The 113831-nt window shown below is 62.7% G+C and carries 96 protein-coding genes and 1 pseudogene; 31 read left to right on the top strand and 66 right to left on the bottom strand.

The window, feature by feature from the left end; translation table 11 throughout:
* Window positions 1–368 precede the first annotated feature (368 nt).
* Window positions 369–1301 carry a histidine kinase gene (locus ACQ4W6_RS01545; protein ID WP_436565417.1) on the top strand — a complete coding sequence of 311 codons (933 nt, stop codon included), beginning with the start codon at window positions 369–371 and terminating at the stop codon, window positions 1299–1301.
* Complete coding sequence (locus tag ACQ4W6_RS01540) at window positions 1298–1987, top strand: response regulator (RefSeq protein ID WP_436565416.1); 690 nt, start codon at window positions 1298–1300, stop codon at window positions 1985–1987. The genes ACQ4W6_RS01545 and ACQ4W6_RS01540 overlap by 4 nt, the downstream gene beginning before the upstream one ends.
* A gap of 4 nt (window positions 1988–1991) precedes the next feature.
* Here the strand turns inward: ACQ4W6_RS01540 and ACQ4W6_RS01535 are convergent, their stop codons facing one another.
* Together ACQ4W6_RS01535 and ACQ4W6_RS01530 are read right to left on the bottom strand one after the other, a co-directional pair.
* Window positions 1992–4481: a TonB-dependent receptor gene (locus ACQ4W6_RS01535; RefSeq protein ID WP_436565415.1), complete on the bottom strand. Its 2490-nt coding sequence runs from the start codon at window positions 4479–4481 to the stop codon at window positions 1992–1994.
* Window positions 4482–4585: 104 nt separating this feature from the next.
* Entirely contained in the window at window positions 4586–5047 is a 462-nt protein-coding gene (locus tag ACQ4W6_RS01530) for an Lrp/AsnC family transcriptional regulator (protein WP_034784295.1), read from the bottom strand.
* A 99-nt stretch (window positions 5048–5146) separates the two neighbouring features.
* Here ACQ4W6_RS01530 and ilvB point away from each other — a divergent pair, with 99 nt between their 5' ends.
* Window positions 5147–6916, top strand: a complete 1770-nt coding sequence (gene ilvB / locus ACQ4W6_RS01525; protein WP_436565414.1) for a biosynthetic-type acetolactate synthase large subunit — start codon at window positions 5147–5149, stop codon at window positions 6914–6916.
* A gap of 8 nt (window positions 6917–6924) precedes the next feature.
* On the opposite strand, the gene ACQ4W6_RS01520 is transcribed toward ilvB, so the two are convergent.
* Window positions 6925–7806, bottom strand: a complete 882-nt coding sequence (locus ACQ4W6_RS01520) for a helix-turn-helix domain-containing protein (protein ID WP_436565413.1) — start codon at window positions 7804–7806, stop codon at window positions 6925–6927.
* Between the two features lie 89 nt (window positions 7807–7895).
* Between ACQ4W6_RS01520 and ACQ4W6_RS01515 the strand changes: the two genes are divergently transcribed.
* From ACQ4W6_RS01515 to bamE, 5 genes are all read left to right on the top strand, one after another.
* Window positions 7896–9338 (top strand): cytochrome P450, encoded by a 1443-nt coding sequence (locus ACQ4W6_RS01515; protein WP_436565412.1) that lies wholly within the window; start codon window positions 7896–7898, stop codon window positions 9336–9338.
* Between the two features lie 36 nt (window positions 9339–9374).
* Window positions 9375–9836 (top strand): GNAT family N-acetyltransferase, encoded by a 462-nt coding sequence (locus ACQ4W6_RS01510; protein WP_436565411.1) that lies wholly within the window; start codon window positions 9375–9377, stop codon window positions 9834–9836.
* On the top strand, window positions 9833–10192 hold the full coding sequence (locus tag ACQ4W6_RS01505) for a nucleotide pyrophosphohydrolase (protein ID WP_436565410.1): 360 nt from the start codon (window positions 9833–9835) through the stop codon (window positions 10190–10192). The genes ACQ4W6_RS01510 and ACQ4W6_RS01505 overlap by 4 nt, the downstream gene beginning before the upstream one ends.
* A gap of 62 nt (window positions 10193–10254) precedes the next feature.
* On the top strand, window positions 10255–11043 hold the full coding sequence (locus ACQ4W6_RS01500; RefSeq protein WP_436565409.1) for a hypothetical protein: 789 nt from the start codon (window positions 10255–10257) through the stop codon (window positions 11041–11043).
* Complete coding sequence (bamE, locus tag ACQ4W6_RS01495; RefSeq protein WP_436565408.1) at window positions 11040–11348, top strand: outer membrane protein assembly factor BamE domain-containing protein; 309 nt, start codon at window positions 11040–11042, stop codon at window positions 11346–11348. Before ACQ4W6_RS01500 ends, bamE begins: the two co-directional genes overlap by 4 nt.
* Before the next feature lie 45 nt (window positions 11349–11393).
* Here bamE and ACQ4W6_RS01490 read toward each other — a convergent pair whose 3' ends face one another.
* From ACQ4W6_RS01490 to ACQ4W6_RS01480, 3 genes are all read right to left on the bottom strand, one after another.
* Window positions 11394–13049: a methyl-accepting chemotaxis protein gene (locus ACQ4W6_RS01490; protein ID WP_436565407.1), complete on the bottom strand. Its 1656-nt coding sequence runs from the start codon at window positions 13047–13049 to the stop codon at window positions 11394–11396.
* Window positions 13050–13492: 443 nt separating this feature from the next.
* Entirely contained in the window at window positions 13493–15661 is a 2169-nt protein-coding gene (locus ACQ4W6_RS01485) for a DEAD/DEAH box helicase (RefSeq protein ID WP_436565406.1), read from the bottom strand.
* Between the two features lie 260 nt (window positions 15662–15921).
* Window positions 15922–16773 (bottom strand): alpha/beta fold hydrolase, encoded by an 852-nt coding sequence (locus tag ACQ4W6_RS01480; RefSeq protein WP_436565405.1) that lies wholly within the window; start codon window positions 16771–16773, stop codon window positions 15922–15924.
* Between the two features lie 135 nt (window positions 16774–16908).
* On the opposite strand from ACQ4W6_RS01480, the gene ACQ4W6_RS01475 reads away from it, so the two are divergent.
* On the top strand, window positions 16909–18534 hold the full coding sequence (locus ACQ4W6_RS01475; protein ID WP_436565404.1) for a M28 family peptidase: 1626 nt from the start codon (window positions 16909–16911) through the stop codon (window positions 18532–18534).
* A gap of 38 nt (window positions 18535–18572) precedes the next feature.
* Here ACQ4W6_RS01475 and ACQ4W6_RS01470 read toward each other — a convergent pair whose 3' ends face one another.
* The 3 genes from ACQ4W6_RS01470 to ACQ4W6_RS01460 all read right to left on the bottom strand — a co-directional run bounded on the left by ACQ4W6_RS01470 (window position 18573) and on the right by ACQ4W6_RS01460 (window position 23089).
* Entirely contained in the window at window positions 18573–18989 is a 417-nt protein-coding gene (locus ACQ4W6_RS01470) for an SRPBCC family protein (protein ID WP_436565403.1), read from the bottom strand.
* A gap of 152 nt (window positions 18990–19141) precedes the next feature.
* Window positions 19142–19840 carry a dienelactone hydrolase family protein gene (locus ACQ4W6_RS01465; RefSeq protein ID WP_436565402.1) on the bottom strand — a complete coding sequence of 233 codons (699 nt, stop codon included), beginning with the start codon at window positions 19838–19840 and terminating at the stop codon, window positions 19142–19144.
* Window positions 19841–19966: 126 nt separating this feature from the next.
* Window positions 19967–23089, bottom strand: coding sequence for a DUF6701 domain-containing protein (locus ACQ4W6_RS01460; protein ID WP_436565401.1), 3123 nt, complete (start codon window positions 23087–23089; stop codon window positions 19967–19969).
* 115 nt (window positions 23090–23204) lie between these two features.
* On the opposite strand from ACQ4W6_RS01460, the gene ACQ4W6_RS01455 reads away from it, so the two are divergent.
* Window positions 23205–24209: a GlxA family transcriptional regulator gene (locus tag ACQ4W6_RS01455; RefSeq protein ID WP_436565400.1), complete on the top strand. Its 1005-nt coding sequence runs from the start codon at window positions 23205–23207 to the stop codon at window positions 24207–24209.
* Window positions 24210–24226: 17 nt separating this feature from the next.
* Here ACQ4W6_RS01455 and ACQ4W6_RS01450 read toward each other — a convergent pair whose 3' ends face one another.
* Together ACQ4W6_RS01450 and ACQ4W6_RS01445 are read right to left on the bottom strand one after the other, a co-directional pair.
* Window positions 24227–24460: a hypothetical protein gene (locus ACQ4W6_RS01450; RefSeq protein ID WP_436565399.1), complete on the bottom strand. Its 234-nt coding sequence runs from the start codon at window positions 24458–24460 to the stop codon at window positions 24227–24229.
* Between the two features lie 123 nt (window positions 24461–24583).
* Window positions 24584–25690, bottom strand: coding sequence for an S-(hydroxymethyl)glutathione dehydrogenase/class III alcohol dehydrogenase (locus ACQ4W6_RS01445; RefSeq protein WP_436565398.1), 1107 nt, complete (start codon window positions 25688–25690; stop codon window positions 24584–24586).
* A 284-nt stretch (window positions 25691–25974) separates the two neighbouring features.
* Here ACQ4W6_RS01445 and ACQ4W6_RS01440 point away from each other — a divergent pair, with 284 nt between their 5' ends.
* Both ACQ4W6_RS01440 and ACQ4W6_RS01435 read left to right on the top strand, forming a co-directional pair.
* Window positions 25975–27441 carry a PQQ-dependent sugar dehydrogenase gene (locus ACQ4W6_RS01440; protein WP_436565397.1) on the top strand — a complete coding sequence of 489 codons (1467 nt, stop codon included), beginning with the start codon at window positions 25975–25977 and terminating at the stop codon, window positions 27439–27441.
* A gap of 127 nt (window positions 27442–27568) precedes the next feature.
* Complete coding sequence (locus ACQ4W6_RS01435; protein WP_436565396.1) at window positions 27569–28012, top strand: thioesterase family protein; 444 nt, start codon at window positions 27569–27571, stop codon at window positions 28010–28012.
* Window positions 28013–28100: 88 nt separating this feature from the next.
* On the opposite strand, the gene ACQ4W6_RS01430 is transcribed toward ACQ4W6_RS01435, so the two are convergent.
* Window positions 28101–28646: a DUF3016 domain-containing protein gene (locus ACQ4W6_RS01430; protein WP_436565395.1), complete on the bottom strand. Its 546-nt coding sequence runs from the start codon at window positions 28644–28646 to the stop codon at window positions 28101–28103.
* Between the two features lie 148 nt (window positions 28647–28794).
* Complete coding sequence (locus ACQ4W6_RS01425; protein WP_436565394.1) at window positions 28795–29298, bottom strand: DUF3016 domain-containing protein; 504 nt, start codon at window positions 29296–29298, stop codon at window positions 28795–28797.
* A gap of 435 nt (window positions 29299–29733) precedes the next feature.
* Between ACQ4W6_RS01425 and ACQ4W6_RS01420 the strand changes: the two genes are divergently transcribed.
* The gene (locus tag ACQ4W6_RS01420) at window positions 29734–31239 is read left to right on the top strand and encodes a DUF3369 domain-containing protein (protein ID WP_436565393.1); all 1506 of its coding nucleotides are present in this window, start codon (window positions 29734–29736) and stop codon (window positions 31237–31239) included.
* Here ACQ4W6_RS01420 and ACQ4W6_RS01415 read toward each other — a convergent pair.
* Window positions 31236–33179, bottom strand: coding sequence for a GAF domain-containing sensor histidine kinase (locus tag ACQ4W6_RS01415; protein ID WP_436565392.1), 1944 nt, complete (start codon window positions 33177–33179; stop codon window positions 31236–31238). The two genes, ACQ4W6_RS01420 and ACQ4W6_RS01415, sit on opposite strands and share 4 nt — an antisense overlap.
* Window positions 33180–33360: 181 nt before the next feature.
* Between ACQ4W6_RS01415 and ACQ4W6_RS01410 the strand changes: the two genes are divergently transcribed.
* The 5 genes from ACQ4W6_RS01410 to ACQ4W6_RS01390 all read left to right on the top strand — a co-directional run bounded on the left by ACQ4W6_RS01410 (window position 33361) and on the right by ACQ4W6_RS01390 (window position 41065).
* A complete protein-coding gene (locus ACQ4W6_RS01410) occupies window positions 33361–34908 on the top strand; it encodes a C13 family peptidase (protein ID WP_436565391.1) in 1548 nt (515 codons plus the stop codon).
* A gap of 48 nt (window positions 34909–34956) precedes the next feature.
* Window positions 34957–35316: a cation efflux protein, CzcI family gene (gene czcI / locus ACQ4W6_RS01405; protein WP_436565390.1), complete on the top strand. Its 360-nt coding sequence runs from the start codon at window positions 34957–34959 to the stop codon at window positions 35314–35316.
* A gap of 105 nt (window positions 35317–35421) precedes the next feature.
* A complete protein-coding gene (locus ACQ4W6_RS01400) occupies window positions 35422–36660 on the top strand; it encodes a TolC family protein (protein ID WP_436565389.1) in 1239 nt (412 codons plus the stop codon).
* Between the two features lie 12 nt (window positions 36661–36672).
* Complete coding sequence (locus ACQ4W6_RS01395) at window positions 36673–37857, top strand: efflux RND transporter periplasmic adaptor subunit (RefSeq protein ID WP_436565388.1); 1185 nt, start codon at window positions 36673–36675, stop codon at window positions 37855–37857.
* Between the two features lie 25 nt (window positions 37858–37882).
* Window positions 37883–41065, top strand: coding sequence for an efflux RND transporter permease subunit (locus ACQ4W6_RS01390; RefSeq protein WP_436565387.1), 3183 nt, complete (start codon window positions 37883–37885; stop codon window positions 41063–41065).
* Between the two features lie 21 nt (window positions 41066–41086).
* Here ACQ4W6_RS01390 and ACQ4W6_RS01385 read toward each other — a convergent pair whose 3' ends face one another.
* Together ACQ4W6_RS01385 and ACQ4W6_RS01380 are read right to left on the bottom strand one after the other, a co-directional pair.
* Complete coding sequence (locus ACQ4W6_RS01385; RefSeq protein ID WP_436565386.1) at window positions 41087–41599, bottom strand: hypothetical protein; 513 nt, start codon at window positions 41597–41599, stop codon at window positions 41087–41089.
* 327 nt (window positions 41600–41926) lie between these two features.
* Window positions 41927–42163, bottom strand: a complete 237-nt coding sequence (locus ACQ4W6_RS01380; protein WP_436565385.1) for a hypothetical protein — start codon at window positions 42161–42163, stop codon at window positions 41927–41929.
* 210 nt (window positions 42164–42373) lie between these two features.
* Here ACQ4W6_RS01380 and ACQ4W6_RS01375 point away from each other — a divergent pair, with 210 nt between their 5' ends.
* Window positions 42374–42754, top strand: coding sequence for a hypothetical protein (locus ACQ4W6_RS01375; RefSeq protein ID WP_436565384.1), 381 nt, complete (start codon window positions 42374–42376; stop codon window positions 42752–42754).
* Here the strand turns inward: ACQ4W6_RS01375 and ACQ4W6_RS01370 are convergent, their stop codons facing one another.
* Both ACQ4W6_RS01370 and queC read right to left on the bottom strand, forming a co-directional pair.
* Window positions 42755–45805 (bottom strand): sensor domain-containing diguanylate cyclase, encoded by a 3051-nt coding sequence (locus ACQ4W6_RS01370; protein WP_436565383.1) that lies wholly within the window; start codon window positions 45803–45805, stop codon window positions 42755–42757.
* 221 nt (window positions 45806–46026) lie between these two features.
* Window positions 46027–46740: a 7-cyano-7-deazaguanine synthase QueC gene (gene queC, locus ACQ4W6_RS01365; protein WP_436565382.1), complete on the bottom strand. Its 714-nt coding sequence runs from the start codon at window positions 46738–46740 to the stop codon at window positions 46027–46029.
* Window positions 46741–46962: 222 nt separating this feature from the next.
* Here queC and ACQ4W6_RS01360 point away from each other — a divergent pair, with 222 nt between their 5' ends.
* Both ACQ4W6_RS01360 and ACQ4W6_RS01355 read left to right on the top strand, forming a co-directional pair.
* Entirely contained in the window at window positions 46963–48888 is a 1926-nt protein-coding gene (locus ACQ4W6_RS01360; RefSeq protein ID WP_436565381.1) for an autotransporter assembly complex protein TamA, read from the top strand.
* Entirely contained in the window at window positions 48888–53333 is a 4446-nt protein-coding gene (locus ACQ4W6_RS01355; RefSeq protein ID WP_436565380.1) for a translocation/assembly module TamB domain-containing protein, read from the top strand. Before ACQ4W6_RS01360 ends, ACQ4W6_RS01355 begins: the two co-directional genes overlap by 1 nt.
* A gap of 66 nt (window positions 53334–53399) precedes the next feature.
* Here ACQ4W6_RS01355 and ACQ4W6_RS01350 read toward each other — a convergent pair whose 3' ends face one another.
* On the bottom strand, window positions 53400–53639 hold the full coding sequence (locus ACQ4W6_RS01350) for a hypothetical protein (protein WP_436565379.1): 240 nt from the start codon (window positions 53637–53639) through the stop codon (window positions 53400–53402).
* 24 nt (window positions 53640–53663) lie between these two features.
* Window positions 53664–53828, bottom strand: coding sequence for a hypothetical protein (locus ACQ4W6_RS01345; RefSeq protein WP_436565378.1), 165 nt, complete (start codon window positions 53826–53828; stop codon window positions 53664–53666).
* 211 nt (window positions 53829–54039) lie between these two features.
* On the opposite strand from ACQ4W6_RS01345, the gene ACQ4W6_RS01340 reads away from it, so the two are divergent.
* The gene (locus ACQ4W6_RS01340) at window positions 54040–54552 is read left to right on the top strand and encodes a CcdC protein domain-containing protein (protein ID WP_436565377.1); all 513 of its coding nucleotides are present in this window, start codon (window positions 54040–54042) and stop codon (window positions 54550–54552) included.
* A gap of 4 nt (window positions 54553–54556) precedes the next feature.
* Here ACQ4W6_RS01340 and ACQ4W6_RS01335 read toward each other — a convergent pair whose 3' ends face one another.
* The 5 genes from ACQ4W6_RS01335 to ACQ4W6_RS01315 all read right to left on the bottom strand — a co-directional run bounded on the left by ACQ4W6_RS01335 (window position 54557) and on the right by ACQ4W6_RS01315 (window position 61647).
* Window positions 54557–57382 (bottom strand): ATP-binding protein, encoded by a 2826-nt coding sequence (locus ACQ4W6_RS01335; RefSeq protein ID WP_436565376.1) that lies wholly within the window; start codon window positions 57380–57382, stop codon window positions 54557–54559.
* Between the two features lie 8 nt (window positions 57383–57390).
* Entirely contained in the window at window positions 57391–58125 is a 735-nt protein-coding gene (locus ACQ4W6_RS01330) for a hypothetical protein (RefSeq protein WP_436565375.1), read from the bottom strand.
* Window positions 58118–59488, bottom strand: a complete 1371-nt coding sequence (locus tag ACQ4W6_RS01325; protein ID WP_436565374.1) for a hypothetical protein — start codon at window positions 59486–59488, stop codon at window positions 58118–58120. Before ACQ4W6_RS01325 ends, ACQ4W6_RS01330 begins: the two co-directional genes overlap by 8 nt.
* A 272-nt stretch (window positions 59489–59760) precedes the next feature.
* Window positions 59761–60522 carry a DUF3108 domain-containing protein gene (locus ACQ4W6_RS01320; RefSeq protein WP_436565373.1) on the bottom strand — a complete coding sequence of 254 codons (762 nt, stop codon included), beginning with the start codon at window positions 60520–60522 and terminating at the stop codon, window positions 59761–59763.
* The gene (locus tag ACQ4W6_RS01315; RefSeq protein WP_436565372.1) at window positions 60523–61647 is read right to left on the bottom strand and encodes a DUF3108 domain-containing protein; all 1125 of its coding nucleotides are present in this window, start codon (window positions 61645–61647) and stop codon (window positions 60523–60525) included.
* Between the two features lie 149 nt (window positions 61648–61796).
* Between ACQ4W6_RS01315 and ACQ4W6_RS01310 the strand changes: the two genes are divergently transcribed.
* Window positions 61797–62510 (top strand): PhaM family polyhydroxyalkanoate granule multifunctional regulatory protein, encoded by a 714-nt coding sequence (locus tag ACQ4W6_RS01310; protein ID WP_436565371.1) that lies wholly within the window; start codon window positions 61797–61799, stop codon window positions 62508–62510.
* 21 nt (window positions 62511–62531) lie between these two features.
* Here ACQ4W6_RS01310 and ACQ4W6_RS01305 read toward each other — a convergent pair whose 3' ends face one another.
* From ACQ4W6_RS01305 to ACQ4W6_RS01285, 5 genes are all read right to left on the bottom strand, one after another.
* Entirely contained in the window at window positions 62532–62747 is a 216-nt protein-coding gene (locus ACQ4W6_RS01305; protein WP_436565370.1) for a hypothetical protein, read from the bottom strand.
* A gap of 64 nt (window positions 62748–62811) precedes the next feature.
* Window positions 62812–64542 carry a response regulator gene (locus ACQ4W6_RS01300; RefSeq protein WP_436565369.1) on the bottom strand — a complete coding sequence of 577 codons (1731 nt, stop codon included), beginning with the start codon at window positions 64540–64542 and terminating at the stop codon, window positions 62812–62814.
* Window positions 64543–64553: 11 nt separating this feature from the next.
* Complete coding sequence (locus tag ACQ4W6_RS01295; RefSeq protein WP_436565368.1) at window positions 64554–65273, bottom strand: sensor histidine kinase; 720 nt, start codon at window positions 65271–65273, stop codon at window positions 64554–64556.
* 238 nt (window positions 65274–65511) lie between these two features.
* Complete coding sequence (gene mnmC1 / locus ACQ4W6_RS01290) at window positions 65512–67143, bottom strand: FAD-dependent 5-carboxymethylaminomethyl-2-thiouridine(34) oxidoreductase MnmC1 (protein ID WP_436565367.1); 1632 nt, start codon at window positions 67141–67143, stop codon at window positions 65512–65514.
* Window positions 67143–67712, bottom strand: a complete 570-nt coding sequence (locus ACQ4W6_RS01285) for a DNA-3-methyladenine glycosylase I (RefSeq protein WP_436565470.1) — start codon at window positions 67710–67712, stop codon at window positions 67143–67145. Before ACQ4W6_RS01285 ends, mnmC1 begins: the two co-directional genes overlap by 1 nt.
* 213 nt (window positions 67713–67925) lie before the next feature.
* On the opposite strand from ACQ4W6_RS01285, the gene ACQ4W6_RS01280 reads away from it, so the two are divergent.
* Entirely contained in the window at window positions 67926–68387 is a 462-nt protein-coding gene (locus ACQ4W6_RS01280) for an OsmC family protein (RefSeq protein ID WP_436565366.1), read from the top strand.
* Entirely contained in the window at window positions 68388–69041 is a 654-nt protein-coding gene (locus ACQ4W6_RS01275; RefSeq protein ID WP_436565365.1) for an FMN-binding negative transcriptional regulator, read from the top strand.
* Here the strand turns inward: ACQ4W6_RS01275 and ACQ4W6_RS01270 are convergent.
* The 3 genes from ACQ4W6_RS01270 to ACQ4W6_RS01260 form a co-directional block, all read right to left on the bottom strand.
* On the bottom strand, window positions 69025–69978 hold the full coding sequence (locus ACQ4W6_RS01270) for an AEC family transporter (RefSeq protein ID WP_436565364.1): 954 nt from the start codon (window positions 69976–69978) through the stop codon (window positions 69025–69027). The two genes, ACQ4W6_RS01275 and ACQ4W6_RS01270, sit on opposite strands and share 17 nt — an antisense overlap.
* 115 nt (window positions 69979–70093) lie before the next feature.
* Window positions 70094–70534 (bottom strand): CHRD domain-containing protein, encoded by a 441-nt coding sequence (locus ACQ4W6_RS01265; RefSeq protein WP_436565363.1) that lies wholly within the window; start codon window positions 70532–70534, stop codon window positions 70094–70096.
* A gap of 172 nt (window positions 70535–70706) precedes the next feature.
* A complete protein-coding gene (locus tag ACQ4W6_RS01260) occupies window positions 70707–71264 on the bottom strand; it encodes a winged helix-turn-helix transcriptional regulator (protein WP_436565362.1) in 558 nt (185 codons plus the stop codon).
* Between the two features lie 285 nt (window positions 71265–71549).
* On the opposite strand from ACQ4W6_RS01260, the gene ACQ4W6_RS01255 reads away from it, so the two are divergent.
* Complete coding sequence (locus tag ACQ4W6_RS01255) at window positions 71550–71762, top strand: hypothetical protein (protein ID WP_436565361.1); 213 nt, start codon at window positions 71550–71552, stop codon at window positions 71760–71762.
* On the opposite strand, the gene ACQ4W6_RS01250 is transcribed toward ACQ4W6_RS01255, so the two are convergent.
* From ACQ4W6_RS01250 to ACQ4W6_RS01235, 4 genes are read right to left on the bottom strand one after another with little or no spacing between them, the layout of a single operon-like run.
* Window positions 71759–72766 carry a Csu type fimbrial protein gene (locus tag ACQ4W6_RS01250; protein WP_436565360.1) on the bottom strand — a complete coding sequence of 336 codons (1008 nt, stop codon included), beginning with the start codon at window positions 72764–72766 and terminating at the stop codon, window positions 71759–71761. The two genes, ACQ4W6_RS01255 and ACQ4W6_RS01250, sit on opposite strands and share 4 nt — an antisense overlap.
* Entirely contained in the window at window positions 72766–75135 is a 2370-nt protein-coding gene (locus ACQ4W6_RS01245) for a fimbria/pilus outer membrane usher protein (RefSeq protein WP_436565359.1), read from the bottom strand. The genes ACQ4W6_RS01250 and ACQ4W6_RS01245 overlap by 1 nt, the downstream gene beginning before the upstream one ends.
* Window positions 75113–75847, bottom strand: coding sequence for a fimbrial biogenesis chaperone (locus ACQ4W6_RS01240; RefSeq protein WP_436565358.1), 735 nt, complete (start codon window positions 75845–75847; stop codon window positions 75113–75115). The genes ACQ4W6_RS01245 and ACQ4W6_RS01240 overlap by 23 nt, the downstream gene beginning before the upstream one ends.
* 12 nt (window positions 75848–75859) lie before the next feature.
* Entirely contained in the window at window positions 75860–76390 is a 531-nt protein-coding gene (locus ACQ4W6_RS01235) for a Csu type fimbrial protein (protein ID WP_436565357.1), read from the bottom strand.
* 348 nt (window positions 76391–76738) lie between these two features.
* Between ACQ4W6_RS01235 and ACQ4W6_RS01230 the strand changes: the two genes are divergently transcribed.
* Window positions 76739–77545 carry a response regulator transcription factor gene (locus tag ACQ4W6_RS01230; RefSeq protein WP_436565356.1) on the top strand — a complete coding sequence of 269 codons (807 nt, stop codon included), beginning with the start codon at window positions 76739–76741 and terminating at the stop codon, window positions 77543–77545.
* Here the strand turns inward: ACQ4W6_RS01230 and ACQ4W6_RS01225 are convergent.
* Both ACQ4W6_RS01225 and pnuC read right to left on the bottom strand, forming a co-directional pair.
* Window positions 77542–80100, bottom strand: coding sequence for a TonB-dependent receptor (locus ACQ4W6_RS01225; protein WP_436565355.1), 2559 nt, complete (start codon window positions 80098–80100; stop codon window positions 77542–77544). The genes ACQ4W6_RS01230 and ACQ4W6_RS01225 overlap by 4 nt on opposite strands.
* Window positions 80101–80431: 331 nt before the next feature.
* Window positions 80432–81034 (bottom strand): nicotinamide riboside transporter PnuC, encoded by a 603-nt coding sequence (gene pnuC, locus ACQ4W6_RS01220; protein ID WP_436565354.1) that lies wholly within the window; start codon window positions 81032–81034, stop codon window positions 80432–80434.
* Between the two features lie 270 nt (window positions 81035–81304).
* On the opposite strand from pnuC, the gene ACQ4W6_RS01215 reads away from it, so the two are divergent.
* Window positions 81305–81997 carry a substrate-binding periplasmic protein gene (locus ACQ4W6_RS01215; RefSeq protein ID WP_436565353.1) on the top strand — a complete coding sequence of 231 codons (693 nt, stop codon included), beginning with the start codon at window positions 81305–81307 and terminating at the stop codon, window positions 81995–81997.
* A 23-nt stretch (window positions 81998–82020) separates the two neighbouring features.
* Here the strand turns inward: ACQ4W6_RS01215 and ACQ4W6_RS01210 are convergent, their stop codons facing one another.
* Window positions 82021–82887 (bottom strand): pirin family protein, encoded by an 867-nt coding sequence (locus tag ACQ4W6_RS01210; protein ID WP_436565352.1) that lies wholly within the window; start codon window positions 82885–82887, stop codon window positions 82021–82023.
* A gap of 121 nt (window positions 82888–83008) precedes the next feature.
* Here ACQ4W6_RS01210 and ACQ4W6_RS01205 point away from each other — a divergent pair.
* Window positions 83009–83912: pseudogene (locus ACQ4W6_RS01205) on the top strand (LysR family transcriptional regulator).
* Between the two features lie 53 nt (window positions 83913–83965).
* Here the strand turns inward: ACQ4W6_RS01205 and bla are convergent.
* A complete protein-coding gene (bla, locus tag ACQ4W6_RS01200; RefSeq protein WP_436565351.1) occupies window positions 83966–84934 on the bottom strand; it encodes a subclass B3 metallo-beta-lactamase in 969 nt (322 codons plus the stop codon).
* Window positions 84935–85016: 82 nt separating this feature from the next.
* On the opposite strand from bla, the gene ACQ4W6_RS01195 reads away from it, so the two are divergent.
* Window positions 85017–85874: a metallophosphoesterase family protein gene (locus ACQ4W6_RS01195; protein ID WP_436565350.1), complete on the top strand. Its 858-nt coding sequence runs from the start codon at window positions 85017–85019 to the stop codon at window positions 85872–85874.
* Here ACQ4W6_RS01195 and ACQ4W6_RS01190 read toward each other — a convergent pair.
* From ACQ4W6_RS01190 to ACQ4W6_RS01070, 25 genes are all read right to left on the bottom strand, one after another.
* The gene (locus ACQ4W6_RS01190) at window positions 85867–86646 is read right to left on the bottom strand and encodes an enoyl-CoA hydratase (RefSeq protein WP_436565349.1); all 780 of its coding nucleotides are present in this window, start codon (window positions 86644–86646) and stop codon (window positions 85867–85869) included. The two genes, ACQ4W6_RS01195 and ACQ4W6_RS01190, sit on opposite strands and share 8 nt — an antisense overlap.
* A gap of 73 nt (window positions 86647–86719) precedes the next feature.
* Window positions 86720–87916 carry an acetyl-CoA C-acyltransferase gene (locus tag ACQ4W6_RS01185; protein ID WP_436565348.1) on the bottom strand — a complete coding sequence of 399 codons (1197 nt, stop codon included), beginning with the start codon at window positions 87914–87916 and terminating at the stop codon, window positions 86720–86722.
* 69 nt (window positions 87917–87985) lie between these two features.
* Window positions 87986–88483, bottom strand: a complete 498-nt coding sequence (locus tag ACQ4W6_RS01180) for a PaaI family thioesterase (protein ID WP_436565347.1) — start codon at window positions 88481–88483, stop codon at window positions 87986–87988.
* 11 nt (window positions 88484–88494) lie between these two features.
* Entirely contained in the window at window positions 88495–90894 is a 2400-nt protein-coding gene (locus tag ACQ4W6_RS01175) for a 3-hydroxyacyl-CoA dehydrogenase/enoyl-CoA hydratase family protein (RefSeq protein WP_436565346.1), read from the bottom strand.
* A 14-nt stretch (window positions 90895–90908) separates the two neighbouring features.
* Window positions 90909–92711, bottom strand: a complete 1803-nt coding sequence (locus ACQ4W6_RS01170; protein ID WP_436565345.1) for an acyl-CoA dehydrogenase C-terminal domain-containing protein — start codon at window positions 92709–92711, stop codon at window positions 90909–90911.
* A gap of 78 nt (window positions 92712–92789) precedes the next feature.
* Window positions 92790–93392 carry a TetR/AcrR family transcriptional regulator gene (locus tag ACQ4W6_RS01165; protein WP_436565469.1) on the bottom strand — a complete coding sequence of 201 codons (603 nt, stop codon included), beginning with the start codon at window positions 93390–93392 and terminating at the stop codon, window positions 92790–92792.
* 257 nt (window positions 93393–93649) lie between these two features.
* Window positions 93650–94039: an RNA-binding S4 domain-containing protein gene (locus ACQ4W6_RS01160; protein ID WP_436565344.1), complete on the bottom strand. Its 390-nt coding sequence runs from the start codon at window positions 94037–94039 to the stop codon at window positions 93650–93652.
* The gene (gene clsB / locus ACQ4W6_RS01155; protein ID WP_436565343.1) at window positions 94036–95199 is read right to left on the bottom strand and encodes a cardiolipin synthase ClsB; all 1164 of its coding nucleotides are present in this window, start codon (window positions 95197–95199) and stop codon (window positions 94036–94038) included. The genes ACQ4W6_RS01160 and clsB overlap by 4 nt, the downstream gene beginning before the upstream one ends.
* A gap of 9 nt (window positions 95200–95208) precedes the next feature.
* Entirely contained in the window at window positions 95209–96030 is an 822-nt protein-coding gene (locus ACQ4W6_RS01150; protein WP_436565342.1) for an endonuclease/exonuclease/phosphatase family protein, read from the bottom strand.
* A gap of 94 nt (window positions 96031–96124) precedes the next feature.
* Window positions 96125–96418 carry a hypothetical protein gene (locus ACQ4W6_RS01145; RefSeq protein ID WP_436565341.1) on the bottom strand — a complete coding sequence of 98 codons (294 nt, stop codon included), beginning with the start codon at window positions 96416–96418 and terminating at the stop codon, window positions 96125–96127.
* A 21-nt stretch (window positions 96419–96439) separates the two neighbouring features.
* Entirely contained in the window at window positions 96440–96904 is a 465-nt protein-coding gene (nudB, locus tag ACQ4W6_RS01140; protein ID WP_436565340.1) for a dihydroneopterin triphosphate diphosphatase, read from the bottom strand.
* 85 nt (window positions 96905–96989) lie between these two features.
* A complete protein-coding gene (gene aspS, locus ACQ4W6_RS01135; protein ID WP_436565339.1) occupies window positions 96990–98792 on the bottom strand; it encodes an aspartate--tRNA ligase in 1803 nt (600 codons plus the stop codon).
* Between the two features lie 64 nt (window positions 98793–98856).
* Entirely contained in the window at window positions 98857–99504 is a 648-nt protein-coding gene (locus tag ACQ4W6_RS01130; RefSeq protein ID WP_436565338.1) for a DUF502 domain-containing protein, read from the bottom strand.
* A gap of 41 nt (window positions 99505–99545) precedes the next feature.
* Window positions 99546–99854, bottom strand: coding sequence for an FmdB family zinc ribbon protein (locus ACQ4W6_RS01125; protein WP_436565337.1), 309 nt, complete (start codon window positions 99852–99854; stop codon window positions 99546–99548).
* Between the two features lie 79 nt (window positions 99855–99933).
* A complete protein-coding gene (locus tag ACQ4W6_RS01120) occupies window positions 99934–100536 on the bottom strand; it encodes a methyltransferase (protein WP_436565336.1) in 603 nt (200 codons plus the stop codon).
* An 18-nt stretch (window positions 100537–100554) separates the two neighbouring features.
* Window positions 100555–102126 (bottom strand): ubiquinone biosynthesis regulatory protein kinase UbiB, encoded by a 1572-nt coding sequence (gene ubiB, locus ACQ4W6_RS01115; protein WP_436565335.1) that lies wholly within the window; start codon window positions 102124–102126, stop codon window positions 100555–100557.
* Window positions 102123–102773, bottom strand: a complete 651-nt coding sequence (locus ACQ4W6_RS01110; protein ID WP_436565468.1) for a ubiquinone biosynthesis accessory factor UbiJ — start codon at window positions 102771–102773, stop codon at window positions 102123–102125. Before ACQ4W6_RS01110 ends, ubiB begins: the two co-directional genes overlap by 4 nt.
* A 152-nt stretch (window positions 102774–102925) precedes the next feature.
* Window positions 102926–103885 (bottom strand): Tim44 domain-containing protein, encoded by a 960-nt coding sequence (locus tag ACQ4W6_RS01105; protein ID WP_436565334.1) that lies wholly within the window; start codon window positions 103883–103885, stop codon window positions 102926–102928.
* Between the two features lie 45 nt (window positions 103886–103930).
* The gene (gene ubiE / locus ACQ4W6_RS01100; RefSeq protein ID WP_034753359.1) at window positions 103931–104665 is read right to left on the bottom strand and encodes a bifunctional demethylmenaquinone methyltransferase/2-methoxy-6-polyprenyl-1,4-benzoquinol methylase UbiE; all 735 of its coding nucleotides are present in this window, start codon (window positions 104663–104665) and stop codon (window positions 103931–103933) included.
* Window positions 104666–104694: 29 nt separating this feature from the next.
* Window positions 104695–105936, bottom strand: a complete 1242-nt coding sequence (locus ACQ4W6_RS01095) for an RNA polymerase sigma factor (RefSeq protein WP_436565333.1) — start codon at window positions 105934–105936, stop codon at window positions 104695–104697.
* Window positions 105937–105938: 2 nt separating this feature from the next.
* Entirely contained in the window at window positions 105939–106283 is a 345-nt protein-coding gene (locus ACQ4W6_RS01090) for a YciI family protein (RefSeq protein WP_436565332.1), read from the bottom strand.
* Window positions 106284–106380: 97 nt separating this feature from the next.
* On the bottom strand, window positions 106381–106827 hold the full coding sequence (locus ACQ4W6_RS01085; RefSeq protein WP_436565331.1) for a gamma-butyrobetaine hydroxylase family protein: 447 nt from the start codon (window positions 106825–106827) through the stop codon (window positions 106381–106383).
* A gap of 8 nt (window positions 106828–106835) precedes the next feature.
* Window positions 106836–107279 (bottom strand): HIT family protein, encoded by a 444-nt coding sequence (locus ACQ4W6_RS01080; protein WP_436565330.1) that lies wholly within the window; start codon window positions 107277–107279, stop codon window positions 106836–106838.
* Window positions 107276–111316 carry a DUF3683 domain-containing protein gene (locus ACQ4W6_RS01075; RefSeq protein ID WP_436565329.1) on the bottom strand — a complete coding sequence of 1347 codons (4041 nt, stop codon included), beginning with the start codon at window positions 111314–111316 and terminating at the stop codon, window positions 107276–107278. Before ACQ4W6_RS01075 ends, ACQ4W6_RS01080 begins: the two co-directional genes overlap by 4 nt.
* Window positions 111317–111573: 257 nt before the next feature.
* On the bottom strand, window positions 111574–112065 hold the full coding sequence (locus ACQ4W6_RS01070) for a YqaA family protein (protein WP_436565328.1): 492 nt from the start codon (window positions 112063–112065) through the stop codon (window positions 111574–111576).
* Window positions 112066–112266: 201 nt separating this feature from the next.
* On the opposite strand from ACQ4W6_RS01070, the gene ilvA reads away from it, so the two are divergent.
* Window positions 112267–113802, top strand: coding sequence for a threonine ammonia-lyase, biosynthetic (gene ilvA, locus ACQ4W6_RS01065; protein WP_436565327.1), 1536 nt, complete (start codon window positions 112267–112269; stop codon window positions 113800–113802).
* The last annotated feature ends 29 nt before the right edge of the window (window positions 113803–113831 follow it).

The following is a 113831-nucleotide window of genomic DNA, read 5'->3' as shown; positions in this document are numbered from 1 at the left end:
TTCACAAAAGTGTCAATGAATATAGCAAATTGCATAAAACAAATATCATATTTTTAATATTATTTATTTATTTTTTATCTAACTTCCCGAAACTTTGTTTTGTTTTAGCTATGAAAAATTGACAAATCTCAACGTTACATTTACACAACAATTTTCCAGCCGCCAGACGAGCGCAGCGGCGCCGCCGCGCAACTTCGGCTAAGCTCGAAAATCGCGCCTGCCGCCACCGTCACATCGCGGTACACCTGTTCCATCCTGGAACACTCGCCAGCGCCATCCCCAGCGCGCGCGCGCGTGCCGGCCCCGCCTGCCGATGGCATGAAGATTGCACAATGCAAAGCATCGACAGTGCTCAGGGAGCGTGCATCATGGAACACTACCAACTTGGCGGCAACGACCACGCAGGCACCCGGCCGGGCTGGCGCGCCTTCCTCTGCTGCGCGCTGGCGCTGGCTTCGCTGGCTTTCTTCCTGCTGGCGGCCCGGCTGGACTTGTCCGAACGCCTGGGGCGCGTGCTGCTGGGACAGGAACACTGGCAACTCGACGAGTTGGCGCTGAGCTTGCTACTACTGGCCTTGGGGCTGGCCGGCTTTGCCTTGCGGCGCGGGCGCCAGGTGGCCGCCCTGCTGGCGCAAAACCGCGCCCTGACGCAGCGCCTGCTGCGCGCGCAGGAAGATGAGCGCTGCGCGCTGGCGCGCGAACTGCACGATGAAGTGGGGCAAAACTGCACGGCCATCCGCGCCGCCGCCAGCTACATCCTGCGCGCGCGCGATGGCGACCAGGCCAACGTGCACGCGTGCGCCGCCAGCATCGCCGGCGCCTCGGAAGCGCTGCACGCGATGGTGCGCAGCATGCTGCGCCGGCTACGCCCGCCCGCGCTCGACAGCCTGGGCCTGGAGCCAGCCCTGCAGGCCCTATGCGACAGCTGGGTGCAGCAGCACGGCATCGCTTGCCAGTTCGCCCCGCATGCGATTCCCCCGGACCTCGACGACAGCACCGCCATCGCCATCTACCGGCTGGTGCAGGAAGGCTTGACGAATATAGCGCGCCACGCACAGGCCGGGCGCGCCACGGTCGAGCTGCGCGCCGATGCGCACGGCACCTTGCACCTGGCCATCGAAGATGATGGCCACGGTTTGCGCCAGGACAATACGCAACAAGGTGGCTTCGGCATGCTGGGCATGCGCGAGCGCGTGGCCGGCCTGCGCGGGCATATCCACTGGATCAGCGCGCTGGGCCGTGGCTTGCGCATCGAAGTGGCGATGCCGTTGGCGGCCAGCGCGCCACGGTGCGCAGTATGAATCTGAACCTGAACCTGGACCCGGCCACGCACTCAGGCATGGCCCCGCTCCGCGTGATGCTGGTGGACGACCACCCGGTGGTGCGTTCCGGCTACCGCCGCCTGCTCGAACAGGGGGGCGATATCGCCGTCGTGGCCGAGGCCGGCAATGGCGAAGCGGCGTATGCCTTGCATCTGCAACACGCGCCCGACGTCTGCGTGACCGATTTGTCCATGCCCGGCATCGGCGGCCTGGAATTGCTGCGCAAGCTGATCGCCCGCGATGCCCATGCGCGCGTACTGGTGTTTACCATGCACGACACGCCTCAGCTGATCGCGCGCGCGTTCGATGGCGGCGCCTGCGGCTTCGTCAGCAAGCAGGCCGATCCGGAACACCTGGTCGTAGCCGTGCGCGCCGCCCACGCGGGCCGGCGCTACCTGGACCCGCACAGCGCACCTGGCGTGCAGCAGGGCACGGCCAGCGCGGAAGCACAGCGTTTGAGCAGCCTGAGCCAGCGCGAATTCGAGATCTTCCGCCTGCTGGCCGAAGGCCACAGCGCCGCCGACTGCGCCCGTTTGTTGCACCTGAGCAGCAAGACCGTGGCCAACAACCAGACGTGCATCAAGGAAAAACTCGACGTGCCCGGCCCCGCCGCCCTGGTGCACCTGGCGCTGCGCAATGGCATCATCGAGCCGCGCCAGCTTTGATGCATCAAAACGCGTAACGCAGGCCCACATTAATCGCGCGCGGCGCGCCGGCCGCATAAAAAGTCGCGTTGACCATCGGATACTCGCCGCCCACGGCGGGCAGCGGACGGGCGGCAAAGTTGCCGTTGGCATCAAAACCTGTCGCGCCCAGCTGTGCGGCCGTCGCATATTGACGGTCGAACAGGTTGCTGACCTGGGCAAACACGCTCAGCTTCGGCGTCAGCTGATATTTCCCCGTCAAGTCGAAGACGGCGTAACCGGCGCTCTTGCCCGACCCCAGATAGGCTAGGCCACCCGGTTGGTGCAAGTTGTTTTCATTGCCGCGCGCATACGCACTCGACACGGCCGTCATGGCCAGCCCCAGCGTCCAGTCGCGTCCGCCCTGATAATCCACATGCGCCTTCAGGATATGGCTGGGCGTCAGGGGAATGCGCTTGCCGGGTGTGATGACGATATTGCCTTCCAGGCCGGGCGCATCCGCATCGCTGCTGCTGTTGGCACTGCCGTTGACGATTTCGCGGCTCTGGTAAGTTGCTTGCAGCCAGGTGTAGTTCACGCCGAAGTCCAGCGCGCCCGCCTTGCCATCGGCCGCCAGCTCGACGCCCTGGTGGCGCGTCTTGCCAAAGTTTTTAAAGTAGCCAAAACCTGCCTGGTTGTCGGCCACGAACAGGATATCGTCATGGTTTTCCGCGCGGAACACACCCGCGCTCCAGCTGGTAATGCTGCCCAGCTTGCCGCGCAGTCCCGCTTCCCACGTCTTGGTCACCACCTGTTTCAGGGGCGGATCGCCAGCCATGGCGTTGGGCAGGCGGCACGGGTTTTCCGGGTCGGCGCAGCCCAGCTCGATGGCTGTCGGCGTGCGGCTGCCTTCGTTGTAGCCCAAGTAGGCACCCACGCCCGCCGCTGGCGCGTAGGCCAGGCCGATGGCAGGGTTGAAGCGGCTGAAGCGGTGGTCGCCATCGAGCGAACCGCTGCCGCCGCCCGGCGTGATGGCGTCGCGGTTGCGCACCGTGCTGCGGTTGTAGCGGCCCGAGACGGTCAAGGTTAAAGCTTGATTGAGCGCAATGCTGTCGCTGGCATACACGCTCCAGGTGCGCATGCGACCGCTCAAGTCGACGCGGTTGTCGACCGGCGTGCCGTCGTCATTGATTTGCGTGCCGTCGGCAAAGAAATCGACGGGCGTGATGCTGCGGTCCGGGTTCAGATAGCCGAACTGGCTGGTCTGGCGGAACGTGGCATGGCTGGTGTCATAAGCGGCGCCGGCCGTGACGGCATGGCGCTGGCCCGCCACCTCACTTTGCAAGGTGAACTGGCCGGAAAAGCCGTAGTTTTCCTGCTCGGTATGGCTGCGGTTGAGCATGCCGTTGCACTTTTCGGCCGGCTCGTCTTTCAACAACACATTGCCGATGCAGCGCCACTTGGGAAATGGCGTATTGGCCGCATTCGCCCCGCTGGCGGGATACCCCGTGTAGCCGGCCGCCGCCAGCGCCGCCCGCTCGGCCGCGCCAGGCTGGTAAATGGACTGGTCGAGCGACGCGTCGTTCAAGTCGCCGTTAAACGTGTGCGTGTTGATCTTGCGGTAGTACACATTGCCCGACAACAGCAAAGCTTCGCTAGCCTGGTGTTTGGCCGTCAGGTTCAGCAGGGTTGCCTTGTTCTGCGTCAAGTCGGGCTTGGTGTAGACGCTGCGGTAGTCGCGCGCCAGCATGCGCTGCTCCTGCAAGCCGTTGCCCGTCAGCGCATTGTCCGCATGCGCCAAGGTGGCGGCGATATCGGTGCGTGCATCGTTCCAGCCCAGCTTGCCAAATAGCTGGCGCACGTCGGATGGCGAATCGTCGCGCCAGCCATCTTCCTTGAAGCGGTTGCCCGTCACATACCAGTGCCAGCCCTGCGCATTGCTGCCGCCATGCTCGAACTCCACGGCGCGCCGCTTATCCGAGCCCAGGCGCGCCTCGATGGCGCTACCGGCGTGGCTGCGGCCATCCTTGGTCTGGATGGCCAGCGCGCCGCCCAGGGTATTCAAGCCAAACAGGGGGTTCGAACCGGGCATCAGGGTCAGCGAGTCGATTGCCATGCGTGGTATCAAGTCCCAGCTGACGACATCGCCAAACGGCTGGTTCAGCCGCATGCCATCCAGGTAGACGGACAGGCCCTGCGGCGTGCCCAGCAGCGGCGAGGCCGTGTAGCCGCGATAGCTGACGTCGGGCTGGAACGGGTTGTTTTGCACCTCGTTGACAACCACGCTGCCCAGGTTGCGGCGCAGAAAGGCCGACAGGTCCAGCGCGCCACTGCGGGCAATCTGCTGCGCGCTGGCCGTCTGCACGGGCGCGGCGATGGCATCGCGCGCCTGCGCCACGCTGGGCAGCGGCATGCTGGCCGTGATGATGACGGTGGGCAAGTCGCCCGCCGCGGCCAGGCTGGCGGCATCAAACGGCTCGGCGGCCTGCGCCTGGCACAGCGCCATGGCGACGGCGGCAAATAAAGTCAGTTTCATGCGAGTCCCCGGTTTTATAGTGGTTCTTATTACTGCCCAGTATCGGACAGCCACCAGGGATGGACTAGGGAAAAACTCCCGCCGTGCAACAACGCGCTGGCTATTCAGCGCTGCAGCGGCAAATAACTCTGTTTCAGCTGGCGCAAGACAAAGCTCGATTTGCTGTGGCGGATGCCGGGAATTTTATACAGGCGCTCGCGCAGCAGCCGCTCATAGTCGCGCGTGTCGCTCACCGCGATGCGCAGATAGTAATCGTAGTCGCCCGAGACCAGGAACGCTTCCAGCACTTCCGGGATCATGGCCAGCGCGTGGCCAAATTCAAACAGGGCCTGGTCGGAATGGTCGTCCAGCGTGACTTGCACGATGACGGTATCGGCCAGGCCCACCTTGGCCGCGTTCACGTTCACCGTGTAGCCCTCGATGACGCCGTCGTCTTCCATGCGCTTGATGCGCGCCCAGCACGGCGACGAAGTCAGGCCCACCTTGGCGCTCAGCTCATGCAGGCTGATGCGGGCGTCCTGCTGCAATGCAGTCAGGATGGCGAGGTCGAATTTGTCGAGTTTCATTCTGTAAACTCCTCATTTTTCAGCAAATTTTGCTTAAATATGTATTTTATACGATAAAACCAGCAGCCTTTTCTGCCCCATCAGGCAGAAAATAAGGCCATGAAACCCGACCACGCCACCCTCCTCGCCCCGCCCTCGCATGCCCCTGCGCCACACAACGGCGCCAGCATCCTCATCGATACCCTGCTGACGCTGGGCGTCGACACCGTCTTTGGCTATCCGGGCGGCGCCGTGCTGCCCCTGTACGACGCGTTGCATGCGCAGCCCCGTTTGCGCCACATCCTCGTGCGCCACGAACAGGCGGCCGTGCATGCGGCCGAAGGCTATGCGCGCAGCACGGGCCGGCCCGGCGTGGTCTTCGTCACCTCAGGCCCCGGCATGAGTAATACCACCACGGGACTGCTCGACGCCCTGTGCGACTCGATCCCCGTCATCTGCATCAGCGGCCAGGTGGCGACCACCAGCATCGGCACGAATGCCTTCCAGGAATGCGACGCGCTGGGCATTTCGCGTCCCGTGACCAAGTGGAACCGGCAAATCCGCACGGCCGACGAGACGGCGGCCGTGGTGCAGCAGGCGTTTGCGCAAGCCACGCAAGGGCGGCCCGGCCCCGTGCTGATCGACTTCCCCAAGGACTTGCAGCTGGCAACCGTCTCGCACGGCGCAGCGCTGCCGGCTATCGCCGCCGTGCCTGTGCCTGTGCCTCTGCCGGACAGCGCCGACATCGAATTGGCCGCCAGCCTGATCGCCGGCGCGCGCCGGCCCGTGTTCTATGGCGGCGGCGGCTTGATCAATTCCGGTCTAGATGCCTGCGCCGCGTTCCAGCAACTGGTGAAACTGGCGGCCGCGCCATGCACCCTGACCCTGCTGGGCCTGGGTGCCTATCCGGCCTCGAATCCCCAGTTTCTCGGCATGCTGGGCATGCACGGCACCCTGGAAGCGAACTTGGCCATGCACCACGCGGATCTGATCGTCTGCGTGGGCGCCCGCTTCGACGACCGCGTCACGGGGCGCCTCGACGCCTTTTGTCCTGGCGCAAAAGTCATCCACGTCGATATCGATCCCGCATCGATCGGCAAGGTGGTGCGCGCCGACGTGGCCCTGCGCGGCGACTGCGCCCCCGTGTTGGCCGCCTTGCTAACTACCGTGCTGGCGCAGCTGCGTGGACGCCTGCTGGCGGACCGCCAGCCGTGGTGGCAGCGCATCGATGCCTGGCGCGCGCAAGATTCGCTGGCGTTCGACGACACGATGGACGTGATCGCGCCGCAAGCGCTGATGCAGCGCCTGCAGGTGGCACTCGATGGACAGGACGCCATCGTCTCCACCGACGTGGGCCAGCACCAGATGTGGGCGGCGCAGCACTTGCGCTTCGAGCAGCCGGGGCGCTGGCTGACCTCGGGCGGGGCCGGCACCATGGGCTATGGCTTGCCGGCCGCCATCGGCGCGCAAATCGCCCACCCGGAGCAATGCGTGGTGTGCGTCAGCGGCGACGCCTCGATATTGATGAATATCCAGGAACTGGCCACCGCCATGCAGCACCGCCTGCCTGTGAAAGTGGTGCTGTCGAACAATGGTTACATGGGCATGGTGCGCCAGTGGCAGGAGCTGATCCATGGCGGGCGCTACAGCCACAGCGATACGCAAGCGCAGCCCGACTTCGTCGCCCTGGCGCGCGCCTTCGGCTGGCAGGCGCACAGCGTCAGCCGGCGAGACGAGCTCGATGCGGCGCTGGCCACCTGCCTGGCGGCGGATGGCCCGTATTTCCTCGACGTGCGCGTGCATGGCGAGGAAAACTGCTTCCCCATGCTGGCGCCCGGCGCCGGGCAGCATGAAATGACGCTAGCCAAGGGAGTGGTCTACGCAGAGTAAAGGCGCCCTCAGCTCCAGATTCTGTAGACCCAATAACTTTCATCATCGCGGCTGGCGCGCGCCAGTTCGGTGGGCGTCAGGCCGGTGATTTCACGCACCTCGCGGCACAGATGGGCCTGGTCGGCGTAGCCGCCCTGGGCGGCGATATCGCTCCACGAGGCCTTGCCCTGCAGCATGACCTCGCGCGCATCGAGAAATGACTGTTCCGCGCGACGCATGCGGCGCAGGGTGCGCATGGGCTGACCGGCCCAGGCCTTGATGCGGCGCTCGACATTGCGCGCGCCGCTGGCCAATCCCGACGAGGCGGCCTGCACGCCCAAGCGGCGGACCCAGTCGGCGATGGCGCCGGCCGGATGGTCGCCGCTTTTGCGCGCCGTCTGCCAGCGCGGCGCAAGGAATGCCTCCACCAGCGCCACGCGGGCATCATCGTCGCTGGCGGCCAGCACGGCGCGCGACAAGGCTTGCCAGTCGGTATCGAACACCTCATCGAAAGGCCGGAACTGGTCGAGCATGGGTGCCATGGCCACGCCCGTCAATGCATGCAGGGCGGCAGGATAAAACATCACCATGAACGCATGCACGGGGCCAGGGTTGTAGCTGACCAGCGGCGTCGACAGGGGGCCGCCGAACAGCGCCGGTGGCATGCGCACATCCGCCAGCGACAGGCCCGGCGCGGCCGCCTCCAGTTCGCCGGCAATGGTCCAGCTGATGCTGCACATGGGCGTGGCGGGAAAGCGGTTCAAGCGCTGCGCCGGCGGCAGCGGCGCGCAGCGCGTCGTATCGCGCACGAGAAAGGCGCGCACGCAGGAAGCGAGCGCGGCGCGCGGCGCAATCAGGCGCGTGACGGGAGCAGTGGCGGTGGACATGTCGGCCATTGTAGCGGGATTCATCGGCGAGCGATGATGTCGTAAACGTTCTATACATTGCCCCGTCCACGCGCTACAGTCATGCCATTGTCGCCATCGACCAGGAGTACGCCATGCCGCCACTCGACCACGCCGCCGCGCCAGCGACCGCCACCGCCTTGCGCCAGATCCGCCAGTTGCCAGGCCCCTTCGCCCTGCCCATCGTCGGCAATAGTTTGCAATTGAAACTGACGCGTATCCACGTTGACGTGGAGCAATGGGTACGGCGCTACGGCCCCTACCTGCGCGCCTGGTTTGGCCGCACCCTGGTGCTGGTGGTGGCCGACAGCGAGGCCGTCTCGGCCGTGCTGCGCGACCGGCCCGACGGTTTTCGCCGTCCACTCAGCAGTTCCATCGTCTCGGAAGAGATGGGCGGCATCCCCGGCCTGTTCCTGGCCGAGGGCACAGAGTGGCGCAACCAGCGCCGCATGGTCATGGCCGGCATGGCGCCGGGCGCGATCAAGGCATATTTCCCCGCGCTGGTGACGGTGGCGCAGCGCTTGCAGCGGCGCTGGCAGGCGGCGGCACTGGGTGGCCAGGCGATCAGCCTCGATGGCGACCTGAAACGCTACACGGTCGACATCATCGCCGGCTTGGCCTTTGGCACCGAAGTCAATACGCTCGAATCGGGCGAAGACGTGATCCAGCGCCACATGGACGACATCCTGCCCGCCGTGGCGCGGCGCAGCCTGTCGATGCTGCCGTACTGGCGCTACTTCAAGCTGCCCGCCGACCGGCGCCTGGACCGCGACGTGGCGGCGCTGGGCGCGGCCGTGGCCGGCCTGGTGCAGCAGGCGCGCACGCGCATGGCGCACGACCCGGCGCGCCGCGAGCGTCCGCCCAACCTGTTAGAGGCCATGATCGCCGCCGCCGACCTGGAAGGCAGCGGCGTAACCGACCGCAATGTGGCCGGCAATGTGCTGACCATGCTGCTGGCCGGCGAAGACACGACGGCCAATACGATTTCCTGGATGATTTACTTACTGAAATCCAATCCACACTGTTTGGCACGGGCGCGCGAGGAAGTGCGGCGCCTGGCGCCCGATACCGCCAGCTTCACCATCGAGCAGATGGACAGCCTCGATTACCTTGGCGCCTGCGCCAGCGAAGCCATGCGCCTGAAACCGGTGGCGCCCTTCCTGCCCGTCGAAGCGTTGCGCGACACGGTCATCGCCGACATTGCCGTGCCGGCCGGCAGCCTGGTGTGGTGCGTGATGCGCCACGATACCGTTTCCGACGCGCACTTTCCCCAGGCGCAGGCATTCGTGCCCGAGCGCTGGTTGGCCGAGTGCGGCGAGGCAAACAACAAGCGCGCCGCCATGCCCTTCGGCGCCGGCTTGCGCACCTGTCCCGGACGCTACCTGGCCTTGCTGGAAATCAAGATCGCCATGGCCATGCTGCTGGGCAGCTTCGACATCGCGGGCGTCGACACGCCCGATGGTGGCGAGGCGCAGGAACTGATGGGCTTTGTGATGTCGCCCATCGGCCTGTCGCTGCGTTTGGAGCGGCCCCAGTGATACCATGGAGGCATCTCGTTCACTCGACCTTTCCCCATGACAATCCGACTGGAATCGCCGCAGCAAGCCGATGTGCAGGCCCTGATCGCCGAGCTTGATGCGTATCAACAAACCCTGTATCCGGCCGAATGCGTGTATTCGCTGGACCTGGCATCCTTGCCGCCGGACACCTTACTGTTCGCCGTCGCCCGCGACGCAGCGGGAATGGCGCGCGCCTGCGGCGCCATCGTCGTCACACCCGCCTTTGGCGAGATCAAGCGCATGTACGTGCATCCGGACTGCCGTGGCCTGGGCCTGGCCAAGCGTCTGCTGGCCTTGCTGGAAGAACAGGCGCTGGCGCGCGGCTGCCGTTTGCTGACCTTGGAAACGGGCATCCACCAGCCCGAGGCGATCGCCCTGTACGCGCGCCACGGCTATCAAAAGCGGGGGCCATACGGCGACTATCCGGACGACCCATTTAGTGTCTTCATGGAAAAACCACTGCAGGCCGCAGCATGACCTCACCCACCGACAGCCTGCTTGACATCCGCGCGCGCCTGCGCGCCTTTACCAGTGAACGCGACTGGGAGCAGTTCCACACGCCAAAAAACCTGGCCATGGCCCTGTCCGTGGAAGTGGCCGAACTGGTGGAACACTACCAGTGGCTGCCCACGGGCGCGGACGGCGAACTGGACGAGGCGAAGCGCACGGGCATCCGCCATGAACTGGCCGACGTGCTGATGTACCTGGTGCGCCTGGCCGACAAGAGCGGCGTCGACCTGCACGCGGCCGTACTGGAAAAGATGGAACTGAACGCGCTGAAATACCCGGCGCAGCAAGTGCGCGGCGATGCGCGCAAATACAGCGAGTACTGAGGCCGAGTACTGACGCCCTCACCCGTGCGTGGCTGCCGCGCAAAAAAGCGTAGCATCGGGCCATGCGCATCCATTCATCATTGTTGCTCGTTTGCTTGCTCACCGACACTATTGCGCTGGCGCAAACTGCGCCCCTGCCGCAGGTGAAAGTGGACGCCACGCGCGACCCCGTGGATAAATCCTACCGCAAGATGCTGCAGGGCGTGGAGCGCTTCGAGCGCGATCATGCGCTGGCGCCGCAATCGACCTTGCGCTTTCGTTTGCTGCCGCGCCAGCCCGGCGTGGACATGACGGGCGTGCAGCTGCGCATCGCTGGCGACACGCTCAGCATTGCCCTGCCCCTGGCCGCCGACAACAGCTTTGCCCCCGTGCGCAACGAGCAAGCGCTGCGCGAAAACGCCGTGCTGATCGCCAACCGCAAGGCCACGACCATGAGCTGGCGCGCACAGGTGATTACTTCCGGCTTGCCGTCCGGCACGCGGCGCCTGGGCGACTTGCGCCTGGAATGCCGCGCCGGCATGGATTCGGGCCTGATTTCGAACGACCCGGAAATCATTTCATGGCTGTCCAGCATGCTCTACAGCACGGACAAGGTCTGCTCGCAGCCCGATGGCAATTACCTGTTCTTCGCAGAACGCCCCCTGTTCGGCGTGACCCTCGTGCATGGCGAACGCAGGGTGACGCTGCCGTTCAAGATGCTGTACGCGGGCGGCGAACAGACCACCGCCTCGCTGCCCTACTGCGATTGCCAGGTGTTGCTCGACCGCACGTATTACGCGCCGCTGTGGGATAGCAGCTGGCCCGACGATACCTTGCTGGAATTTAACTACATGGACGAGGTGGTGCCGTGAAATGGCTGGCTGTTTTGGCGCTGGCATTCCTGGCCGCCTGCTCCGGCACGCGCGCCTTGCAGGCAAGCAAGAATGTGCCGTACGCTACCCTGGAGCAGACGGTGCGGGTGGGCAGCAGCACGCGCGAGCAGGTGCGCGCCGCGCTGGGCGAGAGCACGTCCATCCGCTTCGACAGCGGCAATGAAGTATGGATGTACACCTACCCGGCAGCGACGGGGACGCAGGGGGAGTTCGTGATCTTGTTTAGTGCCGATGGGGTGGTGCAGAAGGTGCGCAGCGGGGAAGTGTACTGGCTGAAGAAGTAACAACGTTTGATGACCCCGCCAGCGCAGAGCTGACGGGGTAATTTCTTACCGTGCCTTCAACAGCGCGCGCGACGCCATGCCAGCGCCCACGCTGCGGCCTACGCCGGTGGCCTTGCGCTTGGGCGAGGTTTTCAATTTAAAAATGCCGATCGACTGGGCCACGCTGTTGGTGCGCTGCGCCAGGTTGGCCGCCGCTGCCGCCGCTTCTTCCACCAGGGCGGCATTCTGCTGCGTGATGCCATCCATGTGGATGACGGCCTGGTTGACCTGGCCGATGCCCTGGTTCTGTTCGCGCGTGGTCGAAGAAATTTCGTCCATCACTTCCGTCACGCGGGCCACCGAGGCGATCACTTCCGTCATGGTGGCGCCCGCATTGCTGGTCAGCACGCTGCCCGCGTTCACCGTGGCGATCGAATGGTCGATCAGGTTCTTCACTTCCTTGGCCGCTGTGGCCGAGCGCTGCGCCAGGCTGCGCACTTCGCCCGCCACGACAGCGAAGCCACGGCCATGCTCGCCTGCGCGGGCCGCTTCCACGGCCGCGTTCAAGGCCAGGATATTCGTCTGGAAGGCAATGCCGTCGATCAAGCCGATGATGTCGAGAATCTTGCGCGACGAGGTGCTGATCTCATCCATCGTGGTGACCACTTCGCTGACGATGGTGCCGCCCTTGGCGGCGATGGTCGACGCCTGCGCCGCCAGGTCGTTGGCCGTGGCCACGTGGTCGGCGCTGTTTTGCACCGTCGACGTCAGCTGCTCCATGCTGGCCGCCGTCTGTTCCAGGCTGGAAGCCTGCGATTCGGTGCGGCTGGAGAGGTCCATATTGCCCGTGGCAATTTCAGCCGTGGTGATGCGGATATCCTCGAAGTTGGCGCGCACGTCGCCGATGATGCTGTGCAGATTGATATTGGTTTGGCGCAAGGCCGCCATCAATTGCCCCATGTCATCATCGCGCACCTTGTCGATGACGCCCGTCAGGTCGCCGCCGGCCATCTTGCGCGCCACCGTGATGGCGTCGCCCAGCGGCGTGACCAGAGAATTATGCAAGTGGGCCCAGAAATACAGCATCAGCGCCACGGCAGCGGCAGCAGCACCGCTGAGCCAGCCGCGCGTGGCCGTGCTGGTGTCGCCATCGATATTCCACACGGCGCAGCCGAGCATCGCCAGCACCACGCCAAAGATGACGCAATGCAGCGCGAGATCCTGCGACAGGCTCAGCTTGCACCATTCGGCCAGCTTGGCGTCCCAGCCCTGCGTGACGACGCGGCCATTGCGTATCGCCAAGTTGGCAACATTGCCATCCTTGAAGCTTTTATACAGGGCCGACGCCTCGCCCACCTGCTCGCGCGTGGGCTTGGTGCGCACGGACATATAGCCGATCGGGCGGCCGTTTTCAATCACCGGCGTGATATTCGCGAAGACCCAATAGAAATCGCCATTCTTGCAGCGGTTCTTGACCATGCCGGTCCACGGCATGCCGCTCTTGATCGTCGCCCACAGGTCGGCAAACGCTTCGACCGGCATATCGGGATGACGCAAAATATTCTGTGGTGCACCCAGCAGTTCCATTTCTGAAAAACCGCTGACTTCAATGAAATACTGATTCGCGTAATTGATGTTTCCCTGTAAATCCGTCGTGGAAACAATCGTCATGCCTTCATTTAATACGTATTCATTTTGCGTGATAGGCGTATTGACCCGCATCCGTCGCTCCTCTATTTTTTTCATTTAGCATAACAAAAACATAAAAACAATATACCACATCAAGCCTCCGCGAGATATCGCCGCGATGACTGCGACGCTGATCAAACAATATAATAAAAATCAATATTTTTATATTTTAGAATTTATTTTCACACAACTTAGTTGCATTTATTGAAATGTGAAACTTTAATTGATTGCGCGACAAATAATTAATTAAATATTATTTATTGTTGTTGGGCGCGATAAACAAGGCACATGCGCTGGCTAAAAGATGGCGCATGCACATTTATATATCAAATGCATAACAACAATCATCGGCATGCTTAACGCAGCGATAAGGTTCGTTTCTTTGGGGAAAATAAAAACTGGCGCGAGCGCGCCAGTCAGGGATGTGTCTCCAATCCGCGACACAGGCGCCGGGGAGGCGCCCGTGAGGAGATTGCTTACTTAAAGGTCTTGCGCGGTGGCGACTTCGGACGCGGTGCCGCAGGCTTGCGTTCCGTGGTGCCGTCATCCAGGCTGATGCGCAGTTTCTGGCCCGAGACCACGACCGATTTCAGGTGGTCGAGGATTTCCGGTGGCATGCCTTCCGGCAAGTCCAGCACGCTGTAGTTGTCAAAGATATCAATACGACCGATATGCTTGGCTTCCAGGTTCGCTTCGTTGGCGATGGCGCCGACGATATTGCTTGGCGTGACTGCGTGCTCACGGCCCACTTCGATACGGTAGGCCGTCACGCCTGGACGTGGACGTTCCTTCTTCGGTGCGCGTGCTGGCGCGTCGCTGGCAACATCGGCTGGCGCATCCTTGAATGCCGGTGCCGTTTTGGCGGCGAACGGCTTGCGCGGTGCGGCTGGCGGTGCCAGGTCCGGTGCATCGCCATCGCGGCTGATACGCAATTGCTGGCCAGCAACCCAGACGGTTTTCAGCTGCTCCAGCAATTCCTTCGGCATGCTGTCTGGCAAGTCCAGGACGCTATAGTCGTCATAGATTTCGATGCGGCCGATGTTTTTCGAATCGATGCCCGCTTCGTTAGCAATGGCGCCGACGATATTGCCCGGCTTCACGCCATGCTGATGACCCACTTCAATGCGGAAAGTCTGCATGCCGGCGTCTGCTGGACGGGAGATGCGTTCCTTTTTCGGGAAGGCCGAACGTTCGCTGCGCTCGCCACGCTCACTACGCTCATTGCGCTCGAAACGGTCGCCCCGTTCCGGACGGTCGTTACGTTCAAAGCGGTCCTGGCGTGCCGGACGGTCATCTTGCCAGGTGGCTTGCTCGCGCTGCTTGTTCTTGTCCAGCAGCAAAGGCACATTGCCACGGGCCATCTTCGCCAGGGCGGCGGCGATTTCGATGGCAGGAATGTTCTGTTCGCGCTCGAAATCTTCGATCAGCGACTGGAACTGCTCCAGTTCGCCCAGGGCCAGGGTTTCGCTGATCTGTTCCTTGAACTTGGCGATGCGCACGTCGTTGACGGCCTGGATCGAAGGCAGTTCCAGCATGCCGATCGGCTGGCGCGTCGAACGTTCGATGGCTTTCAACAAGTTCTTTTCACGCGGCGTGATGAACAAAATCGCTTCGCCGCTGCGGCCGGCGCGGCCCGTACGGCCGATACGGTGGGTATAGCTTTCCGGATCGTGCGGCACGTCGTAGTTGATGACGTGGCTGATGCGCTCGACGTCCAGGCCGCGGGCGGCCACGTCGGTTGCCACGAGGATGTCGATCTTGCCGTCTTTCAACTGCTGGATCGTGCGCTCGCGCTGCGCTTGCTGGATGTCGCCATTGATGGCGGCAGCCGAGAAGCCACGCGCTTGCAACTTGCCGGCCAGCTCTTCCGTGCCCAGCTTGGTGCGGGCGAAGATGATCATGCCGTCAAACGCTTCCGCTTCCAGGATGCGTGTCAGTGCGTCGAGCTTGTGCATGCCCGACACCAGCCAGTAGCGCTGGCGGATGTTATCGGCCGTACCGGTCTTGGCGGCGACCGTCACTTCGGCCGGGTTCATCAGGTAGGTGGTGGCGATGCGCTTGATGACGGAAGGCATGGTGGCCGAGAACAGGGCCGTTTGATGGCCTTCCGGCGTTTCTTTCAAGATGCGTTCGACATCGTCGATAAAGCCCATGCGCAGCATTTCATCGGCTTCATCGAGCACCAGCGTCTTCAGCTTGGACAGGTCGAGCGAACCCTTGTCCAGGTGATCGATGACGCGGCCAGGGGTGCCGACGATGACGTGCACGCCGCGGCGCAGGGCCGACAGTTGCGGGCCGTAGCTTTGGCCGCCGTAGATCGGCAGCACGTGGAAGCCGGGAATGTGGGCGGCATACACCTGGAATGCTTCGGCGACCTGGATGGCCAGTTCGCGCGTCGGTGCCAGGACCAGGGCTTGGGGTGAGCTTTGTTTCAGATCAATGCGCGACAGGATCGGCAAGGCGAAGGCGGCGGTTTTACCCGTGCCCGTTTGCGCCTGGCCCAGCACGTCGCGGTTAGCGAGCAACAATGGAATCGTGGCCGCCTGAATAGGCGACGGTGTTTCGTAACCGACATCCTTGAGCGCGCGAATCAGCGGCTCGCTCAGGTTAAGGTCGGAAAATAAAGAAATTGGTGTATCAGACATGAAATCACTCACAAGTTCGCTCGAATCGCCCAATGCGAAAGAGTGTAGCCGCTAGTTTACTCTTTACTGGCCCTTACCGGGTGGCTGCAAGCCGCAGAACGCCGTTTTTTGCGGCATATCGACCGAAAAACCCCAGAAACATCGGCGATCCGCACGCAATTGCCGCGTGCTTTCGCCAATATTGAATGATACATAACAATGCTGGCACTGCTCAAATTCCAGGCAGCAATAGCCATGCCGGGCACGGTTTGTCGCTACGATCAGGTGCGCAGGAACTCCAGCAAGTCATCGTTCAGGCGATCCTTGTGCGTCGTCGCCAGGCCGTGCGGCGCGCCCGCATACACGAGCAGCTTGCTGCCGATGATGAGTTCGGCGGTGCGCCGCGCCGAGGCGGCAATCGGCACGATCTGGTCATCGTCGCCGTGGATCACCAGCGTCGGCACGTCGAATTTACCCAGGTCAGCGGTGAAATCCGTTTCCGAAAATTGCTCGATGCACAGGTAGGATGCCGGCATGCCCGCCTGCATGCCCTGGCGCCAGAAGCTGTCGCGCACGCCCTGCGAGGGTGTCGCATCGGGCCGGTTGTAGCCATAGAAGGCCACGCTCAAGTCGGAAAAGAACTGGCTGCGGTCGGCCTGCACGCCGGCGCGGATGCCATCAAAGGTGGACTTGGGCAAGCCCAGCGGATTGTCTGGCGTTTGCAGCATCAGCGGCGGCACGGCACCCACCAGCACGGCGCCGGCCAGGCGGTCCGTGCCATGGCGGCCAATGTAGCGCGCCACTTCGCCGCCGCCCGTCGAGTGGCCGACCAGGGTGGCATCCGTCAAGTCGAGCGCCGTGATCAGCGCGGCCAAGTCGTCGGCATAGGTATCCATGTCGTTGCCGCCGAAGGGCTGGCTTGAGCGGCCATGGCCGCGCCGGTCGTGCGCGATGACGCGGTAGCCGTGCGAGGCGAGGAAAAACATCTGGTCTTCCCAGGCGTCAGACGACAGCGGCCAGCCATGGCTGAAGACGACGGCTGGCCCGCTGCCCCAGTCCTTGTAGTAAATCAAGGTTCCGTCTGCGGTACGCAGGGTATGACTCGATTGCAAGCTGTTGTCGGTGGCAGTCATGAATTGCTCCTGGTCGGTGGGCCAGCAGCCATTGTGGCCGCATTCGCCGTTCGCGCGCCGCACGCTACGTTCAAGTCTTGCGGTAGAGTAAGATTGCCGCTGCTTTGCTTTCCCGTATTCACTTTTGGAGTCGCCATGCGTCCTACCTTCGTTCTCGCCGCCAGCCTGCTCGGCACGGCCGCCCTCGCCCAACCCATCGTCGCCGAAGTGCCGCTGCGCGCCCATTTGTCATTCCTGGCCGATGACTTGCTCGAAGGGCGCGGCACGGGCCAGCGCGGCGGCGACCTGGCCGTGCGCTACCTGGAAACCCAGGCGGCCGTGCTGGGCTTGCAGCCCCTGAAGGATGGCAGCTACCGCCAGGCGCTGACCATCGTCGGCAGCAAGGCCTTGCCATCGAGCAGCGTGAGCTTCAGCGCGGGCGGCAAGACGCTCGCGCCCGCCTTCGGCAAGGACATCGTCTTTGGCGCGGCCAACGGCAAGGAAAAAGTGGCGTTCGACGCGCCCGTGGTGTTTGCCGGCTACGGCATCCGCGCGCCAGAAGAAAACTGGGACGATTTCAAGGGCGTTGATGTAAAAGGCAAGCTGGTGATCATGATGGTCAACGACCCGCAGCCCACTGCTGCCCAACCGAAGCGCTTTGCCGGCAAGTCGCTGACGTATTACGGCCGCTGGGTCTACAAATACGAGGAAGCGCTGCGCCAGGGCGCCGCCGGGGTCTTGCTGATCCACACGACGGAATCGGCCTCGTATCCGTGGTCGGTGCCGGCTAACGGTTTCGGCCATGAACGCTTCAGCCTGGCTGGCGCGGGCAACGCCATGGAAGGCTGGCTGCAGGAAGAGGCGGCGCGCGCCCTGTTCCAGGCGGCCGGGCAAGACCTGGACGCCCTGCGCGCGCAAGCCGAAACGCGCGACTTCCGCCCCGTGGCGCTGGACGCTACCGTTAAAGTCGTGCTGAACAGCCAGATCCGCAGCATCGAGCAATTCAACGTGGCCGGCATCGTGCCGGGCACCGACCCCAAGCTGAAGGACGAAGCCGTGATTTACTCGGCGCACTGGGACCACCTGGGCAAGGATGACGAGGGTAGCGCCCAAGGTGTCAAACAGGGCCAGAGCGACCACATCTACAACGGCGCCATCGACAACGCTTCGGGCGCAGCGGCCCTGCTGGCGATGGCGCAAGTTGCTGTCAAACAACCTGCGCGCCGCACGCAGATCTTCCTGTGGCCGGCCGGCGAGGAAACGGGCATGCTGGGCAGCACGGCCTACACGCGCAATCCATTATGGCCGCTGGCCAAGACGGCCGCCGACCTGAACCTCGACAGCATGAACTTCGTTGGCAAGACGCACGATATTGGCGTAGCCGGCGCCGAGCGCAGCAGCCTGTACGCCAGCGCCGGCAAGGTGGCCAAGCGCATGGGCCTGCGTTTGGCGCCCACCATTGCCGATCTGTCCGGCGCCTTTTACCGGGCCGACCACTTCGCCTTCGCCAAGGCCGGCGTACCCGCCTTCAACGTGGGCTCGGCCGTGTTTTCCGGCGATGGCTCGTTTGACTTCGTCACCGATCCCAAGGCATCGGGCGAGCGCATGGTGGCCTTCAAGAAGGACTACCACCAGATCACCGACGAGTACAAGCCATCGTGGGACTTGTCAGGCATGGTGCAGCAGGCACAGTTCACCCTCAACCTGGGCTATGCAGTGGCGAACGACAAGAACTTGCCTACGTGGAACAAGGGCGAGGCGTTTGGCAAGGTAAAGCGCTAAGCACCATCAAAAACACCGGCCTTGGCCGGTGTATGCATTTAAATCGCCATGATGCGCTTGAGGTCGACAAACGCCGTTTCGTACAAGTGCTGGAAAGCACCAATCATGACCTCTTCCACGCCTTCGGCCGCATCGAATTCGCTCGACCATTCGGCCACGCACGAGGCGGCGCCCGGTTCGCCCGTGACGCGCAGGGTGGAGCGGTAATTCTTGACGGGGATCTGGCCCGAGACGATGGTGTAGCTGTAGCTCTTGTCCGCCTCGCTGTAGCTTTGCAGGCGTTCGGCGATGATGGCGCCGTCCGTGGTTTTCAGGCGGCGCACGCGGCCGCCATGTTCGGACAGGCTGGTCTTGATCGAACTCGACCATTCTGCCAGCGACTGGAAGCCGCCGATAAAATCCCACACGCGTTCGGCGCTTGCCGCCAATGTTACAGAAACAATTACTTGGGCCATCTTTTACTCGGTTCCTCATCCAGGTTTGCCGGGCATCGCGCCCGGCCGGCCGGAGTTGCCCGGCACAGCCGCTATTTTAGCGCCCATGCGGCTTTGCTGCTGGGCGGGCATCGGCATGGACATCGGCGGCGATCCTGCCTGGCGGGGAGTTCTTACAAATTTTCCGCCAGGAAAATCAAGGAATTGCCATGCGCCAGGGCGGCGGCGCGCTGCTGGTAGCTGTCGCGGTGGGTGCAGTTGAAACCGTGCTCGGCGTCCGGGTACACATGGATTTCCACATCTTGCGTGTCCTCGAAACGCGTGGCGATCTTTTGCACGGCGTCCAGCGGGATATGGCTGTCCTGGCTGCCGAAATGCATCAGCAGCGGCACCTTGATCTGCTCGGCCAGGTCCAGCTTGTTCTGGATGCCCCCGCCGTAATAGGCAATCGCCGCGTCGACCAGGCCGGCCGCAGCCGCCTGATACGACAAACGCCCGCCGAAGCAGTAACCTACCGATGCCAGCTTGCCTGTCACTTCCGGGCGCGCGCGCAGGGCCGCGACGGTGGCCTTGATATCGCTCAATGCATGTTCATTGTCAGTGGCCTGCATTAGCTCGACGGCGCGCTTCCAGCCCGCCTCATCATAGCCCAGCTCGATGTGCGCGCCGGCGCGCCAGAACAGGTCGGGCACCAGCACCACATAGCCATCGGCCGCGTACTGGTCGGCCACGGCGCGGATGTGCTCGTTGACGCCAAAAATTTCCTGCAACAGGATGATGGCGGGGCCCTTGCCCACATGCGGCACGGCCAGGTAAGCCTGGAAGCTGCCGTCCGGGCCGGCGATATCGATCCACTGCGAAGTTGTGCTCATAGAGACTCCAGTCTGAGGTTGGGGGAAATCGGGGAATGCCACAGCAAGGCATGTTACTGGTTTTTCGCCCTTCCCGTGCCCGCCCTGCTCCGTCCTGCCTCAATACCCTGCCTCAATACCCCTACATCAATACATCTCGCGCAGGTAAATCACGGGGCCGGACTTGAACACGCCAAAGACGACGGTGCCGACCGTGCTGGGCAGGTATGCATGTTTACCCACGGAAACGTCGACGCTGCCGGCCTTGCCGGCGCCGGGCGCCAGCAGAGTCAGGCGATTGCTCTGCGACAATACGCCATTGACAACGGTGTACGTGCCATCGGCCACTGCCAGCGCGCTACAGACCAGTGTTTTCTTGCAATTGGACAACACCACATCGGCCTTGCTGAAAGCGCTGACGCTGTCGGCCAGGTTGCTGGCCCAGGCCTTGCCATTCCAGTATTGCGCCTGCACCGACAAGCGCACCGGATAGCGCTCCGAACCATAGTCGTTCGGCACCATCCATCGCCCCGCCAGCACGGTCAGCTTACCTTCCTGGCCGAACCCTGCCGACGTGGCGCTGATCCCTTGATAGCTGCTCGATGCGCGCAACAGCACGTCGGTGGGCGCTATCTGCACCGCTACGCCATTGGCACCGGGAAAGCGGTAAGCGATCGCGGCGCTGGCCACGCCCAGCGCAAATGCCTTCGGATCAATACTGGTGAACGTGGTTTGCGCGCTGCTGCCGTCCGTCAGGCGGCTACCGGCCGGGTCCTTGGGCGGAAACAGTTGTGTACCCTGCGCCGCATCCCAGCCCTGTAATTGCACGGGCACTATGTAGCTCGTCTCCCGGCCGTCAAAATTGAGCGTCGTGCCGCCATTCAGGTTCTGCGCCGTCACGCGCAAGCCGAACGGCTGCCCGGAATATGCATACACGCCATCGGGCGCCACGCCAACGACGCAATTCATTGCCTTCAGGCACGGCGCGGCAAGGTTCTTGTCGTTCTTGACGATGATCTCCGTCGTGTAATGGTGCGGCAAGTATTGCACGGCGCCACTGTCACCAGTCGCCGGCAAGGCGGGCAATGTGGCGCCCAGGTAAGTGGCGATGCTGGCCGTAAACCTGAGCATGCCCACTTCCGGCCAGCTCAGGTTCGTCGCCGTGCCAACGCCATTGGCAAATGTCACACTGCCCGTCACGGGCGGTTTGCTGGTGCCGGCAAACGTGGGCGCATCTACCGTGGGGCTCAGCACCAGCGTCGGCGGCGGCGATTCGCGGCCAAAGTTGCGCGTCACCGTTTTGTTATCGGCAGCCAGGGCCGTGACAGTGATGCTGGTGGCCGGCGCCAGGGGCACCACGGCCACGCCCGCCTGCTGCGGCGTGGCGATGGCGCTGAAAGTGAAATATTTTGGCCCCACGATGACGCTGCCGCTGCCCGTCATCGTCAAGCCATTGTCGCTGCCGCTGCTCGACGCATAGGTGGCGCTCAAGCCCAGCGCACCCGCATCGGCGTACTGCATGTTCGGCGTGGCCAGGCCATTCGCATCGAAGGCCAGCTGGACATTGGCCCCGGCAGCACTGCAGGCGCTGCCGGCATTCGCAGCCAGCGGCACATAGCTGCCATTTTGCCCCTGTATGCGCGCCGGCAAGGTGCCAGTGCTCGGGTTGGCATAGCTGCATCTGAGGGTCAGCGTCTTGCTTAGCCCCGCAAACAGGGGCACGCAGGCGCGCGGATTCGATGGCGATGCCTGCAGGGCACTGATCGATATCTTGCCCTCCTCTTCGGCATAGCGGGGCGCGCCGCTGACCTGCAGCGCGCTGGTCACAAATGCCATCTGGCAATTGGTGAGGCTGTTGTCGATGCTGCTTCTGCACACCAGCGCGCCCGTGGTGGCCGGCGTGCTGCTCAAGCCCAGCAGTACATTGCTGGCGGCCGTCGTCTGCGCCACGCTGGACACGACCATGCCCGTGGGCGGCTGGACGCTGTTCATTTGCGCCGTCGCGCCGCCCGGTGTCAGGGTCACTTGCGCCGCGCCCGTGTAGACGCTGCTGCAGGCGGCGTCGGCACAGGCCGTGACGGTCACGGGTGCCGCCGCGCACGTCAGCGCCGTGGGCGGATGCGTGATCTGGAAGTGGTGCGCCCCACCCTGCGTGCTGGGGCCACATTTTGGTCCCTCCGGCTCGCTGAAGGTCCAGCCGCTGTTATTCGTCACACAACTGCACGGGTTCGACGGCGTGTATGCCTTGCAGGTAATGGTCTGCTGCACCCGGCCTTTGGAACCCAGCGTGATGTGGTCGACCAGGGCGTTGCCCGTGATATACGCGTTGGCAGCCTCCAGTGTGACATTGCCGCCCTCTACGTTGCCATCGATGCCATTCCCGGACGAAACGGTCAGCGTCTTCGACGCCTTCACATCGCCCGTGACGAGCAGGCCGGAGGCCTTCAGGTCGATGCTGGGCGACGTCAGGTTGCCCGTCACCTGGCTGCCGGAACCGATGGTGAGCGAGGTGCTGGCCGTGATGTTGCCCTGTACCTCGCTCTTGGCGGGGTCGATACTGACGATAGGCGCCGTCGTGTTGCCCTTCAGGCTGCTGCTTGAGCCCAGGCTGAACGATTTGCTGGCCGTCACGTCGCCCGTGATCGCCACGTTGGAACTGGTCGTCACAGTGGCGCCACTGATGGGGCCCGAGATGGTCGAGTTGGAACCGATGCTCACGCTATCGGCGGCCTTGATGCTGCCCGTGATCGTGACCTTGGAGTTGGTCGTCACAGTGGCGCCGCTGATGGCGCCGTTCAAGGTCGAGCCGGAGGAAATGTCGATGCCGCCCGTGGCCGTGATATTGCCGGTGATCTTGACTGCCGTGCCGCCCAGGGTGACGGACGCGGCCGAAATATCGGCCACGATGGCACTGCCGCCCTGCGAACCGAGCTTGAAGCTGCCACCCTTGGAAATGATGCTGCCGCCCGTGACCTTCAGGTTCGGCGTATTGATATTGCTGAAGTCAATATTGCCATTCACCGTCAGGGACGCCATGCCACTCATGGCAAATGACTGGTTGTAGTCCAGCGTGACACTGCTGTTGACCGTCACGCCATAACCACTGGCAATGGTAATGGCATCGGACGAATTGAAGGCGGCACAGGTATACAGGTTGTTCGCGCGGGAACAGCCGGTGACGTCGCCACCATTGAAATTGACGTTGGCCGCCTGGGCCAGGCCGGTCCACAGCAAGAAGAACAAACCGGCAAGGAAAGTGTATGGGCGCACGATGTCCAGGAATCTGATGAGTGGGATGCCAGCGGGCGCGTGGATTATTCCATGCTAATCTACACACTCGCTGTTATTGCATTATGGCAGTATTTTTCACCCTCGCGCACATCGCATGATCAAGCAAATCCCCAAACAATTTCCCCTGCGCACCGTCGACATCATCGTCTACCCGGGCTTCAAGGCGCTCGAAGCCATTGGCGCCATGAAAGTGTTTGACTACGCCAACACCCATTTGCGCCTGCGCAATCTGCCCGGCGGCTACGACGTGCGCATCGCCTCGACGGCCATCGGCCCGGTCGAGTCAGACACGCTGATGTCGCTGCACGCGAGCAAGGCGCTCGATGCCAGCAGGCTGCCCGACCTGGCCGTCATCGTCGGCTGCCACCACGTCGAGCAAGTCTTGCACGACATCCCCGCCCTCGCTGCCTGGGTGGCCGAGGCGGCGCCGCGCATCGATACCCTGGCGGCCCTGTGCACGGGCTGCTTCTTCCTCGCCGAGGCGGGCGTGCTCGACGGCAAGAGCGCCGCCACGCACTGGAGCGCCGTGGACAGCCTGCGCCAGCGCTACCCATTGATACACGTCAATGCCGATGCGATTTTCGTGCGGGAAGGAAAATTCTGGACCTCGGCAGGCGTGACGGCCGGCATCGACCTGGCGCTGGCGCTGGTGGAAGACGATTTCAGCCGCGATATTGCACTGGAAGTGGCGCGCGACCTGGTGGTATACCTGAAGCGGCCCGGCGGCCAGTCGCAGTTTTCCGTGCACCTGTCGAGCCAGATGACCACGCATCCGACGATACGCCAGTTGCAGGGCTGGATCATGGAACACCTGGGAGACGAACTGGGCGTGCCCTTGCTGGCGGCCAGGCTGGCCATGAGCGAGCGCAATTTTACGCGCGTTTTCCAGCGCGAAACGGGCTCCAGCCCCACGGAATTCATCGAAACGGCCCGCTTCGAAGTGGCGCGCCGCTTGCTGGAAGACAATGTATCGTCACTGAAACAAGTTGCCGCGCAAGCGGGCTTGCATAGCGAGGAAAGGCTGCGCCGTCTGTTCCAGAAGAAACTCGCCATCACGCCACGCGACTACCGCGAGCGCTTTTCCAGCACCGCGCGCTAGGAGCCACGCGGCGAGAATCAGCGCGACTTGCTGCTGCGCGCGTGGCGCGTGGCCAGTTGCTGGCGCTGCCAGGCCAGCGGCGTAAACATCAGTGCGCACAGCAAATACGTGGCCAGCAGCCCCAGCCAGATGACAGGTGCGGCCAGGATGGCGGCATTGCTCCACCACAGCGCCAGCAGGGATGACAAGGCCCCTCCGATAAAAACGGGCAGCATGCGGCGCAAGGTGGCGAGATAGGCAGTGGCAAACATGGACGGCTCCCAAGGCAAGGCAGTGATACCTTCACACTAGCAGGGGTGCAAGCCGAAGTACAGCATACGCATCGCCCTGCCCGCCAAGTGTTGCGCAATGAGTACAGAGCGTCATGACAGAGCCTAGTACAGAACCACGGAACGGATCGATTCGCCGCTCTTCATCAGGTCGAAACCTTGATTGATATCATCGAGCTTCAGGCGATGCGTGATCAAATCATCGATATTGAGCTTGCCTTCCATATACCAGTCGACGATCTTCGGCACGTCCGTGCGTCCGCGTGCGCCGCCGAAAGCCGAACCGCGCCATTCGCGCCCTGTCACCAACTGGAACGGACGCGTGGAAATTTCCTGGCCGGCCGCCGCCACGCCGATGATGAAGGACTTGCCCCAGCCTTTATGCGTGCACTCGAGCGCCTGGCGCATCAGGGTCGTGTTGCCGACGCATTCAAAACTGTAATCGGCGCCGCCGTCGGTCAGTTGCACGATGGCATCGACGACGTTTTCCACTTCGTTCGGGTTGATGAAGTGCGTCATGCCGAACTTGCGCGCGATGGCGTGGCGCGCCGGGTTGATGTCGACGCCGATGATTTTATCCGCACCGACCATCTTCGCTGCCTGGATCACATTCAGGCCGATGCCGCCCAGGCCAAACACCACCACATTGGCGCCCGCCTCGACCTTGGCCGAAAACAGCACGGCGCCCACGCCCGTCGTCACGCCGCAGCCGATGTAGCAGACCTTGTCGAACGGCGCATCTTCACGGATCTTTGCGAGAGCAATTTCCGGCACCACGATATAGTTGGAAAACGTGGAGGTGCCCATGTAGTGGAATAGCGGCTGGCCATCGAGCGAAAAGCGCGAAGTCGCATCCGGCATCAGGCCGCGGCCCTGCGTCGAGCGGATGGCCTGGCACAGATTGGTCTTTTGCGACAGGCAGAACTTGCACTGGCGGCATTCCGGCGTGTACAGCGGGATGACGTGGTCATCCTTTTTCAAGGTCGTCACGCCCGGGCCCACGTCGACGACGATGCCGGCGCCTTCATGGCCGAGGATGGCGGGGAAGATGCCTTCCGGATCGGCGCCGGAGAGGGTGTAGTAATCGGTGTGGCAAATGCCGGTGGCTTTCAGCTCGACCAATACCTCACCCTCGCGCGGGCCGGCCAAGTCGACTTCTTCGATCGTCAACGGGGCGCCCGCCTTCCATGCAATCGCGGCTTTGGTTTTCATGTGCTTTCTTCCTGCTCGGTTTCAGATGCGCCATTATCGGGCGCCTGCGGGCGCTGCGGCGAAAGCGCAAGCGCGCTTGTCTGAAAACGCGGCGCATTTGTCCGATGGCGTCTAGCGTGCAGCAGCGCACGGAAGCGCCCCGCGCCAGGGGCGTATGCTGGCGCCAGCGTGATGTTCGCTTGCGCCAGCTCAATTGTGCCGGCACAAAAACGCGCACGCCAAACACAAGACCGACCGTATAGCCTCGCCCCGCCGTCGTTTCGTCATTTGTGCAGGAGACTGACATGCGCCATCCACTACGCCAACTATCCCACACCTGGACGGCCTTGCTGCTGGCATGCTGCCTGGCCCTGCTTGCCGCCTGTGGCAGCGGCCACGACGACAACGGCCCACCCGGCGCCAGCAGCGGCAGCCTGAACATCACCATCGGCGGCTTGCCGGCCGGCGTGGCCGCTGCCGTCACGGTGAGCGGCCCCGCGTCCTACAGCAAGTCACTGACGGCTTCCAGCACCCTCGACGCCCTGGCGCCCGGCGCCTACACGCTAGTCGCCGCCAGCGTGCTACAAGGGACAGGCACGGGCAGCCTGGCGCCCACGCCCGTGACGCAGCAGGTGCAGGTCAGCGCCGGGGCGACGGCCAGCGCCAGCGTCACCTATGCGGCCAGCGCGCCACTGGCCCTGGCCCTGCAGGAAGTGGCCACGGGCCTGGATGCGCCCATCTTCCTGACGGCGCCGCCCGGCGACAGCCGTTTGTTCATTCTCGAGCGCGCCGGGCGCATCCGCGTGGTACAAAACGGCAGCTTGCTGGCCACGCCCTTCCTCGACATCAGCGCGCTCACCACCACCAGCGGCGAGCGGGGCTTGCTGTCGCTGGCCTTCCACCCGCAATACGCCAGCAATGGCTATTTCTTCCTCTATTACACCAACCTGGCCGGTGATATCGTCATCGAGCGGCGGCAAGTGTCGGCCGGCAACGCCAACCTGGCCGATCCACTCTCCGCGCTGACCATCCTCAGCATTGCCCACCCCACGTTCAGCAACCACTATGGGGGCCTGCTGAGCTTTGGCCCGGACGGCTACCTGTATGCGGGCACGGGCGACGGCGGCAGCGCGGGCGACCCTTCCGGCAATGCGCAAAATACGCAGGTGCTGCTGGGTAAGTTGCTGCGCCTGGACGTCAACGCCAGTAGCGTGGCCCAGCCTTACGCCATTCCGCCAAGCAACCCCTTTGCCGGCACGGCGGGCGGGCGCGCGGAAATCTGGGCATACGGTCTGCGCAACCCCTGGCGCTACGCCTTCGACGTGCCGGCCCAATTGCTGTATATCGCCGATGTGGGGCAAGCCAAGCTGGAAGAGGTCAATGTGCGCCCTGTGGGTCAGGCAGGCAACAACTATGGCTGGAACATCATGGAAGGCACGCAGTGCTACAACAGCGGCAGTGGCAGCTGCAACCAGGCGGGCCTGCTCCTGCCCGCCATCGAGTACGGCCACGACAGCGCGGGCGGCTGCTCGATCACGGGCGGCTATGTGTATCGCGGCACGGCCTTGCCGGAACTGGCGGGGCAGTACCTGTATTCCGATTACTGCAGCGGCTGGCTGAAAAGTTTCAGCTACAGCAATGGCGCGGCGTCCGGCGTGACGGACTGGGGCATCACGAACGTGGGCAATATCGTGTCGTTCGGCCAGGATGCGCAAAACGCGCTGTACATGCTGAGCGGCACGGGCAAGGTATACCGGATCGTGCACAAATAGTGTGCAAATAGGCGCCCAGGCAAGACCTGCCGCGCACGCCTGCCGAGGATTTTTTCGACGGCGCGCGGGGAACCGGCTAGAATTGGTTTTTTCCGCCGCGCCCCGCGCCCCAGCTCAAGAGAACACCATGGCCCGTTTGAAACTTGAATTTCCTGAAGACCAGTACTGCTATTCCTCGCAACTGACGGTACGCACCACGGACATCAATGCCGGCAACCATCTCGGCAACGATTCCATGATTTCCATGATTTCCGAGGCGCGCGCACGCTTCCTGTTTGAATTTGGCGTGCGCGACATCGAAACGGACGGCACCGGCATCATCGTCACCGACCTGGCCACCACCTACCGAGCAGAAGCGCATGCGCGCGACCAGTTGCTGTTCGAAGTGGGCGTCATGGATTTCAACAAGTATGGCGGCGACATCACCTTCCGCATCACGCGTCCACGCGACAATGCCCTGATCGCGATGGCCAAGTCCGGCTTTGTCTTTTTCAACTACAAGCGCAGCCAGGTGGTGCCCATGCCGGAAGATTTCGGCAGCAAGTTCCCGCAGGTGAACTGGATCGATTAACTGCTTGCTCGGGCTGCGGCAGAACAGCCAGCTGGCGCGGATCGAGCTGGCGTATTTGCGTAAGCTTAATGCCTGTCCTGCTCCCTGATTAATGCCTGCCCCGCACTTCGCGCGGCTGCAGCGAGATGACGGGGCTGCTGCGGCCCTGCGGCAGGACGCCAAAGGTATTTTTGAACCAGTCGTCGATCATCTTCTTTTCATAGCGCAGGGAATCGTTCCTGGAGTAACGGTTGATGCGCTGTAGATAAGACATATCGGACAGCGACGCGTTGCCGCTGGCAATGACCTTGCCATTTTGCTCCAGCGTATAACGCAGACGCATGCGCGGCCAGTCGGCGCGGCCATTCATCACGCGCACATCGAAGGCGCCACGGCGCGCCGGATCTTCGTTGCCAGCCAGGTCGATGTCGGTAATCTCTATCTTGAGTTCCTGGCCTGGCCGCAGACTCTTGCCCAGCCACAAAAAGTGATTGGCCAGCCCGGCCAGCACCTGTTCGCGGTCGCGCGTGCTGAACGGGACATCGGAATAGTGATCGGGCTTGTCGAAGTGCACCTGCACTCCGGCCCAGGCGCCGCTGCTGGCCACCAGTGCGAATGCAGCCACCCACGTTTTCGTCGCCTTGGAAATACGCATATCCATCCCTTTCAGAAAGTCACACCCACAGACGTTGCCGCAATACCAGTCATTGCGGCGCCTGTTTTGACTATAGCGGCAAGTGAGAATTTCTGTAGCGCAATAGACATCCTACGCCCAGGATGGTGCCGGCGGCTTGCTTGCCAGCCTATTTGCGCGTTTGGCGCTTCGTCTTGACGCCGAAGGTATTGCTGAACCAGTCGTCGATCATCAATTTTTCATAGCGCAGTTTTTCATTGCTGAAATAACGATTGCTACGGGTCAGGTAAGACATGTCGGACAGGGCCGCATCGCCGCTGCTGATGACTTTGCCATTCTGCTCCAGCACATAGTGCAGGCGGATGCGTGGCCAGTCGACCTGGCCATTCAGGACCCGGATATCATTGCCAAGACGCAGGTTGGGAATTTCACGTCCCGCCAGATCCACGTCAGTAATATCGATTTTCAAATTCTGGCCAGACGGCAGCAATTCGCCCAGTTTCTCGACATGCCTGGTCAATTCCTTCAACACATCTTCACGCTCGCGCGTGTCAAACGGCACATCCGTAAATTGCTCCGGCTGCGTGAAATGCACTTCGGTCGCTGCCCAGGCCGCGCTGCTGGCCAGCAAGGCCAGGCCGGCGACCAGGGCGCGCGTCGTTGTTTTTTGCATGATGTACCCTTTCAGAAATATTGCTGGCATGGGAGCCACTTCTTTTACTTCTTTCTAATATAGCGCCATCCATCCCGTTTCATAGCGCAATTCATATCTTGTTACCTTATTGTTGCCTGCATCGGCGTCCGAGTGCCCGGCGAGTTTTTTGCGATTCATTAGCAATATTAATTAAAACAAAGAATTGTCTTGAACATATAGTTGCCTAAGCGATAAAGTATAGGTAGTGCAATTTAAATAAATTTAAAGTATTTTTTTGACATGCCTGTTGCATGAGTTATGTCACATTCTTGCTTGTTGTCAATACTTGGCCATCAGTCTACAATCGATAAAATGCGCCGGAAAAACGCGCAACGCCAGTAGCGGCGCACGGGAATTCCTGGCGCGGGCGTCTTAGCATTGCGTCAGTTATGCCTTTTAGCGGAACTCGCCCTTATGTCATTTTTGTCTTCAGCATCGCCCAAGTTACCCCCCTGGAAAGTCCTGCTCGTCGACGATGAACCCGACATCCATGACATCACCAAGCTGACACTCAGCCGTTTCCGCCTGGAAGGCCGCGCGCTGAGCTTCGTGCATGCCTACAGCGGCGCCGAAGCCAAGCAGGTGCTGGCGCGCGAATCGGGCATCGCGCTGGTCTTCCTGGACGTCGTGATGGAACGCGAAGACAGCGGCCTGGAAGTGGCGCGCTGGATGCGCGAAGACCTGGGCAACCAGTTCACGCGCATCGTGCTGCGCACGGGCCAGCCGGGCCAGGCGCCGGAAGAGCGCGTGATCGTCAATTACGACATCAACGACTACAAGGAAAAGACCGAACTCGACCGCACCAAGCTGTTTACCACCACCTTTGCCGCCCTGCGCGCCTACCGCGACATCATGAAGGTGGAGGAAGCCCGTCTTGCCCAGCTGCATTACCGCGAAGGCCTGGAACGCGTCATCGCCGCCTCGGCGCATATCTTCAAGCAGCGCAACCTGCGCGACTTCGCCAGCGGCCTGCTGCAGCAAGTCGTCGCCCTGCTGCGCCTGGAAACGAGCATGCTGCTGCGCCTGCGCGGCGCCAGCGCCATCTCGGGCGAGCAGGATTATGAAATCCTCGCGCAAATCGGCGACACGGACGACGGCATCCTCAGCCCTTCCCTGCTGTCACAGCTGGACGATGCCAAGAGCAATAAAATCTCGCGCCTGCATGGCGACACCTATGTCGGCTACTTTCCCAACAGCAGCGGCAAGGCATCCTTGCTGGTCTTGAAGGGCGTGGAAGAAATTTCCGAGCTCGATGCGCAATTGCTGGAGGTATTTTGTTCTGGCGTGGCCATCGCCTTCGACAACATCCTGCTGACGCAGGAAATTACCGACACCCAGGCCGAATTGATCCTGCGCCTGGGCGACGTCGTCGAATCGCGCTCGCACGAAGGCGGCAACCACGTGCGCCGCATGGCCGAAGTGTGCCAGTTGCTGGCGCAGGCGTCCGGCATGTCCGAGGAAGAAACCATGGTGCTGCGCCATGCGGCGCCCATGCACGACATCGGCAAGATTTCCACCCCAGACGCCGTGCTGCTCAAACCGGGCAAGCTCGATGCGGCCGAATGGGAAATCATGAAGCAGCATCCGACGGTGGGCATGTCCATCCTCGACGGCTCGCAGCGCCCGCTGCTGAAGGCCGCCGCCGTGATCGCCCACCAACACCACGAAAAATACGATGGCAGCGGCTATCCGCAAGGACTGGTGGGCGAAAACATCCATAAGTACGCGCGCATCGCCGCCGTCGCCGACGTCTTCGACGCGCTGATGCACAAGCGCTGCTACAAAGACGCCTGGCCATTGGCGCGCGTGGTCAGCTACCTGCGCGAAGTGAGCGGCAGCCACCTCGACCCGCAGTATGTGGAGTTGCTGATTACCAACCTGGATGAGGCGCTTGCGCTTAATCAACGTTTCCCTGACTAGGGGCTCTTCGGCTTCAGGGGAAAGCGGATCTTGTAGTGTAGTCCCATGCCCGGCGCGCTGACCACCTTCACCGTGCCGCCCAGCGGGCCCGTCACCAGGTTGTACAGGATGTGGGCGCCCAAGCCGCTGCCGCCCGAGCCCCGTTTCGTCGTGAAAAACGGATCGAACAGCTGGCCCAGGGTGGCGCTATCCATGCCCATGCCATCGTCGCTGTAGTCGAGTTCGAGCATCTCGCCCGCCGTCCTGGCGCTGACCTTGATCTTGCCCGGCTCGCCTTCGGCAAAACCGTGTACCAGTGAATTGACCACCATGTTCGTGACGATCTGCGATATGGCGCCCGGATAGCTGCGCAGCTGCACTTCCCCTGCGCAATCGATTTCCACCTTGATGGGCTTGCCCTTCAGCTTGGGCTGCAGGGAGAGCACGATTTCATCGAGATACTTGCGCAAATTAAAGCTGCGGATGTCATCCGAGGACTGGTCCACGGCCACCTGCTTGAAGCTGCGCACCAGCGCCGCGGCGCGCTGCGTGTTGGTGGTCATGATGCGCAGGGTCTGGTCGATGATGTCGAAAAATTGCTGCAAGCCATCTTCATCGAGCTGGCCGCCCGCCAGGTCTTCGCGCGTCAGTTTCAATTCCTGCACCAGATGGCTGGTGGCGGTGACGCAAATGCCCAGCGGCGTATTGATTTCATGCGCCACGCCGGCCACCAGGCGCCCCAGCGAAGCGAGCTTTTCCTGGCGTACCAGCTCCGACTGCGCCTCTTTCAGCGCGTGCAGCGCGCTGTTCAGCGCCGCGTTCTGCTCTTCCAGCGCTTCCTTGGCGCGGCGCATGGCACTGTCGGCCTGGATGCGGGCCATCGCCACGGCCACGTGGCTGGCCATGAAGGCCAGCACGTCCAGTTCAGCCTGTCCATACACGACGGACGTGTCGTAGCTTTGCACGATGATCACGCCATACTTGCGCTCGCCCAGCAGCATGGGCGCGCCCATCCAGCTGGCAATGCCGACATTGCCCAGCGGCTCATCCATCTCGCCACTGGCCACCAGTGCAGCATAGCCGTCCGCATCGAGCAAGCACGCCTGGCGGCGCGCCAGCACGTAGGAACTCATGCCGATGCCGTAATGAAAGCGTTTCACGGGCGCCTGCGCATCTTTTTCATCGACAAAATACGGGATCGTGATGTCCTTGTTGTCGGGGTGATACAGGGCGATGAGGAAATTCTTGGCCGTCACCAGCTCGCTGATGATGGCGTGCAGGCGCGCATACAGGGTCGTCGCATCGGCCGCCTGCGCCGACAGGTTGGCGATTTCATACAGCGCATGCTGCAGGTTTTCCGCGCGGCGCCGCTCGGCCACCTCGTGCGCCAGCAGGGCCGTGCGCTCCTGCACCGCCTTTTCCAGCCGGTCCATGCTTTGCATGCCTTGCAGGGCGCTCGACACATGCGTGGCGATCAGCGCGAACAGGGCCTGGTCTTCCAGGCTGAAACGGTGCTGCGCGTCATAGCTCTGGATGACGATGGCGCCCAGCACCTGGTGCTGCGGGTCCAGCAGCGGGCAGCCGATCCAGTGCTCGGCCGCCGTGCCGCCGCCCCAGGCGCCACCGCCGATGGCGCGCATGGCGTCGTCGTCGGCCGTCATCACCAGTTGCTTGCGGTTGACGATGACCCAGGCCGTGGGCGACTGCGCGGCGCTGGCCAGGCGCACGCCCACCCCGGCCTCGGGCGCCGCGTCGAACTCGTCGACAAAATACGGGAAATGCACGAGGCCGTCATCGCGGTCGCTCAGCGCCACGTAGAAGTTGGCCGCATACATGATGCGCCCCAGCGCCGCGTGCACGGCTTGCAGGAATACGCTGATATCGCTGCAGGTACTGGCGCGCTGGCCGATCTCCAGCAACACGGTTTGGACGGCTTCCAGGCGGCTGAGACGGCTTTCCATGTATTTACGCTTGCCTTTTGTATATATGTTCTGAAAATCAATATTATCAGTTCAGCCCAGCCTTGGCACGGCATAAACGGAGAAAATTGCCTTGAGGCAGGACAACGCACGCCACGCAAGCATTTGCCACGCTAGCGATACAGTGGCAGACTAGGCCCTCCCTACAGACCAGACCGTCCTCATGACCGCCACGCTCCGCGCCGCCCTTCGTCCCTACACCCTCGCCGCCCTGCTGGCGTTTGCCGCGCTGGGCATGCCGCCGCTGTGCGCCGCGCCGGCAAAGGCGCCGGCGGCGGAGACGGCCGATGGCGGGCGCTACTTTGGTCCACTGGTCGAGGGCAAGATGCAGGGCCAGGGCCGCCTCGAATACGCGAGCGGCGCGTTTTATGCAGGGGGCTTTGCGCGCGGCGTGTTTTCCGGCCAGGGCAAGCTGCGCCAGGCCTCGGGCGTGGAATACGTTGGCGCCTTCCGCCAAGGCGCCTTCGATGGCCCGGGACGCTACACTTCGCCCAAGGGCGAACGCTATGCGGGCAGCTTCATCAAGGGCAGCTTCGAGGGGGAAGGCCGCTTCCAGGGCGCCGATGGCGCCACCTTCGAAGGACACTTCAAGCACTGGCGCCCGCACGGCGCCGGCAAGCTGACCGATACCGACGGCAGCGTCTTTACAGGCCAGTTTGTGCAAGGACAAGTGCTGGGCAAGGCGAAAGTCACCACCAGCGACGGCATCGTCTACGAAGGCGAACTGAAAGACTGGAAGTTCGAGGGCGAAGGCGTCTTGCGCACGGCCGAGGGCGATGAATACCGGGGCAGCTTCAAGAATGGCCAGTTCGAGGGCCACGGCGTGCTGCGCTACGCCGTGGCACAGGCCGATGGCCGGCGCGAAGACAGCGGCAACTGGAGCGAAGGCCAGCTTGACGACCCGGCCGCCGACAAGCTCACGCGCGACAACCTCGAACTGGCCCTGTACAACCAGCGCACCCTGCTCGACGGGGCCTTGGCGCGCATCGCACCGCGCGATCCGGCGAAAAAGATCAATCTGTACCTGCTGGGCGTGGCCGGCGATGGCGCGCAGGAAGTATTTCACCGCGAAACGGCGTTCGTGCAGCGCCAGTTCGACCGCGATTACGACACCGTGGGCCGCTCCCTGATGCTCGTCAATAGCCGCAACACGGTGGCGCAGCAGCCGATGGCCACGCGCACCAGCATCCGCGCCAGCCTGGAATCCTTTGGCGCGAAGATGGACAAGAGCAATGACATCCTGTTCCTCTTCCTCACCAGCCATGGCTCGCCCGAGCACGCACTGGCGCTGGCGCAAAACGGCATGGACTTGCACAGCCTGCCCGCGCAAGAACTGGCAATCATGCTCAAGCACAGCGGCATCCGCTGGAAAGTCATCGTCGTCTCGGCCTGCTATGCGGGCGGCTTCATCGCGCCCTTGAAGGATGACAACACCCTCATCATCACGGCCGCGCGCAGCGACCGCACCTCGTTCGGCTGCGACGACCAGAATGATTTCACCTACTTCAGCGAAGCGTATTTCAAGCAAGCGCTGCCGCAAAGCGCCGGCTTTGCCGAGGCGTTCGAGCAAGCCAGGGTGCTGGTACAGGCGCGTGAAGCGGCCGACTTCCGCGAAGGCGGCATGGACGAGGAAGAACATTCCGAGCCACAACTATTCCAGGGCAAGGCCATCGCCGCCCAGCTGAAAGCCTGGCGCGCCCAGCCGCGCTAAGGCGTGCCAGGGCGCGCTCGCCCGCCTTTCTGTACAATAACCGTCACCATGCGACGATTCTTCCTGTTCCTGCTGCTGTTCGTGCTTCCGCTCCAGATGTCCTGGGCAGCGGCGAGCGCGTATTGCCTGCACGAAGAAGGCAAGGCGGCGCAGCACCTGGGCCACCACAACCACCAGCACAAGGCGGATGCGGAGAAAAAACCAGTTGCCGACACTGAAAAACAATCCAAAGGCCAGCCGCACAGCGACTGCAACGTCTGCCATGGCATCGGCCATGCGTGGCTGCCTGCCGGCTCCAGCCTGCCCGCCGGCGACACGGCTTGCGTGAACGCCGACACCTCGCCCTTCTTTTACGCTTCCCACATCCCGGACGTGCCCAAGCGTCCTGACTGGTCCTCGGCCGCCTAGGCCGACGGGACGTCCCCTTGTTTACTTAGCGCAACGCGCCTGGATAGAACCGGGCGCAGGCCTGCGCGTCCCGTCGAATTCTTTTTCCATGTCCTGGAGAATTCGATGTACCGATCTTTTTATGTCTTACTGCTGTCTGCCGGCCTGCTGGCTGGCAATCTTTCCCATGCGCAAGCGCCTGTGGAGCCTGCCGCTCCCCTGACCTTGGCCGCCGCGCTGCTGCTCGCCGAAGGCGGCAACGCCACCCTGTCGGCCGCCCGCCATGAGCTGGCGGCCCAGGGCGGCGCCCTGCAGCAGGCGCGCGCGCTGCCGAATCCGGAACTGCAAACGCTGCTGGAAGACACGCGCCGCGCCACGCGCAGCACCACCGTGCAGCTCAACCAGTTGATCGAACTGGGCGGCAAGCGGGGTGCGCGCACGGCCGTCGCCCAGCGCGGCGAGGACCTGGCGCAAGCGAGCCTGGCCCTGCAGCAAGCCGACACGCGCGCCTCCATCACCAGCGCCTTTATCGAGGTGCTGGCGGCGCAGGAAGGCTTGCGCCTGGCCGACAGCGCGCAAATCCTGGCCGCGCGCGCCAGCGACATCACGGCACGCCGCGTCACGGCCGGCAAGGCCTCGCCCGTCGAGGAAACGCGTGCCCGCGTCGCCGAGGCCAGCGTCAGGCTGGAACTGAACCTGGCGCGCAGCGCCCTGGCCAGCGCCCGCAAGCGCCTGGCTGCGCTGTGGGGCAATGCCACGCCCCGTTTTACCATCGCAGATGGCCGGCTGGAAACCTTGCCAGAACTGCCCCCCGGCAGCGAACTGGCGGCGCGCTTGCTGCAAGCGCCCGCCGTGCGCCAGGCGCACAGTGCGCTGGCGCAGCGGCAAGCCATGCTCGACGTGGAACAGCGGCGCGCCACGCCCGACGTGACGGTGAGCGTCGGCATGAAGCGTTCGGAAGAACTGGGCCGCAACCAGGCCATCATCGGCCTATCCCTGCCGCTACCGCTGTTCGACCGCAATGCCGGCAACAAGCTCGACGCCCTGCGCCGCAGCGACAAGGCCAGCGATGAGCTGGCCGCCGCCCGCATCGCCGTGGAAACGGCCGTGGCCGCCGCCAGCGAACGCCTGGCCACGGCCAGGCTGGACGTGGAAAGCTTGCGCCGCGACATCTTGCCCGGCGCGCAAAGCGCCTACGACGCGGCCAGCAAGGGCTTTGAATTTGGCAAGTTCGCCTTCCTCGACGTGCTCGACGCCCAGCGCACCTTGCTGCAAGCCAAAAACCAGTACCTGCGCACCCTCACCGAAGCGCACCAGGCCGCCGCCGAAATCGAGCGCCTGCTGGGCACACCAGCTTCCCTGTAAGGACTACCCTAGATGAATATCAAACTCGACAAGAAACAGGCGATCGCCATCGCCGCCATCGCTGCCGCCGGTATCGTGCTGGCAGTGCTCATCCTTGGTAGCGGCAAGTCCAGCACCCCGCCAGCGGCCGCCCCCAAGGTGGAAGAGCATGGCCCCGAAAAAGTGGAAGGCCGGCTCGAACTGAGTGCCGCGCAAAACCACGCAGCCGGCGTCGTCATCGCCACGGCTGCGCCTGGCCGCATCAAGACCACCGTTGCCCTGCCCGGGGAAATCCGCTTTAACGAAGACCGCACGGCGCACGTCGTGCCGCGCCTGTCCGGCGTGGTGGAAGCCGTGCAGGCCGATCTGGGCCAACTGGTCAAGAAGGGGCAAGTGCTGGCTGTCATCGCCAGCACGGAGTTATCCGAACAGCGCAGCGAATTGCTGTCGGCGCAGCGGCGTTTGGCGCTGGCCCGCTCCACGTATGAACGGGAAGAAAAGCTGTGGCGCGAGAAAATTTCAGCCGAGCAAGATTATCTGCAAGCCCAGCAAGCGTGGCGCGAAGCGGAAATCGCCGTGCAGAACGCGCAGCAAAAGCTCAGCGCACTGGGTGCGACCGGCACAGGCAAGGGGCCGCTGAACCGCTATGAAATCCGCGCGCCGTTCGATGGCATGGTGCTGGAAAAGCATATTGCGCTGGGCGAAGCGGTCAAGGAAGACGCGAATATCTTCGTCATTTCCGACCTGTCGACGGTGTGGGCGGAAATCGCCGTGCCGGCAAAAGACCTGGCCACCGTGCGCGTAGGCGGCAAGGCGGAGGTGAAAGCCAGTGCGTTTGACGCCAGCGCGAAGGGCGCGATCACCTATGTGGGCGCGCTGCTGGGCGAGCAGACGCGCACGGCCAAGGCGCGCATCAGCCTGGCCAACCCTGACATGGCTTGGCGCCCGGGCCTGTTCGTCAGTGTGGAAGTGGTCTCCGGCGAAGTCGATGCGCCCGTCACGGTGCAGACGCAAGCGATCCAGACGGTGGAAGACAAGCCCGTCGTCTTCGTGCAAGTGAAGCACGGCTACCAGGCCACTCCCGTGGTGCTGGGCCGCAGCGACGGCAAGTTGACGCAGATCAAGCAAGGCCTGGCCGCCGGCACACCGTACGCGGCGCAAGGCAGCTTCGTGCTGAAGTCCGAGCTGGGCAAAGATGCTGCCGGCCACGAACACTGATCACGTTAAAACAAAGGAAACCATCATGTTTGAACGCTTGATCCGCTTCGCCATCGACCAGCGCCATCTGGTGATGCTGGCCGTGGCCGCCATGGCTGGCCTGGGCATCACCAGCTATCAAAAGCTACCCATTGACGCCGTGCCCGACATCACCAACGTGCAGGTGCAAATCAATACCCAGTCCGCCGGCTATTCGCCGCTGGAAACCGAACAGCGAGTCACCTTCCCCATCGAGACGGCCATGGCCGGCTTGCCCAACCTGGAGCAGACGCGCTCGCTGTCGCGCTATGGCCTGTCGCAGGTGACGGTGATCTTCAAGGATGGCACGGACATTTATTTTGCCCGCCAGATGATCAACGAGCGCCTGCAGGAAGCCAAGGAGAGCTTGCCAGCAGGCATCACGCCGAAGATGGGGCCCGTCTCCACGGGCCTCGGCGAAATCTATCTGTGGACGGTGGAAACCGAAGCCGGCGCGAAAAAGGCGGACGGCACGCCGTACACGCCGACGGACTTGCGCGAAATCCAGGACTGGATCATCAAGCCGCAGTTGCGCAATGTCATGGGCGTGACGGAAATCAATGCCATTGGCGGCTACGCCAAACAGTACCAGGTGGCGCCCACTCCGGAAAAACTGGCCGCCTATGGCATCAGCCTGCAAGACGTGGTGACGGCGCTGGAGCGCAACAATGGCAACGTGGGTGCCGGCTATATCGAAAAGCAGGGCGAGCAATTGCTGATACGCGCGCCGGGCCAGGTGGCATCGAAAGACGATATCGGCAACATCGTCGTGGCCAATGTGCAGGGCGTGGCGATCCGCATCCGCGACGTGGCAGACGTGCTGATCGGGCGTGAACTGCGCACGGGCGCGGCCACCGAAAACGGCCGTGAAGTGGTGCTGGGCACGGTCTTCATGCTGATCGGGCAAAACAGCCGCGCCGTGTCGCAGGCGGTCGATAAAAAGATGCTGGAAATCAACCGCAGCCTGCCCAAGGGCGTGCACGCCGTCACCGTGTATGACCGCACGGTTCTGGTCGACAAGGCGATCAATACCGTCAAGAAAAACCTGCTGGAAGGCGCCGTGCTGGTGATCGCCATCCTGTTCCTGTTCCTGGGCAATATCCGCGCGGCCGTCATCACGGCCATGGTGATTCCGCTGGCCATGCTGTTTACCTTTACGGGCATGCTGCAGTACAAAGTCAGCGCCAACCTGATGAGCCTGGGGGCGCTGGACTTCGGCATCATCATCGATGGCGCCGTGGTAATCGTGGAAAACTGCGTGCGCCGCCTGGCCCATGCGCAACAGAAACTGGGGCGTCCCTTGAGCTTGCAGGAGCGCTTTCACGAAGTGTTTGCGGCATCGCAAGAGGCGCGCCGCCCCTTGCTGTATGGCCAGCTGATCATCATGGTGGTGTACCTGCCCATCTTTGCGCTGACGGGCGTGGAAGGACGCATGTTTACGCCGATGGCCCTGACGGTGGTGATCGCCCTCTTGGGCGCCATGCTGCTATCGATCACCTTCATCCCCGCCGCCGTGGCGCTGTTTATCGGCGACAAGGTGGCTGAAAAGGAAAACGCCATCATGCGCGCCGCCAAGCGCTGGTATGCACCAATGCTGGACAAGGTGATGCGCAACACGCCCGTCGTGCTGGCGTTTGCGGCGGTGGCCGTAGTGCTGTCGGGCCTGCTCGCCATGCGCATGGGCAGCGAGTTCGTGCCCAGCCTGAACGAAGGCGATATCGCCATCCAGGCCCTGCGCATCCCCGGCACCAGCCTGACGCAATCGCTGGCCATGCAGCAGCAGCTGGAAAAACGCCTGATGGAAAACCACAAGGAAATCGAACGCGTGTTTGCCCGCACGGGCACGGCCGAGATCGCTTCCGACCCCATGCCGCCGAATATTTCCGATGGCTACATCATGCTCAAGCCGCGCGCGCAGTGGCCAGAACCAAAGAAATCGCGCCAGCAATTGCTGGCGGAAATCGAGGCGACGGCCACCAGCTTGCCTGGCAACAACTACGAGTTTTCACAGCCCATCCAGCTGCGCTTCAATGAACTCATTTCCGGCGTGCGCAGCGATGTGGCCGTGAAACTGTTCGGCGACGATATGGCCGTGCTCGACGGCACGGCGGCGAAGATCGCTGGCGTGCTGGGCAAGATCCCGGGCGCCACGGAAGTGAAAGTCGAGCAGACGACGGGCCTGCCCATGCTGACGGTGCAGATCGACCGCGAGCAGACGGCCCGCTATGGCCTCAATATTGCCGACGTGCAATCGACCATCGCCACGGCCATCGGCGGCCAGGCGGCGGGCACCCTGTTCCAGGGCGACCGCCGTTTCGACATCGTCGTGCGCCTGCCCGACAGCCTGCGCAGCGACCTGGAGCAATTGAAACGCCTGCCCATCGCCCTGCCCCAGGGTGCGGGCACGGAAGGACGCGCGCGCTTCATTCCGCTCGGTGAAGTGGCCAGCCTGCAGGTGGCGCCGGGGCCGAACCAGATCAGCCGCGAAGACGGCAAGCGCCGCATCGTCGTCAGCGCGAATGTGCGCGGGCGCGATATCGGCTCGTTTGTAGCCGAAGCCACGCAGCAGTTGCAGGCGCAGGTAGCCATCCCGGCCGGCTACTGGACCAGCTGGGGCGGCCAGTTCGAGCAGCTGCAGTCGGCCACGAAACGGTTGGAACTGGTGGTGCCGGTGGCCCTGGCCTTGGTGTTCGTCTTGCTGTTTGCCATGTTCGGCAATGTGAAGGATGGCTTGCTGGTGTTCAGCGGCATCCCGTTCGCCTTGACCGGCGGCATCATTGCCCTGTGGCTGCGCGACATTCCCATGTCGATCTCGGCGGCGGTGGGCTTCATCGCCCTGTCCGGCGTGGCCGTGCTGAACGGCCTGGTGATGATCGCCTACATCGGCCAGCTGCGCGAACAGGGCATGCCCTTGCAGGAGGCGATACGGGTGGGCGCGCTGACGCGCTTGCGGCCCGTGTTGATGACAGCGCTGGTAGCCTCGCTGGGCTTCGTGCCGATGGCCATTGCCACGGGCACGGGCGCCGAAGTGCAGCGCCCGCTGGCCACCGTGGTGATAGGCGGCATCTTGTCGTCGACGGCCTTGACCCTGCTGGTGCTGCCGCTCCTGTACCGGCTGGCGTACCGCAAGGAAGATGAGGCAGTAACGCCCGCCGCGACCGCAGGCCCGGCAAACGCGTTGAGCAAATAGAGAAAACTGCCGCAGGCCAACTCAGCCTGGCTTGCGGTAGCCGCCTGCGATCCAGTTCGCCGCTGCGGTGGCATTGAATTTGAAGGCGGCCGAGGTACGCACCTTGGCAATCTGTTCGCCGTCCGCATCGTAAGCGCTCAGTTCGGCATACGGGTGGTCTTCATCGGGCACGATGTCGAACATCACCTTGACCTGGCCGTCGTCGGTGGCGACGAACAAATTCTTGTGCAATTGCGCATGCAGTTGCTGCTCGTGGCGGCGCAACACTTCCGACGCCGTTTTCACCAGCGTATTGAAAGCGTTGACGTCGAGCGGCTTGGGGTTTTTCTTGTCGCGGCCCATGGTCCACGGCCCCACCAGCGCCGGCTCCGGTTCGCCATCCTTGATCATGGCCACAGCCCAGCCTTCATCTTCCTCATTCTTCATCACGCGCGCCGTCCAGCCATTGCCCACCCACAGGCGCGGCTCCTGGATCGGGGCGTCGCTGTCTTGCTCGTCTGGTTCGTCGGAAAAGGCGGAGAAATCGGTACTCATGGCGGTGCTCGTGGTGGAAGGTCGGGGCTAGCATGATAGTCGAAAACGTCCACCCGTGCCGTCTTGCCGCAAGGTAAAGCGCACCCCGCCTTAGTCGATCTGGATAATAAGGCAAGGTAGTAAATTAGTAGCTTTATGCCAGCGACAGACACCCCGGGCATTGCCAGCTTCAGTGGCGGCTTGCGCTATTTCGGCTTCTACATGGGTTCGCCAGACGACTACAACAGCATGACATAAACCTATTCCAACCACACAGCGATCACGCTGTCAGGCACACAACTGGCGCCACTGGCCGGCGACGCGGCCAGTGGCGCCAGCCACCGCCCATCAGCACATGGACATGGCGGGCCGGTTGGGCCAAGTCAACGGTGGACCGGGCGGTACCCAGCGCGGGTCGATGGCTGGCAGCGGCGCATGGTAATGAAAGGGATTGATGATGATCGGCGGTATCGCCGATGGCGCGCCGACGGGCTCGGCACAAGACTGCTGGGCGCTACGCTGGCGCATGATGCGATGGTCAGGGGGGGATAACGATTGATCCCCGGTATCTGCAAACAAAAGCATGTTGCCCTCCTTGCGAGACTGAGGTATTCAGTATAGGACGGCTTGCGCGCATTACAAGAAAAGAAACCTTGTTCCAGATCAGCGTTTCTCTCAACCACGACCTTCCATACCATCAAAATGACCGCCTGTCGCACGCCGCTGGCGACGGCCCCGATGCCCCACTACAGTGTGACCATGCAACATCGAGTCACCCATCCACAGAGGCCTACCATGAAAAAATTGCTCACCTTCATCCTCATCGTCATGCTCGCCTGCCTGTTCCTCGACAAGATCGGCGCCACAGACATGCACATGCATTTCAACGGCGACGACATCGACGGTCCGCTGGAGTGGCTGTTCGGCCTGGTATTTGCCGGTGGCGGCTTGCTGATCGGCGCCATCGCACTGGTCTTTGCCGCCGTCGTCACGGGCGTGGTCTTAGCTGGCGTGGGCATGGTGGTGGTCGCCGTCGTGGCCTTCTGCGTGCTGCTGGCACTGGCGCTCAGCACGCCCGTGCTGCTGCCGCTGCTGATCCCCGCCGCCATCGTCTGGTGGCTGGTCAGCCGCAACCGCAAGCAGGCGCGGACGCAGACGCACCAGCAAAGCCTGTAATCACTGCGCCATGAACTTGCTGAGCAGGCCGTCGCCGCCGCCATCATTTTGTTCGATGCGGTTGCGCCCGCCCCGCTTGGCGCGGTACAGGGCTTCGTCGGCGCGCGCCAGCACGGCGTCGCAATGGGCATCGGTGCCGGCCATGGCAGCCATGCCGATGCTGACCGTGATGCTGATCACAATGCCGCCATCGGTGGTCAGCGCACTGTCCGCCACGCGGCGGCGCAGACGCTCGGCAAACACGGCGGCAGCAGCCATATCAGTGCCCGGCAGCAAGATGGCGAATTCCTCGCCGCCCACGCGGCCCGGCACGTCGACCTTGCGCAGCGCCTGGCACATCAGCGTACCCAGGTGGCGCAGCACGCTATCGCCCACGGCGTGGCCATGCTCATCATTGACGCCCTTGAAGTGATCGATATCGAGCATCAGCACGCTGGCGCAGCTGGCCAGTTCGCGTTGCAGCCGGGCATGTTCATTTTCCAGCGCTGCCATGAACTGGCGCCGGTTCGGCAAACCCGTCAGGAAATCGGTGGTGGCCAGTTGCAACAGTTCCGCATTCATGCGCTTGCGCTCGGTGATATCGAGCGATGAGACCATGATGAAGTCCAGGCTGTCGGCATGGCCGGGCATCACCAGCAGGCTCAGTTCATTCTGCCGCGCCGCACCATCGAGGCGCACGAAGCTGCTCTCGCATTCGTACAGGTGGGCGCCGCCGGCCAGCGCCAGCAAGGCGTCGCCAAAGCAGGGCAAGGCGCTGTCGTCGAAGTTCTGCAACAGGCTCAAGGCGCCACGGCGCAGGTCATCCTCGTTGGCGCGCACCTGCGCCAGCGCGGCGCCATTCATGTCGATGATGCGCACCAGCCGCGCCAGCTTTTGCAATTCCTCGGGATGGCCCTGCAGCCAGGCGGCCAGGTCGCCCACGCCCGCTTGCGCCAGGGCAGCGAGGGCGGCGCGCACGGCCGACCAGTCCTGTTCCCACAGGGCCACCGGCGCATGGTCATACAGGCTGCGGAAGCGCGCTTCGCCGGCGCGCAGCGCCAGCGCCACCTGCGCCTGCTCGATGGCCATGCCGGCCAGCTGCACCGCCTCGCTCAGGCGCGCCAGGTGCGCCGCACTGGGCAGCGCGGGCTGGCGGTGATACGCCATCAGCACGCCGAGCAGCTTGCCCGAGCCGCCACGCACGGGTTCGGCCCAGCATGATTGCAGCCCGGCCCGCTGCGCTGGCGCCATCATCGCTTGCACATCGGCATGGGCATCGGCATGCAGGTCGGCCACGATCACGCGCTGGCCGCCGCGCAGGGCTTGCGCGGCGATGCCATGCACGCCTTGCAAGATATCGAGGTCATGCCCATGGCTGGACAGGTTGAAAAACGCGGGCAAGCCCGGCGCCGCGGCCAGCACCAGGCGGTGGCGCTGCTCGTCGAGCAGCAAGATGCTACACAGCATGGCGGGATGATCGGCTTGCACGCTCAGCACCACGCTTTCCAGCACCCGCTCCAGCGGCGCACCCGTGGCCAGCATTTCCAGCACCTGGCGCCGCGTGTGTTCGCGCCGCTCCATCTGGCTGCGCTCGCTGATATCGCGGAAGGTCCACAGCCGCGCCTGTTCATTGCCCATTTGCATGCTGCGCACATACTGCTCGATCACCCGGCCATCGCGCAAGAGCAGCACGTCGCGCCGTTCGCGGTGGCCGTGCGGGGCGCGCGCGCGTGCCGCCAGGAAAGGCGCCGCCTGCTCCAGCTGGCTTTCCACATGGCGCACCAGCGCCGCGCCGTCGGCTTGCCAGTCGAGCACATCGGGCACCCGCCACAGGTCGCGAAAACGCCGGTTCGAAGTAAAGATGCGGCCATCAATGTTGTCGACCAGAATGCCATCGAGGGTCGCATCGAGGATGCTGCGCAGCATGGCATGGCTGCGCTGCGCTGCCTCGGCCATCGCCAGCACGCTCGCCTGCCCCTGCTCGATCTGGCCGGCCAGTTCGTTGGCGCGCGCCAGCGCCGCCTGTGCGCGGGCGGCGCTGGCGGCCAGCAGCCATGCCGCCAAGGCCAGCGCCAGGCTGACCAGCATGCCCGCCCAGGCCAGCGCCAGCGGCCGCGCCAGCGTCTCGCCATCGAAGCCCGGCATGGCGCGCACGCGCAAGGTCCAGGCATGGCCGGCGATGCTGATCGTTTGCTGCGATGCCAGCGTGCCTGGCGCCCCCGCCGAAAGGGCGCCAGGCACGCTGGCATACATCAGGGCCGTCTCGGCCAGCTGCGCGCCAGCATAGATTTCCAGGTCCAGCTGGCGCGACGCCTCGCCGCCCACGCCGGCCATCAGGCCGCCCATGCGAAATGGCGCAAAGACCCAGCCACGCAGCGCGGCGCGGCGCTGTTCCACGCTGGCACGCGGCAAGCCATTCTCATACACGGGCAGCACGACCAGGAAGCCATGGGCATCGCCGCTGCCACCGTCCTGCAGCAGGCCGATCTTGCCCGTCATGGCGGCCTGTCCCGTATCGCGCGCCTGCTCCAGCGCCGCGCGGCGCAGCGGTTCAGACCAGAGATCAAAGCCCAACGCCAGCAGCTTGCTATCGCTCAGCGGTTCCAGATAGGTAATGGGTGCGTGCCAAGGGCGCTGGCCGGGCGGGCCGATGGCATAGCCGGGATAGCCTTGCGCGCGCATCTGCGCCTCGTGGCGCACGCGCTCGGCGCCGGCCAGCAGCGGCAGGTAGCCGATGCCGTGGATGCCGGGAAAATGCCGGTCGACCTGCTGCGCCGCCAGATAGGCATGGAATTCGTTGCGCGTGACGTCTTGCGAGCTGGCATACAGGCCCTGCACCCCGTGCAGCACCTGGATATAGCTTTGCATGCGGCCGACGATGCTGCCCACCAGTTCGCGCACGCGAAAATCAAAATCGGCCTGCACTTGCCGCTCGCTGGCATCGTGGGCATTGCGCCAGGCGCCATAGGTCAGGCCCAGGCACAAGGCCAGCACCAGCGCGGCAAACAGGCGCGGCCCCACCCAGTGCGACACTGGCCTGGAAAACCACGACGGAGACGCGCGTGTATGCATGACGGGCAGAAAACTGAATGGGCATCAAACCACTTCAGGGCCGCAGGCTGGCAGCGGGCTGCACGGCTACCATCGGTAGCCGTTGAGAATGATAGTACGTTACAGAGAGCGGGCTGGCAATGCTGTATTTTATGTCAAAAAGACCACGCATTGCGTGGCCGAAATTGTACTTTCCAAGAGCAAACTCGTTGCCCGAATAACTGATGGCGCTGATGGCGAAATCAGTTGCCCGCCTTGCGCGCAGCGTACTGCTGGTAGCCGTTGGCGCGCAGTGCGCAGGCCGGGCAGGTGCCGCAGCCATAGCCCCAGTCATGCAGTTCGCCCCGCTCGCCCAGGTAGCAGGTGTGCGTGCCGCTGCGGATCAGGTCAACCAGCGGCAAGCCGCCCAGGTCTTCGGCCAGGTCCCAGCTTTGCGCCTTGTCCAGCCACATCAGCGGCGTTTCCAGCTTCAAACGCGTGTTCATGCCCAGGTTCAGGGCCACTTGCAGCGCCTTCATCGTGTCGTCGCGGCAATCTGGATAGCCGGAGAAATCCGTCTCGCACATGCCGCCCACTAACACCGTCAAGCCGCGGCGATACGCCACGGTGGCGGCCACCGTCATGAAGAGCAAGTTGCGTCCCGGCACGAAGGTGTTGGGCAAGCCATTTTCCTGCATGACGATCTCGACATTCTGTGTCATGGCCGTATCGGAAATGGCAGAAATCAGGGACAGGTCTATCATGTGATCAGGGCCGAGGCGGCTATCCCACTCGGGCGACTGCCGGCGCATCTGTTCGAGCAAGCCAGGGCGCACCGTCAGCTCGATCGCGTGGCGCTGGCCATAGTCAAAGCCGATGGTTTCCACGCGGCCATAGTGCTTCAAGGCCCAGGCCAGGCAGGTGGTAGAGTCTTGCCCCCCGCTAAAGAGCACCAGGGCTGTGTCAGTTGCTAGCATAATTTCTTTCTTTCAGTTTTATTCTGTTGCAATAGTGCGCGAGGAAACCAGATTCCTGCCGCAAAAAATACTTATTCGTCCGCCATCAATTTACCTATTCCGGTAACATGCAAACAGCATTTACTCATCTGGAGCACCATGTTTTCTGCACGACCTATACGGCACACAGCCGCCGGCAAGGCACTACGACCACGAATTTTGGCACAAGTAGTGACAAAAGTAATGGGTCAACTGACACTGGCCGCCGCCGGCAGTGCCATCTTGCTCTGTCCCGCCGCCCATGCCCGCGCGCAAAGCTCCGAAACGCGCACGGAAACGCGCGCGCAAGACGCCGTTGCAGAGAGCGCCGCCACAGAGGCGGAGGCGGCGCCGGCGCCGGCGCCGCTGCAATACGAAGTCAAGGTGAACGCACCCGGCGACCTCGATGAGTTGCTTGAAAAGAACCTTGACCTGGAACGCTTTCGCGGCAACCCGCGCATGGACCGCGAGCAATTGCAGCGCCTCGTGCGCGATGCGCCTGAGCAAGTCAAGAACCTCGTTGCCACGGCCGGCTACTACACGCCCGTCGTCACGGTGCGCCTCGATACATCGGGCGCCAGGTCCGTCGTCATCGTCGACGTCGATCCCGGCCAAGCGGTGAGCGTCGGCAAGGTCGAGCTGGAATTGCGCGGCTTCGACGCTACGCCGCCACTGGCCGCTTCCGAGCCGTACGATACGCAAGCGCTCAAGCGCAGCTGGCCGTTGAAGACGGGCAGCGTGTTTCGCCAGGCCGAGTGGGAGTCCGCCAAGCGCGCCTTGCTGCGTGACGTGGTGCAGACGCGCTATCCGCGTGCCCAGCTGGTTGATACGCAAGCCGTGGTCGACCCGGAAACGCACAAGGTTTCCTTGCTGGTGGTGCTCGACAGCGGCCCCGAGCTGCGCTTTGGCGAGCTGCGCATCGAAGGCTTGAAACGTTATCCGGAGAGCATCATTCGCAACCTCGATAAAATACGCCCCGGCGAGTACTACAGTGAATCGGCGCTGCAATCGTTCCAGGCGCGCCTGCAAGACACTGGCTACTTTGCCAGCGTGGAAGTGAGCGCCGACATGAGCAGCATCCTCAGCGAGCAGATCGAGGCGGGCCAGGAAACGCAGGCAGCCGAGGCCTCCGGCGCGGCGCCCGAAGCCAGGCCAGCCAGGCGCGGCCCCGCGCCGCTGCTGCCGCTGGTGGTGCGCGTGACGGAAAACAAGCAGCAAAACGTCAGCGCCGGTCTGGGTTTCAGTACGAATACGGGCAATCGTGCCCAGCTCAACTATGACAACCTGAATGTGTGGGGCACGCGCTTCAAGAGCGCCATCACCATGGAAACGAAGAAACAGGCGGCGCGCGCCAACTTCTATTTCCCCACCACCGAGCGCGGCTACAACGACAGCGCAGGCGCCTCGTTCGAGCGCAGCGACATTTCCAACGAAATCACGGCCGTGACGACCATCTCGGCCAAGCGCAACTGGGGCGGCACCAACCTGGAGCGCAGCCTGACGTTCGAATTCCTCAGCGAAGACAAGACCGTGGTGGGCCTGGAGCAGACGCGCAGCAAGAGCTTGCCGCTGACCTACGCCATCACCAAGCGCAACCTCGACAGCCTGCTGTTCCCCACGCGGGGCTATGTCATCAACGCCCAGGTGGGCGGCGCGCTGCTGCCCGTGCTGACGGACGAGCGCTTCGTGCGCGTGGCCGGCAAGGCCGTGTATTACCGTCCGCTCGGTGAAAAAGGCGAGCTGATCCTGCGCGGCGAAATGGGTGCGCTGGGTTCGAAAGAAAAGCGCGGCGTACCGGCCGTCTACCTGTTCCGCGCGGGCGGCGACCAGTCGGTGCGCGGCTATGCCTACCAGGAACTGGGCGTGAAGGAAGGCGATGCCACCATCGGCGGGCGCTACATGGCCACCGCCAGCGCCGAATACCAGTACTGGTTCAAGCCGAAATGGGCCATTGCCGCCTTCTATGACGCCGGCAATGCAGCCGACACCGTCAAGGCGCTGACGCCAAAATCGGGCTACGGCCTGGGCGGGCGCTACAAGAGCCCCGTCGGCCCCATCAATGTCGACGTCGCCTATGGCCACGCCGTCCAAGCCTACCGTTTGCACTTTTCTCTGGGATTCACTTTCTGATGTCCGACATGACTACCGGGGCGCCAGACGCCGCGCCCCCGCCACCGGCAAAAAAACCCCGTCGCTGGGTACGCTACCTCTTGATCGCCATCGCCAGCCTGGCCGTGCTGCTGGGCGCCGCCTTCTGGTTCCTGGGCCGCGAATCGACATTGCAACTGCTGGTGCAAAAAATCTCCAGCGCCAGCGGCGGCGAAATCGAAGTGACGGGAGTGTCCGGCTCGCTGTACGACCGCATGCACCTGGGCCACGTCAGCTACCGCAGCAAGACGCAGCACATCACGGCCGACAACATCGACATTAACTGGTCGCCATTCCAGTTCTTCTCGGAAGGCATCGCGATCAGCGAACTGCACGTGGCCAGCCTGTCCGTGGAAAACACGGCGCCGCCCGAGGAACCGTCCACCATGCCGGCCAGCCTGGCCTCGCCGTTCAAGATCGGCATTAGCGACGCGCGGCTGGACAAGGTCACGCTCATCAGCCCGGGCGGCAACACGGTATTTGAAAAAATCCACTTCACCTTGTCCGGCGACAAGACGCAATGGCAGCTGGCAGACGCTTCGGCGCTGACGCCGTTCGGCCAGGCCACGGCCAGCGCGACGATTGCCGCCACGCAGCCGTTCAAGCTGAAAGGCTTGGCCGCCTTGACGCAGCTCAATGCCGCCGCCGGCGAAAAACCGGCCGCCTTGAGCCTGCAACTGGGCGGCGACCTGAATGTGCTGAACCTGACTGCCAAGGGCAGCGCGGGCGCGGCCACGGCGGACGCGCAACTGGCGCTGGCGCCGTTCGATCCCGTCATCATCCTGCGCTCGGCCAGCATCCGCGGCCGCAACATCAATCCGGGCCGTTTTGATGCCACCCTGCCGCAGGCAGAGCTGAGCTTGGAGCTCGATGTCGCCATCGATACGCGTCCAGGCACGCAAACGGTGTCGGGCAAGCTGGCGATACTCAACCACGCCACGCCTGGCCCCATCGACCAGCAAAAACTGCCGCTGCGCCAGTTCGAGGCGCGCCTGGGCGGCACCCTGACGGCCACCACGCTGGAGTCGGCCATCATCGACTTTGGCAATGCGGGCAAATTCATTGGTAGTGGCAAGGTGAACCGCGACGCCGCCGACGCTCCCATCGGCAATGCGCAGCTCACCTTGCATACGGACAAGATCGACCTGCAGCACATCGTCAGCAGCATCAACAGCACGAAGATCGCCGGCGATATCGTGCTCGACAGCGACGGCAAGACGCAAACCCTGCGCGCCAAACTGGGCGAAGCCAAGCTGCGCCTGGACGTGGAAGCCACCTTGGCAGATTCCCTCGTGCAACTGCGCAAGGCCACTTTGCAAGCAGGCAAGAGCAATCTCAACGCGACGGGCCAGATCAGCCTGAAAGACACGCAAGAGTTCAAGGCCGTGGCCAATGCCAGCCGTTTGAATCCGGCCGACTTCGGCGCCTTCCCCGTGGCCGAGCTGAACCTCGACGTGCGCGCCAACGGCCGCATGAATGCTCCCCAGGCGCCGCAATGGCTGGCCAACGCAGACTTCACCGTGCGCCCCAGCAAGCTGCTCGACCAGCCCTTGTCGGGCAAGGGCAAGCTGACGGCCGATGCGGCGCACTTCAGCGCAATCGACGTGCAGTTGGCGCTGGGCAAGAATAACCTGACGGCCAAGGGCAACTTTGGCGGCGCCGGCGAAAAGCTGCACTGGAATGTCGATGCGCGGCAACTCTCGGCCCTGAAGAGCGACTTGCTGGGCACTGTGCTGGCCAACGGCGTCGTGCAAGGCAGCATGCAACAGCCGCGCACGACATTTGTCGCCGATGCGAAAGGATTGGGCCTTGCCAGCGGCAAGCGCCCCGCGCCGGACAGCGCCATTCACGCCAGCGGCGAAGTGGGCTTGACGGGGCCGAAGCAGGAAGCGGAACTGAAGATGACGGGTTCCTTGCAAAAGATCAACCCGTCCGCCTTTGGCGCGGCATTGCCCAACGGTAACGTCAACGCCGATTTCAACGGCAACGGCCGCCTGACCAGCAACTGGCAAGTGGCGCTGAATCTGGCCTTGCGCGAATCGACGCTGCAAAACGCCCCGCTGGCCGGATACGCCAAGCTGTCGGCGAATGCGAAACGGGTCGACAGTGTGGATGCGGACCTGCGCCTGGGGCCGAACAGCCTGCAGGCCAAAGGCGCGCTGGGCGGCGCCACCGACACGCTGACGTGGAAACTTGATGCACCGCAACTGTCGACTCTCGGCCCCGGCTACGCCGGCGTGCTGCATGCATCCGGTTCCGTGAGCGGCAAGATGGAAGCACCGGCCGCACAACTGAGCCTCGATGGCCGTGACCTGACTTTCTTTGGCGACCAGCAATTGAAGGCCGTCAAAGGCACGGCCAGCGTGGGCGCCGGACAGGGCGCGCTCGACCCCATGGTCAGCAACCTGGAAATCACGGGCTACAGCACGCCCACTTTCAAGCTGGCCAGCGCCCGCCTGAACACCACGGGCACGCGCGGCAGCCATACTTTGAGCCTGGCGGCGCGCAATGACGATTTCGATGCCACCGTGCAAGTCAGAGGCAGCCAGAGCGGCGCCAGCTGGACGGGCAGCATCGACAGCCTGCAAAACAAGGGCCGCTATGCTTTGGTGCTGCAAGCGCCCGTGCCCGTCAAGGTGGCGGGGCCGGCCGGCAGCGGCGTGGCGGGCCTGGGCCAGCCTGAACAGATCAGCGTGGGCAATACCGTGATCAAATTGCCGGCAGGCAGCATCAGCATGCAAAGCCTGGCCAAGAACGGCCCGCGCTGGACCAGTTCCGGCCAGGCGGCCGGCGTGGCGCTGACCTACCTGGCGCAAGTCATTCCCGCGCTGCAAGCCAATGCGCGCAGCGACCTGACGCTGGGCGCGCAATGGTCGCTCGATATACAAATGCCGACAGCCAAACAGAAAGACCCCAAAGCGCCCTCTTTGGCTGGCATGCTGCACATCTACCGCGAAAAAGGCGACGTGACGGTGGGCGTGGATCAGCCTCTGGCGCTGGGCCTGCGCACCTTTGACGCACGCGTCGACGTGGCCAACCAGCAACTGCGCCTGCAAGTGAAACTCGACGGCGCGCGCGCGGGCCAAAGCGATATCAATGCCACCGTGCAAATGTTGGGCGGGCGCATCAGCAACGACAGCGCCCTCTCCCTGACGGGCACCACCAGCATCGACTCGCTGGCGTGGCTGGCGCCGCTGACGGGCCAGCCGGGCCTGGAGCTGGGCGGCGCCCTGAAAATCGCGCTGGCCGGCAGCGGCACCATCGGCGCGCCGCAATTGAATGGCGACATCAACGGCAGCAAGCTACTGGTGAACTGGGCCGACCAGGGTTTGAAATTGCGCAATGGCGTGCTGCAAGCCAGGCTGGCCGGCGATCAATTGCAATTGCAGCGCCTGAGCTTTGACGGCGGCGACGGCAAGGTACAGGCAGATGGCTGGGTGCGCTTTGCGAATGGCGAAGCGAGCCTGGAGCTGAAATTGATGGCCGACCGCCTGCAGGCGCTGTCGCGCCCGGACCGCACCTTGATTCTGTCAGGTAACAGCACGCTGGTGCGCAACGACAAGCGTTTCAGCTTCGAAGGCAAGTTCAAGGCCAACCGCGCGCTGATCGAACTGGCGCCGCAAGATACGCCCACGCAAAGCAATGACGTGGTGGTGCTGGGCAAGGAAGTCAAAGGCAGCAAGGAAGCGCCGTCGCTGCCCCTCAATATCGACCTCGAATTTGACCTGGGCAATAACTTCCACCTGCGCGGCATGGGGCTCGATGCCGACCTGGCGGGCAATGTGCGCGCGCGCGTCATCAACCGCACCGCGCCGCGCGTGTCGGGCAGCATCCGTGTCGTCAACGGCCTGTATGCGGCGTATGGGCAAAAACTGGCCATCGAGCGGGGCTTGATCAACTTCACGGGCGCCTACGACAACCCGGCCCTGAACATCCTGGCCGTGCGCAAGCGCCCGGAAGGCGAAGCGCTGTCGGAAACGAATGTGGAAGCGGGCGTGGAAGTACGCGGCACGGCCCAGGCGCCGACGGCCAAGCTGGTCTCCACGCCGAGCGTCTCGGACAGCGACAAGCTGGCCTGGCTGATCCTGGGCCACGGCGCGGAATCGGCGGCCGGCGATGAAATGGCCCTCTTGACGACCGCTGCAGGCGCCCTCTTCGGCGGCTCCGGTGGCGGCCTGCAAGGCAAGCTGGCCAGCTCGCTGGGCCTCGATGAAGTGGGATTGTCGCAGGCGCAAGGACTGGAAAGCACGGTCGTCACCGTCGGCAAGCGGCTCTCGTCGCGCGCCTACCTGACGTTCGAGCAAGGCACCAGCACGGCGACGAGCCTGGTCAAGCTGCGCTACAAGCTGAACCGCCGCATCACCTTGCAGTTCCAGACGGGCACGAATAATGCGCTGGACGTGCTGTACACGTGGGCGTTTGACTGACGGTATAACACCTCAGCAGCAACAAAGGGCGCCTCGGCGCCCTTTCTGTTTGATCTGCCGCAAACCTTATTCGGCGACGTCGATGCCCCGCTCGATCATGCCTTCCACATAGGCGCGCAGGTATTGCTCCAGCGCCGGGCCGGACAGCACATTGGCCGTCAGCGCGCCGTGCGGCGAGCCTTTCAGCACGCCATCGTGGTACACGCGCGCTATCCAGGCCACGTCGCTGCCGGGCGTGTAATCGAGTTCATAGTCGAACGAGTCACCGCTGACTTTGCGGGTGTAGACTTCCTTGACAATTGCCATCTGAAACAGCCTTTCTTGACGAGATTAACTGGGGTGCGGGTGCGGCACGGGATCGTCCTGCTGCACCGGGTGCTCTGGCCCCGGGTGGTGGCCCGGCGCCTGTTGCGGCTCGTGCTCCGGCGCCGGCATCGGTTCATCGGCAGGCGCCGGATCGGGCGCGCGGTGGGCATCGACGGCAAACATTGACATGGCTGGCCTCCCTGCAGACAAAGGAAGACCATACCACGAGATGCGCGCCGCTGCCCTTGTGCCCTGTCTTTATTTGGCAGCCATCCTGCGCTTCGGCCCACACCAGGGTGGCGGGCGCATCGACGCGCCAGCAACTTTTACCATTGGACAAGCTTCGCCCGATTCCCCTTCTGGCTTACAATCGCTGTTTTACCCGTACCCGAATGCATACATGGAAACCACCACCCTCGCCCTGCTGTTCCTGGTCCCGCTGCTGGTCTGGCGCATCTATTCGCGCCTGAAGAAACTGGTGGCGCGGCAAAAGTCGCAGCTGTGGCGCCACTGGACGGTGGCGATCGCGTTTCCCGTGCTGCTGCTGTTTCTGGCGACGACGACGAAATTCGAACTCTTGCCCCTGTCCAGCCTGGGCGCGGGTGCGCTGGCGGGCGGCTGGCTGGGCGTGCTGGGCTTGAAGCTGACGCGCTTCGAGCACGTCGGCAAGGAATTTTTCTTTACCCAGCACCGCTACCTGGGCCTGGCCATCACGATGCTGTTCATCGCCCGCCTGCTGTACCGTGGCATGGAAATCTACCTGAACACGCGCCTGGACGTGCCCGTGCCGCCGCCGCCGTTCGGCCAGAGCGCGCTAACCATGGCCGCCTACGGCCTGGTCATCGGCTACTACGCCATGTACGCCTGGGGCCTGCTGCGCTGGCGCCAGCGCAACAAGACTTTGCAAGCCTAAGCCATCACCCCACTTTGGCGGCTTCCACGCGCCGCTGCAGCACGAAGATCGGCTGCGCCCATTGCGTATCCTTCTTTTTTTTGCTGGTGATCAAAGTAAGCTCCGATGGATCGTAGACATCCGTGTTGTGCGTCAACGGCGTCGTCATCAGGTATTGCGCCTGCGTGTTTTTCAGGAACTCGCCGACCAGCTGGATGTTGCGGATATCCAGGTGGGCAAACGGTTCGTCGATGAAGACGAAGCCGCCGGAACCATCTTCCGATTTCAACAAGCCGATCAGCAACACCAGTGACTTCATCACCTGCTGGCCGCCCGACGCTTCGCCATCGTTCATGCCGATGATGCCCTTGCCGTCGAACTTGAAGCGCACGTGCAGGCCCGCCTGCGACAGTTGCACGTCATCGTTTTCCAGGCGCACGGGGTCGGCATGCACTTCGATGCCGGCCAGTTCGCCCAGTTCCTTGATGTTCTTGCTGTAGGTCTTGATGGTGTAGCGCAAGCGTTCCATGTAGGCGCCACGGGCATTGCCCGTCGCTTCGATGGCGCGGTTATTCTGGTAGCGGCGCTCGTCCGTTTCCGACTGGCGGCCATGTAGCTGGTCCGACAGGCGGTGGTGCTGGTCGATGACGGTGGCGTCGAGTTCCCAGTCGTCGCGCGCCAGGCTGCTTTGCAGGCTGGCCACGCGCAGGTCGACCTGGTGCGCATTCTGGTGCTCGGCCACCAGGGCCGTGCGGCGCGCTGGCCGGCGCCAGCTCTTCGGCAGGTGGCGCCACGCATGGCGCAAGGCCAGCATGGCGCGCGCGTGCTCGGCGCGCTGCTCGATCTGCTTCTTGTAGCCCAGGCGCGAACCGGCTTCCGCTTCGGACAAGGCCAGGCGTGCGTTTTGCCACACGGTATCGGCGCGCGTGCGCGCCACGGTGGCGTTCTTGGTCAGGTTTTGCAGCTCGCCCAGACGCCCGCCCACTTCCAGCCGGTCTTCCTTCAAGGGCTTCGAGTTGCGCAGCGCTTCGGCAAATTCTTCCTGGCGCGCACTCAGTTCCTTGGCCGCGTCGACGCCGGCGATGCGCGCCTTCAGGGCGCCCACTTCCGCCGCCAGTTTCGAGATCGCCAGGGTCAGGGTGTCTTCCTGGCCTTCCAGGCCCGGCAAGGAACGCAGCAGCGCTTCCAGGCGGCCGCTGCGGCCAGCCTGGCCAAAGCGGTAGCGCGACGCTTCGACGAACAGCGAGCGTCCGCCACGGCGTTCGCGGTGATACGCCTCGGGCGTGATCCACTCTTCGTGGTTGCCCAGTTTAAAGCCCGCTTCGACGGAATCGACACGCGCGATACGCGACAACTGCTCGATCAGCCAGCTTGGTACGGGCGCGGAAAATTTCACCACCGCCAGCAGGCTTTCGTCTTGCGCGGTCGGAGCCGTGACCAAATCGGGCACGATGAAGTGGCGATAGCGTTCTTTTTCGGCCAAACGATAGGCGGCAGCCGCGTCCTTGGCTTTATCGAGCAAGACCACCGAGGCGTAGCCGCCCAGCACGCCTTCGACGGCGCCCTGCCAGCGGCTATCCGTTACTTCGACGATATCGGACAGCATGGCGTGGGAAATCCCCGCGTCGCGCAGCGCACGGCGCATGCCGCGCACATTGTCCGGTTCCGGCATGGCCGTCTTGCCTTGCAGCGCGGCAATGGTTGCCTGCTCGCCCGCGATGCGCGCCGACAGCGCGTCGCGCTGCTGGCGCTGTTGCAGCAAGGCCGCTTCCTTCTGTTCCAGCTGCGCCGCCACTTCGGCGATGTCGCTGCCCGAGTCCGCCGCCAGCTTGTGCAGGCGCTCTTTCTGTTCCAGCAAGCTGTCCAGCGGTTTCAGTTTGGTATTGATCAGGGACAAACGGCTCTGCAAGACTATCGATTCCTGCTCCAGCAAGGTTTCGTTCATCTGCGCGTCGGACAGGGCCTTCGCCTGCGCCGCCAGCGCATTGCGCTTATCGGTCAGCTGCTGGTCCGCCTGCGCCATCGGTTTGCGCGCATCGCGCAATTGCCGGCTGGCGGTGGCGGCTTTTTCGCGCGCCTCGTGGTACTGCAAGCTGGGCAGCACTTCTTCGAGCAGGTTGCGGCGTTCCTTGTGCAAGCCTTCCCACTGATGGTAATTGGCCACGCGCAGGCGCAAGCCTTCCAGATTGGTTTTCGACGCTTCCAGTTCCGTCTCAAACCGTTTCAGCTCCACTTCCGTATCGCGCTGGTGGCGCTTGGCTTCATCGTAGGCATCCAGCACTTCCTTGTCGCCAAACACCTGGAATACCAGGTCGAGCAGCTGGCGCGGCGCGTATTCGCACAATTTGTCCGTCTCGCCCTGCTCCAGCGCCAGCACTTTCGACATGGCCGGCGACAGGCCCGCATTGGCCAGGCGCTTGCGGTAATTCTCCACACCCAGCCAGTCGTTGGCGTCGGTGATGTCCTCGATCTGCACATTGCCTGGGCGCATCAGATACTGGCGCTTCCAGTCGCCGCCGTTTTTCTGGATCTGGCAAAACAAGGTCACTTCATCGTCGCTGAAGAAGCCGGAACTGCGGAACGGGCGGTTCGACAGTTGCTTGCCCACATTCTTGTTGTCGACCACGGCGCGCAGCCAGGCCGTCTGCTGGCCCGAGTGGCGCGCATAGTGCTTGTACGTGCGCCCCATCGAGCAATCGAGGCCGAACAGGGTGCGCAGCGCGTCGAGCAAGGTGGTCTTGCCCGAGCCGTTCTGCCCCGCGATGGTGATGATCTTCGCGTCGAGCGGAATATTCTTGATGCGCTGCCAGTAATCCCAGTGCACCAGTTCAAGTGATTTGATATGAAACATGGGCGCTTTCAGTGAGGAAGGTCAGGCGACGGCTCGTCGCTGGCATCGGGCAGATCGTCAATATCGACGGACAGGTCGGCGTCGAGCAGTGGATCATCGCTGACCGCCACCAGACGCGCCGGCGCGCGCTTGAACACGTCGGCCAGGGCGCCGTTGATGATGCGCTCTTTCAAGACGTCGGTATCCATCATCAGGTCGAGCAAGGGGCCTTCGACGATAAAGTCGCCGCGCCGCTCGATGAAGCCCAGCTTGGCCAGGGTGCCCAGGTTCATGTCCATGCGCGTCTTCTTGCCCAGCTTGTCGCCGAAGTCCGACAGCAGCGCCTTGTAGGAAATACCGATCGATGCGTCTTCCGCGCGCGGCAGCGGCTTTTCCGTGCCGAACATGTCATTTTGATCATCATCCGCATGCTGGTGCGTTTCCTGGCGTTCACGCTTGGGCAGGATGATCTGCGCCCACAGCACCACCAGCAGGGCCACGCCATCGCGGGCCAGGCCAAAGTTATTGTTTTGCCACACGTCGCGCGCGCCGAAGATCTTCGGCTCGATGGCGCGCGTCAGGGCCAGGGTCACATGGTCGGCATACACGTTGTCGAGCAGTTTCAGGCCGCAGGCCAGCAGGCGGGCATCGATCTCGGCGCGGAACAGCTCGTCCGACAGCACGCGCTTGACCAGCTTGTCGTCGCGGCGCAGGGTTTGATGCGTGAGCAGGCGCGCAATCAGGATTTGGGAATCGTCATTCATCAAAGGTGGCGCCATCTAAATCAAGTGAGACATTCAGTGAAAGCGAGGCGATCGACATGGCCGCCACGTGGGGGTCGGTCAACAGGACCATCTCGTCGGTCGGTGTAAAGGTAATCGGCAAACGGGCCAGTTCGGCCGTCGAACCCTGCAAACTCGCTTCGGATACATCGCCCAGCAGCGGCAGCATGGAGGCGCGGTACGAGGCCACGGCAAAGCTGGCCGGCAGCAATGAATCCTGCACCGGCACGCTTTTGGGTCCTTCTTCGCCGATGCTGGGGAAATTGCCCAGGCTGGCGAAGTTCGACAGGCGCGCCAGCAGATCGTCCAGTTCCAGTTGCATGGCGGGGCCGTCGCTGATGGTGGTGGGCGCGTCCTCGCCGCTGGGCAAGCCCGTGTTGGCCACGCCAGGCGCCCGCTCGGACAGCAATTCCGTCTCGGCCACGTCGATCATCTCGGCCGGCGTGGAAAACAGCGGCACGACAGGCTGGTCGATGGCGCCCTCGGCCAGGCTGGCCAGGTCTTCATGCAGCAGCAGCCAGCGCTTGATATCGGTCGTCGACAGGCCCGACTGCCCCAGATGCACGCGCTGGCGCTCGATCTGGTTCAGTGCGCGCGAAAACATGCCTTGCATATTCAACAATTTACTTTGTGCGCGGCCAATCGCCTGCGCCGCCCTGTGCGTGGCGCTGTCCGCGTTTTCATCGGAGGTAATCGCCACGAGAATCTCGGAGCCCTTCTCGACCCAGTCGCAAGCCATATTCCATTTCGATTGCGCCGTGCGCAAACGGAATTCGGAACCGGAGGCGATGGCGTCGGAGAATTCCTCCGTCAAGTCCACCAGGCGGCCCAACAGATGCTGGAGTTGCTCCACCGATACGCCACCGACGGCTTGCGCACCCGCCACCTGCGACAGCAGGAAGCCCATTTCAGCCTCGTCTTCCGTCTGGCCCAGGCCCAGCAAGCTGTCGATGGCCGACAGCACGTTGCGCGCCATGGGCGTGACGCGGTACACGCCCTGCTGCGCGTCCCAGGCCAGCAACTGGTTCGAGCGCAAGCGCAGCAAGACCGTTTCCAGGCTTTCCGGCAACAGATACGCCAGCTTGGTGTTGATATCGGCGCGCGTGTAGGCCGAGGTGGCCGCATCGGCCGCCAGCTCGCGCAACACCAAGAGACGCACCAGTACGCCATCGAAACCGCCGTGAAACAGGGCCGTAAACACTTGCAGCAAGGGCTGCGCCCGCTTCAAATGAAACACTTGCTCGATTTCATCGGCCGAGATATTCGGCTGGAAATGCGCCTGCAAAGAATCGTGATGCTCTTGCTCTGTCTGATTTGCATCCGCAGCCACGGCTGCACTTGCCATTATATCAATCATTCTATTCCGGATGAGTGTTCAGCGGGCGGCGCAGCGGGCCCTTGCGGCGCTGCGGGGCGGGGGCGTCAGTATATCAGTTCTGACATGCAATTTAGCGTATGGGATGGGGGTGTGCGGACGCGGCGCAACGCTGGCACCGGCTTGTCGAAGCTCTTGGCGGTGAACAGGGTCAGTTCCTTCGGAATCGGGATATGCCCATTGGGCGCATCCCCCCACCGGGACTCGGCGTCCCCGTCTGAGCCCACGACATCAGTAAGCACTTACTTTTTAATGATCTTCTGCAAAGTTTGTTCGACGTAATCGCCGTCTGCATCGGCAAACGTCACCTTCACGGGATACCATTCCAGCGATGGCGCCAGCCACAGGTCGACTTGCTGGCCCTTCTTGTCGGGCGGCGGCGCCTTCACCAGGTGGATGGCAGCGACTTCGCCCATGCCCGTCGCCACCGTCTCTTCCTTGATGACCTTGAAGATCCACGGCTCGGCATCGTGCGCGCCGGCCACGAAGAAAGCCCATTCCGAGCCGGGGACGAACTTCTCGGGCGCGGCGCGCGCCACGCTGGTCAGTTGCCAGACGGCACTGTTGCGGTCCTGTTCGCCGCCTTTCAGTGGATAGCTTTCGTCGCCTTCGCCAAAGACGATGGTCTTGCTGTCGCGCTTGAAGGTGGTCGTGACGGCATCCTTGCGGAAGCGCTTTTCCACGAATTGAAATGGCGCCAGGCCGTAGTCGTCCACCGTGCCGACACTGCGCTGTTCCAGGATCTTGCCAAACAGGGCCGCCTTCGTTTCGGCCAGCAACGAATACTTGCCATCGCCGGCGCGCCAGTTGCTGACCGATTCGCCGGACAGCCCGATGCCGCGCTGCCTGGCCTTGATCGAATAGACAAGGTCAGCCGATGGCGCCAGCTTGTACGGGCGCTTGATGACGGGATGCTCCACGGGCGCGTCCGCCATGGCGGGAGACAGGGTGGCAGCCAGCAGGCTGGCGGCCAGCAAGTGTTTCAGGGTAGTCAAAGTAGTCATTTATTTTCCTGTTGCATCATTTACGGAGATCTTGGTGACGGTTTGCGTAGTGAGCGCCCCGCTCGCTTCGGTATTGCGTATTTGTACCGGATACCATTGCAGGGACGGCGCCAGCCAGATATCGAGCTGCGACGAATACGTGCCCGGCTTGGGCGGGCGGCGCAGATGCCACGTCACCAGGCGGCCCATTTTCGTGTCCAGTTCCTCCTCGCCCACCAGCTGGAAGCGAAACACGGTCGCTTCCTTTTCCTCGCCGACGAGGATGTCGATATTGCCCGCCAGCTGGTTGACGTCGGCGCGGCCGATGGCGGCCAGCTGGAACGGCACGCTGGCCTTGTCTTGCGCCCCTTCCTGCCATGGCGCCGTGGCGGTGGTGGCCGAAAAGGTGATGACCTTGCCATCGCCGTTGAAATGCGTGGCCGTTTGCGCGCGGCCCTTGCGCTTCTCGGTGGCGGTGACGGGCACGATGCCGCTGGCATCGATCACGCCTTCGCTGGTCAGTACCAGCAAGTTGATGCGCGTAATCAACATGCTCAAGCCCACTTCCAAGGTCAGCTGGTAGTTGTCGCCCCGGTTTTGCCACGCCATCGCTGCCACGCCCTGCCACTTGGTGCCGTCGGCATCGCGCCGGTCCACGTGCAGGTCGAACTGGGCCGATGCGGGCGCATTCGCCTTGTAGCGCCGCGCCTGCTGCTCCACCGGCGGTGGCGCGCTGGCCGGTGCCGGTGCCGCTGGCGCCACTTCTGCTGGCGCCAGCGCCATGATGGCCGGCGCGATCATCGCCGGCGCAGGCATGGCCGGACCTTCCGGCGCATCGCTGGCGGGCGCGGTGGCTTGCGCTGTTTCACTCGAAGCCAGGTCGGTCGGTGGCGGCGGTGGCGGCAGCCTGGGCTTGGGCATTGGCGGGAGCACGGGTAGCGGCGGCGGTGGCGGCATCACTGGCAAGGGCTTGGGCGGCTCAGCGATCAAGGCCATGCTGGCCACCTGCGCCTTGCCCTGCACTAGCGGCACCATGCTCGCACGCGACGTGAGCCATTCCAGCACCAGGTAATGCAGCGCACCGATCACCGCAATAAAGACAATGGTGCGACGGCGCGGTGACGAAAAGAAGGAAGCGGGCATCATACGCCGTAGTGTAACGCTTTCGCCCGCCTTTCTGCTTCTTGCCCACGCTCAACTCTTGATGTTTTATGTAAGAAAATGTTGGCGACTTTGCGTCAGTTGCAAGCTGATATCTGCTACGCTAGGACTATCCATCTACCAGGAGATTTCGCATGGCAAACCCGCAAATGCCCCCAATGCCGGGCGCAGCAGTTGTGACCGATACGCTCGACTTCGTCAAAAACCTGTGGGGCAGCATGAGCATGCCTGGCATGGGTGTGCCCGGCATCACGGCGCCCACCATGTCGGTGGAAGAACTGGACAAGAAAATCAACGACTTGAAGGCCGTGGAAGCCTGGCTGAACCTGAATATGAGCATGCTGCGCGGCAGTATCCAGGCGCTGGAAGTGCAGCGCGGCACCATCGCCACCCTGAAATCGATGGGTGCCTCGCTGGCGGCCGCCATTACCCAGCCCGGTGCCAGCGAGAAATCGCTGTTTGAAACCGTGCCGTATGCTTCCGCGTTTTTCCAGCAAGCAACAACTGCGGCGCCAGCGCCTGAACCGGCGCCCAAGCCTGCACCCGCTCCGGCAGCTGCTGCAGCTGCGGCGCCCAGCGACGCCAGCAGCCAGGCGGCAGCCCAGCTAGCCAATCCTAGTGCCTGGTGGAATGTGTTACAAGATCAGTTCAAACAGGCGGTGTCGACGGCCATGTCGCCCGATTCTGCCAGTGCGGCAGCGGCCAGCTTTGGCAACATGGCCACGCCAGCAGCGAACAAGTCCGCCAAGCCGGCCGAAGCTGGCGCCACGGCCAAGGCCATGGCCCCACTGCGCAAGGCGCCGGCGAAACGCGCGGCGCCCAAGGCAAAAGCGCCGGGCAAGGCCTAGCAACTTAAGTCGACGATATGATCAGGCGATACGATGAATGCGGATCGCCTCGATTTGATTGTCGGCCTGGCGTTTTACGTCACCGATCATGATCAGGCCTTCGTCGGCCAGCGCCTTGGCGTGCTCGTACGAAGACTGGAATGTATCGAGCGTGTCTCCCTTGGCGGCTACCGGGCGTACCCAGGCAATGCTGCCGACTTTCATTTTTTTGTATACTTCATTGACCACATCACGCATAGTTTCTTCCTTATTGTTGTAAAGCAACTCAAGCGCAGGCGAACCCACGCTGGCCCCTAGTTTATCATCCGGCGCGCTGACGTACGGCTTTTCCCCCTTTTTCCGGTGCCGGCGGCGCATTTTCCAGCGCCACGACCACCTCTTCCGGCCCGGGCGGCGGCGTCAGCTGCACCAGTTGCTCCATCAATTGGGCAAAGCGTTGCTGCCCTGGTGCAATTTTGTCTACATTCAACAACACTTCCATGGCTTCGGCCGCCAGCTCCGCCTGATAACCGCGCTGCTGCAGGAACGAGACGATGATTTGCACCGAGTTGAACAGGATGCGCAGGTTGTTCGGCAGCTTCTCGCGCGCCGCGCGCATCCAGCTGACGGCCTCGTTGAGCTTATCCGTCTTCCACAGCAGCACGCCCTTGTTCATCAAGTCCGACGCTTCCTTGCGCGCGGCGATGATCAGGCTGGTGCCTTCGTCGCCCATCTTCGCCTTGTCGAAAATCTTTTGCACTTCGTCCTGCACCACCTGGTTGTCGTGGTTGTTCTTCACCACATAGCACAGCAGGCCAGCCGGCGCATCCTTCACGCCGACGGCAAACAGCAGGGTCGCCAGCTCCATGCAGATGCTCTTCTCGGGGCGCACCGGGTCTTCGGCCAGCATGGTTTCGAGTTCATCGCCGCACTTGCGCGCGCGCCGGTAATCGCCCGTTTCATGGTGCACCATGCCTTCCGTAATCTTGGCGCGCAGGCCGATCTGCTCGGGCAGGAATTCGCGCTGCGCCAGCAGCAGCCACTGCAGCGCTTCCTTGGCATCCTTCTTCAGGCCGCACACGCGCGCCAGGCCCAGGTAGGCGTCCGGCGTCTTCATGACGGAAAACTCGCCGATGGAAATACATTTACGGAAGGCCTTTTCCGCCATGCTGACATTGCCGATTTTTAAAGCCGCGAGACCCAGGTTACGCTGGCGCGGCACGGAATTGGGCGACAGCCGCGCCGCCTTTTCCAGCACGCCGCACGCTTCCTCGTGCTGGCCCATCAGCTGGTAAGCCACGGCCATCTGATCGTAGGCATCGATGTAGTATTTGTTCTCGACGATCACGCCCTGGAAGATTTGCCGCGCCGCCTCGTGCTCGCCGTTATTCATGCGGATCTTGCCCAGGCCCGCCTTGGCCCAGCTGTAATCGCGCTCGGCCAGCACTTTTTCATACACGGCGCGGGCCTTTTCCGGTTCACCGCTTTTCAGCAGCAGCGACGCCTTCATGCGCAGCAATTCCAGCGCGTGCAGCTTGTTGAGCACGATCTGCGCGTCGCATAATTTGGCCGCGCGCAGATAATCCTTCTCCATGCAGGCCTGGTCGATGTCGCGAAACACCTGCTTCTTGTGCCACACACGGTTCAAACGCGTCAGCAGCACGCCTTCCGTGATGGGCTTGATCAGGTAGGCGTCGGGCTGGTGCTCGGCCGCGCCCATCACCGATTCCACGCTTTTCTCTGCCGACACCATCAGCCACACGCTGGACGGCGCCGTCAGGTTGCGCACGCGCGACTCTTCCAGCACTTGCTGGCCGTTCTTGCCTTCGCCCAGGTTGTAATCGCACAGCACCACGTCGTAGCGCGTCTTGGCCAGCAGCTTCATGGCATCAGCGCCGCTGGCCGCCTGGTCGATATGGCGCGCGCCCAGGTTGCGCAACGATTCGCGCAGCAGGATGCGGATGCCGATAAAGTCGTCGACCAGCAGATAATGCTTGTCGGCCCAGTCGGTGCTGCCCGCCTCTGCGGCGGTGGCGTGGTTATCGGTTGCCATGGATTCCTCTTTCAGGGCAGGCGCAAGATGAAACAGCCGCCACCCAGGGCGCCGCCATTTTCCAGGGCGATGCTGCCGCCCTGGCCCCGGTGCTTGTGCATCTTTGCCACCTCGCTGGAAAAATACAGGCCCAGGCCCGTGCTGTTGGTGGCAAAGTTCACGCCGGCCGCCATGCCATCCATGGCCGCGCTGCCCGCGTCGAGCAGCGCCTGCGAGTAGCCATCGCCATTATCTTCCACGCGCAGCTCCAGCAAGGCATCGACCTGGCGCACCGACAGGCGGATCGTGTCTTTCGTGTAGCGAATGGCGTTGTTGATGGCATGCGCCAGCACGCCGATGACCAGGTCTTCGTCCAGGGTCCAGATCAGCTCTGGCGGACATTCTGTCTCCAGGCGTATGCCTTTCGAAGTCAGCAGGATCTTTTCCTGGGCCACCACCTGGTCGACCACCTGGCCCACCAGCTGCGGCTGCACGTCGAACGGGTAGCCGGGCTTGCCCACTTCCTTGTACAGGGCCAGTAGCTGGATCAGGTTATCGTTCAGGCGCTTGGTCTGGTACAGCATCTGCGCCATCTGCAGGTAGGCCGGGTCGGCCTGGGGCGCGGGCTTGGCCTGCTCGGCCGCCAGCAAGGATTCCAGCGTGCCGCTGACCACACTGATCGAGTTTTTCATGTCGTGCACGGTCGACGCCAGGAACAGGAAAAGCTCGGGCGAGCTGTGTTGATCTTCCACCGGATATCTCCTTGGGCGCCAGCGGCACCGCGCCGCAGCTTGAATGTTGCCACAGGCAAATTATACCGTTCGTACCGGGGAGCGCTACAGCATGGCGCAGAAGTCTGTGATCTGACGCAACAATGCCGACCCATGTTGCGCACGGGGCGGCTTTTCGTCTGCATCGAGATGCGTGCAGCGGTGCACGGCGCCGCTACCCATCGGACCGGACAGCGCCAACGCCAGCGAGCGGGTATTTTTATGACGCGCGGCGGCGTTCGCGCAACAGAAAACGGGCAGGATCGAGCGCCGCAGCCAATTGGATTTCCAGCGGCAGCGGCTCGCCTTCCAGCTGGCAAGCCAGCAGTTCGGCCGCCAGCGGCGCCCAGATCAGGCCGCGCGAGGCAAAACCGAGTAAGCCATACAGGCCAGGCCAGCGCGGCACGTCGCGCAGGTTCTCGCAGCGCCCCGGCACGCCGGGGTCGGGCAAGGCGCCCGCCAGCGGCAGGCGGTCCGTCGCCACGCAGCGAAAACCCGTGCGCCCCGCCAGCGGCGCAGTGAACGGGGGAATATGCAGGATGGATGCGATCTTCTGCAAATTCTCCTGCTGGCTGGAGGCGCGCACGCTGCGGTCGGTGTCCACATCGTAGCTGGCACCCACGCAGACGATGCCGTCGTGCGCCGGCGTCATGTAGGCTTCGCGGCAGACGACAAACGGCACGCCGGGCAGCGTACCTTCCTGCAGGTGCGTGACCTGGCCGCGTACGGCGTCCAGCGGCAGGCTGGCTGCTTGCGCAAAATCAAGCGCGCCCGTGCCGGCCGCCAGGATGACGGTGGGCGCGGCCGCGAGCAACGTGCCGTCGGCATCGCGCACCAGCCATTCACCGTCGCCGCGTTCCAGGCGCAGGGCGCTGGTGGAAAAGAGCCGCGTCAGCAAGGTGCCGCAGGCGTCCAGCATGGCGGCGCAGACGGAAGACGGGCGCGCCCAGCCGCCTTCGGCAAACCACCAGGCGCCGTCGGGCGCCGGGGCGCCCAGCTTGGCGGACGCCTCCGCCACTTCCAGCCAGCGCGCCAGCTCGGGCGGATACAGGCCACTGGCGGCGATGTGGCGCTGTACCTGCGCATGCGCGCCATCACGCGGCAGTTGCAGCACGCCGCATTGCTGGCCCTCGATGGCGGCGCCGATGCCGCCCAGGCGTTTCCAGTAGCGCAGCGCATACAGATACGCGGCGCGCACCAGGCGCGTGGCGATATTGTCGTCCTTCGACGGCAACGGCATGAAGATGCCGGCCAGGTTGCCCGACGCTTCGCTGGCCGCTTGCGCGTGGCGCTCGATCAGGGTCACTTTCCAGCCACGCGAGGCCAGCCGCTCGCAGACGGCCGCGCCAGCCACGCCCGCGCCGATGACGATGGCGTGCCGCTCGGGCGCCACGGCGGGCACGTGTTCGCCGCGCCGCGCATAAAACACGGCGCGCAGGCGGTTTTCGTCGAATACAAAGCCGTTCTTTTGCAGCGCCGCGCGCTGCGCCTCGTCGAGGTGCACGGCTTGCAGGCGGGCGCCATCGCGCATCAGGCGCGCCAGCACCGGCACCGATGCGGGCACCCACGCCAGGTACGCTTCATCGACCTGCGCCGACAGTTGCGCGAGGCAGGCATCGGGCTCGCCGATCAGCACATCGAGCGTGACGAGGCCATCGCGCGAAACCATGCGGTGCTGGCCAGGCACGCAGGGCGGCCATTGCGTGCGCCACTCGTGCGGCAAATGGCGGGCATCAACGGGCCGCGGCGCCAGCGCGATGTAGTGCAGGCGGCGCCCGCCATGGGCGGCACAGGCGGCGCCAAAGCGCGCGCCGTCGAAATCCGTGTCGAGCACGACCGGTACGTGGCGCATCAGCGCCCCGCGCGGCAAAAACACGCAGGCGCGTGGTCGTTGACCATGCCGATGCCCTGCATGTAGGCGTAGATGATGGTCGAGCCGACAAACTTGAAGCCCCGCTTGAGCAGATCTTTCGACAGTTGGTCCGACAAGGCCGTCCTGGACGGGAGGTCGCCAGGCTGCCAGCTGTTGACGATGGGCTGGCCATCGACATACGCCCACAGCAAGCTGTCCAGGGTCTGGCCTTGCGCGCGCAGGCGCAAATAGGCTTGCGCATTCGTGATGGCCGCCGCCACCTTCAGGCGGTTGCGCACGATGCCGGGATCTAGTAGCAGCTGTGCCACCTTCTCCGGGCCATACGCGGCGATTTTTTCCGCGTCCCAGCCGTCAAACGCGGCGCGGTACGTTTCGCGTTTGTTCAGGATGGTTTCCCAGCTCAGGCCCGCCTGCGCGCCTTCCAGGTTCAGCATCTCGAACAGGCGCCGCTCGTCGTGGCAGGGCACACCCCACTCCGTATCGTGGTATTTAATATAACGGGGGTTGGCCGGGTTGGCCCAGGAGCAGCGGGTGGTGGTGGTCATCATCATGTTCTTCGCGTGGAGGCAGGTACTCAGTATAAATCAGTGGCCGCGCAAGATAGCCGCCTTTGGTGCCGTACGCTTGACGAAACAGCGCTTCGGGCGCGCCGCGCTCCAGCGGCAAGGCAGGGATGACCTGCCTGAGGTGCATGGCTGGCATCTAAATAGCCAAGATACACGCTAATATGGCGTATTCCTTACCACTTTCGCGGAGCATCCATGCAGCAGTTTTTCGCCACCGTGGCCTGGCAGCGCGCCGGCCAGGATTTCGCCAGCCAGCGCTACAGCCGTGGCCATGCATGGCAATTCGACGGCGGCTTGAGCGTACCCGCCTCGTCCTCGCCATTGTCCGTGCCGCTGCCCATGTCGGTGGCGGAAAATATCGATCCGGAAGAAGCGCTGGTGGCCGCCACGTCCAGCTGCCACATGCTGTTCTTCCTCTCGCTGGCGGCGCAGCGCGGTTTCGTCATCGACGACTACCGCGACGACGCTGTCGGTGAACTGGGAAAAAATAGTGCTGGGCGGCTGGCCATGACGCGCATCGTGCTGCGTCCGCACATCGTCTTCGCCGGTGCAGCGCCCACGCCGGACGCCTTGGCGGCCCTGCATCACGACGCGCACGAGCGCTGCTACATCGCCAATTCGCTGACGGCCGACATCGTCGTCGAGGAAGCCCTTTAAATGTACACGCCCGCCAGCTTTCGCGAAGAGCGCCTCGACGTGCTGCACGGCCTGGTTCATGCCCATCCGCTGGGCGCGCTGGTGCGCATGGATGCCGACGGTTTGTGCGCCGACCACCTGCCGTTCGAGATCGCCGCGCCCACGCCAGAGGCGCCGTTCGGCATCCTGCGCGCCCACGTGGCGCGCGCCAATCCCCTGTGGCGCGCCGCCGCCAGCGAGGATGAATGCATGGTGATCTTCCAGGGGCCGCACGCCTACATCACGCCCGCCTGGTATGCGGAAAAACAGCGCAGCGGCAAGGAAGTTCCTACCTTCAATTATGCGGTCGTGCATGCCCACGGCCCTTTGCGTGCCATCGACGATGCGGCTTGGCTACTGGGTTTGCTGGAACGGCTGACGACGCGCCATGAGGCAGCTCAAGCCACGCCGTGGCAGGTGGCCGATGCGCCGGCAGACTATATCGGCAAACTCTTGAAAGCCATCGTCGGCATCGAGATTCCCCTCACGCGCATCACGGGAAAATGGAAGCTGGGGCAGAACCGCACGCTGGAAGACCAGTCGCGCATGGCGCACGGCTTGGCCGCCGATACCCAGCCCGGCGCCGCGCAGGCACTGGCGGTCATGATCGCCGCCAGGCTCACGCCAGCCAGCTGACCGCCGCCGAAAAGGTCAGGAACGACAGCGCTGTCGAGACCAGGATGATGCGGGCGATGCGGGCCGTGTTTGCACCGAAACGCTCCGACAGCAAGGTGACATTGCTGGCGCTGGGCAAGCAGGCCACCAGCACCATGCAGGTCAGCGCGAACGGGTCGAGCGGCATGCCCAGCGCGATGGCTGCGTGGCCGATGCCCCACACCAGCAGCGGGTGCAGCAGCAGCTTTTTCAGCGCCACCGGCACATACTCCCCCAGCGGCGCGGGGTCGCTGGTACTCATTTGCGAACGGGCCAGCACGGCGCCGATGGTAAACAAGGCAACGGGCGAAGCGGCGTCGGCCAGCAAGCCCACCGTCTGCGTCAACGGCTTGGGCAGCGCCAGTTCCAGCCACGACGACAAGGCCCCCAGCACAATCGCCCACGGCATCGGGTTGCCCGCCATGCCCTTCAAGGCATTCGTGACAGCCACGCGGCCGCCATGCGCGCCGCCGCTGCCGATGCGCGACAGGGCGATGCACAGCGAGCTGGTAAGGAGCAAGTCGACCACGATGGTGACGATGACGGGACCGGACGAGCGGGGGCCGAGCAAGGTCAGCAGCAATGGCACGCCCATGAAGCCCGTATTCGGAAACGCTGCCACCAGCGAGCCGAAGGCGGCGTTGTTCCAGTCGATGCGGTGGCTGAGGGTCATGGCCATGGTGACGCCCACCATGATCAAGGCACACAGCAGATAGACGCCGAACACGCTGCCATCGAGCAGCTGCGCGATGGGCGTGGCGGCGCCGAAACGGTACAGCATGCACGGCAGCGCGAAGTACAGCACAAAACTGTTCAAGCCGCCGATGGCGGCCAGCGGCAGCAAGGCGCGCCGCACGGCCAGGTAGCCACACAGCACCAGGGCGAAGAAGGGAAAGGTGATGGCAAGGATGGTCAGCATGGAGCGCCATTGTAGCCGCAGAGCCAGGCATGGGCGAGCAGACAAAAAAGAGGCCGCTTGCGCGGCCCCAAGGAGGTTTCGGGGAGAAACCCTAGCGCGCGTTGGCGCAGCATGCCTACTTTGGCTTGAGCTGGGTGCGGATTTCGCCGGCCGGATAGCTGTCGCTATGCACATTCACGTACAGCTTGCCGGCCTGGTAGCTGGCATACTGGGGCGGCGTCAGCATGGTATTGGGCGGCACGCCAAACATGTCTGCACTGGTCTTGACCAGCGGCACGATGACAGGACCGTTGGCGCCGGCGGGCGCTTCATGGATATGCGCCACGGTGGCCTGCATGCCAGTGTAGCGCACGGTGCCACTGACGCTGCGGTCCGGCGCCACATGCAGTGTGCTGCTACCGCTGGCCGTGCTGGTATTGGCCGGCACTTCCTGCGCGCCCGTCAGGGTGGCGTCATCGCCGCCGGGGGGATGCGGTGCATGGGAACAGGCGCCCAGCAGGGCGGCCAGCGCCAGCACCGTGGCGGCGCGGCGAACGTGTTGTTGCAGTGTGCTCATCGCAGTACTCCTTCAACGAACTTCGGATCACGGATGGCGCCATGCCCCGTTCAGCCGGGCGTACGCCGCACTTGTCTCGCGCAAAAAAGTCTTGCGCCTACAGCGACAATAAACGCATGCAGCGCCACCGGCCTTGCTTTTCGCCAAACTTGAAGCGTGATTGCCAGCACGTTCAGGCCAGATGGCCTTCCGCCACCCAGCCGCAGTTGGCGGCCGGCGCCTTCGGCTTGGGCGCAATGCCGCTGCTTTTTTCCGCATCGAGGATGATGTTGCGCATGCTGTCGCTGGCGGCCGGCCCCGGCGCGAACGCGTAATACTCGTCATTGATGGGCAAGCCCGTCATGGCGTCGACCAGCACCGGATCGGCAGCGAGGCCCGTGTCGCGGCTGGCGATGACGAGGCTGGCGCCTTCCGGGGCGAAGTTCTCATTGCCCCAGGCAATAAAGGCCAGCAGGACGGGCTTGAAGGCGCGTCCGGACTTGGTCAGCACGTAGTCATAACGGGGCGGCTTGGCGCAATACAGGCGGCGCGTCATCAAGCCGCCCTCCACCAGGTCAGCCAGGCGGCGCGTCAGGATGGTGGGCGCGATCTTCAGGCTCTTTTCAAATTCGTCGAAGCGCGTCTTGCCATAAAACGCTTCGCGCAGGATGAGGATGCTCCACCATTCGCCCACCTTGCCCAGGCTGCGGGCTATCGGGCACGGCAAATTATTAAAATTAGTATGTTTCATGAGCATCTCCTCGCATAAATTCCAGCATAACAATCGAAAAATCCATCAACACAATTTGCAAGGTACAGACTTCAGTTACTATTCATTTAAAAGCCACTCCCAGCCCTTGGCAGCGGCTTGAAAATACACAAAAACTCACACTTTTATTGCCCTAGTACAATAATGCCTTGTTCAAACACCCCCATCCCGGTGCGGAAAACGTTGCCAGTCAGCCCAGTACACGCGACTGCCAAGCGGCGTTTTTCACTCGATAAATGCACGATGACTCCTTTAAAGCTTGCCGTATTGCCAGCCCTACTTGCCCTCACCCTCTGCCAGACCACCACCGCCGGCACCGTCAGTTCCGCATCGTTCCAGGCCAGCTTCGTCATCCAAGAAACCTGCAGCGTGCATACGCAGCGCGCGCAGGCCGAGGTGCAATGCCGCCACAACACGCCCTACCTGCTGCAGCGGCAAGCCACGCCGTCGGGCGCCAGCCTCGTCACCGTCAGCTTCTAAAAGTAAATCGTCGCCGTCACCGTGTCCTTGTAGTCGCCGGGACGGGGCGACACCTGCGCCGGCACGCGGCCATACACCGTCACGGGCACGCTCGTGCCCGTGCCCGTGCCCGTCAACATGCTGGTGCCCGCCGTGCCATCGCCCCATAGCGGGCCATCGAGCGTGGACGAGAGGCGATAACTGACCCGCTCCGTCGTCAGCGTATTTTTCATTTGCCGGTCAGCCACATTGGCCGCCACGCTGCCGCCATTGAGGGCGATCTGATACGCATTGTTATTCACGCAACGCACCGACAGGGTGCTGGTGCTGCGCAGGTTGCCCGTCAGGATGGAGGTGTCGGCAAACGCCATCGGGCTAGCCGTGATGGTGCAATCGTTGACGGCCGTCGCATTGACCGTAAAGCCGAAGCTGCCGCTATTGACCGAGCAGCCAAACAGGTTGATGGGGCCATAGGTGGTGTAGGTAAACGTGCCCGCGCCGGCAAAGCTCGAGGTGTAAACCGTATTCGCGTTGGCCACCGTCGGCACGCCCGCCAGGCTGGCGCCGGCGGGAATCTTCGCGTACACGGTAAAGGTCGTGGAATAGGTGCCGGCCGGCGCCAGCAAGCCGGCCGACAGGAAGATCGTGAAGCTCGATGGCGCACCCGCCACGCCGGTGCCACCCCAGATCTTCGCCGCCGCATACGAACTGTCCACATAGACGTTGTATTCCATGCGCTGGGCACCGTTGCCCAGCTTGCGCGGCAGGGCCGAGGTGGAATTCGTGCCCAGTCCCAGCGAAATGCACGCTTGCGCATTCGGCGTGAGCAATTGGCCCAGATTCAGCGAGAAAAACTGGCAACTGAGCGTGCCCGTCGCCTGTGCAACATAATCGGTGCCGGAAATCGGGCTGACGTTGCCAAAATCGAGATTGGTCATGCTGACCGTGCAGCTATCGTCCGCCTGCGCTGCACTGCCCCAGGCGCAGCCCAGCAGCACGGCCAGCCATAGCAGCAGGCGGCGCATCAGCGGCCTCCCCCTGCGTCGGCGCCGACACTGGTGCTGCAGCGCAGCGGGCCGATCACAGGGAAACCGCCCGCCGCCGGACGCACATAGGCAAAACGCACTGTGCACAGGCTGTCGCCCTGGCCTATTTGCAGTTGATTTTGCGCAAGCAGGTCGTCGACGAAGGCAATACCGTCAAAGCCCACCACCGTGCGCTTGCCGCTTTGCACATGCAACACGGACAGCCCCGGCGCCAGCGGCTTGCCGTCCGCGCCCTGGACGATGACGCTGGCCGCGCTATAGCGTTCAATGGGAAAGGCGGCCAGCACGCCGGCCAGATGCTGCGGCACCACAATCAGGTTGGTCACGGGCACGCGCGCGTCGACGTCGAGCGCCTCCGTGGCGATGCCGATCTGGTTATTGCCATACGGGTTCAAATTCGGCACCAGCAGATAGCCGCTGCTGCCCGTCGTGCCGATCTGGCGATTTTCGTGCAGCACGGGAATATTTGCCACGCCGCCCGTGGAGACCAGCGCAAAACCGTTGCCCACCTGGCGCGCTGGCGCGACGTGGCCATCCATCAACACCAGCGCGCCGGACGCGCTCAGCGAGGAAGCATTACCCATGTCACCGCTTTGCGTGCGCACACTCACGCGGCCGTCATTGCCCAGGTATTCCAGTTGCCCCTGGCGGTAGCTGTTGCTGCCTGCCATGCCAGCCTGCAGGCCCCAGCCAAAGCCGCCGCCAAAGTCGGCCGTGCGCTGCGCGCTGATGCTGCGGCCGTTCTCGCCATTTTGCCGGTAGCTGTTCAGACTGACGGCGATATTGTTGTCGAACGCCATGCTCAGGCCAAAGTAAAAGCCCCGCTTCGCGCGTTGCCGCAAGTCCTGGACCAGGCTGGCATTGAAGAACAGGCCGTGCAACAGGTTGGCGGAATAGCCCACGGTGACAAGCTTCGACGGCGGTGCGCCGGGCGTACGGTAACTGATATAGCTGGTGCTGATGCTATTGCCTGCTGCTAATGGCAAGCTGACGCTGAGGCGGTCTGCCGCGTGCGCCACGGGGCTGCCGTCGCGCGAGGCCAGGTCGCCAAAGCCGCTGCTGGCGCGCACGCTTTGCGCATCGACGCTGAAGCGCGGGCCCATGTATTGATAGCCAGCGCTCAGCTGCGCGCCGCCGCTCTTGCCCGTGCTGGCCGACAGCGCGCCATTGACGACGCCGGCCTGGCCCAGCCGCCACAAAGCGCCCGCGCCCGCCTGGTACAGCCCGGCAGCGAGCTCCGCATGGCCCTCGACGGTGAGGCTGTCGCTGAGGCCGTGGCGGCCCGAAGCGCTGGCCACCAATTGCCGCTCATAGCCGAACAGGCGGGTACCGTAGTCGCGCCGCACGGCCCCCGCCTCGAGCGAGTAGTCGCTCAAGCCGCTGGCCAGCATGCGCGTATCGACATACAGCGGCAAGACGGTCGTCACACTGCGTCCCAGCGCGTCATGCGTGATGATGGTGGCTTGCCCGGCGCCATTGATGCCGGCCACTTGATTCAAGACAAACGGACCGCTGGGCACGCTAGCCGTATATTGCTGTATGCCATTGACGTACAGGCTCAGCGACGATGGCACCAGCGCCGTGCCATCGACGGAAGCGACAGGAAACGTCAGCAGGTCGGGGCGCAGCTGGAAATTCTTGCGCCACTGCACGCCACCGACGCGCACGGCACGGCTCCAGCTCAGCGAGGAAGAAATCAAGTCGCCCACTTGCCATGTCTGCAGGGTGGCGGGATTGGCATGGCTCCAGAAGGTGTCGAAACGCATGTACCTGGGCTGATCCGTGCCCAGGTTCAGCGTGCCGGTATTGCTGAATACACCGCTGTCATTGAAATAACGCACATCATTGAAGATGGCGGCACGCCGCGTCTGGCCCAGTTCCGCATACGCTTCGTAATTGAGGACGGCGCCAGGCGTCACCTGCGCCGGTGGCGTCTGCACCGTGGTGCGCGCGCTGATGCTGTAGGGCGCGCGCAAGTCGTCCGCCACCTGCAGGGACACGCTCTGGCGCGCAGCGTCATAGTCGTAGCGAAGTCCGGCAATGGCATCGAGCGCGACCTCAGTCTGGCCGGGCGCGCCCAGGCGTGCCGGGTCCAGCCCAAGCTGCTGCAGGTTCGCCACACTGCTGCGCAAGCGTTTACCCACTTGGGTAAAGCGCAAGATCAGCCCGGTTGATTCAGCATTCACGCTTACCTCCAGATACAATTCATTCGATGCCGCCGGGTCGCTGGGCAGGCTGGCAGGGCCAGGGTCGGCGCCCGTCACCGTGCCCTCGGCCCTGGCCAGCGGCGCCATGGCCAGCAGCAGCAAGGTGACGGCAATATTTTTAAGGTGTCGAGTTCTTGGCAACGAGCGCCTTTGCATTCACATTGACCGTCATACTCAGCGCTCCATCCAGTTCAGCCTCCCTGGCGACGGGCAAGCGCCATACGCGCATGCGCTGCGCCAGCACATAGCCAAACAGGCCCTTGCTGATGACAAACTCCTTGCCGCCCCGGTTGGTCAACGTCATCGCGCCGATCTGGGCATGGAAAGTGCCGCTGTTGCTGATGCGCAGCATCCACTCCCCATCCTGGCGAAACACTTGCCAGTCGAGTATTTCCTTGCCTGGCGCGCCGCTCGGCAACACGAAGACGGGCACCGAATAGCGCAATCGGATATCGACGCCGCCGCGGCCCGTGTCATCCTCTCGGCTGACTTCATCGATGAGCACGCGATACGTCTTTTCCTGCGCGGCGGGGCCGGCTTGGGCACGCACCAGGCGGATGGTCTGGCGGCTGTTGGCGGCGATCTCGACAATGGGAGGACTGGCCATCAGCTCCTGCGTCGGTGCCAGCACTTCCTCGCCATTGCGCTGATCCCAGGCAAACACCCGCACCTGCCCGTACATGGGCTGGTCGCCGAGGTTTTGCAGGTTGATTCCTGCCGCACTCTGTTCGGCGCGGAAATTGATCGTCACCGGCGAGATCTGCAGGTTGGCAGCCTGCACGACGGCAGCGCCGCACAGACAAAGCAGCAGCGCCAGCAAGGGCCGGGACAAGGAAGCGAAGCGGACCTTCACGCGGGGCCCGGCTTAAAAGTAAACGGTGGCAGTAATGGTCGACTTGTAGGTATCGGGGGCCGGCGTCGCCTGTGGCGGAATGTTACCGTACACGGTGTGAGTCACCGCCGAACCGCTACCGGTTGCGCCCACAGTATCGGTCCCCTGCGTGTCGCCCCACAAGGTGGCGCCAGCAAGCTGGTACAGGTTGAACTGCACCTTGCCAAGGTTGCCGCCCGTGCCGCTCATATAGCGCGTGGTGCCGGTTGAACCCGTCCCATTGCCTGCGGTCAGGCCCACGTTGTAGAGCGTGGTATTGGTGCAGGTGACACTCACGGTCGTATTAACGTTAACGGCAGTAGCCAGTACGCCCTGAGTTTGGCCAAACTCGAGATTGGCCGCCGAAATGGTGCAATTGGCGATGATTTTCAGATTGACGTCAAAGGAGGAGGTGTTGCTGCCGTTCAAATACACGGCGGCATCGGCCAAGCCTGGCAAGAGTGCCGTGCTGGCGATGGCGACGCTGGCGGCAGCGACAAGGCGGGGAAAAGTAGCTCGCAACATAGTACCTCCTGATGATGGAACATCATGAATGCGCCCATCAACTTGAGGGGCTCCGAGGATAGTCACGGTATTGGCGGCATTTTCTTGGGCACGCAAACCAGGACAACAATATACTTGCGCTGAGAGTCATGGACCCGGGGACTCCAGCATTTTTGCCGCATTTGCAAAACATATTTTTTGGCAATCGACATTGCTTAAAATCAATGCATAAGAGAATTATTAGCGATCTGGGAAATCGCCGCTTCTGCTGGCGGCGAAACAACTTTTGAAACACGAGAAAAGCAGAAAAAAAAGAAAAAGCGAGGCATAATAAGCCACAAATTGTTTTTTGGTTAAGTCATCCATGCCATGCCATTGACCAGCGAAACCATCAAAAAAAATATCCTGATCGTGGACGATTCCGCGTTCGAGCAGCGCATGCTGATGGAGCTGCTCAGCGAGCAACCGTACCGTTTCAGCATCGCATTCAATGGCTACCAGGGCTACCAGCTGGCGCTGGCCACGCGTCCCGACCTGATCCTGCTCGATGTGCGCATGCCCGAAATGGATGGCTACACGGCCTGCCGCCTGCTCAAGGCGAATCCCGATACCGAGCAGATTCCCGTGATCTTTCTGAGTGGCGCCGATGCCGCCAAGGAACGCATCATGGGCTTGCAAGTGGGCGCCGTCGATTACATCTCGAAGCCATATACGCCGGAAGAACTGGCCGCGCGCATCCATATCCACCTTGGCCTGATGCGTAAAAGCAACACTACGCTGCCCGCCGCAATCCATATCAACGACAAGCCGCTGCATCCCGACCTGGTGTATGTCAACGCCGTCAAGCAGTTGATCCTCGACAACCTGGACAACCTGCCGAACCTGTCTGAAATCGCCCGCAGCGTGGGCACTTACCGCGAAAAACTCACCCTGATATTCCGCGAACAGACGGGCATGACGGTGTTCGCCTTCATCCGCGAAGCGCGCATCGCGCGCGGCGTGGAATTGCTGCAGCAGACCGATATCGACGTGCAGGATATCGCCCTGCTGATCGGCTTTAACAATGCGGGCAATTTCGCCACGGCCTTCCGCGAACGCATGGGCGTCACACCCAGCGCCTACCGCCAGCGCCTGCAGGAGCAGACGGCACAGCAGCAAACGGCAGGCGCACGCTAAAACTTGTAGTTCAGCTTGAGCGACGCGAAACGCCCGCGCGGATCGGCCTGGGTATAGTCGAAGCCCGAGGCCGAGTAATCCCACGGCGCGCGCTTGTTGGCCAGGTTTTGCACGATGAAGGTGAGGTTCGCCTTTGGTGTCACTTGCCAGCTGGTGGTGACGTCAAACGTGCTGAAGGCAGCCACCGATTCATCGAGATGCGTGCTTTGCGCATAGCTGCCCACGTAATTCCACGTCAGGGTCGACGACCATTTGCCCTGCTCCCAGGTAGCCGAGCTCACGCCGCGCCATTTCGGGATGGAACCAAAATAATTGGTGCCGGCGCCATCGGTGAGCGGCGCGCCATCGGACAGCGGCTCGGCAAAGCGCAGCACGCGGCTCAGCTGGCCGGCCAGGGTCAGCTTGCCCCAGTCCTTGTCGACGAAGCGCTGGCGCAGGTCGAGATCGAGGCCCGACACGTCGCGCTGCCCCTGATTGCGGTACTGGCGGTACAGGGTGGTGATGCGGCCATCGGCATCGCGCGTGATCTTTTGCGGCGCCGCCGCTTCATTGGCAATGGTGGTGGTGGCGCTTTCCGTGCCGATTACGCCATCTTGCCGGATGCGGTAGTAATCGAGGCCGATGCTCGAACTGCTGGTCGGCGAGACCACCACGCCCAGGTTCAGGTTGTTCGAGCGCTCGGGGCGCAAGGCAGAATTGGCAATCGTGATGGCCGTCACGCCGCGCGTCTGCGTCGGCGTGATCGGGTCGCGCGGATCGAGCACGCTGACATAGCTGACGGCTGTGCTTTGCGTGATTTCCGGCAGCGACGGCGCGCGGAAGCCCCGCGACACGGTGCCGCGCAGCAACAGCCACGGCGCCGCCTGGTAGCGCGCGCTGGCTTTCGGCGAGAACGCATTGCCAAAATCGCTGTAATGGTCGGCGCGGCCCGCCAGGTTGACGGACACATCCTTCACCACCGGCACATTGAATTCGGCAAACAGGGCCGACACATTGCGCGAACCGTTGATGATGTTGATGGCCGGGCGCAGTTCCGTCCCCGACAGCACCGCCGTCGAGGTTTGCGAATCCATCTTTTCGCGGCGCCATTGAAAGCCGGCCGCAAAGCCCAGCGGGCCGGCCGGCAATTGCCAGATATCCTTGGCCGCCGAGAAGTCGAGCGTGTCGAGCGTCGATTCGGCCGGGCGCAGGGTCGACAGGCGCAGGCGGTTGCGCACGGCCTCGCTGTTTTGCGCTGGATCAAAGAAGTTATAACTGCCGTCGGCCAGCACCTTTTCAAATTCGTAGCGGTTGACGAAGTTCTGCACGGTTTCTTCCAGCTTGCTGCTGGAATGGCCCACGGCCGCATCCCAGTCCCAGCCCGCCAGCGTACCCTTCACGCCCGCCAGCGCGCGGTAAAACGTGACTTTATCCTGCTTCATGCGCGGCCCCAGGTCGAACAGGGTGGCCGTAAACGGCAAGGGCGTCGCACCCGGATTGTTCGGATGGCCCACGGGCAGCACCACGGGTATCGTGTCGAGCGCCTGCGTGGCATTGTTCCACACGCGCGTGGCATTGTTGACCGTCAACGGCGCGCTAAAGGTCTGGTCGGCGCGCGAATAGCTATGCAGCAAGTCGACATACGCCTCCGTGTCCGCATTGAGCTTGATGGTGGCGCGCGCGGCCGTATGCACGCGCTCGATGCCGGGAATCAAGGTTTTGTATGGCGAGGGATTGTAGGCCAGCACCTGGCCCGTCTTGCCGGGCGTGATGTCGCCATAATTGACCAGTTGCAGCGGTCCGCGCGCGCCGCCCAGGGTCTTGGTGGGATCGGTGCCCGCGTAATTGGTGATGGCCCAGCCCAGGCTACCGCGCTGCTGGTTGCGGAAATCCGCATCGCGCATCCAGGCCACGTCGCTTTGCTGCAGCTTGTCGCGCTGCTGCGCGTCGATCGAGAAGACCAGGCTGTAGCCGTCTTCCTCCAGCTTGCCAAAACCCGTCTGCAGCGCCGCGCTCTTTTCGTGCTGGCCCGTGCCTTCGGTCGAGCCGCCCCATTGCGCCGTGATGTCCGTGCCCGTAAATTGCTTGTACAGGATGATGTTGACCACGCCGGCCACGGCGTCGGAGCCGTAGATGGACGAGGCGCCATCCTTGAGCACCTCGATGCGCTGCACGGCTGCCATCGGCAAGCTGTTCAGGTCGACAAAGGTTTCCTGCAGGTTTTGCGCCGTGGCGTAGCTTGCCACGCGCTTGCCATTGACCAGGATCAAGGTATTTTTCTGGCCAATGCCGCGCAGCGACAGGCCCGAGGTGCCGGCCGAGAAACTGCCCGTATATTGCTCGTTATAACTGTTGCCGCTGTTGGCAGAGATGGAACGCAGTACGTCGGCCACGCTGGTCTTGCCGCTGGCCTTCAATTCCTTGGCGGTGATGACCTGCACGGCGCTGGCGCCCTCCTTTTCGCTGACGCGGATATTCGATCCGGTGACGTTGACGCGCGCCATTTCCTCCTCGGCGTGGACGAAAGAGGGGAAAGCGGCGGCGATGGCAAGACTGATGGCGAGTGGTTTGAACATGGTTTCCTCTTGATGGGATTGCCGCCCTTTTCAGATAAAAAAGGCCGAGCGGGGGCACGCGGGCCGGGTGGGCCAGCGGCTAAACAACAGACAGGGTGATGAGCGAATTACGCGATGCGCGGACGCGCCCGCATCGGCATGCACATGCGCATGCAGGACATGCTCAGGTGCGGCCGGGTGGCGTAAAAATAGGCAGAAAGAGTAAAGCGCAACATAAAAGACACCGGTAAGCGGGGAAAGACCACTATATCGCGGTGTCTTTAAGGCGTGAACGAATTAAAAATTGATTGTATATATGATTTAAATCTAAGGACTTGGTATTTGGCAATATTCAGGCGTCGGCAATCGCCGCTGCCGGGGCGCCAGGCGCGACGGCAGCTCGGCGTGCCTGCACGCGCCACCAGTACCAGGACAACAGCGCATTGAACCAGTAGGCTGCATACAGCACGGCCGTCAGGTGCAGGCCGCGGCTGTAGTAGAGCGGCACGGCCACCGTGTTGACCAGCAGCCAGAAAGCCCAGGTCTCGATGCGTCGGCTCATCAACAAGAATTGCGCGATGATGCTAAATACCAACACCGCCGAATCGATGAAGGGCGCGTACGCATTCGTAAAGCGGTGCAGCAACATGCCGTAGATCACCACGGCAACGATGCCCGCCGGCACCACCCACGCCAGGCTGCGCCAGCCCGTGCGCGTGATCGGCAATGGCTTGCCCCCGGCACCGCGGCGCCACTGCAGCCAGCCGATGACGCAAGTGACGATGAAAAACAGTTGCAGCAATACGTCGGCGTACAGGTTGACCTGGTAAAACAGCACGGCGAACAGCACGCAACCGACGATGCCGATCCACCAGGAGTGAATGTTGTTGCGGCCAGCGAGGAGGATGGAAACAGTCATCAGCACGTTGGCGGCGATCTCGAGCGGAGGAGTCAAGCGGTAGTCCTTTGCAGTGGAGGCACGGCGCCACTATAGCCCATTTACACGGCACGGTGTCCGCTGGCCAGGCAGCGAAAAACGTGCAAAAACCCACGAATAGCAAGCAATGCGGCCTTAGGCTGGCCTCACCCCTTGACTTCTCCGGCCATTCTGGCAAATTGCGTATCAAGTTAACACTCTATGGAAGTCTCCCCCGGTATGCGCCTGCGCTATCTCCTGTTTGCGGCAGTGTTCGGCGCATGCGCGATGCCCGCCCAGGCCTGTCGCATGACGATGGCGCTGGAGCAATGGCCGCCGTATGTATACCGCGATGCGCAAGGCAGTTATACGGGGCTGGACCTGGAATTGCTGCGTGCCATCTTCAAGGAAGCGCGCTGCACCCTGGTCATCCTGCCGGAACTGCCCACGGCGCGGCGCCAGTTGCTGTTCCAGAAAGGCGGGCTGGACCTGATGCTGGCCGCGTCGGACACCTCGGAACGCCAGTCGTATGCGCGTTTCAGCGTGAGCTACCGCGACGAGGCCGTGGGCGTCTTTGGCAAGGCTGGCGACGCCGCAGTGCAGCGCCATATCGGCAATTTTGGCCAGCTGGCGCGCGGCACGGCCACCCTGCTGGCGCCCAAGGTCGGCTGGTACGGGGCAGACTATGCGGCGGCCCGTCCGGCACTGGAAAAAGACGGTCGCCTGAATACATTCGGCAGCTTCCACCAAGGCGTGCGCATGCTCGATGCGGGCCGCGCCGACCTGCTGATGGGCGATGTGCTGGCCGTGCGCCACGAAGCGCGCCAGCAGGGCGTGGCACTGACCGCCCTGCCCTTCCTGGCCCTGCGCGCCCCCGTGCACCTGATGCTCAATGCGCGCAGCACCAGCACAGCTGACCTGGCACGCCTGGACGCCGCCATCGCGCGCCTGGAACAGCGCGGCAGGCTGGCGGCGATACGCGCCCGCTACGAGGCGCCGTAGCAGGCTTGCGCTACCGCCTGGCCTTATGGCGCGATGCGGGCGAAACGGCCGCTGTTGAAATCCTCGAACGCCTGCACGATCTCCGCTTCGGTATTCATCACGAACGGACCATGGCCGACAATAGGCTCATCGATCGGCTCGCCGCTCAACAGCAATACCACGGCGTCGTTGTTCGCCTCGATGGTGATGCTGTCGCCATCGCGCTCGAACAGCGCCATCTGCGCTTCGCGCACGACGCTCTCGCCGTTCACCATCAGCGTGCCATGCAGGACGATCAGGGCCGTGCTCCAGCCTGGCGTGACGGGCAACTGCGCCAGCTTGCCCTGCGCCAGGCGCATGTCCCACACCTGCATCGGCGAAAACGTGCGGGCAGGGCCATGCTGGCCATCGAATTCGCCGGCGATCACACGCACCGAGCCTGCGTCTTCCGGCAGCGCCACCGTCGCAATGGTGTCGCTGGTGATGGCCTGGTAGCCGGGCGCCGCCATCTTGTTCGTGGCCGGCAGGTTCACCCACAGCTGCACCATTTCCAGGGTGCCGCCCGACTGCGTGAAGGCTGGCGAGTGAAACTCTTCATGCAAGATGCCGGCGCCGGCCGTCATCCACTGCACGTCGCCGGGGCCGATCACGCCGCCCTGGCCCGTCGAATCGCGGTGCGCCACTTCGCCCTTGTAGACGATGGTCACCGTTTCAAAGCCGCGGTGCGGATGCGAGCCGACGCCGGGTGGACGGCTGCCGGGCGCAAACTCGGCAGGACCGGCATAGTCGAGCAGCAGGAAGGGGCTCAGCTGCTTGCCATGGCCGTTATATGAAAACATCGAGCGCACGGGGAAACCGTCGCCGACCCAGTGCTGGCGGGGTGCGCTATAGATACCGGTGATTTTTTTCATCTCGATCTCCTTGTAAGGGGTGTTAACTACGATGGAGATAGAATACTCTTGCGACGATAACTGCGGTAGACAGTAAAATATGCCATCAGCGTTCTAAAAATAGAACAATCAGGGAGCCATGATGCAAGATTTGAACGACTTGTATTACTTTGTGCAGGCGGTCGACCATGGCGGCTTCGCCCCGGCCGGACGCGCGCTGGGCATGCCGAAATCCAAGCTGAGCCGGCGCATCGCGCTGCTCGAAGAACGCCTGGGCGTGCGCCTGCTGCAGCGTACGACGCGGCACTTTTCCGTCACCGACGTGGGACTGTCGTTTTACGAGCATTGCAAGGCCATGCTGGTGGAAGCCGAAGCGGCGCAGGAAGCGATCGAGCTGACGCGCGCCGCGCCGCGCGGCACGGTGCGCCTGTCCTGCCCCATCGCGCTGCTGCAGTCGCTGGTCGGCCCCATGCTGGCCAGTTTCATGCGCGCGCATCCGCAAGTGACGCTGCTGCTGGAAGCAAGCAACCGCCGCGTCGACCTGGTGGCCGAAGGCTTCGACGTGGCGATAAGAGTGCGCCCGCCGCCGCTGCCCGACAGCGACCTGGTATTGCGCGTGCTGGCCGAGCGCGGCCAGTGCATGGTGGGTAGCCCGCTGCTGTTCGGCGATGCTGCGCGGCCGGCAGTGCCAGCCGACCTGGCCGACTGGCCCAGCCTGGCCCTGGGTGCGCCACAGCAGCACTACCAATGGGACTTGCGGGCCCAATGGTGCGCGTGCCCAGCTGCGCCACACGCCGCGCTTCGTCACGGGCGACATGCTGACCCTGCGCGACGCCGCCGTGGCCGGCGTGGGCGTGGTGCAGCTGCCGACCATGCTGATCGTCGAACAAGTCGCCGATGGCAGCCTGCTGCCGCTGATGGAGCAATGGCGGCCGCAGCGCGAAATCATCCACGCCGTGTTTCCCTCGCGGCGCGGCCTGCTGCCGGCCGTGCGCATGCTGATCGACCACCTGGCACAGCAATTTGCCGCGCTGGGCGAGGAGTAGGCGATTGCGCACCATATGCCAAATACGGCCAAATACGGCCAACTATGTCAACGCTACTCGTTTGACGCTGCCGCAGCGCCGGCTGCCCCAGCCGCTTTTTCCTTCGCGATGCGCGCATCGAGCTTGGCCTCATTGATGGCCGCATACTTGCGGCACGCTTGCGCATCGATGAAAGGATTCGGCGAAGCGCCTTCGAGCAGCTGCGTGAGCTTGCGGTCCGCGCCGGAATGGTCGGGATGGGCCGAAATCAGTATATCGCACGGCAAGCCGGCGAAGTCGCCGATGACTCGGCGGAAGGCCGGCGTCAGGTCAGCATGCTGCGCATCGCCCAGATAGTGGAAATCATCGGCCGCTACCGCGCTGAGGCTGGCGCCGAACACCACGCTCAGGCACTCCTTGCCTTCCGCATCCTCGCACGACAGCCAGGTCCAGCTGGTGCTGCCCGGCGTATGGCCAGGCGTATAGCGCGCCGTCACGGCAACGTCCCCCAGCCGCAAGGTCTCGCCGTCGCCTATCTCGCGCACGTTTTCCACGGCTGGCATGGACTCTATTTCTCCCGCCTGCGGATCGGTGTCGAGTACCGCTCCCGCGCGCAGCGCCTGGGCCCCGAGCGGGCTGGCGATGACTTGCGCACCGCTGTCACGGGCCAGCGCGGCGATGCCGCCCGAATGGTCAAAATGCGCTTCCGTATTCAGGATGAACTTGATGTCTTCCACGCGAAAGCCCAATTCGAGGATATGCTCCTTGATGGCCGCCACCGATTGCGGCAGCGCGCCGTCGATCAGGATCAGGCCCGCCCGCGTGTGGATCAGCACCACGCTCAGGCCGCCCACGCCCACGTAATACGTGTCGCCGTGGATGCGCGCCGGCTGCTGCGGGCGGTTCCACTGCTGCGCATAGGGTGAAGCGATGGGCTGCGTCAGCGGATCGATGGCGGGTGTGGCGGCATGCGCGCCAGGCAGCAGCGCGATGGTAGCCAAGGCGATGCCCAGGATGGTCTTGCGAAGGAAGAAGGGCGGCATGCGGCTCCAGGAGTGAGTGTGCGGTAAGCGAGACAGAGTACCGTTGCCAGCCGCGCGCGGTCAAGCATGCCATTGCGGCGACTTGCGCTACGATAGAGACCCATCCACTTTCGTGCGCCTTGCCGCGCCCACTGCCATGCGTTTGCTGATCCTGTCCGACCTGCACCTGGAAGTCTGGCGCGACGATGCGCCCGCCATCGATATCGCCACCAGCCGCCCCGACGTGGTGATCCTGGCCGGCGACATCGACACGGGCAGCCATGCCATCGCCTGGGCCGCGCGCACCTTTGGCACCCTGCCCGTGCTGTACGTGCATGGCAACCACGAGGGCTACGGCCACCAGCTCGACGCCATGCAGGATGCCGTGCGCAACGCCTGCGCCAGCGCCAATGCGCAGGGCGCCAACATCCGCCTGCTCGATGGCGACGCCGCCGTGCTCAATGGCGTGCGCTTCCTCGGCATCACCCTGTGGACGGATTTCCTGCTGTTTGGCGAAGAGCGCCAGGCAGACGCCCTGAATGCGGCGCAAAGCTACATGCCCGACTACAAGCGCATCAGCACGGGCGGCGCTGCGCCGCGCCTGCTGTGCGCCAGCGATACGGTGCAGCTGCATGCGCAGCACAAGGCCTGGCTGACGCAACAACTGGCGCAACCCTTCGATGGCAAGACCGTGGTCATCACGCACATGGCGCCGTCGATGCTGTCGGTGGAAGAGCAGTACGCCAGCAACCTCGGTTCGCCCGCCTTCGCCTCGCAACTGGACGCGCTGGTGGCACAAGCCGACCTGTGGGTGCACGGCCATATGCACGCTTCGCTCGACTACCGCATCCAGGGCTGCCGCGTCGTGTGCAACCCCTGCGGCTACAAGCGGCCGGACGGTACGCCGGAGAATGAAAGCTTCAACCCAGGCTTCACCGTCGACCTTGAGGCGCTTACGTGAACTGTTTGAAGTCCGGCTTGCGCTTTTGAAAGAACGCCGTAAACGCTTCCTTCGCTTCGGCGCCGCCCAGCATGGCGCTGAACAGCTTGTTTTCCTCGGCGATGGCAGCCTTCATTGGCTCCATGCGGCTTTGCTTCATCAGGCGCTTGGTGGCGCGGATCGAGGCGGCAGGCAGGGCCACCAGCTTGGCGGCCTGGCCTTGCGCGAAGGCGATCAAATCGTACAGGGGAACGACCTTCGATACCAGGCCCATTTCCAGCGCTTCCTGCGCGGGGAATGATTCGCCCAGCATCAGTTTTTCCGCCGCGCGCGGGTAGCCGGCCAGTTGCGTCAGCAGCAGGCTGGAGCCAAATTCCGGGCACAGGCCCAGCTGCGTGAACGGCATCGAGAAGCTGGCGTTGTCGGCCGCGTAGACCAGGTCGCAGTGCATCAGCAAGGTGGTGCCGATGCCGATGGCGGGGCCGGAGACAGCCGCCACCACGGGCTTGCTGCTGCCGTACAGGGCGCGCATGAACTGGAACACGGGGCGCTGCTCGTCGAGCGAACCGTCGGCCGGGCGGGCCGTCTTCATGAAATCATCGAGGTCGTTGCCGGCAGTGAAAATCTCGCGCTTGCCGCAGATCAGGATGGCGCGCACGTCATCGTCGGTTTCAGCCGCCACCAGCGCATCGGTCAGGGTCTGGTACATGGCGGCCGTAATGGCGTTCTTGCGTTCCAAACGGTTGAATTCCAGGGTGAGGATGCCCTCGCTCTTGCTGCACAAAATATCCATGTCGTCTCCAAAAAGATAAAGGGCGCCGAGGAGGTTCCGCAGCGCCCTGTTTTATTGCTTTAGTCTGTCGAACTTATACGCGTTCGAAAATACCTGCGGCACCCATGCCGGCGCCCACGCACATGGTGACCATGCCATACTTCTGCTTGGTGCGCTGCAGGGCGTGGATCACGGTAGCGGCGCGGATGGCGCCCGTTGCGCCCAGCGGGTGGCCCAGGGCGATCGCGCCGCCCATCGGGTTCACTTTCGCCGGGTCCAGGCCCAGGTCGCCGATGACAGCCAATGCCTGTGCGGCAAATGCTTCATTCAGTTCGATCCAGTCCAGCTGGTCTTGCGTGATGCCGGCGGCGGCGCACGCTGCTGGAATGGCGAATTTCGGACCGATGCCCATGATTTCCGGTGGCACGCCGCGCACGGCGAACGAGGAGAATTTCGCCAGCGGGGTCAGGTTATGCTCGCGCAGGATTTTTTCGCTGACGATCAGCAGCGCACCGGCGCCGTCGGACATCTGCGAGCTGTTGGCGGCCGTCACGGTGCCCTTGGCTGCAAACACCGGCTTCAGTTTTGCCAGCGACTCCATTGACGAATCGGCGCGCGCGCCTTCGTCGGTGTCGACAGTGCGGCGCGATATGTCCACCTGGCCCGTGGCCAGGTTCGGCGTGCGCGTGATGATTTCGACGGGCGTCGTTTCGGCCTTGAAGAAACCGGCTTGCTGCGCGGCGATGGCACGGCGGTGCGATTCGACGGAGAACGCATCCTGCTGTTCGCGCGACACTTTCCATTGCTGCGCCACTTTTTCAGCCGTCAGGCCCATACCGTAAGCCATGCCGATGTTTTCGTCGCTGAACATGTCCAGGTTCATCGATGGGTGGTGGCCCATCATCGGTACCATCGACATCGATTCGATGCCGCCGGCGATCATCACGTCGGCTTCGCCCACGCGGATGCGGTCAGCAGCCATGGCGATGGCCGTGATGCCCGAAGCGCAGTAGCGGTTGACGGTGACGCCACCCACGGTTTTCGGCAAGCCGGCCAGCAGCACCGAGTTACGCGCAATATTGAAGCCCTGTTCCGCTTCCGGGAACGAGCAGCCGATGATGGCGTCGGTGATCAGCGCTGGATCGAGGCCAGGCACCTGCGCCAGTGCCGATTGCAGCACGCGCACCAGCAGGTCGTCCGGGCGGGTGTTCCTGAACATGCCGCGCGGCGCCTTGCCGATCGGGGTGCGGGTTGCAGAGACGATATAGGCGTCTTGAAGTTGTTTGCTCATTTTATTCTTTCAAAGATGTTGAACGAAGTTCGTGTTCTGTCGAATGTCCGAGGTGGTCGAGGTTGCCGCTTAGCGCTTCTGCGACAAATACCAGTCCACCGTCACCTGTGCCGCCAGCGTGCCTTCGGCGTCGAACACGTCGACTGCCACGGGAAACGCCACCTTGCCATCCTGCGCCAGCTGCGCCTTGAGCGCGGCCAGGTCGCCCGGCACGCGGCCTTCGGCGCGCGTAGCGCCCCGGGCCACCTTCTGGTAAGCGATGCGCGATTCCTTGGCCACCGGGCGCAAGCCCAGTATCAGCTCGGCGAAGCCGCCAGCCATGGCCGCGCCGGAAGCCGTTTCGGCCAGGGTAAACAAGGCGCCCGCATGCTGCGTGCCCAGGTGATTATTCAGTTTGGGATCTTCCGGCATCGACACCTTGGAGGTGCCGGCGCCGATCTCGTCGATGCTGATCCCCAGCAGCCGCACGAAGGGCAAGGTGTCCATCATCTGTTGTTTGATACGGTCATACACCATGCTTGGCCTCACGCGCAGTAATACTTTAAAAACGATGGACAGGATCGTCATCGACGGTGTGCTTAGTTGCGTACCGGCTTACCGGTTTGCATCATGCCCATGATCCGTTCCTGGGTTTTCGGATGGTTCAACAGCTCCAGGAATGCCTTGCGTTCCATATCCAGCAGCCACTGTTCGCTGACGAAACTGCCCTGGTCCACGTCGCCGCCGGATACGATCTCGGCAATCATTTCACCCAGTTTGAAATCGTGCGCCGAAATGAAGCCGCCGTCGCGCATGTTGACCAGTTGCGCCTTGATGGTGCCCCAGCCGTAACGGCCCGTGACCTGGATCAGCGAAGGCAGTTGCGGACGGAAACCCGCATCGAACATGGCGCGCGCTTCGACCTTGGCCACGTGCAGCAGCTCGTAGGCGTTGAACACGATCACGTCGTCTTCCTTCAGGTAGCCCATTTTCTTCGCTTCCAGCGCCGATTTCGACACGTTGGCGGTGGCTGCATTGGTAAAGCCCGTTTTCAGGAATTGCAGGATGTCGTTGCCCTTGGCTTCCTTGTAGGCGCGCTGCGCCGCTTCCTTCAAGCCGCCGCCTGCTGGAATCAGGCCCACGCCCACTTCCACCAGGCCGATATAGGACTCGATCGAGGCGACGCGCTTCGACGCGTGCAGTGCCAGTTCGCAACCGCCGCCCAGCGCCAGGCCAGCCACCGCAGCGATCACTGGCACGTTCGCGTATTTCAGCGACATGAAGGTGTCCTGCAGTGCGGCGATGATCGGGTCGACCGCTTTCACGCCACCCTGCATGAACGCCGGCAGGGCCGATTGCAGGTCCGCGCCGGCCGAGAAGGCACCGCCTTCGGCGGCGTCAGCGTGCCAGATCACCAGGCCCTTGAAATTCTTTTCCGCTTCAGCCAGCGCGAGTTTGAGTCCATTAATCACGCCGTCGCCAATCACATGCATCTTGGTCTTGAACGAGATGATCAATACATCGTCGCCCGTATGCCAGACGCGTACCGATTCGTCTTCGAAGACGGTGGTGCCGGCCGTCTTGCCATCGATGGCGCCGCTGCCCAAGACTGGCGCACGGAATGGCTGGCGGTCATACACGGCCAGGCTCGAACGTGGCACGAAACTGTTCGACACGGCGGAGTACGAACCTTGCGGCGTATGCACGCCACCTTTTTCAGCGACCGGGCCTTCAAAGACCCAGGCTGGCAAGGGCGCGGTGCACAGCGCATGGCCGGCGTCGATGTCTTCCTTGACCCAGTTGGCCACTTGCAGCCAGTTCGATGCCTGCCACGTTTCAAACGGACCGACGTTCCAGCCGAAGCCCCAGCGCATGGCGAAATCGATGTCGCGCGCATTGTCGGCCACGGTGTCGAGATGGATGGCGATGTAATGGAAAGCGTCGCGGAAGATCGCCCACAGGAACTGGCCTTGCGGGTTGGTCGATTCGCGCAGCGCCTTCATCTTCTTGACCGGATCCTTTTCTTTCAGGATGCGGGCGATGATGTCGGCAGCCTTGGCGCCGCCGGCAACGTATTCACCGGTAGCGAAGTCCAGGCGCAAGATATCCTTGCCTACTTTCTTGTAGAAGCCTGCGCCGCTCTTCTGGCCCAACGCGCCTTTTTCCACCAGTTGCGCCAGCACGGCCGGCGTCTTGTAGACGGCAGCGAAAGGATCGTTCGGCAGGTAGTCCTGCATGGTCTTGATCACATGGCCCATGGTGTCCAGGCCAACCACGTCCGCCGTGCGGAAGGTGCCCGACTTGGCGCGGCCCAGCTTGGAGCCGGTCAGGTCATCGACGACGTCCACGGACAGGCCGAATTTCTCGGCTTCATGGACGATGGCCAGGATGCCGAACACGCCAACGCGGTTGGCGATGAAGTTCGGCGTATCCTTGGCGCGTACCACGCCCTTGCCCAGGGTGGTGGTCAAAAAGCCTTCCAGCTGGTCGGCAATTTCAGGCTTGGTAAACTCGGTCGGGATGATCTCGACCAGGTGCATATAGCGCGGCGGGTTGAAGAAGTGCACGCCGCAGTAGCGCGATTTCAGGTCGGCGTCGAAGCCTTCTGCCAGCTTGGTGATCGACAGGCCCGAGGTGTTCGACGCGAAGATCGCGTTCGGGCCGATGTGCGGCGCCACCTTCTGGTACAGGTCGTGTTTCCAGTCCATGCGTTCGGCGATGGCTTCGATGATCAGGTCGCAACCGGCCAGCAGGTCCAGGTTGTCTTCGTAGTTGGCTACCTGGATCAGGGACGCATCGTCCTTGTTGCCCAGCGGCGCAGGCGACAGTTTCTTCAGATTCTCGATGGCGCGCAGCACGATGCCATTCTTCGGTCCTTCCTTGGCTGGCAGGTCGAACAGCACGACCGGCACTTTCGCGTTGATGCAATGGGCGGCGATCTGCGCACCCATCACGCCGGCGCCGAGGACGGCTACTTTTTTAACGATGAAATTGGTCATATTTTCCTCAAGTCTTAGAACAGGTCTGCGTCGAGTGCCATCAAGTTGGCCGAACCGGAGCGTGCCTGACGGATCAGGGTTGCCGTTTCAGGCTGCAAGCGGGCGAAGTAGAAACGTGCGGTAGCCAGTTTGGCTACATAAAACTTATCACCTTGGGCCTCGGCGGCCCCACTCTTTTCCAGTGCGATCTTGGCCATCTGCGCGAACAGGTAGCTGTAGATCATGTGGCCGACGACGCGCAGGTAAGGCACGCATGCCGCGCCCACTTCGTCCGGATTCTGGAATGCCTTCATGCCGATTTCCATGGTCAGCTTGGTGACTTTGTCGCCCAGGTCGCCCAACGGGGTGACAAATTCGCTCATCGCTTCATCGGTGCCGTTGTCTTCAACAAAAGCCTTGATCTTTTCGCCGAACTTGCGCAGCTTGGCGCCGTTGTCGCCCAAAATCTTGCGGCCCAGCAGGTCCAGCGATTGAATCGTGTTGGTGCCTTCGTAAATCATGTTGATGCGCGCGTCGCGCACATACTGTTCCATGCCCCACTCCGCAATGTAGCCGTGGCCGCCGAACACTTGCATCGCTTCCGAGGTGGCGATCCAGGCGTTGTCGGTAATGAAGGCCTTGATGACGGGCGTCAGCAGCGCCACTTCATCGGCGGCTTCCTTGCGCACGTCGGCGTCTGGGTGGTGCAGTTCTCGGTCGATCTGCAGCGCCACGTAGGACGTGAAAGCGCGCGCGCCTTCGGCGTAGGCTTTGCCGGTCAGCAGCATGCGGCGCACGTCAGGGTGCACGATGATGCGGTCAGCTGGCAGTTCCGGGTTCTTGATGCCGGACAGCGAACGCATTTGCGTGCGGTCCTTGGCGTAGATCAGCGCGTTCTGGTAGGCGATCTCCGTCAGGCCCAGCGACTGCATGCCCACGCCCAGGCGGGCCGCGTTCATGAAGACGAACATGGCGTTCAAGCCCTTGTTCGGCTGACCGATGATCCAGCCTTTCGCGCCGTCCAGGTTCATCTGGCAAGTCGAATTGCCGTGGATGCCCATTTTTTCTTCGATGGCGCCGCAGGTAATCGGGTTGCGCTCACCGACCGTGCCATCGGCGTTTGGCAGGAATTTCGGCACCAGGAACAGCGAGATGCCTTTCGAGCCTTCCGGTGCGTCCGGCACGCGGGCCAGCACCAGGTGCAGGATATTTTCCGCCATGTCGTGCTCGCCGGCCGAGATGAAGATCTTGTTGCCGGTGATGGTCCAGGAACCGTCCGCCTCAGGCAGCGCTTTCGAGCGCAGCAGGCCCAGGTCGGTGCCGCAGTGCGGTTCGGTCAGGCACATGGTGCCCGTCCATTCGCCCGAGACCAGTTTCGGCAGGTAGACTTGTTTCTGATGGTCGGTGCCATGTTCCTTCAGGCACTCGTAGGCGCCGTGCGACAGGCCGGGGTACATGGACCAGGCCTGGTTCGACGAGTTCAGCATTTCATAGAACGAGTTGTTCAGTACCACCGGCAAGCCCTGGCCGCCGTATTCCGGATCGCAGGCCAATGCCGCCCAGCCGCCTTCGACGTATTGCTTGTAGGCTTCCTTGAAGCCTTTTGGCGTGGTCACGCTTTTCGTGACGGGGTCGTGGTGGCAGCCTTCGCGGTCGCCGGAGTGGTTCAGTGGGAACAATACTTCAGAAGTGAATTTTCCACCCTCTTCCAGCACCTGGTTGATGATGTCGGCGTCGACTTCGGCGTAAGACGGCATTTGCTTCAATTCTTCTTCCACTTGCAGCAATTCATGCAGGACGAATTGCATATCCCGGATTGGCGCGACGTATTGACCCATAATTTTCTCCTGAAGGCGTTTAGCTAAAGTGTTGTACTTGTAATTGCGTGTGCGTTGCTGCGGATGCTGCCTGACGGCTTATTTGCTTGTGACAGAATTCTGGTACGACGCCAGCAGGCGCACAAAGCCCACTTGCGCCCGTTCGATGCTGCCCGGCACGCGCAAAAAGCGCGCATCGTGATGCAGGGCCAGGATCAGGCCATACATCTCGTACACCAGCTGCTGCGCATCGGTATCCGCTTTCAGGTCGCCCGTGGCGATCGCTTGCTCGACACAGCGCAGCAGCGCGCCCTGCCAGGCCCGCACCATGGCGACGAGCGCCTCGCGGATCGGGCCCGGACGGTCGTCATACTCGACGGCGCCGCTGATATAGATGCAGCCGGAAGCGATCTCCACGCTGACCCGTTTGACCCAGCGCGCAAACATCGATTGCAGACGAGCGATGCCGCGTGGCTCTTTCATGCTGGGGAAAAAGACTTCTTGCTCGAAACGATAGTGGTAGAGCTTCAGCACTTCCATCTGCAAGTCTTCGCGCGAGCCAAAGTGGGCAAAGACGCCCGACTTGCTCATGTTCATTTTGTCCGCAAGCAGTCCAATGGTCAGGCCTTCCAGGCCGTCGCGGCTGGACAGGTCCAGCGCCACGTCGAGGATGGCGGCACGGGTCAGTTCGCCCTTGCGCATGAATTTGACTGAAGTATTCAAGAGGTCCGTTCTAAAAGTGATGTTGCCGATTTGGCGGATTGGGACGCGAGCAAAAAAAGCACGCTGCGAAAAAATCCGAACGCTCGTACTATTATCCACTACAACATAAAAGTCAAACGGGAACTTTAGAGCCAGCGTTCTATTGGTGCGACGCAGCATTCTTTGGCCGCGTATTTACAGCGATTCCCGGCAGGCAAAAGCGCGTCGCTCCCTTGCCGCACGGACACAAACGCGCCTCAGGAAAGGTCGCCTGCCTTGCTCAGTTGACGGCGGTCGCGCTTGGTCGGCCGCCCTTTGATGGTCGTGCCCGGCTCGCGGAACAGCTTGCGTTCCTGCGCCAGGTGTTCGCGGCGGGCGATGCTGGCCGGCGTCTCGGCATACAGCAGGCGCGCCACGCTTGCCGCACCGCGTTTGTCGGACAGGCCCAGCACGGCCACTTCCCACGTTTCCGCACCATTGTCGACGGCCAGTTCGTCGCCCACGCGCAGGCTGCGCGCCGGTTTGACACGCTCGCCGTCCACTTTCACCTTGCCATTGTCGACAGCCTCGCTGGCCAGCGAACGCGTCTTGAAAAAGCGCGCCGCCCACAGCCATTTGTCCAGCCTTACTGTTATCATCTCGTTCATGCGTACTTGCCTACTGAAAAAATGCGCATCACCAGCCGGTACGCCAGGAACGCCGCTTCATAGCCCAGGCGGCGGAAACGGCCGATGTGCTTGAAGTCGTCCGGGTGGATGACGATGCCGTCCGCCACGCCCTGCTCGATGTGCTGGCGCAGGCTTTGCGCAAACGCAACGTCCTTGATGACCACGTTCGCTTCCTGGTTCAGGAACAGGCTCAGCGCGTCGATATTGCTCGAACCCACCGTGGCCCAATCATCGTCGACCACGGCCACCTTGGCATGCAGCTGCGTCTTGCGGTATTCGACGATCTTGACGCCGGCCGCCAGCAGTTTCGGATAAAAGGAATGCGCCACGGCATCTTGTATGCGGAATTCGCCCACGCCGATCAGCAAAACCACGTCCACGCCCCGCTGGGCCGCCTGGGCCAGCGCGCGGCGCAGCTTGTGCCCGGGCGCAAAATACGGGTTGGCCAGCATCACGCTTTTCCTCGCCTGGCCCAGCGCCTGCAGGTAGGCGCGCTGGATGGTGCGGCGGTTGCGCAGGTTGTCGCGCACGACAAAGCCGGCCACGACAGGGTTCTTCGCCAGCTCCTTGCTGACGACGCGCATCTTGCGGTACAGCTTGATACGCCGCACCAGGTTCATCTTGCCTAATCTCGCCCACTGCGCCTGCACTTCTTCATGGATAGCGTCTACCAGCGGCCCCTTCACCTGCACGGCAAAGTCCCAGCGCGGCGCTTCCAGGCTGATGTTGTGGTCGTAGTCGCAAAACATGTCGTCGTTGATATTGATGCCGCCCACCAGCGCGACCTCGCCATCGGCGACGCAGATCTTGCGGTGCGTGCGCGCAATGCCGCTTCGGAACCACGGATTGAAGATGCGATGGTGTACGCCAGCCGCTTCCAGCTCTGCATGCATGGCATTGACCCGGCGGTTGCCAGTGCCGAACCAGTCCGTGATCATGCACACCATCACCCCGCGTGCAGCGGCGCGCTTCAGGGCGTCGAGCACCAGGGTGCCCGTGGTGTCATCGGCAAAGATATAGGTTTCGAAATAGACTTCCGCGCGCGCGCCGTCGATGGCCTGAACCAGCGCAGGAAAGTAATCGGTGCCGCAATACAGCAGCTCGATGTTGTTGTGGGCGATGAAATTGACTGTGCGCATGCTGGCAGTCTACGCGAGTTTCAAAGCAGCAACTATCGGCGCGTGGTCCGACAATTTTGCCCACAAGGTGCCGTGCATGACCTGCGCGCCTTCCACATGGAAACCGCGCACATAGATGCGGTCCAGGCGGAACCACGGCAAGGCGGCGGGAAAGGTGCGTGCCGGCACGGGGATCGGCGTTTTCGTCTGGCGCCGCGCCAGGGTACGCACCAGGTCGCCCAGGGCCGAATTCGACGCGCGCTGGTCGAACACTTCCACCACGCCCAGCGCATTGCGCAGCTTGTCGCTGAGCGTGTTGCGCCAGTCATTGAAATCGCCGGCGATGATGACCGGCTCGCCATTCGGCGCCGAGGCCATGACGGCATCGATCAGCGCCTGCGTCTGGCGGCCCCGTCCCGACTCGAACAAGCCCAGGTGGACCACATAGCAATGCACGTCGGCCTGCGGCGTCTTGAGCACGCAATGCAGGATGCCGCGTTGCTCGTATGCATGGTCTGATACGTCGTGGTTGGTTTGCGAGGCGATGGGAAACTTGCTCAGCAAGGCGTTGCCATGGTGGCCATGGTCATACACGGCATTCATGCCATACGCCGAATGATGCTCGGCGCCGGCAAAGAATTCATGCTGCGACGCTTCCGGCCAATGCTTCTGGCCATTGTTCTCGGCGCCAAAGCGGGCCGCATTGCGGTCATGCTTGCCCTGCACTTCTTGCAAAAAAACAACCTCTGCATGAAAAAGGGCAATCGCCTGCTTCAAAGCATGCACCCTGGGCAAGCCCCGCACGGAGGAAACACCCTTGTGTATATTATAAGTTGCTACGCGGATTTTCATGCATTGATTCTACTCCCAGACGCGGCCCACGCGGCGCCAACATAGGTGCGCGTGTGCACCTACGCCATCAAAATCGCCCGGCCATCGAGCGCAATCAGGCCAGCATACGGCTCACGCCAGCCGTCACGCTCACCAGCAAAGCCGTAATGCCGGCGGCCCACACCACCTTCACCAGCAACGGTGCGCCGCGCCAGGCCACGGTGCGCTTGCCCTTGGCAAACGCGCCAGGGTGCAGCAGCCAGCCGATCGCCATCAGCGGCATGCCGATCGGCGGCGTGCGGCCGGGCACGGTGGAGGTGAAGAGTGCCAGGATGAAGCACAGGCATAAAATGATGCCGACAACGCCCAGCAGTTTTTGCTGTGCGGTCAAATGAATCCAGTTCAACATGGAATGCTTTCTTATCAGAGGTCAGGTACGCCATGCCAGGCCCGTCATGGCCGGCAATTGCAAAATGGCTTCCGCGTTGGAAGAGGAAAAACATTGGTCGGCCGCCGCCAAGTATGGCAGCCACGTGTATTGCAGGTGTTCGCGGGGACTCAGGGTGATGGCGATGTCGCGCGGCACTTGCACGCTGAACACGTGCTCCGTGTTGCGCGTCACGCCGGGCGCATAGCGGTGGCGCCAGACGGGGTAAATCTCGTACACATTCGACAAGTTCCAGTCGCGCAGCACGATGCGTTCGCCATCGGCGACGATACCGGTTTCCTCGAACAGTTCGCGCGCCGCCGTCTGCAGCAGCGGTTCGTCAACGGCATCGAGCGAACCGGTCACCGACTGCCAGAAACCAGGCTGGCCCGCGCGCTCGATCAGCAACACGTCGAGTTCAGGCGTATGAATGACGACCAGCACGGAAATGGGAATTTTATGGGTCATATCAAAAATGAAAAAGGCGCCTCAAAAGCGCCTCTTCTTGCATAGCATTATCAAACAGCGGCCGCCGCAGCGGCCGCATGATGCATTACGCTACTTTTGGCTCGGCGCCGCGCAAACGGATGTGCAGTTCGCGCAGTTGCTTCTCGTCCACTTCCGACGGCGCTTGTGTCAGCAGACACTGGGCGCGCTGGGTTTTCGGGAAGGCGATGACGTCGCGGATCGAATCGGAACCCGTCATCATGGTCACGATACGGTCCAGGCCGAATGCCAGGCCGCCATGCGGAGGCGCGCCGTATTGCAGGGCGTCGAGCAGGAAGCCGAACTTCAGCTGCGCTTCTTCGGCGTCGATCTTCAGGGCGCGGAAGACCTTGCTTTGCACGTCGGCGCGGTGGATACGGATCGAACCACCGCCCAGTTCCCAGCCGTTCAAGACCATGTCGTAGGCCTTGGCGATGCAGGCGCCCGGATTGGTTTCCAGCATGTCTTCATGGCCGTCTTTCGGCGCCGTGAATGGATGGTGGGTGGCCGTCCAGCGGTCCGCTTCTTCGTCGTGTTCGAACATCGGGAAGTCGACCACCCACAGTGGCTTCCACACGTCGTCGAACAGGCCGGCTTTCTTGCCGAAATCGCTGTGACCAATTTTGACGCGCAGCGCGCCGATGGCGTCGTTGACGACCTTTGCCTTGTCGGCGCCGAAGAAGATCAGGTCGCCGTCTTGCGCGTTGGTCAGTTCGATGATCTGCGCCAATGCTGCATCGTGCAAGTTCTTCACGATCGGCGATTGCAAGCCGTCACGGCCCTTGGCTTTTTCATTGACCTTGATATAGGCCAGGCCCTTGGCGCCATAAATGGCGACAAATTGCGTGTATGCATCGATTTCCGAGCGTGGCATGGCGCCGCCGCCGGGCACCAGCAAGCCGACAACGCGGCCGTTCGGCATGTTGGCCGCACCGGAGAAGACCTTGAAATCGACGTCTTTCATGACGTCGGTCAAGTCCGTGAAGGCCAGCTTGACGCGCATGTCCGGCTTGTCGGAACCGTACAGGCCCATCGCCGTGGCGTAATCCATCACCGGGAACGGGTTGGGCAGTTCGATGTCCAGGGTGTTCTTGAAGACGACACGTATCATGTCTTCGAACAAGTCGCGGATTTCCTGTTCCGTCAGGAACGAGGTTTCGCAATCGATCTGCGTGAATTCCGGCTGGCGGTCGGCGCGCAAGTCTTCGTCGCGGAAACATTTGACGATCTGGTAGTAGCGGTCGAAGTTGGCCACCATCAGCAACTGCTTGAACAGCTGAGGCGATTGCGGCAGCGCGAAGAAATGGCCCGCGTTCACACGCGATGGCACCAGGTAATCGCGCGCGCCTTCTGGCGTCGACTTGGTCAGCATCGGCGTTTCGATGTCGATGAAGCCCAGCGCGTCGAGGTACTTGCGCACTTCCATCGTCACCTTGTAGCGCAGGCGCAGGTTGTTTTGCATTTGCGGGCGGCGCAGGTCCAGCACGCGGTGCGTCAGACGCGTCGTTTCCGACAGGTTGTCGTCGTCCAGCTGGAACGGCACCGGCACGGAGGCGTTCAGCACTTCCATCTCGCTGCAGACGACTTCGATCTTGCCCGAGTTCAAGTTGTTGTTGATGGTGCCGTCCGTACGCGCAGTCACCACGCCTGTCACGCGCAGGCAGAATTCATTGCGCACGGCTTCGGCGACCTTGAACATGTCAGCTTGTTCCGGATTGCAGACGATTTGCACCAGGCCTTCACGGTCGCGCAAGTCGATGAAAATCAGGCTGCCGTGGTCGCGGCGGCGATGTACCCAGCCGCACAGGCTGACGGTTTGGCCGAGCATGGCTTCAGTGACGAGGCCGCAATATTGAGTACGCATTGACATAAAATTCTCAGTCCAGGTTAAATTAGTGTTCGATCCGGCCACGTCCCCGCTGGGACGCCTGCCTTTATTCTTTGGCTGCCGATACCGGGACCGGGGCCGGGACCGGGACCGTTACAGCGACAACTTCCGCAGGCGCCACCACGCCCATCGAGACGATGTACTTGAGCGCCGCATCAACGCTCATGTCGAGTTCGACCACGTCGCTGCGCTTCATCATCAGGAAAAAGCCCGATGTCGGGTTGGGCGTCGTCGGCACATACACGCTGACGTAATCGCCCACCAGGTGGTTCGCCGCATCGCCGCCCGGCACGCCGGTCAGGAAAGCGATGGTCCAGGAATTCTGGTGCGGATATGGCACCAGCACTGCCTTGCGGAAAGCATTGCCCGACGAGGAAAACAAAGTATCCGACACTTGCTTGACGCTCGAATACAGGGAATTGACGATGGGTATGCGTTGCAGCAACTTTTCCCACAGTTTCACCACGTAATTGCCGACCAGGTTATTCGTCAACAAGCCCGTCAGAAAGACGATGAGTATCGTCAGTATCGTGCCCAGGCCGGGAATGTCAAAGCCGAACAGCGAGTTCGGGCGGAAACGTTGCGGCACCAGCAGCAGGGATTGGTCCAGCGTGCCGATCACCAGATTGAGGACCCAGACGGTAATGGCCAGCGGTACTAAAATCAGCAATCCGGTAATAAAGTATTTACGCATCGGTTTCTCGGTAATGGGTGGGGTCGGCGCACAGCGCCGTGTCAGTCCGCTTTCGGCGCTGCCGCGGCGGGCGCGGGCGCTGGAGCAGCGGCAGGCGCGCTCTCGGTGGCAGGCCCTGGCTTGGCGTTATCGGCCGGGCCAGTCGGAATGGCCGTGCTGGGCGCCGTGCCGCCACGGAAATCGGTCGCGTACCAGCCAGTGCCCTTCAATTGGAAACCGGCGGCCGTCAATTGTTTCTTGAAACTGGGCTTGCCGCACGACAGGCACACCGTCAGTACTGGGTCGGAGATCTTTTGCAAGACATCCTTGGCAAAACCACACTCGTCACAACGGTAAGCGTAAATCGGCATCTCTACTCCGAGAAAATCATCAAAAACCCTGAATTATAAAGCTTTTCCGCCAGCCTCTGCTGAAATTGCCCTGCCCGCCTCACCCTGCCCGGCGGCGCCAGCGCATCCAGCGCTCCTTGCCGGCGAAGACCGCGATGGAATCGCTGACGGCCTCGTCGTCCAGGCAATCGAAATGCGGCGCCAGCAAAGCGTTTAATTGGTCACGTGAAATACCAAACGGCGGCCCCTTGGCATTGTCGTCAAAGAAAAAGTAGCCGGCCAGCATCGCACCTGGCGCCAGCAGCTGGGCCCAGCGCTGCGCCACTTGCGGCCACATGCTGCGCGGCATGGCACATAAAAAAGCCCGTTCGTAGATCAGGTCCAGCGGCGCATCTGGTCGCCAGGCAAAGAAATCGGCTTCCACCACTTGCCCTGCCCGTTCGCCGACGACAGCGCGCGCGGCAGCCACGGCGTTGGGTGAAAAATCGATGGCCGTGGCATCCCAGCCATGGTCCAGCATGAAAACCAGCTCATAGGCCGAGCCGCAGCCGGGAATCAAACAACGCAGCGGCGCTGGGCTGCTGCGGACAAAGCTGGCCAGGCGCGACGGCACGCCGCCCTGGTCCCAGGGCGTGAATTGTTTCTCGAAACGCTCGTCCCAGAAGGCGGGCGAGAGCGGATCGCGGGTGCGGAAGTCAGTCATCACTTATCCCTGAGCCGATTAAAACGGCAGTTGATGCCAGCGCATGAACACTTGCAAGCCCAGCGCGCCGAGTGCGAAGGCACCCACGAAATACACGATAAAGCTCAGCAAGCGGTTCGTCTGACGTTGTTCCGCCAGCAACACTTTCATCAGTTCCACATCGTTTTCTCGCGGCGCGCCGGCCACCGTCAAGGCCTGGTGCAGCAGGCGCGGCAGTTGCGGGAAGATGTGCGCATAGCGGGGCGCCTCGGCGCGCAGGCGTTCCATGAAGCCTTGCGGGCCCACCTGGTTGCTCATCCACTTTTCCAGGTAGGGCTTGGCCGTTTGCCACAGGTCCAGTTCCGGATCGAGCTGGCGGCCCAGGCCTTCGATATTGAGCAGGGTCTTTTGCAGCAGCACCAGCTGCGGCTGCACTTCCACATTGAAGCGGCGCGAGGTCTGGAACAAGCGCAGCAAAACTTGTCCAAAAGAAATATCCTTCAGCGGACGGTCGAAGATCGGTTCGCAGCAGGCGCGCACGGCCGCTTCCAGCTCGTCGATGCGCGTATCTTTCGGCGCCCAGCCCGATTCGATATGCGCCTCGGCCACGCGCTTGTAGTCGCGGCGGAAGAAGGCGAGGAAATTTTGCGACAGATAATCCTTGTCGTAATCGTTCAGCGTGCCCACGATGCCGAAATCGAGCGCGATATAGCGGCCGAACGACTCGGGCGCGATGGAGACGAGAATATTACCCGGGTGCATATCGGCATGGAAAAAGCCATCGCGGAACACTTGCGTGAAGAAAATTTCCACGCCATCGCTCGACAGCTTGCGCAAATCCACGCCAGCGGCCACCAGGCGGTCGATCTGCGACACGGGGATGCCCACCATGCGCTCCATCACGATCACGCTGCTGGAGCAGTAATCCCAGTACATTTCCGGCACCAGCAGCAAGTCCGAATTGGCGAAGTTGCGGCGCAGCTGGCTGGCATTGGCCGCCTCGCGCATCAGGTCCAGCTCGTCGTGCAGGTATTTGTCGAACTCGCCCACCACTTCGCGCGGTTTCAAGCGCTTGCTGTCGGCCCACAGGCGGCTGATCCAGCCGGCGGCGATATGCATCAGCGCCACGTCTTCGTCGATCAGCTTTTTCATGCCGGGACGCAAGACCTTCACGGCGACTTCCTTGCCGTCTTTCAAGGTGGCGAAGTGCACCTGGGCAATCGAGGCAGACGCTACCGGTTCGCGCTCGAAACTGGCAAACAATTGATCCGGATGCGCGCCCAGCGACTTGGTGATCTGCGCCACGGCCAGGTCGGAGCTGAACGGTGGCACGCGATCTTGCAAACGAGCAAGTTCTTCGGCGATGTCGAGCGGCATCAAATCGCGGCGGGTGGACAGCACCTGGCCGAATTTGACAAAGATCGGGCCCAGCTCTTCCAGCGCCAGGCGCAAGCGCATGCCGCGCGGCGAGCTCAGGTCGCGCCAGAAAATCAGGGTATCGATCAGCTTGGCAATGCGCGGTACTTGCAGACCAGAAATTGCTATTTCATCCAGACCGTACTTGATGGAAACACGGATGATTTTAAACAGGCGCAAAAATTTCAATATCATGTAGACAAATCCGGTGAGGAGGGCTGCATCTGGAGGGCGGCGGCCGCCTTTTCCAGTCTGGCGAGGCGCTTGGCCAGGCGTTCGACGTCATCGCGCACGCGCGTCACGCCGGTGGAATATTCCAGCAGGGTGCTGGGACGGATCAGCATCGGCTGTTCGTCGAGAAAGTATTCGGCCACGTTTTCCGCCAGCTTTTGCTGGCCCGTGCGCACGAAAGCGACAGCGTCCCTGGCACCGGCGACCAGGCGCGTGGCCAAGATGGGGCCGAGCAACTTTTCCAGGTCGTGCTCCGCTTCCCAGCGCAAGCCCTTGCTCAATTGCGAAATCGCATTGGCAAATTCGGCATCGCCTTCGATTTTCACATAGGAAAACGCCCGTTCGCGGTTTTGCAGTATCAGCGGCACATCGAACAGTTTCACACGGATAGTGACGTTGGCAGGCGTGTCGGCTGGAGCCGTTCCGGGGGCCGTTTCCAGCATGCCGGCACTGTCGACGCGCATGCGCAAGGCCACGGCGCCCGTATCGATGCAGGCGATCTTGCCAGCGTGCACCGCCAATTGCTGGCGCGCCCACGGTTCCTGTGCCAGCAGGTGGTTGATGGTAGCGATGACGGGAGCCATCAAGGAAATATCGGGTATCGGTGCCATCATGTGCTTGCGCGCCGCGCGCGCCCTTAAAAAGAAAAAACCGCCCGTACAACAACGCGGGCGGTTTCGATCTTACCAGTTCAGCAGGAAATATCCCTTAAGCACCAAGAATTGACCATGGGCTTAAGCTGCTATTCAGGAAGTTATTATCATTAACCCAATTGTTGAATGCCAGCCAATACCCAGCCGCTATTGCCGCTGATGGGTTTCGACATATTCCACACTTCCGCGAAGGACTCGGCCGGCGCGCCCGGTGCCGAGCGGATCAGGCCCGTGAATTTCACGCTGGCCAGGTAATCGTTGTCGCTCGTTTCAATGCCCATCAATTCGGCGTCGATGGTGACCACGTCGGTAAAGTCAGGCTGCGCGCCGCGTTCCTGGATCTGCATGCGCAGTTCCCCAAACACTTCCGGCGAGGTAAATTCGCGGATGTCGTTGACGTCCGCCTTGTCCCAGGCCGCTTGCAGGCGAATGAAATTGCTTTTCGCGTGGCGCAGGAAGGCTTCCTTGTCAAAGTCGGCTGGCACGCCCCATGGCGCGGCCACAGGGGCTACCTTGTCCAGGCCCACGCCGGACGAGACAGGCTGCAGCGGTGGCAGCGGTGGAATGCGCGCGCCGATATCGGGCACATTGCCGGCAGGCGCAGGCTGATTACCGCCAAAGCCCGCAAACGGCGCGTTGCCGGAGTTGCCCATGCTATTGCCGGCGCGCTTGCCGCGCACCATGCGGTAGATGAAGAATGCCGCGCCCGCCAACAGGGCCACCATCAGCAGGGTGCTGATCATGCTGGCCAGGGCGCCGCCCAGGCCAAAGTGCGACAGCAGCGCGCCCAGGCCCAGGCCCAGCAAGGCGCCGCCCAGCAAGCCCTTCCAGCGGCTAGGGGCCTTGGCGGCAGGCGCGGGTGCGGGTGCGGGGGCCGGCGCCGGTTGCGCCTGGCGTGGCGCCGCGTTCGGTGCGGGCGTTGGTGCCGGCGCCGGGGCCTGGCGGCCCACGTTTTGCGACTGGCGGCCAAACGAACGGCCCCCCCCCATGGGACGGGCCAGCGCCTCGCCCAGCATGGATCCCGTGGTCGCGGCCAGCATCATGCCGACCATAAATTTCTTCAATTTCATTTCATCTCCTGAATTCACCGGCAGCGGTTAAGTTACATCTTTGATTTACATCTTGATGCCGGTATGCAAAGCGGCAATGCCTGCCGTCAAATTGTAGTACTGCACGCGCTCAAGGCCCGCCGTTTCCATCATGGTCTTCAAGGTTTCCTGGTCCGGGTGCATGCGGATCGATTCTGCCAGGTAACGATAGCTTTCCGCGTCACCGGCGATTTTCTGTCCAAACCACGGCAGCACCGAGAACGAATACAGGTCGTACGGCTTTTGCAGCGGCGCGGCAACCTTGGAAAACTCCAGCACCAGCAGCTTGCCGCCCGGTTTCAGCACGCGGCGCATTTCCGCCAGCGCCACATCCTTGTGCGTCATGTTGCGCAGGCCAAAGGCCACGCTGACCCGGTCAAAATAGTTATCCGGGAACGGCAGTTTCTCCGCATCACATAACAAGGTGGGGGTGAGCAGGCCGCGATTCAAGAGGCGGTCGCGGCCTACGCGCAACATCGACTCATTGATATCGGTCAACCAGACTTCGCCCGTGGGCCCTGCCTGCTTGGCAAAGGCCTTCGACAGGTCGCCCGTGCCGCCAGCGATGTCGAGCACCTTGAAGCCGGGGCGCACGCCCGCGTTGGCAATCGTAAACGTCTTCCACAGACGGTGCAGCCCGCCCGACATCAAGTCGTTCATCACATCGTATTTGGCAGCGACGGAATGGAACACCTTGGCGACTTCGCGCACTTTGTCGTCTTCTGCAACTGTTTTGTATCCGAAATGGGTCGTATTGGTCATGGTAGGCAGTCTGTTTGAACTTGCATGTATTATACAAGCGGCAGGCGCATTTCCCCCTGACGCCGCAGAAGGTATTGCCTTTCGACGCCATTCGAGGCCAGTGCGGCGGCCTGTGTGTACGCGACCAGCGCAGCTGCACGGTCGCCCTGGCGGCGCAGCAAGTCGGCCCGGGCCGCGTGCAGATAGTGCGATTGCGTCAGGCTGGGCAGCGCTTCGAGCCGCTCCAGCCACGCCAGTCCATGCCCGGCCCCATGCGCCATGGCGCAGGCAATCACGGCATTGAGCAAGATCAACGGTTCCGGTTTGTGCCGCAGCAAAGTTCCATACAGGGCGCTGATCTGGCGCCAGTCCGTCTGGCTGGCCGTGGCCGCCCTGGCGTGCAAGGCGGCAATGGCGGCCTGCAATTGGTACGGTCCCGGCGTGCGCGCAGCCAGCGCCTGCTCCAGCAGCGCCAGCCCTTCAGCAATCAAGGCGCCATGCCACAGGCGGCGATCCTGCTCTTCCAGTGTCAGCAGATCGCCTTCTGACGACAGCCTGGCCGCGCCGCGCGACGCCTGCAACAGCATCAGGGCCAGCAAGCCCTGCACTTCCGGCTGGCCCGGCAGCAAGCTGTCGAGCAGGCGCGCCAAGCGCAGCGCTTCGGCGCACAGGTCGGCGCGCAGCAGGGACTCTCCCCCGCTGGCGCAATAACCTTCGCTGAAGACCAGGTAAATCACGTGCAGCACCTGCGCCAGGCGCTGCGGCCATTCTTGCTGCAGTGGCAGTTCGAAGGGAATACGCGCTTCGGCGATCTTGCGCTTGGCGCGCAGCACACGCTGCGACAGCGTCGCTTCCGGCAAACCGAAAGCGCGTGCGATCTCGGCCGTGGACAGGCCACACAGGGTGCGCAGGGCCAGCGCCACCTGCGCCTCGGGCGCCAGCGCGGGATGGCAGCAGATGAACAGCAGGCGCAAGCGGTCATCCTCGATGGCTTGTGTTTCCGCAAGCATGGCCGCCGGCAGCCGGGACAGCACGGCGTCCGCGTCGGCCACGCTCTTGCCCGCACGGCGCACCTGGTCGAGGGCAGCATGGCGCGCCACGGACGCCAGCCAGGCGGCGGGATGCTCCGGCACGCCCGTCTGCGGCCACAGTTCGAGTGCCTTGCGGCACGCTTCCTGCAATACGTCTTCCGCCAGGCCCAAGTCGCCAAAGCGCCGCATCAGGCCGGCCAGCACCCTGCCCCCTTCCTGGCGAAACACCAGTTCGACGGCCACAGTGGCGTCGCCAGCCATGTTCAAGCTGTAACGGGCCGCACTTCGATGGTGCCCAAGGATGCCGCCGGACAACGCGCCGCCCAGGTCAAAGCCTCATCCAGGTGCGCGCAAGCCAGCAAATAATAGCCACCCAGCTGCTCCTTGGTCTCCGCGAACGGTCCATCCGTGATGACGGGCTTGCCGTTGTGCAGGCGCACGCAAGTGGCGCTGCGCACGGGCGCCAGCTCGGCGCCGCCGCGCAGCACGCCCGCCGCCTCCAGTTCCTGCGTGTAACTGGCAAAGTCGGCCATCAGGCTGGCCATCGGCCCTTCTTCCATTGCTTCATAACGCGCCTCGTCGGCGTAGATCAGGATCATGTATTCCATTATGGGTCTCCAGAAATAAGAATGCCCGCAAGCGCGGGCATTCATACGACGAACGGGACGGCGGTTATCCGACAGATTACCGCATTATTTTTTCACCTCAATGTTTGTGGCCGCAGCTGGGTCCATGCACATGGCCGGAAGATTGCTTGACCGTCATGTCGGCCTTGGCGTCGCGGCCGCTGTCACCCGGGTAGCCGGCTGCCGTCAGTCGGCCCAGGTAGTCTTGCCACAGGGTAGCTTGCTCGCTGCCCAGCTTGTACAGGTAGGCCCAGGTGTACAGGCCAGAATTGTGGCCATCGCTGAAGGTCGGTTGCACGGCGTAGTTGCCGACCGGCTCCAGGCTGGTCATGCCCACCAGGCGCTTGCCCAGTTGCAACGTTTCCTGGCCCTTGCCATGGCCCTGCACTTCGGCCGACGGTGAATACACGCGCAGATATTCGAACGGCAGCGCAAAGGTGCTGCCATCGTCAAAGGCCACGTCGAGCACGCGCGACTGGTTGTGCACGGTCAAGCCGGTCGGTTGTGGGGTTGTTTGTTGATTCATGAGTAACTTTATGCGGATAAGCGTTGAATAATGGCGGCACACAGCGCCGGCAGCAGGGCGCGGCGCGCGGCCAGCACCTCGGGCGCCGTCTCGCGCTGCACCACGGCCCAGCTCGGATTCGGGAAATGCGCGTCGTCGCGGTAGCGGGGAATCACGTGCCAGTGCACGTGCGGCGTCATGTTGCCGAAACTGGCCACGTTCACCTTTTCCGGCTGCATCACTTCGCGCACGGCCAGCTCGACTTGCCACACGACTTCCATCACATAGTTGCGCTCGCCGGGCGTGAGATCCGTCATTTCCTTCACATGCTTGTTCCAGATCACGCGGCAAAAGCCAGGATAGGCAGGGTCGTCGACGGCCACCACGGACAGGCGTTCGCTGCGCCACAGCAAGGCGTCACCGCCCTGCTTGGCGGCGAAGCCATCGAGCAATTGACATAAATCGCAGGTCACACCAACACCCGTTCGATGCCGCCGTCATTGGCGCGTTTCACGTAATCGGGCATCCAGTTCTCTCCCAGCAAGTGTTTGGCGATCTCGACAACGATGTAATCGGCCGTCGTGCCCGAATCGTCATTGTAGCGCGACAAGCCTTGCAGGCACGACGGGCAGCTGGTGAGGATCTTCACCTCACCCGTGAAGCCATCGCCGCGCAGCTTGTCGGCGCCCTTGACCATCTCTTCTTCCTTGCGGAAACGCACTTGCGTGGAAATGTCAGGGCGCGTGACGGCCAGGGAACCCGATTCGCCGCAGCAACGATCATTCTTTTCGATCTTCACGTTATCTACCGTGCTGATCAGGGAATTGATGGTCTTGCCCGATTCCTGCAGCTTCATCGGGTTGTGGCATGGCTCGTGGTACATATAGCGCGTGCCGTTGACGCCTTGCAGCGTGACGTTTTTCTCCAGCAAGTACTCATGGATATCCATGATGCGGCAGCCGGGGAAAATCTTTTCAAACTGGTACGTCGCCAGCTGGTCATAGCAGGTGCCGCACGACACCAGCACCGTCTTGATGTCGAGATAATTGAGCGTGTTGGCCATGCGGTGGAACAGCACGCGGTTATCCGTCATCATCTTTTCGGCCTTGTCGAACTCGCCCGCGCCCCGCTGCGGATAACCGCAGCACAAGTAGCCCGGTGGCAAGACCGTCTGCACGCCCACTTCCCACAGCATCGCCTGCGTGGCCAGGCCCACTTGCGAGAACAAACGTTCCGAACCGCAACCGGGGAAGTAAAACACGGCTTCCGTATCGGCCGTGGTCGTCTTCGGATTGCGGATGATCGGGATCACCTTGTCGTCTTCGATGTCGAGCAAGGCGCGCGCGGTTTTCTTCGGCAGGTTGCCCGGCATCTTTTTGTTAATGAAATGAATCACTTGCGACTTGACGGGCGGCTTGCCCGTCGATGGCGGCGGCGCCTTGGTCTGTTTCTTGGCAAACTTCTTCAGCAAATCATGGCCCAAGCGCTGCGCCTTGTAGCCCCAGCCGATCATGACCTTGCGCGTGGCGTTGATGGTCACGGGATCGGTGGCGTTGAGGAACAACATCGTGGCCTTGGTGCCCGGATTAAAGCTCTTCTTGTCCATCTTGCGCAGCAAGTTGCGCATGTTCATCGACACGTCGCCGAAATCGATGTCCACAGGGCAAGGCGTGACGCATTTATGGCACACCGTGCAGTGATCGGCCACGTCTTCGAACTCTTCCCAATGCTTGATGGAAATACCGCGGCGCGTCTGTTCTTCGTACAGGAAGGCTTCGATCAGCGAGGAGGTCGCCAAAATCTTGTCGCGTGGCGAATACAGCAAGTTGGCGCGCGGCACGTGCGTCGAGCACACGGGTTTGCACTTGCCGCAGCGCAAGCAATCCTTGACGCTGTCGGCGATAGCGCCGATATCGCTTTGCTGCATGATCAACGATTCATGCCCCATCAGGCCGAACGATGGCGTATAGGCATTGCGCAAGTCGGCGCCTAGGCCAGGCAGGTTCAGCAATTTGCCTTTATTGAAACGGCCTTCCGGATCGATGCGTTGCTTGTAGCTGCGGAACTCGCTGATCTCTTCTTCCGTCAAAAATTCCAGCTTGGTGATGCCGATACCATGCTCGCCGGAAATCACGCCGTTCAGCGAGCGGGCCAAAATCATGATGCGGCCCACGGCTGCGTGGGCGTCCTGCAGCATTTCGTAATTGTCCGAGTTGACGGGCAAGTTGGTGTGCACGTTGCCATCGCCCGCATGCATGTGCAGCGCGACGAAGACGCGGCTACGCAGGATGCGCGCGTGGATGGCCGTCGCCTCGTCGAGTATCAGTTTATAGGCGGCGCCGTTGAAGATCTGGCGCAGCTGGGCGCGGATTTCTTGCTTCCAGGTAATGCGCACCGTGCGGTCCTGCACCACGTCAAACAGGGTCGCGTCCGGCTGCGTTTCCAGGCGCGCATCGAACACGGGCAGCAAGCGCTCCATGCCCAGTTCGGCCAACTCACCCTTCACGTCCGCCAGCGGACGGTCCAGCTGCGCCAGCAGGTACGTCCAGCGGCTGGTCACTTGCGCCAGCAACTGCTGCGCCTGCTCGGCGCGGTCGCCCAGCATCTCCGCATCGTCGACGCGCTCGTCCGAGGCATCGTCGCTCTTGCCAACTGGCAAATTACCCTTGTTAAAGAATGCACTCAGGGCATCTGCCAGTTGCAGTTTATTCTTGATCGACAGCTCGATATTGATGCGTTCGATGCCGTCCGTGTATTCGCCCATGCGATTGAGCGGAATGACCACGTCTTCGTTGATCTTGAAGGCGTTGGTGTGCTTGGCAATGGCCGCCGTGCGGGCGCGATCGAGCCAGAATTTCTTGCGCGCTTCCGCGCTGACGGCGACAAACCCTTCACCCACGCGGGTGTTGGCGATGCGCACCACTTCCGATGCCGCTTGCGCGACGGCATTTTCATCGTCGCCGACGATGTCGCCAAACAGGGCCATCTTCGGCAGCACGCCCCGTTTCGACTTGGTAGCGTAGCCGACGGCGCGCAGATAGCGCTCATCCAGATGCTCCAGGCCCGCCAGACGGATGGTCGTGTATTGCTCGCCCTTGGCCGGCAAGGCGTCCAGGTAATCCTTGATTTCCACGATCGACGGGATCGCATCGCGCGCCTGGCCGAAAAATTCCAGGCAGACGGTGCGGGCAAATTTCGGCATCTTGTGCAAAATCCAGCGCGCCGACGTGATCAAGCCATCGCAGCCTTCTTTCTGGATGCCCGGCAAGCCGGCCAGGAATTTGTCCGTCACATCCTTGCCCAGGCCTTCCTTGCGGAATGTGCGGCCGGGAATTTCCAGGATTTCCGTCTTGAATGGCGCGTTCGGTTTTGTCGCGTCGCGCGTGCTCGGATGACGCCACTCCAGCTGGAAACGTGCCAGCGCGATATCGTGGATCTTGCCCAAATTGTGATCAAGGCGCGTCACGTCGAGCCAGTCGCCGTTCGGGTCGACCATGCGCCACGATGCCAGATTGTCGAGCGCCGTGCCCCACAAGACGGCTTTCTTGCCACCCGCATTCATGGCGACGTTGCCGCCGATGCACGAGGCATGCGCGGAGGTCGGGTCGACGGCAAACACGAAGCCGGCCTTTTCCGCCGCTTCCGAGACCTTGTTCGTGATCACGCCGGCGCCCGAGTTGATGGTCGCGTACTCATGCGTCAAGCCGGGCAAGACCGTCATTTCGACGTCGCCCAGGGTGATCAGTTTTTCCGTGTTGATGACGGCCGACATGGGTGTCAGCGGAATCGCGCCGCCCGTGTAGCCGGTGCCGCCGCCGCGCGGGATGATGGTCAGCCCCAGCTCGATACAGCCCTTCACCAGGCCGGCCATTTCCTCTTCCGTGTCGGGCGTGAGCACGACGAACGGATACTCGACGCGCCAGTCGGTGGCATCCGTCACGTGCGACACGCGCGTCATGCCGTCGAAGCGCACATTGTGCTTTTCCGTGTAGCGGCCCAGCACCTTGACCGTGCGTTTGCGCAAGTCGTAGGTCTTGCGGAATTCATCGCCAAAGTCGGCCACGGCCTTGCTGGCCGCCTTCAGCAGCAGCTCGACATTGGCACTGCGTGCCTGCGCCACTTCCGGCGCTTCGCCACTGGCTGCAACGTCGCCGCCAGCGGCATCGATGCCCAAACGGCGCTTGTCGACTTCGGCCAGGCGGTGATGCAAGGCATCGATCAAGCCCTGGCGGCGCTTCGGATTGTCGAGCAAGTCATCCTGCAGGTAGGGATTGCGGCGCACGACCCAGATATCGCCCAGCACCTCGTACAGCATGCGCGCCGAACGGCCCGTCTGGCGGGCACCGCGCAGCTCGTCGAGCAAGCGCCAGGAGTCTTCTCCCAACAGGCGTATGACGATCTCTCGATCGGAAAACGACGTGTAGTTATACGGGATTTCGCGCAGGCGGCTTGCTGCGGGACCATTCGGCGTTTCTGCCAGTAAAGCTTGGATTTGTGCGGGAGCGTTCATGGAGTGTGGTGACGATGTGGACTGGGCCCTAAAGACCCATTTTATCTTATTGCGCCGCACCACGCTCTAACAGCCTTAGCTAGCCTAAGGTTTAAGCGGCGCATGCACTGCCATAGCAAATATTGCAAAACAAACTTTTTCATGAATAAAAAATCAGTTTAGGTGGATTTTTTACGCAAAAATGCCAAAAATCGGACCGCGCCACAAACTATCAAGCTTCCCGAGGTGGCGCAAACAGGCGTTGCAGGCAGCCCCATTCAAGCCAGCATCCGGCCGGCCCAGTGCCAGAAGCCATCGGGCACGTACAGCAGCAAGGTCGTCATGGTCAGGTAGCGCGCGCACTTGCCGACGGCCATGTAGGCCACGCTGGGCCAGAACGGCAGCTTGAGCCAGCCAGCCAGGGTACACAGCGGGTCGCCCACGACGGGCAGCCAGGCCAGCAGCATGGTCTTGGCGCCATAGCGGGCCAGCCAGCGGAACCAGCGCGTGTCGCGCTCCTTGGCGAATGCCTGCTTGGCCCGGTAGCCGAGCCAGTAATCGACCATGCCGCCCAAGGTGTTGCCCAGGGTGGCGACAAAGATGACGGACCAGAACAGCGCGGGATTGGCCTTGATGACGGCAAAGACGGCCGGCTCCGAGCCCAGCGGCAACAAGGTGGCGGAAATAAAGCTGATCAGAAAGACCGATGTCAGCCCGACTTCCGGCGCTGCGATCAATTGCAGCAACCAGGCGATTGCGGATTCGATCATTGAACACTTCACGATGCGGTAAGGCTCTCCATTATAATGAAGTGCAGCTTGCGCGCCGCACAAAGCGCGCCAACAGGCAAAGGCCCACCGGCCCCTCGTTCCACAGAGCATAATTGTCGCCTGGCTATCCGCCGCGGCGCAGCCGCTATCGACCGACACGCTCCAGTACCTTTCTGGCCCAGAATCACTTGCTTGCAGACTATGAACATCGACTACCTCAAGAAAATCCTGACCGCCCGCGTCTATGACGTTGCCACCGAAACGCCGCTGGAACTGGCCCCTGCCCTGTCGCAGCGCCTGAACAACCAGATTTACTTCAAGCGCGAAGACATGCAAAGCGTGTTCAGCTTCAAGATTCGTGGCGCCTATAACAAGATGTCCAAGCTCAGCGAAGCGGAACGCAAGCGCGGCGTGATTTGCGCCTCGGCCGGCAACCATGCCCAGGGCGTGGCCCTGTCGGCTGCGCGCATGGGCTGCCGCGCCGTCATCGTCATGCCGACCACCACGCCGCAAGTGAAGGTCGAGGCGGTCAAGGAGCGCGGCGGCGTGAACGTGGAAGTGGTGCTGCACGGCGAGTCGTATACCGATGCCTACAACCATGCGCTGACGCTGGAAAAAGAACAGAAGCTGACCTTCGTGCACCCGTTCGACGATCCGGACGTGATCGCCGGCCAGGGCACGATCGGCATGGAAATCCTGCGCCAGCACGCCGGCCCCATCCACGCCATCTTCGCCCCCATCGGCGGCGGCGGCCTGATCGCCGGCATCGCTGCCTATGTGAAACAGATTCGCCCCGACATCAAGATCATCGGCGTGCAAAGCGTCGATTCGAACGCCATGGCCCGTTCGCTGAAGGCGGGCGAGCGCGTGACCCTGAGCGACGTGGGCCTGTTTGCCGACGGCACGGCCGTGCGCCTGGCTGGCGAGGAAACCTTCCGCCTGGTGCAGGCGTATGTCGATGAAATCATCACCGTCGACACGGACGCCATCTGCGCCGCCATCAAGGACGTATTTACGGATACGCGCTCGATCCTGGAGCCATCCGGCGCGCTGGCCGTGGCCGGCGCCAAGGCCTATGTGGAGCGGGCCAGCCTGTCGAAGCACCCCATCAACAACGAAACCCTGATCACCATCGCCAGCGGTGCGAACATGAATTTCGACCGTTTGCGCTTCGTCGCGGAACGGGCCGAACTGGGCGAATTTCGCGAAGCCGTGTTTGCCGTCACCATGCGCGAACAGCGGGGCAGCTTCAAACGTTTCTGCTCGCTCGTCGGCGCGCGCAACGTGACCGAATTCAATTACCGCATCAGCGATGAAAAGGCAGCGCACGTATTTGTCGGCATCCAGATTGCCGGCCGGCATGAATCGAGCGTGCTGGCAAAGACCTTCGAGGAACACGAATTCAAGACCCTGGACCTGACGCACGACGAGCTGGCCAAGTCGCATATCCGCCATCTGGTGGGTGGCAAGAGCCGCCTGGCGCAGGACGAGCTGCTATACCGCTTTGAATTTCCCGAGCGCCCGGGCGCGCTGATGCGCTTCCTCGACAGCATGGCGCCGAACTGGAACATTTCCCTGTGTCATTACCGCAGCCAGGGCGGCGACGTGGGCCGCATCCTGATCGGCTTGCAAGTGCCGCCCGATGAAATGGGTGAATTCGCCCGCTTCCTCGACACGCTCGGTTATCGCTACTGGGATGAAAGCAGCAATCCTGTGTATAAGTTGTTTTTGGGATAGAAGTGGGGGTCAGTCGCTTCGCGATCGGA

Origin of the sequence: Janthinobacterium woesei (assembly GCF_051380875.1) — a bacterium.
Classification (GTDB): Bacteria; Pseudomonadota; Gammaproteobacteria; order Burkholderiales; family Burkholderiaceae_D; genus Janthinobacterium.
Note: the sequence above shows the minus strand (reverse complement) of the source record. Positions and strands in the feature narration are given on the sequence as shown.

What these genes read in the sequence shown, in the direction of transcription:
- ACQ4W6_RS01540 (WP_436565416.1), top strand. Translation starts at nt 1,298, where the DNA reads ATGAATCTGAACCTGAACCTGGACCCGGCCACGCACTCAGGCATGGCC.
- ACQ4W6_RS01075 (WP_436565329.1), bottom strand. Translation starts at nt 111,316, where the DNA reads ATGAACGCTCCCGCACAAATCCAAGCTTTACTGGCAGAAACGCCGAAT.
- ACQ4W6_RS01380 (WP_436565385.1), bottom strand. Translation starts at nt 42,163, where the DNA reads ATGCTTTTGTTTGCAGATACCGGGGATCAATCGTTATCCCCCCCTGAC.
- ACQ4W6_RS01335 (WP_436565376.1), bottom strand. Translation starts at nt 57,382, where the DNA reads ATGTTTCATATCAAATCACTTGAACTGGTGCACTGGGATTACTGGCAG.
- ACQ4W6_RS01260 (WP_436565362.1), bottom strand. Translation starts at nt 71,264, where the DNA reads ATGAAACATACTAATTTTAATAATTTGCCGTGCCCGATAGCCCGCAGC.
- ACQ4W6_RS01440 (WP_436565397.1), top strand. Translation starts at nt 25,975, where the DNA reads ATGCGCCATCCACTACGCCAACTATCCCACACCTGGACGGCCTTGCTG.
- ACQ4W6_RS01160 (WP_436565344.1), bottom strand. Translation starts at nt 94,039, where the DNA reads ATGAACGAGATGATAACAGTAAGGCTGGACAAATGGCTGTGGGCGGCG.
- ACQ4W6_RS01230 (WP_436565356.1), top strand. Translation starts at nt 76,739, where the DNA reads ATGCCATTGACCAGCGAAACCATCAAAAAAAATATCCTGATCGTGGAC.
- ACQ4W6_RS01315 (WP_436565372.1), bottom strand. Translation starts at nt 61,647, where the DNA reads ATGATGCCCGCTTCCTTCTTTTCGTCACCGCGCCGTCGCACCATTGTC.
- ACQ4W6_RS01430 (WP_436565395.1), bottom strand. Translation starts at nt 28,646, where the DNA reads ATGCGTATTTCCAAGGCGACGAAAACGTGGGTGGCTGCATTCGCACTG.
- ACQ4W6_RS01355 (WP_436565380.1), top strand. Translation starts at nt 48,888, where the DNA reads ATGTCCGACATGACTACCGGGGCGCCAGACGCCGCGCCCCCGCCACCG.
- ACQ4W6_RS01395 (WP_436565388.1), top strand. Translation starts at nt 36,673, where the DNA reads ATGAATATCAAACTCGACAAGAAACAGGCGATCGCCATCGCCGCCATC.
- ACQ4W6_RS01180 (WP_436565347.1), bottom strand. Translation starts at nt 88,483, where the DNA reads ATGACGATCCTGTCCATCGTTTTTAAAGTATTACTGCGCGTGAGGCCA.
- ACQ4W6_RS01285 (WP_436565470.1), bottom strand. Translation starts at nt 67,712, where the DNA reads ATGATGACCACCACCACCCGCTGCTCCTGGGCCAACCCGGCCAACCCC.
- ACQ4W6_RS01340 (WP_436565377.1), top strand. Translation starts at nt 54,040, where the DNA reads ATGGAAACCACCACCCTCGCCCTGCTGTTCCTGGTCCCGCTGCTGGTC.
- ACQ4W6_RS01455 (WP_436565400.1), top strand. Translation starts at nt 23,205, where the DNA reads ATGATCAAGCAAATCCCCAAACAATTTCCCCTGCGCACCGTCGACATC.
- ACQ4W6_RS01465 (WP_436565402.1), bottom strand. Translation starts at nt 19,840, where the DNA reads ATGAGCACAACTTCGCAGTGGATCGATATCGCCGGCCCGGACGGCAGC.
- bla (WP_436565351.1), bottom strand. Translation starts at nt 84,934, where the DNA reads ATGCCGCCCTTCTTCCTTCGCAAGACCATCCTGGGCATCGCCTTGGCT.
- ACQ4W6_RS01385 (WP_436565386.1), bottom strand. Translation starts at nt 41,599, where the DNA reads ATGAGTACCGATTTCTCCGCCTTTTCCGACGAACCAGACGAGCAAGAC.
- ACQ4W6_RS01535 (WP_436565415.1), bottom strand. Translation starts at nt 4,481, where the DNA reads ATGAAACTGACTTTATTTGCCGCCGTCGCCATGGCGCTGTGCCAGGCG.
- ACQ4W6_RS01320 (WP_436565373.1), bottom strand. Translation starts at nt 60,522, where the DNA reads ATGACTACTTTGACTACCCTGAAACACTTGCTGGCCGCCAGCCTGCTG.
- ACQ4W6_RS01530 (WP_034784295.1), bottom strand. Translation starts at nt 5,047, where the DNA reads ATGAAACTCGACAAATTCGACCTCGCCATCCTGACTGCATTGCAGCAG.
- ACQ4W6_RS01145 (WP_436565341.1), bottom strand. Translation starts at nt 96,418, where the DNA reads ATGTTGAACTGGATTCATTTGACCGCACAGCAAAAACTGCTGGGCGTT.
- ACQ4W6_RS01450 (WP_436565399.1), bottom strand. Translation starts at nt 24,460, where the DNA reads ATGTTTGCCACTGCCTATCTCGCCACCTTGCGCCGCATGCTGCCCGTT.
- ACQ4W6_RS01070 (WP_436565328.1), bottom strand. Translation starts at nt 112,065, where the DNA reads ATGATCGAATCCGCAATCGCCTGGTTGCTGCAATTGATCGCAGCGCCG.
- ACQ4W6_RS01470 (WP_436565403.1), bottom strand. Translation starts at nt 18,989, where the DNA reads ATGGCCCAAGTAATTGTTTCTGTAACATTGGCGGCAAGCGCCGAACGC.
- ACQ4W6_RS01300 (WP_436565369.1), bottom strand. Translation starts at nt 64,542, where the DNA reads ATGGCAACCGATAACCACGCCACCGCCGCAGAGGCGGGCAGCACCGAC.
- ACQ4W6_RS01410 (WP_436565391.1), top strand. Translation starts at nt 33,361, where the DNA reads ATGACCGCCACGCTCCGCGCCGCCCTTCGTCCCTACACCCTCGCCGCC.
- ACQ4W6_RS01360 (WP_436565381.1), top strand. Translation starts at nt 46,963, where the DNA reads ATGGGTCAACTGACACTGGCCGCCGCCGGCAGTGCCATCTTGCTCTGT.
- ACQ4W6_RS01270 (WP_436565364.1), bottom strand. Translation starts at nt 69,978, where the DNA reads ATGCTGACCATCCTTGCCATCACCTTTCCCTTCTTCGCCCTGGTGCTG.
- ACQ4W6_RS01375 (WP_436565384.1), top strand. Translation starts at nt 42,374, where the DNA reads ATGAAAAAATTGCTCACCTTCATCCTCATCGTCATGCTCGCCTGCCTG.
- ACQ4W6_RS01370 (WP_436565383.1), bottom strand. Translation starts at nt 45,805, where the DNA reads ATGCATACACGCGCGTCTCCGTCGTGGTTTTCCAGGCCAGTGTCGCAC.
- ACQ4W6_RS01350 (WP_436565379.1), bottom strand. Translation starts at nt 53,639, where the DNA reads ATGGCAATTGTCAAGGAAGTCTACACCCGCAAAGTCAGCGGTGACTCG.
- ACQ4W6_RS01235 (WP_436565357.1), bottom strand. Translation starts at nt 76,390, where the DNA reads ATGTTGCGAGCTACTTTTCCCCGCCTTGTCGCTGCCGCCAGCGTCGCC.
- ACQ4W6_RS01170 (WP_436565345.1), bottom strand. Translation starts at nt 92,711, where the DNA reads ATGGGTCAATACGTCGCGCCAATCCGGGATATGCAATTCGTCCTGCAT.
- ACQ4W6_RS01095 (WP_436565333.1), bottom strand. Translation starts at nt 105,936, where the DNA reads ATGGCTGGCGACGCCACTGTGGCCGTCGAACTGGTGTTTCGCCAGGAA.
- ACQ4W6_RS01485 (WP_436565406.1), bottom strand. Translation starts at nt 15,661, where the DNA reads ATGTCTGATACACCAATTTCTTTATTTTCCGACCTTAACCTGAGCGAG.
- ACQ4W6_RS01435 (WP_436565396.1), top strand. Translation starts at nt 27,569, where the DNA reads ATGGCCCGTTTGAAACTTGAATTTCCTGAAGACCAGTACTGCTATTCC.
- ACQ4W6_RS01545 (WP_436565417.1), top strand. Translation starts at nt 369, where the DNA reads ATGGAACACTACCAACTTGGCGGCAACGACCACGCAGGCACCCGGCCG.
- nudB (WP_436565340.1), bottom strand. Translation starts at nt 96,904, where the DNA reads ATGACCCATAAAATTCCCATTTCCGTGCTGGTCGTCATTCATACGCCT.
- ACQ4W6_RS01120 (WP_436565336.1), bottom strand. Translation starts at nt 100,536, where the DNA reads ATGACTGACTTCCGCACCCGCGATCCGCTCTCGCCCGCCTTCTGGGAC.
- mnmC1 (WP_436565367.1), bottom strand. Translation starts at nt 67,143, where the DNA reads ATGCGCCACGTACCGGTCGTGCTCGACACGGATTTCGACGGCGCGCGC.
- ACQ4W6_RS01305 (WP_436565370.1), bottom strand. Translation starts at nt 62,747, where the DNA reads ATGCGTGATGTGGTCAATGAAGTATACAAAAAAATGAAAGTCGGCAGC.
- ACQ4W6_RS01480 (WP_436565405.1), bottom strand. Translation starts at nt 16,773, where the DNA reads ATGACTGCCACCGACAACAGCTTGCAATCGAGTCATACCCTGCGTACC.
- ACQ4W6_RS01415 (WP_436565392.1), bottom strand. Translation starts at nt 33,179, where the DNA reads ATGGAAAGCCGTCTCAGCCGCCTGGAAGCCGTCCAAACCGTGTTGCTG.
- ACQ4W6_RS01520 (WP_436565413.1), bottom strand. Translation starts at nt 7,806, where the DNA reads ATGAATCCCGCTACAATGGCCGACATGTCCACCGCCACTGCTCCCGTC.
- ACQ4W6_RS01130 (WP_436565338.1), bottom strand. Translation starts at nt 99,504, where the DNA reads ATGCGTAAATACTTTATTACCGGATTGCTGATTTTAGTACCGCTGGCC.
- ACQ4W6_RS01325 (WP_436565374.1), bottom strand. Translation starts at nt 59,488, where the DNA reads ATGGCAAGTGCAGCCGTGGCTGCGGATGCAAATCAGACAGAGCAAGAG.
- ACQ4W6_RS01215 (WP_436565353.1), top strand. Translation starts at nt 81,305, where the DNA reads ATGACGATGGCGCTGGAGCAATGGCCGCCGTATGTATACCGCGATGCG.
- ACQ4W6_RS01390 (WP_436565387.1), top strand. Translation starts at nt 37,883, where the DNA reads ATGTTTGAACGCTTGATCCGCTTCGCCATCGACCAGCGCCATCTGGTG.
- ACQ4W6_RS01510 (WP_436565411.1), top strand. Translation starts at nt 9,375, where the DNA reads ATGACAATCCGACTGGAATCGCCGCAGCAAGCCGATGTGCAGGCCCTG.
- ACQ4W6_RS01110 (WP_436565468.1), bottom strand. Translation starts at nt 102,773, where the DNA reads ATGGCACCGATACCCGATATTTCCTTGATGGCTCCCGTCATCGCTACC.
- ACQ4W6_RS01210 (WP_436565352.1), bottom strand. Translation starts at nt 82,887, where the DNA reads ATGAAAAAAATCACCGGTATCTATAGCGCACCCCGCCAGCACTGGGTC.
- ilvA (WP_436565327.1), top strand. Translation starts at nt 112,267, where the DNA reads ATGAACATCGACTACCTCAAGAAAATCCTGACCGCCCGCGTCTATGAC.
- ACQ4W6_RS01125 (WP_436565337.1), bottom strand. Translation starts at nt 99,854, where the DNA reads ATGCCGATTTACGCTTACCGTTGTGACGAGTGTGGTTTTGCCAAGGAT.
- ACQ4W6_RS01425 (WP_436565394.1), bottom strand. Translation starts at nt 29,298, where the DNA reads ATGCAAAAAACAACGACGCGCGCCCTGGTCGCCGGCCTGGCCTTGCTG.
- ACQ4W6_RS01280 (WP_436565366.1), top strand. Translation starts at nt 67,926, where the DNA reads ATGCAGCAGTTTTTCGCCACCGTGGCCTGGCAGCGCGCCGGCCAGGAT.
- ACQ4W6_RS01400 (WP_436565389.1), top strand. Translation starts at nt 35,422, where the DNA reads ATGTACCGATCTTTTTATGTCTTACTGCTGTCTGCCGGCCTGCTGGCT.
- ACQ4W6_RS01225 (WP_436565355.1), bottom strand. Translation starts at nt 80,100, where the DNA reads ATGTTCAAACCACTCGCCATCAGTCTTGCCATCGCCGCCGCTTTCCCC.
- czcI (WP_436565390.1), top strand. Translation starts at nt 34,957, where the DNA reads ATGCGACGATTCTTCCTGTTCCTGCTGCTGTTCGTGCTTCCGCTCCAG.
- ACQ4W6_RS01265 (WP_436565363.1), bottom strand. Translation starts at nt 70,534, where the DNA reads ATGAGCACACTGCAACAACACGTTCGCCGCGCCGCCACGGTGCTGGCG.
- ACQ4W6_RS01150 (WP_436565342.1), bottom strand. Translation starts at nt 96,030, where the DNA reads ATGAAAATCCGCGTAGCAACTTATAATATACACAAGGGTGTTTCCTCC.
- ACQ4W6_RS01090 (WP_436565332.1), bottom strand. Translation starts at nt 106,283, where the DNA reads ATGGAATACATGATCCTGATCTACGCCGACGAGGCGCGTTATGAAGCA.
- ACQ4W6_RS01490 (WP_436565407.1), bottom strand. Translation starts at nt 13,049, where the DNA reads ATGCGGGTCAATACGCCTATCACGCAAAATGAATACGTATTAAATGAA.
- ACQ4W6_RS01445 (WP_436565398.1), bottom strand. Translation starts at nt 25,690, where the DNA reads ATGAAAACCAAAGCCGCGATTGCATGGAAGGCGGGCGCCCCGTTGACG.
- ACQ4W6_RS01505 (WP_436565410.1), top strand. Translation starts at nt 9,833, where the DNA reads ATGACCTCACCCACCGACAGCCTGCTTGACATCCGCGCGCGCCTGCGC.
- clsB (WP_436565343.1), bottom strand. Translation starts at nt 95,199, where the DNA reads ATGCGCACAGTCAATTTCATCGCCCACAACAACATCGAGCTGCTGTAT.
- ACQ4W6_RS01185 (WP_436565348.1), bottom strand. Translation starts at nt 87,916, where the DNA reads ATGAGCAAACAACTTCAAGACGCCTATATCGTCTCTGCAACCCGCACC.
- ACQ4W6_RS01345 (WP_436565378.1), bottom strand. Translation starts at nt 53,828, where the DNA reads ATGTCAATGTTTGCCGTCGATGCCCACCGCGCGCCCGATCCGGCGCCT.
- ACQ4W6_RS01275 (WP_436565365.1), top strand. Translation starts at nt 68,388, where the DNA reads ATGTACACGCCCGCCAGCTTTCGCGAAGAGCGCCTCGACGTGCTGCAC.
- ACQ4W6_RS01310 (WP_436565371.1), top strand. Translation starts at nt 61,797, where the DNA reads ATGGCAAACCCGCAAATGCCCCCAATGCCGGGCGCAGCAGTTGTGACC.
- ACQ4W6_RS01420 (WP_436565393.1), top strand. Translation starts at nt 29,734, where the DNA reads ATGTCATTTTTGTCTTCAGCATCGCCCAAGTTACCCCCCTGGAAAGTC.
- ACQ4W6_RS01175 (WP_436565346.1), bottom strand. Translation starts at nt 90,894, where the DNA reads ATGACCAATTTCATCGTTAAAAAAGTAGCCGTCCTCGGCGCCGGCGTG.
- queC (WP_436565382.1), bottom strand. Translation starts at nt 46,740, where the DNA reads ATGCTAGCAACTGACACAGCCCTGGTGCTCTTTAGCGGGGGGCAAGAC.
- ACQ4W6_RS01475 (WP_436565404.1), top strand. Translation starts at nt 16,909, where the DNA reads ATGCGTCCTACCTTCGTTCTCGCCGCCAGCCTGCTCGGCACGGCCGCC.
- ACQ4W6_RS01190 (WP_436565349.1), bottom strand. Translation starts at nt 86,646, where the DNA reads ATGGATATTTTGTGCAGCAAGAGCGAGGGCATCCTCACCCTGGAATTC.
- ACQ4W6_RS01515 (WP_436565412.1), top strand. Translation starts at nt 7,896, where the DNA reads ATGCCGCCACTCGACCACGCCGCCGCGCCAGCGACCGCCACCGCCTTG.
- ACQ4W6_RS01500 (WP_436565409.1), top strand. Translation starts at nt 10,255, where the DNA reads ATGCGCATCCATTCATCATTGTTGCTCGTTTGCTTGCTCACCGACACT.
- ACQ4W6_RS01165 (WP_436565469.1), bottom strand. Translation starts at nt 93,392, where the DNA reads ATGCGCAAGGGCGAACTGACCCGTGCCGCCATCCTCGACGTGGCGCTG.
- ubiE (WP_034753359.1), bottom strand. Translation starts at nt 104,665, where the DNA reads ATGACCAATACGACCCATTTCGGATACAAAACAGTTGCAGAAGACGAC.
- ACQ4W6_RS01105 (WP_436565334.1), bottom strand. Translation starts at nt 103,885, where the DNA reads ATGAAATTGAAGAAATTTATGGTCGGCATGATGCTGGCCGCGACCACG.
- ubiB (WP_436565335.1), bottom strand. Translation starts at nt 102,126, where the DNA reads ATGATATTGAAATTTTTGCGCCTGTTTAAAATCATCCGTGTTTCCATC.
- ACQ4W6_RS01330 (WP_436565375.1), bottom strand. Translation starts at nt 58,125, where the DNA reads ATGAATGACGATTCCCAAATCCTGATTGCGCGCCTGCTCACGCATCAA.
- ACQ4W6_RS01250 (WP_436565360.1), bottom strand. Translation starts at nt 72,766, where the DNA reads ATGCGCCGCCTGCTGCTATGGCTGGCCGTGCTGCTGGGCTGCGCCTGG.
- ilvB (WP_436565414.1), top strand. Translation starts at nt 5,147, where the DNA reads ATGAAACCCGACCACGCCACCCTCCTCGCCCCGCCCTCGCATGCCCCT.
- ACQ4W6_RS01085 (WP_436565331.1), bottom strand. Translation starts at nt 106,827, where the DNA reads ATGAATCAACAAACAACCCCACAACCGACCGGCTTGACCGTGCACAAC.
- aspS (WP_436565339.1), bottom strand. Translation starts at nt 98,792, where the DNA reads ATGTCAATGCGTACTCAATATTGCGGCCTCGTCACTGAAGCCATGCTC.